This is a genomic window from Pseudomonas sp. G.S.17 (assembly GCF_038096165.1).
GTDB lineage: Bacteria > Pseudomonadota > Gammaproteobacteria > Pseudomonadales > Pseudomonadaceae > Aquipseudomonas.
Genome location: NZ_CP151076.1, coordinates 3,529,235 through 3,644,577, shown reverse-complemented (window position 1 = coordinate 3,644,577; position 115,343 = coordinate 3,529,235). Strand labels below are relative to the sequence as shown.

The window sequence follows — 115,343 nt, the reverse complement described above, 5'->3', positions numbered from 1 at the left end:
TCGATTGGCTGTTTTGGCATCCCGCCCCTGATCGAAAAACGAGGTCAGAAACCCATCCTCGTCCCGTCCTGCCCACCCCCGACGCAGGCCCGGTTCGCCCTTCTTCACCCGTCGATGCCGCTATCGCCGCACTGCCTGCGGTGAAGAACTGGAGCCACCCCTTCAGGGACAAGCGCGACCCGTTGCTGCAATTGACCCAGATGGCCAAAGCGGCGGCCGGCTTTTATCCGCTGGGCCGCAGCGGCCTGTGGCACGGCGGGGTGCATTTCGATGGCGGTACCGCTGGCACACTCGATCAGTCCAGCGTGCATTGTCTGGCCGATGGCGAGGTGGTGGCCTATCGCATTGATCAGCATTCACCGACCACGGGGTTTTTCGTCAACAAGCTCTCGGTGCAGAAACCTTTCTCGCGCAATTTTGTGCTGGTGCGGCACCGTCTTCAGGCGCCGAAGATCGACGGCAGCGCCGATACGCCGCCCAGCCTGACCTTCTTCAGCCTGTACATGCACCTGCAGGACTGGGCGGTTTACCGGGATGATCCTGCCATCGCCCGACCGCCGTTCTGGCCCGAAGCGGCGATTCGACGGGTCAAGTCTGACGTCAAAGACCCCCGTCCCGGTCAGCCGGAGCAGGTGGGCTTGAACGTGCGCAACAAGAACTGGCAAGGCAAGGTGCTCGACCTGCTGCCAAGAGGCGCTGAGGTCACGATCAGCGGCCAGGGTGACTTCCGCAAACTGGAAAACACCCCGGGGCCGACCTTTCTGCAAGATGGTGACGGGAAATTGCTCGGCTACCTCGCCAGCCATTATCTGGAGCCCCTGGCCGCAGGCGAGTATCGGATCAGATGCGACAGCTCGCTCAGGGTCCGGGCCGAAGCGAACTTTGACAGCAAGGTCATCGGCGAACTGCCCCACGGCACAGAAGTCACCGTCAGCGGCACCGGCCACTACCGCAAGCTGGAGCGCGTTAACCAGTACGTTCATTTCAAGTCCTTGTTAAGTGCCCTTGAACCCCAGGCTCACGATCAGGTGGTGGTGCTGGAAAAGCCCGTGCCGATCAAGGCCGGCGACCTGATCGGCCACATTGGTCAGTATCAGGACTGCTACGCGGACCAGCCGGAACAGAAGCTGCACCTCGAAATGTTCAGCGGCGATAACGTCAAAGCGTTTATCGCCGCCAGTCGCGCCTGGGCGCAGCGTTTACCTGTCACCAGCAAGACCTGGCTGAAACTCGCCAAGGGCAGCGCCGTGGTGACCCATCAAGAGCGTTTCAACGCCAAACAGCCACCCACGCTGAACGCGCCCCACGCCCTCAGCGACGCTGACCTGCTCGTTCCAAAAAGCCTGCTCGACGGGCTGCCCCCTGAAAAGAAAATCGCGGTCGCGGCCACCCCGGACAAAAAGGCCTGTAACTGGTATCGCCTCGATGGTCTGCTGCATGACGCCAACAACACTTTGCTCGACGGCTGGGTCCGCGAGGAAGTGGGCGTTACCCCGTGGTTCAGTCCGTGGGCATGGGAAGGTTACGACGTCATCTTCAACTACGACGTGCCGCGCAAATTCCTCGCCTCCTACCTGCGCGCCGTCAACCAGTTCAGCGAAGCGCAACTCGCGCAATACGGTGCCCTGGCCGACGATGTGGACCAAGGGCCAGTCATGAGCCGCCTGTTCGAGATCATCGACCGCGACCGCGACGGCAAAATGTCCGGCGACGAAATACAGGCCGCCCTCAACCTGCCGGCCCACGCCCAATCCATCTCGCAACTGATCATCGACTACGAAACCGAATGGGTTCACCGGCCACGCAAGTGGGACGCCATGGACGAAATGCTCGGCCACAGCGGCTCAACCCCGCACCTGAACTGGCTGGCAGAAAAAGAGCGCATCAAACAACTGAGTTGGTGGGATGAAGTTGCGGAGAAAGTGGGACTGGATTCGTGGGCGAAGGTTTGTCACTTTCATCCGGTGGGGTTGGTGGGGTGTTTTGCCAATATTCAGGGTGTGAAAATCCTTGCAGGGCAGATCACCTTCGATGCTGAAGGCAATGATATTCCAAGTTCAATGCACTACAGCCGAGTTATCCACTGGCCAGGTAATGACCTATCTGGTGTGACGTTAGGTCGAGGGTACGACATGGGGAATCGAACTAAGGGCGAAATATATGCACATATGTTACAGGCTGGCATTGAAGATGAAAAGGCTCAAAGGATTTCGCAGGCCTATGGTTTGAAAGGGGGGGGCGCGAGCGATTTTGTTAAAGACAATAAATTACTTATTGGTGAGATCACAACTGGCCAACAAATATCACTATTCAATATCATCTACCCTGCGTACGTCGAGAGAGCCATTTTAAACTACAATAAATGGACTGCTGCTGAAAGTGACAGGTTTGAGTGGAAAAGCCTTGATCCGACAATCAAGGATGTGTTGGTTGATTTTGTCTATCAAGGATTTACTGGTGGTCCCAATCCAATGAAGGCGGGAATGCGCAACAGTAAATCAGAGATGATTTCATATGTCGAAGGGACGCCTGCAATTAGTCAATATGAGCCCGGTCGACGTCGGGCAAAATATCTTAGAAATAATTGATAGGAAATATCGATGCGTACTAGATTTTTATTAATACTACCGCTCTTCTCTTTTGGCATCTGTCACGCAGAGGTTTTGCTTCCCAGGATATGTGCTGCAAGCAACCTGAGCAGTCAAGCCATCTATGAGTGCTCAGAGTATAATAAAAAAATTGCTGATCAAGATTTGAATACCGCGTATAAAAGGTTGAACGACATGATTTCCAAAGACTATAAGTCCATGCCTAGCCTAGGAGAGAAGCTGAAATCGACTGTCAAGAAATCGCAGTTAACTTGGATTAAATTGAGGGATGAAAACTGTGCTATTGAGGTTTTTGTGATCGAGTCTGGAACGCAGGCCTTTGAAACAACCAAAAACTACTGTTTTGCGAGAGAGGGCGCTGAAAGAAGTCGCTACCTGAATGATCTGAGATTCTAACGAATGTACTTGAATAAATGGAAAAACATGCTTTCGATCGATGCGGATGCTCTAGAAAATGACTAAATCACTATTGATTTTTTTGTTGCTACTTCTCTCAGATCTAACCAGTGCCAGCTTGAAAGATCATAAAAAAACAATAGATGATGCATCTAAAGAAGAAATAATAGTTGACAGCATACCCCCTTTCGCCGTGTATATTTCAGAGCAGGGGAAATTACACCCGGTGTCGCTTCCTACAGGTTTTAATGATGACCCCCAGGGAGTCTACGACGATATCTATGTCGAAGATTTGAGTGACGATGGAGTTGGGGAGATTGTTGTTCGCTTAGCGACGAACGGTGTGAACGTCTGTTCAAAAATATTGCACTACAACAAAACGAACAGATCCTTGAATGAGTTAAGGTTTGGTGATAGAAATTTGTGTAATTTCAAAGTTAGACGTGGTTTTATTATTAGCTCCTACAAGAACGGTGCTGCTTGGAGTGAAGATATTTACACCCTGCAAGGAGAGAAGGTAAACGCTATTGTTTCCGACAGTTGTATAGGGTGCGGTGAGGTGAGACGGAAGAAATATGGTTCCGACGGGACCATTGTTGAGTTTCTAGTATCTGATGATATTGATTTCGAAAAAAGAACGCCACTCACAGCTAGAGTAAGCTCTTTATTGGCAGAAATTTATTCCGCCCCAGATGCGATGCAGTCATCCGAAAAAAATCTGGTACGAGGTGATGAAGTTTTTTTGCTGGGATTTGAAAAGTTATCTGGAGGTGAAAATATCGTTGAGTTTAGGCTTTCAGGGAACATTGTCATCGAAGGATGGTTGAAATGTAGTGATCTTAATTACAATTGCTGAGATGAAGCAGGTCGGCGGATGTTCATAAAAAATGAAGAAGCAACAAGAATGTATCCAGCCAAAGGTGAAGACGTGATTGTAGAGAAACCACTCGCAATGTGGTTACAGTGTAAAAATCAATCATGAGAATTATTGATGCGTGCGTCAAGTTAACAATGGAAGCGTAACTATCAGGAGCAATATATGAAAAACATCATCCGCATCGGCGACCTAACCACCGGAGGCGGCTCCGTCCTCTCCGGTTCTGCAGACATGAAGTTCGAGGGCATTGGTGTCGCTCGCGAAGGCGATCCGGTGTCTTGTCTGATTCCCGGCCATGGGCCAACCGTGATTGCCCAAGGGCATCCGGCCTTTAAAGACAATGGCGTGCCCGTCGCGTTTCAAGGGCATTTATGCGCGTGCGGTTGCATGCTGATTTCTTCATTGCCGGATGCGGGTGCGAGCTAACCATGTCTGTTCGACTGAATGAAGTTCCGGCGATGGCAATTCGGCCTACCCGACCTCGAGTTTTAGTGTGGCTGGGTTTGCTCGTGCTTTTTTTGCTGCTGGGTATAGGGCTGGCGGTGCTGTTCGGTGCACAGCCGTTGCACCAGCAACCCGCGAGTTTCTGGATGCGTTTCTTGGGCGTTCCACTGTTGGGCTGGTGTGTCCTGGGTTTTGGACGGGCTTTGTTGTATGTCGGTCAACAAGGTGTGGCCGATGGCTGGGACGAGTCTAGGCAGGAGGATATCAATCACAGCATGCAGCGAGGGCGGCGTTCCCAACAAGTGTTGGGCACGAGCCTATATACCGGGCTTCGAGAACGGGGGCAGCAGCCCGCCACACAGCTGGATGCCTTACTTGGCGGAACCAGTGCGCTGAAAATTCAACCATCCCGACTGGCCGAAGTTGACGTACTGCAGAGCAGCTTGCCCGGCGATACGCTTGAATACCCCGAATCCGTACTGCTGCGCGTGCTGGTTCCATTGCTTGCTGACATGGCCAAAACCCTGGCGCAGTTGCCTGATGATCAGCCATTGGCCCTGTTGCTTGAATTCGACAGTGGTCTGCCTGCAAGCCGGTTGAGCCAGATATGGCAACAGGCCTGGAGCGAGTCGGGTATCCGCCAGCCAATTGCGCCCGTGGAGGGGTTCGGGCTGGCCGCAGTGGACCATTGGCTCGACCAGCGTATTGCCGATCAAGCACTGTTGATGGTGGTGGCGTTGCAATTCGCGCTGCTATCTCCCGAAGGTACGGCAGAGGTTGCGGTCGGGCTGCTGTTTGGCAATAGCCTGACGCAGGTTGCCTTGCCGCCGCTTGCCTATCTACACCGCCCGGAAGAGGAGCAGGGGCAGAGCGCCGAACACCTGCTCTACGCCGTGCGTCAGGCGTTGGACTGGGTGCCATTGCCAGCAAGTTCAATCCGACAGGTTTGGGCAGCGGGCCGTGTAGCGCAGCGTGGCGCTGCACTGGCCACGGCACTGGCTGAGGTTTCGATGCCTGCGCAGCACACCCCGGCATTTCGCGATATGGACGGGTTACTGGGGGATTCAGGTCAAGCAGCGCCCTGGCTGGCTATCGCTGCTGCAACACAAAACATTCAAGGCTGCGCCGAGGCGCAATTCATTTTTAGCGGTGGCAATTCCGTCGATACGGGGTTGTGGTGCACGGTTTTGACACCGGCAACGCCGCTTTCAACGTAGGACTATCGAATGCAGTTTCGACGCTCTTCAGGGATGAGTGTGCTAGCGGTTGCGCTGTTACTGGCTGGCGTGATTCTAGGAACGATAATTTGGCGTTGTTCCGAATGGTTAGGTATACAGCCCGGCAGTGACGCGCAAACCATCTGGCTTTTGGTGGTGTGGATCACAACGTTGATTGGGGTGTTGTTGCTCGGTTGCTACTGGCTGCTGGTGACTCAACTGGGAGGCACGGTTTACCAAGGGCAAAAACCAGATGATGCGCGCCAACCGCAACCGCTTACGCAGCAAACCGATACGGCTTCTCAGAAAGTCTGCTCAACGTTGCGCGAGCGTCTTCAAGCCCGCTCCCACTTCTTCTGGCGCCGCCACTTCCGCCTTTTACTCATCGTCGGCGAACCCGAGCAGATCGAAGCCATCGCTCCCGGCCTGGCCAAAGACCTTTGGCAGGAAGGCCAGGGCACGGTGTTGTTGTGGGGCGGCAGTCCGCAGGTTGAATTGCATGAATCGTTCGTTGCGCGGTGGCGCGGTTTGACGCGGGGGCGGCCGTTGGATGGGGTGGTTTGGGCGTTGAGCAAGGCGCAGAGCGCCGATGCTGCGGCGATGAATACGGGGACGCGCAACCTGAAAAGTCTGGCGAGTGCCTTGTGTTGGCAGTTGCCGCTGCACCTGTGGCAGGTCTGCGCCAGTGAATGGTCGCAACTTGAACGCCCGACCGATTCGGTGGGTTGTCTGTTGCCGGCGCGCTTGACGGCGCCGCAGCTGGAAAGCTGTCTCAGCGAGTTGCCGCAGCCTTTGCGGCTGGCGGGCCTGGCGCAGATGGAAACCGCGCTTGAGCATGATTTCCTGTTTCGTTTGTCTCGCGACTTGCAAACCGAGGGCATCGCCCGTTGGCGCCAGGCGCTCGCGCCGTTGCTCGGTGATTTCGCTCGGGGTTTGCCGCTGCGTGGCGTGTGGTTCAGCCTGCCGGTGTCGCGAGCTACAAGTGATTACCCCAACCTCTGGCTGCTGGATCCGGCGTGGTGTGGCGTAGTTGAAGACCAGGCCGTCAACGTGCGTCGCTTGGGCTGGCCCGCCACCCGCATCGCTCATGTCCTGCTGCTCAGCCTGGCACTGCTGTGGGGCGCGGGCATGCTGTTGTCGTTCGCCAGCAATCGCCAACAAATCGCCCAGTTGCACACCTCGCTCGCGACCCTGCAACAGCCCGGCAATGGTGATGCACAGCTGCGAGCGCTGAACGACTGGGTGCGGGAAATGGCGCGGCTGGATTATCGCCTTGAACACGGCGCGGCCTGGTATCAGCGCTTTGGCCTGAACCAGAATCAGGCGCTGCTCGATGCGCTGTGGCCGCGTTATATCGAAGCCAACAATCGCCTGATGCGCGACCCGGCGGCAGCGAATCTGCAGCGCCAACTTCGGGCGTTGGTCAAGCTGGCGCCGGACAGTCCCGAGCGTGCCAAGCGTGCCAACGACGCGTACCAACAGCTCAAGGCGTACCTGATGATGGCGCGTCCGGAAAAAGTCGATGCGGCCTTTCTGACCAAGGCTTTGGGCAATGCCGAACCTGAGCGTGAGGGTATTTCGCCGGGCTTGTGGCAAGGTTTGTCGCCCGGACTTTGGAAGTTTTACAGCGAGCACCTGGCCGCGCATCCGGACTGGCGCATTGAAGCCAATCCGACGCTGGTGGCGCAGGCGCGGCAAGTGCTGCTGGGTCAATTGGGCCAGCGCAATGCCGAAGCCAATCTGTACCAGAAGGTGCTCGACGCGGCGGCCAATCACTCTCCGGCATTGAGCCTGCACGACATGGTCGGCGACACCGATGCGCTGACGCTGTTGTCCTCGGGCGCCGAGGTGCCCGGCGTGTTCACCCGTCAGGCCTGGGAAGGCCAGGTGCGCAAGGCGATTGATGACATTGCCGACGCACGCCGCGAGCAAATCGACTGGGTGCTCAGCGACAGCCAGACGGACATCGCCGCCGAACTGACCCCCGACGTGCTGCGCGAACGCCTCACCCAACGCTACTTTCAGGATTACAGCGGTGCGTGGCTGGCGTTTCTCAACAGCCTGCGCTGGCAGCGTGCCGGTAGTCTGGCCGAAGTGATCGACCAGTTGACGCTGATGAGCGATGTGCGCCAATCGCCGGTCATCGCGTTGATGAATACGTTGGCGTGGCAAGGACAGGCTGGCACGCGTGGGCAGGCGTTGGCTGACTCGTTGATTCAGTCGGCTCAGCAGTTGATCAAACAGGACGCGACCCCCGTCATCGACCAGCTAGGACTCGGCCCGCGCGGGCCGCTGGATGCAACCTTTGGTCCCTTGCTGGCCCTGCTCGGCAAAGGCCCGGAAAGTGCGGCCAGCGATGACAGCCTGAGCGTGCAGGCGTTTCTCACCCGCGTGACCCGCGTGCGCTTGAAGTTGCAGCAAATCAGCAACGCACCCGACCCGCTGGAAATGACCCAGGCTTTGGCGCAAACGGTGTTTCAGGGCAACAGCATCGACCTGACCGACACCCAATCCTATGGCCGTCTGATCGCCGCGAGTCTGGGCGCCGAATGGGCCGGAATTGGCCAGACCTTGTTTGTGCAGCCGCTGGATCAAGCCTGGCAAAAAGTCCTGCAACCCTCGGCGGCGAGCCTCAACAAACAGTGGCAGCGTGCGGTTGTCAGCGACTGGGACAGCGCCTTCACCGGCCGTTACCCCTTTGCGGCCACCGCCAGCGACATCTCGCTGCCCATGCTCGGGCAAATGATCCGCGCCGATTCCGGGCGCATCGAACAATTCTTGCAGCGCCAGCTCAGCGGCGTGCTGCGCAAGGAAGGCAGCCAGTGGGTGGCAGACACGCGCCATAGCCAGGGCTTGCGCCTGAATCCGCAATTTCTGACCGCCATCAACCAGCTCAGCCATCTGGCCGACGTGCTCTACACCGACGGCGGCATGGGCTTGAGTTTCGAGCTCAGTGGCAAAGCCGTGCGCAACGTGGTGCAAACCACCTTCACCCTCAACGGCGAAAAACACGAGTACTTCAATCAGCGGGAAAAATGGCAACGCTTCAACTGGCCGGGCCGCAGCGACCATCCGGGCGCGAGCCTCACGTGGACCAGCGTGCACACCGGCGAGCGCCTGTTCGGCGACTATCAAGGCACCTGGGGCCTGATCCGCCTGCTGGAGAACGCCAAAATGACCCTGCTGGACGACGGCGAAAGTCGTTACCGCATGGTCCTCACCGCCCCCGACGGCCTCGGTTTGACCTGGCATCTGCGCACCGAACTGGGCGCGGGGCCGATGGCGTTGCTCAAGTTGCGGGGGTTCAAGATGCCGAAGGAGATATTTCTCGTTCGGGGGAAGTGAAAGGTCATTGCAGAAAAATCTGCGAAAGCGTGGGGGCGAGTGACCGCCTACTCAATCAATCTCGGTACTCCGGGCAAGTGCCTCCTGCTGTTCGAGCTGGTGCAGTCGCTCAGTCAACGTCGCGTGCACCCGGTCATAGGCATCACTGCCAAGCAACAACCGTTTCGGGGCAGGCTGGGCGTTGGCAGCTTCGATCATGGCGTTGGCCATCTTCAGCGGGTCGCCGTTGAGGGGGAATGCGCCACTGGTGATCGCGCGGCGCACTTCACCTGCAGGGGTTTGCTCGTAGACGTCCATCACTGGCGGGCTGACCAGCGCCGCGCCGAAGTTGGTACGGGTCGGGCCCGGTTCCACCAGGGTGAATTCGATACCGAACGGCGCAACCTCTTGAGCCACGGATTCCACAAAACCTTCGATGGCCCATTTGCTCGCGTGATAAATACTGAAGTTGGGGTAAGCGAGTTGGCCGCCCTCGGACGACACTTGTAAAATCCGGCCGCCACCTTGCTCTCGCAGATACGGCAGACAAGCGCGGATAACCTGCATCGAACCGATCAGATTGGTCTGCAGTTGCTGGCCGATCTGCTCATCGCTGACTTCTTCGGCGGCGCCAAACAGCGCGTAACCCGCATTGCTGACCACTACATCGATGCGCCCCAATTCGCTGAACGCTTGTCGCATCACTTCGCGAATGGCGAGTGGGTCGTTTACATCCAGCGCCGCCAGCCACAACTGTTCGCCATAACGTGCTTTCAGGTCACTCAGCGCCTCTGTTTTGCGCAAAGTGGCCGCCACCCGTTCACCGCGTTGCAGCAACTGTTCGACCAGCGCCCGGCCAATTCCTGAAGAACTTCCGGTTACTAACCATGTTTTATTCATCGCTGTAATCTCCTGGTGATTGAGCATGTTGCCCATCGGCAAGACCACACTAGTGCGCGATGACTGCTGGTACTATCCGGTCAATTCCGGATGGACTGGTGAAATAAACCCATGAATCAGTTGCCCCTGTCCCTTGTCGAGCTGAGCGCCTTGGCGCTGATCGTCTCCCATCGCAGCTTTCGCAAGGCCGCCGATGAACTTGGGCTTTCGGCATCGACCCTGAGTCACATGATGCGCACGCTGGAAGCCAACCTCGGCGTGCGTCTGCTCAATCGCACCACGCGCAGCGTCGCGCCTACTGCCGCAGGTGAACGCTTGGTTACGAGGCTCGCGGCAATGCTCCGCGAGTTCGAGCTGGCGGTGGAAGAGGTCAACCAGTTCCGCGATCTTCCCGGTGGCACGTTGCGGATCAGTGCGAGCGAGCCCGCAGCGCGCTTTCTGCTGGAAGCAATACTGCCGGCGTTCCTGACACGCTTTCCGCAGATGGCGGTGGATCTGGTCACTGATGGCAAACTGGTCGATATCGTTGCTGAGGGTTTCGATGCCGGCATTCGTCTGGGGGAATCGGTGCCGCAGGACATGATCGCCGTGCGCCTGGGGGCGGATACGCGCTCTCTCGCCGTGGCCTCGCCGACTTATCTGCATGAGCATCCGGCGCCGCTAACCCCTGACGATCTGCGTGGTCATCAATGTATTTGCATTCGCCTGCCAAGCGGCAAACCCTATCGCTGGGAGTTTGCAAAGCACGGCCAGCCGTTGACGCTGGAGGTCTCTGGAGCGCTGACGCTGGCTAACGCCGAAATCATGGCCGACGCAGCCGCTCGCGGGCTGGGCATTGCTTATGTGCCGGAGCAGACCGCCGCCCGTTATCTGGTGAACAGACAACTGGTGACGGTGTTGGAGGATTGGTGTCCAGACATCACCGGATTGTGTTTGTACTATCCGGGCCATCGCCATGTACCGAGAGGCTTGAGAGCGTTCATCGAGGTCATTCGTGATGGTGCTCAGGGAGTGTCATTAGAAACTGCGGGTCAGGCCGAATGATTGGATGATAAAGTCAGGCTCTTCAAGCTAAACAAGCCTAGGCACCGAATACCGTCACCCACAGGGACGTACATGAGTCACGCTGACACCCATACTCTTCAAACCGAAAACGAACGGCTAAAGGCCGATCTGGCCGTTGCGCGAAGACAATACCGACAACTGCTGGATTCCATCGAAACCGGCTTTTGCATCATCGAAATGAAATTTGATGACGATGGGCGTCCGTGCGATTACCGGTTTATCGAGACCAATCGCGTTTTCGAACAGCATTCCGGCCTGGCCGATGCCAAAGGCCGATGGATTCGGGACATGGTGCCCGATCAGGACCAGCACTGGTTCGACGTCTACGGCAAAGTGGCTGACACCGGCGAGCCAATACGCTTCGAACATTACGGCGAGGCGCTGCGTCGGTGGTTTGAAGTGCATGCCACGGCTATCAGTACTGAGCAGAAGATCGTCGCAGTGCTGTTCACGGATATCACCGCGCGCCGCAATGCGGAATTGGCGCTGCGACAAAGTGAAGAGTACTGGCGGGGTATTTTCGAGCGGCTCGACGACGGGTTCATCCTCGGTGAGCTCATTCGTGAGGCCGATGGTACGGTCAGCGACTGGCGATATCTGGACGTTAACCCTGCCTAGGCGCAGGTTGTCGGCGTGACCAGCGCAGAAGTGCGGGGCCGAACAGTCCGGCAGTTGTTTCCAGACATTGAGAGTTTCTGGATTGACGAGGTCGCAGCGGCGGTCAATCAGCAAAAAACCTCAGCGTTCAATCATCCGGTTGCGGGCATCAGACGCTGGTTTGAGGGCCGTGTGCATCCACTGGAAGACGATAGATTCACGATTATTTTTCAAGAAGTGACCGAGGCTCACCGTGCACTAGCCAGGCGCCAGGCACTGCTCGAACTGAGTGACGCGTTACGCGACATGCCAGAACCCGAACACATGGCATGTAGCGTTTCTGCGACCTTGGGCAGCGTCCTTGAATGCGACGCTGCGTGTTATTTGTCGATCAATCCTGACGGGCAGCTTGTCCTGAGCGGTCGGAGCTGGCCCGACGCTGCGGAATCCACGCTGGATGGTCTCTGGAACGACAATGAATCGGACTGGTTTTCCAGTCAATTGGCACTGGGCAAGCCACTGTCGATCGCTGATGTCGCGAACGATCCCGGTTCCTGCAATGCGCAGGGCTTGTTGCGGGCTGGCATAGGGGCGCTGCTCAGCGTGCCATTGGTGGAAAACGGCAAAACCGTGGCTGCTTTGTGTGCTATGCGCAATGAACCGTATGCCTGGACGGCAGGGGAAATGCGCTTTACCGCAGATGCAGCGGGCCGCACCCGCAGCGCCATCGCCCGGCGCAGGGCTGAAAACGATCTGCGGCAGCTCAACGCTTCCCTGGAGCAGCTTGTCCAGGACCGAACCCAGGAACTGATGCGTTCTGAAGAGCAGCTCCGCCAATCCCAGAAAATGGAGGCGGTAGGGCAGTTGACCGGCGGCATCGCCCACGATTTCAACAACCTGCTGACCGGAATTTCCGGCAGCCTGGAGATGATGCAGACCCGGATAGGGCAAGGGCGCATCAATGAGCTCGAAAAATATGTCAACTCGGCGCACGGATCGTCCCAGCGGGCGGCCGCCTTGACTCACAGGCTTCTGGCGTTTTCCCGGCGACAGACACTTGATCCCAAGCCGACTGATATCAATCGGCTGGTCGCCGGCATGCAGGATCTGATCGTTCGTACCGTAGGTCCGGCGGTTGAAACCCGCATGCTCCTCGATGAGGCATTGTGGACCAGCAACGTCGACGGCAATCAGCTGGAAAATGCCTTGTTGAATCTCTGTATCAATGCCCGTGATGCGATGCCCGCAGGCGGCAAGCTGGTGGTGGAAACCGCCAATTGTGCCCTGGACGTTCGCGCCGCCGATGCCTTTGATCTCTCCCCGGGAAACTACGTGTCGTTAAGCGTTATCGATACCGGCGTCGGCATGAGCCCGGCCGTAGTGGCCAAGGCATTTGAGCCGTTTTTCACCACCAAGCCGCTGGGTATGGGGACCGGCCTGGGCCTGTCGATGATCTACGGCTTTATCAGGCAATCCGGCGGGCAGGCGAAAATCTATTCGGAAGTCGGGAAAGGCTCTACCGTGCGACTGTACCTGCCGCAGGAAACGACCCGACACGTCGAGCAGGTCCCTTCGCAACCCCTGGAAATGCCCCGGGCGTCCGAGGGGCAAACGGTGTTGGTGGTCGATGACGAACCCACAGTGCGTCATTTGGTGGCAGAAATTCTGGAAGAGTTGGGCTACACCGCTTTGGAAGCCGCCGATGGCGCGTCCGGGCTGCGAATTCTCGAGTCCAATGCCCGGATTGATCTGTTGGTCACCGACGTCGGTTTGCCAGGCGGCATGAACGGTCGCCAGATGGCTGATTATTCCCGCGCCAGTCGTCCGGATCTGAAGATATTGTTCATCACCGGCTATGCAGAAAACGCCGTCATCGGCAGCGGCGATCTCGATGCCAACATGCATGTAATGACCAAGCCTTTCTCGGTAGAAGGCCTGGCCGTGCGGATCAAGAGTCTGATCGAGAGCTGACGGAGCCTTTGGTCTCGCCCAGAATTCTCGCCGCATCCCGTGCCGGGGGCAGGCCGAATATCCGCGCATAATCACGGCCGAACTGGGTCGCGCTTTCGTAGCCGACCTCGAAGGCGGCGTTGGTGACGCTTCTGGCGCTGGCGACCATCAGCATCCGCGCCTGGAGCAAGCGAACCCGCTTCTGATACTGCAAAGGGCTCAACGTCGTGACCGCCTTGAAGTGCCGGTGAAAGGCCGACACGCTCATTGCCGCACGCTGCGCCAGCGTCTCCACTCTGATCGTTTCGGCAAAATTGCGCCGTATCCACTGGATCGCCAGGCTGACGCGAGCCATGGCTGTGTCCGGCGCGGCGATTTCCCGCAGCATCCAGCCATGGGGCCCTTGCAGAACCCGGTAGAGAATCTCGCGCTCGTAAACCGGGGCGAGGGCGGCGATTTCCTCGGGCCGGTCCATCAACCGCAGCATGCGCAGCCAGGCGTCCATCAACTCCGGCGTGACGGCTGCCACGGAAAATCCGGCTTCGTTTTCGTAACGGTCGGTGGCCTTTGGCAGATCGGCCAGCAACGTCGCCAGCACCGTTGGCTCAAGGGTCAGGCTGACCGCCAGGTAAGGTTCGCCGGAAGCTGCCGGGTGCACCGAGCCCACTGCGGGCAACTCGATGGACATGACGAAATACGTCGCCGGGTCATAGCGCAACGTGCGGTCGCCAACCGTCATGGCTTTGCTGCCCTGCAGGATCAGGTTGATCATCGGGTCGTAGACCGCAGCCAACATGTGCTCAGGGATCTTGCCTTGAACCATGGCCACGCGCGGGATGCGTGTTTCCGTACGGCGGTTCTCGGCCCTGGCAGCCAGGGCGCGCAGTTCGGTAAGTTGATGGTTGATCAGCGCAGTATTCATGACGGCCATGCTGAACGCAGGCGTATGGACCGCGCAAGCAAAAAGCAGAAACAGGCAGGATTCGGGTAGAAATGGCTGCGCTGGCGTCGAAGGTCATCGGTAACGTGGTGACTCATCTCATCGACAGTGGAGCAGCACATGGGCGTTATTGTTATCACCGGCGGCAGCCGTGGCATTGGGGCCAGCACTGCCGAACTTTGCGCTCAGCGTGGCATGGGCATCATCCTGACTTACAACAGCAATCCAGAGGCTGCGCAAACCGTTGTAAGCCGAATTGAGTCGGCGGGCGGCAAGGCCGTTGCGCTCAAGCTCGACGTTGCTGAAGTCAGCGGCTTCGAGCGTTTTCGCCAGGCCGTGGTGCAGGCGTTGCAGACAACCTGGGGCGTAGACAGGCTCGATGGCTTGGTCAATAACGCGGGCTACGGCCTGTTCAATCCGCTGCAATCGGTCACTGAAGCGCAATTCGACGGCCTGTTCAATGTTCACCTCAAAGGCCCGTTTTTCCTGACTCAAGCCCTGCTGCCGTCGCTGAATGAGGGCGCGAGCATCGTCAATCTGACCAGCGCCACGACTCGGGTCGCAACTGCGGGCGTCGCTCCCTATGCAGCGTTCAAGGGCGGGCTGGACGTACTCACGCGGTACATGGCGAAGGAGTTCGGCGACCGACGCATCCGTGCCAATGCGGTTTCGCCGGGGGCAATCCGCACCGAATTGGGCGGCGGGCTGAATGACGAATTCGAAGCGCTGCTGGCATCGCAGACCGCCCTTGGCCGAGTCGGTGAGCCGCAGGATGTGGCGCGCGTTATCGCCATGCTGCTTGGCGAAGAAGGCAGCTGGATCAATGCTCAGACTATTGAAGTCGCGGGCGGCTATATCATCTGAATCGCGAGGCGATGACATGCTGGATCACATCTTCATTTCTGTCAGTGACATCGAACGCTCAGTGGGTTTCTACGAAGCGGCGCTAACGCCGCTCGGGATTACCGCTCGACATGATTTCGACGGCAAGGACGGCCCGCCGGGACATCCGGACCTCAAGGGCTTCGGCGCCGATGGGCGAATGTTCTTCTGGTTACGCGAGGGCATTGTGGAAGGGCGAGCGGTTCACGTGGGTTTCGTAGCGAACAGCAAGGCCGAGGTCGATGCCGCCTACGCTGCGGCCATGGAAAACGGTGCGGTCGACAATGGCGCTCCGGGTGCTCGTCTGCATTACGACCCGAACTATTACGCGGCAAACGTGCTGGATCCTGACGGTTACAGCCTTGAGTTCGTCTACAAGAATTGGCAGCACGCGCAATGAGCACATTACTGATCTACGGCGCGACAGGTTATACCGGGCGCATGGCGGCAGAGCGGGCGAAAGCCTTGGGGCTGGATTTCGTGATCGCCGGACGCAATCGACTACAACTGGTAGATCTCGCCGAGCAACTGGACGTGCCCATGCGTGTGTTTGCTGCCGATGCCGACGCAGACCAGTCTCTGTTTGGCATCGATGTCTTGCTGAATTTCGCCGGACCATTCGCGCAGACTGCTGAACCGCTGATGCGGGCATGCCTGAAGGCGGGCGTCGATTATCTGGACATTACGGCTGAGATCAATGTCTATCGGCTGGCGGAGCAGTTGGGCGTAGAAGCGGTTAACGCGGGTGTCATGCTGCTGCCCGGCGTCGGCTGGGACGTGGTGCCGACTGACTGCCTGGCGGTTCATATCGCACAGCGGGTGCAGGATCCCCAATCGCTGAACATTGCGCTGCAGGTTCCGGGCTCAATGTCGCGAGGTTCGGCGCTGAGCGTCAGCGAAATCATTGGTGCGGGCCTGTTGGCACGGGTCGACGGGGAAATCATTCCAACTCCGGATGCGCAACCGCGTCACTTCGATTTTGGCGAGGGTCCGGTGCTGTGTTTTCCGCTGTCGTTCGGTGATCTGGTCACCGGCTGGCATTCGACGGGAATCCCCAACATCGCCATGTTCGTGCATATCGCGGGTGATGCTTTTCCTGAAGGGGATCCATCGCAGCTGCCTGATGGGCCGACTGCCCAGGAGCGTGACGCTCATCGGGCCAGAGCCGTGGCTGAGGTCACGGCAGCCGACGGCGGGGTTGCGCGATCAGTGATCGAAACCGTCAACGGTTATTCCTATACGCCGCTGGCCGCCGTCGAAGCCGCGCGACGGGTTCTGGCCGGCGAACGCCGCACCGGCTTCGAAACCCCAGCTCGACTGTTCGGTGGCGGATTTGCCGAGACCATCGTCGGGACGACGATCAGCGATTTTTAGCAATGTGTTGTCTGAGCCGACGCCTTCCCGGATAAATCCGGTCCCACGCAGTCTGCACAGGATCGCGCCGATTTCCAGATTGTGGGAGCGAATTTATTCGCGAAAAGGTGGTACATGCGCCACCTCAGGGGATTTGAATCTCGCGGCGTCGCGAGCAGGCGGCAGACCAAACAGGCGGGCGTATTCCCGGCTGAATTGCGAGGCGCTTTCATAACCGACGGCAAACGCGATGGACGCTGCGTCGCGCGGATCGAACAACAGTAGCCAGCGCGCTCGCAGCAGGCGCAGGCGTTTTTGGTACTGAATGGGGGTCATGGCGGTGATGGCCTTGAAATGCCGATAGAACGCCGCAACGCTCATGTCGGCCATTGCTGCCAGCGGCTCCACCCGGAAGGGTTCGGTGTAGTGCTCGCGAATCCATTCAGTGGCGCGACGGATCTGCGCCAATCGCCCATCTGGACGCGCGATATCGCGCAGCATGCCTCCCAACGGGCCTTGCAACACGCGAAACAAAATCTCCCGCTCGATCATCGGCGCCAACACCGCCGCTTCGTTAGGGCGGTCCATGAGCCGCATCATGCGCAACCACGCATCAATCATGTCGGCGGGCGCAGGCACCGCAGCGAAGCAGCTCGAGACTGGCTGCGCGCGGGTTTTCACCTCGTCATCCAGCAACGTGGCAATGACGCACGGGTTCAGGGTCAGGCTGATCGCGAGATAGGGCAAGCCCGCCGCGCACGGGTGAATCTGGCCCGTGGCGGGAACATCCACGGGAACCACGAAATAGCTGTTGGTTGGGTAACTCGAAAGCTGGTCGCCAATCGACAGCGTCTTGGTGCCCTGAAGCACCAGGTGCAGCATTGGCTGATAAATCTGATCCGCGCAGGCTTCGGCCCGGACCATCGCCACGCGCGGCAGCCCGGTATCGGTCCACTTGTTTTGCGCGCGCATCACGATGCTGCGCAGTTCATCCATCTGTATTGGGTTATCTGCTGGCGGTTCGGGAGGCGGTGAAGTTGTTCGGCGAGTCGGGCAGCATCATCAATATCAGCTCCATTCTCAGTACCGATCCCTATCTGGCTTCCAGCGTTTATTCCGCCACCAAAGGCGCCGTCGATACCTTGACCTTCGCCTTGGCCAGAGAGCTGGGCGCGCGCGGTATCCGGGTCAATTCCATCTTGCCTGGCCACACCAATACGCCTGCGACTGACGGCAACTTTGCCGGTGCGTTCGGCGAAAAACTCATCGCGGGTACGCCATTGGGCCGTTTCGGCGAGCCGGAAGACATCGCGCCGCTGGCGGTTTTTCTCGCATCCGGGGACTCGCATTGGATCACCGGCGAATCCATCCGGGCCTCAGGCGGCGTGCGCGGAGTGGGTTACTGATCGGCTCGATAAAGGGCGGGAACTGAGCGACAAGGTTTACCCATTCGAGCAGGCCCGCGAAGCCTATGAGCATCTGGCCAGAGGCGCATTCGGCAAGGTCGTGATCAAAGTCGGCTGAAATCATTGATGCGAATACAGCTTCAGCGCCTTGGCAAACCCCTGGGCTCTGAATATGGCGCTGCCTTCGCCGAGATCACCGTCGCTGGCAACCAGGTATACCTCGTTGGTTTCAGGCTTGATTGCCAGGCTGGTCGAGCGCAGGAAGTGGCCTTTTTCGCGGCCGGGGATCAGGATCTGGCCGATAGGCAGGCCGTTCGGATTCAGCACCAGAACCCGGCCCTGGCTGTACAGCGCCACGTACAGATTGCCATCCTGATCCACGCGCATCGAATCCGGGGAAGGGCCGTTGAAGCGATAAATCACCGCCTCGCCGAACGGGGCGATGGTCGTCGCGTCCTTCAGTTCGATGCGGTGCAGCAAACCTGTGGCGAACTCGGTGACCCACAGGGTCTTGCCGTCGGGCGACAAGGCTATGCCGTTGGCAATCGCCAGCCTGGGCAGGATCGGCACGATGCTTTTGCCGTCTGCGGGCACGTAATAAACGCCGCCGGTGGGTTCGGTGGAAGTGCCTTTGAAGTCCGTGAAGTAAAAACCGCCGGTGCTGTCGAACACCAGATCATCCACCAGATAGTTTTTGTTGCCGGCAATCATCACTTGCGGTGCCGAGCCATCGGGTTGGTAGGCAGTCAGATTGCCGGTGTTCTTGAAGTCGCCCAGCCCCGCGACATACAGGCGACCATCCTTATGAATCGCCAGCCCGGCTGAACCCAAGGCATTTTTCGGCACCACGACACTGAGCTTGCCCTGGGTGTCGACCTTGAACACCTGGCCGCCGAAGACTTCCACGAACAGCAAATTGCCTTCCCGGTCGAATGACGGTCCTTCCAGTTGCAGACCTTTGTCCGACACCTTCAGCCATTGCTGGGCGGTGACGGTGGGCAGGTCTTTTTCCGCCGCAGCAATAGCCTGCAACTGTTGGCCCTCGGCAGGGTAGCTGAGCGTCGGAATCGACTCTGCGGCCTGCACGTTGATCGCGCCCGCACTCAACAGGAAAAACATGGACGCCAGAATGTGCTTATGCATTGAAAATCACCTGATTATTGTTGTTCTGTTTGCCCCGTGTCATGCACCCAGCATGGCGACCAGGGCGGGCACGGTCAGCACGGCGGTGTAATAACCCATGAATTGCACGCCGATGTTGAAGCCCAGAAAACGTGACAAGAATCCGCCCAACAACCCGATGGTGATGATCACCAGCAGCCCGAGCAGGCCACCTTCCCAGATGCCGATTACCAGAATCAGGCCGACAAAGGTCGCGATGACGGCTTCGTGGCTGATTTTGCGCGACACATAAGAAGCGGCCCGATGCGCGTAATTCATGGTGAACGGGTAGGCGATCAGGATCGCGACCACCACGGCCAGCATGCCGTAGCCGAGAAACTCCCAGGTGCTGAGCATCGAGTGCAGGTTGTTTACCTGGCCGGTTGCCGCATCCACGCTGAAACGCGGTGGCGCATTGAACAGCGGCGCGGCCGGGCCAGCCGCGACCGGGCTGAGCGGCAGGCCGAAGGCGATCAGGGGTATCAACGCTTCGGCGATGTAAGTCGCCTCGGTGACGCCGTTGCGCGCGGTGATTACGGTAGTGAGGCGATGGTAGACATGTTTGACCCGCGACCCGACCATTTCGCCCATGATCACGGTCATCGCCACTGGGCTGAAAACAAAGGTGGCGCTGGAGATCACGGCGGTAATGCCTGTCCACATGCTTTGCTTGCTGTCCAGGACCTTGAGCGGATTCGGGAAGAAGCCACCCCAGCTTTTGACGTCCGGCGACAAGGAGAACGTACGCACATCCTGCCTGCGCATTTTTTCCCGTTCGGCGGGGGCCAGCATCGAGAACAGCGCTGCAATCAATGGCCCGATGGCGATGCCGAGGAAGTAGCTGACGCTGAGTTTGACGCCATACTGCCCGGTCATGCTTTGCAGGCCGACGATGATCATGACGAACGGAATCAGGGTCAGCACCGCTGCCAGACGACCCTTGGAGAACCAGGCAATGGCAACCGCCGCTGCGAGGAATACCCACGGCGCGGCACGCTTGATCATGTCGCCGAACGGCGCGAGCATCACCGCGAACAGCACGGCCATGGGCACTGCGATCAACGCGGCGATCACGGCGCCGGAAATCATCTTGCGCAGGGCAATGTGCGGAACGCCGAGGTTGCGCAGGAAGTTGGCCTCGCGCATCAGCGGCGTGGCCATGGTGTCGCCGGGAATCCCCAGCAGCGCGGTCGGTACCGCGTGGGTCATGTGCTTGGCGACGGCGCCGGCCAGAAAGAAGGTCAGGATGCCCGGCGCAGGAACCCCGAGCAGCACGACCAGCAAGGTCAATGGCGCGAGGGTCGTGGTCTCGTCGCTGCCAGAGATAAGGCCGATCCCGGCAAAGATCACCGCACCCAGAATGCCCATGCCCAAGGCGATGAGCAGCTGATCCAGCAAAGGCGCCATCATGACTGGCCACCTTTGATGCTCACAGCGCCCTCGACATCCAGCGCGGGCAGTTCCGGGCCATTAGCCGAGACGACTTGTGCCCGCTCATAGTCCGCAAACAGTTCATACAGGTCCATCTCGCGAAGCTCGGCAATCGTGGCCGGCGGCAAGTCGGAGAGTTTGCCCAGATCGCCGAACTCGTTCTGCAGTTCGAGCAAGACCTGGGCGCGCCAGGCTGGATCGGCCTGATGCTCCGTGACATGGCGCTTGGGTTTGAACAGCGTGGCGCTGATGGCGCCGCCTGCCAGGCAACCAACGATGCCGATCAACATGGCATACGCGCGAGCCATTTGCGCCGAAGCAACCCAGCCGACCAGCAGGTGCCTGGCGATGAAAAACGCCCCCAGGCTGACGATGGCACCAATGGCGATGGCGTAGATCAGATGACGACCGTCTACCGTGTCGCCCCAAACTTCATACAGTTCGGATTTCAAAGGATTCTCCCACTGCCCTTGCGGGCTTTTATTGTTATGAAGGTGAAGAGATGCAGCTTAAGCCAGTGCTGACGTTCGACGTTTCGCGAGCAGCGCGCGGGATACCCGGGACGCTGTTTCGCGGCCCAGCTCGGCGTTGATGAATTCGCCGGTCTCGATCAATGAATCAAGGTCGACCCCGTGGCTCAACCCCAAGCCGTCCAGCAGGTAGATCACGTCTTCGCTGGCCACATTACCCGTTGCGCCGGGCGAATAAGGGCAACCACCCAAACCCGCCACGGAGCTGTCGAATACCCGCACACCGGCCTCGAGTGCCGCGTAAATGTTTGCAATGGCCATCCCGTACGTGTCATGAAAATGACCCGCCAGCGCGCTTACGGGGACCACTTCGCTACAGGCTTGCAGCAGCGCTTTGGTTGCCGCTGGTGTACCCGCACCGATGGTGTCGCCCAGGCTGATTTCATAACAACCCATTTCGTAGAGCGAAGCGCTGACGGCGGCGACGGCATCGGGTTGGACCTGACCTGTAAACGGACAGCCCATGACGCAGGAAACATAGCCGCGCACCCGGACGCCGGCCTCTTGCGCGCGCAGCATGACCTGCTGAAAACGCGCGAGGCTTTCGGCAATCGAACAGTTGATATTCCTTTGCGAGAAAGCTTCCGATGCGGCGGCAAATACCGCCACCTCACTACAACCTGCGGCCAGCGCGGCTTCGAGTCCCTGCACATTGGGCACCAGCGCTGTCCAGGTCACGCCGGAACGCACCGGCAAGGCGTTGAACACCTCGTCCGAGCCCGCCATTTGCGGCACCCAGCGTGGCGAAACAAAAGCACCCGCCTCAATGGTGCGCAATCCTGCATTAGCCAGACGCTCCAGCAATTGCACGCGCAGCTGCGGCGCAAGTATCCGCGGCTCGTTCTGCAAGCCATCGCGGGCGCCCACTTCAACCAGCCGGACAGCCTGTTCGCCAGCGCAGCTCATCACGGGGCTCGCTTTTGCTTGAGCAGTTCTGCGGCATGGTCGGAGCGCACATCCCCCGCGTCGACCATCTGCTTGACCAGCCAGCTGACTTCATCGCCTTTGGCGCCGGCCGAAAGCGCGATGTTGCGCGCGTGCAACGCCATGTGCCCGCGTTGTATGCCTTCGGTGGAAAGCGCGCGCAAAGCACCCAGATTCTGCGCCAGACCAACCGCGACGGCGATTTCGGCCAATTCTTGAGCGGTCTTCACGCCCAGGATACGCAAGGACAGCTGCGCCAGCGGATGGGTCTTGGTGGCGCCGCCGACCAGCCCAACCGGCATGGGCATTTCCAGGGTGCCCACCAGATTGCCTTGGCCGTCTTTTTCCCAGGTGGTCAACGAGCCGTAATGCCCATTGCGGCAGGCATACGCATGAGCCCCGGCCTCAACCGCGCGCCAGTCATTGCCCGTGGCAACGATCAGCGGGTCGATGCCGTTCATGATGCCCTTGTTGTGGGTGGCGGCCCGGTAGGGATCAATCACCGCGAAGTTGTACGCATCAAGAATGCCTTCGATGACATCCTCGCCCTTGAAGGTGGTGGTGGTCAGCAGTTGCGGGGCGATACGAATCTGGGCGCGGGCCAGGCGCAGGTCAGCGAGGTTGGACAGAATCCGCAACCTGACTTTGCCGCCGGTGATTTCCTCCATCAACGGCGCGACCGCTTCCGCCATGGTATTCACGGTGTTGGCGCCCATGGCATCGCGCACGTCGACGATCAGGTGCGCCACCAGCATCGGGCCACGGGGGCTTTGTGCGAAAGTGTGGACTTCGATATCCCGACAGCCGCCGCCCAGCTTGTTGAGCAGCTGATCCTTGCGGTTTGCCAGTTCGATGATTTCGTCCTTGCGCCGCATCAGGCTCAAGCGGGCGTTGTACGGGTCGCAGACCTCGACGATCTGCACCTGGGCACGCATCAGCGGCAGCGAGCTTGACGTCTGGAAACCGCCAGCTTCGCGAGCCAGCTTGGCCATGAACGAAGCCGCCGCAACCACCGAAGGCTCCTCGACCACCAACGGCACGATGACGTCGCGGCCATTGATCTGGAAGTTGCTCGCCACTGCATAAGGCAGCTCGAACTTGCCGATCACGTTTTCGATCATGCCGTCGGCGATTTCCAGCGGCAGCGCACCCGCGTCACGGAGGAGGGCGACGTCGTCGGCAGGCAGATCAAGAAGTTCGCGCAGGTGGTCCAGGCGTTCGGCGGGGGACATGCCTCGGAACATGGGAAGGCGTGAGTCAATGCTCATGAGAGGGGTCCTGTACAGATTTTTGTTTTTGAGTGTTGCCACCCTAGACCGGTCTGTACCGGCAAAGAAGGTACAGTTTGGACAGACAGTACCTAAGCTGTACCCTCAGTGAATATTTTTTCAGGACCGAACCATGGCGCGGTTGACGCTGGCTCAACAGTTGACGGCATCCCTGGCGGAGCAGATTGCCAATGGCACCTATCGTGTCGGCGACCGTTTGCCGTCGCTGCGCGAATGCATGCGGTTGCTGGGTCATTCGAAAAACACCGTGATCAACGCCTACGAGTCCCTTGCTTCCCAAGGGCTGATCGAAGCGCGTCACGGACAGGGTTTTTTCGTCAAACAAGGCGCGCCCAGCAGCGCTGAGCCGGAAGAGCCGTTGCCTTATGCCCGGGCGATGGACACGATCTGGCTGATGCGCCAACAGTTCGTTCGCGAGCCGGGTCATTCGCCGCTGGGCGAGGGTTTTCCGCCGGTTGAGTGGCTGATGGATCTGCGCCTGGACAAATTCACCCGACAGATCATGCGTACTGGCGTGACGACGCTGTTTCGTTATGGCAACCGCTTGGGCAATGCCGGCTTGCGGCAGCATCTGGTGCAGAAACTGGCGACCTATTCGATTGCTGCCAGCCCCCGACAAATCGTCACCACCCACGGCGCCAATCACGCCCTGGACCTGATCATCCGCCGTTTCCTGGCGGCAGGGGATTCGGTGCTCGTCGAGGATCCCGGCTACTACCCGCTGTTCGGCAAGCTGCAATTGCAAGGCGCACGAATGCTCGCGGTGCCGCGCTTGCCCGACGGGCCGGACATGGCCGTGCTGGAGCAGTATTTGCGTGTGCATAAGCCGAAACTGTTTTTTATCCAGTCGGTGGGCCACAACCCAACGGGCTCCGACCTGTCACCGAGTAAAGCCCACCGGTTGGTGCAGTTGGCTGAGGAACATAATTTCATTCTGGTGGACGACGACGCGCTGGCCGATTTCAAACCGGCTTCGGCGATCAAGGTCTCGGCGCTCGACCAGCTGAAACACTCGCTGTATGTCGGCAGTTTCTCCAAGTCGGTTTCAGCGGCGCTGCGGGTTGGCTTCATCGCGGGCAGCAAGGAAGTGATCGATGAGCTGGGCGATCTGAAGATGTTGCTGCACACCAGTTCTTCGGAGTTCTGCGAGCGCACGGTGGATGTGATTCTCACCGAGGGGCATTTCCTGCGGCATTTGATCCGCCTCCAGGAGCGCCTGAAAACGGCAACCGCAGAGGGCCTGCAAATGCTGGATGAGATCGGCGCCGAGGTGTTCTATCGCCCGGAACAGAGTCTGTATCTATGGGCCAGGTTTGCACACATCGACGATGCCCGGGAGCTGACCCGAAAATTGCTGCCCAAGGGATTCATGATCGCGCCCGGCCATATTTTTTCGCCGGAGCAGTCGCGGATCAATCCCTGGACGAGGCTCAATGTCGCGTACCTCAACGATCCACTGCTTAAAGTCGTGTTGAAACCTTGAATGGCAGCCTGTTGATAAATTCGCCATTTATCGATGCTTGCTTGAACGCCGAGCACTGATTGGAGTACATTTGTCTTTGCTGTACATATATCCAGTACTCGCATGCTCCATCATCCTATGAGCAACGGACGGAAACCCGATGAAAGTGGCTGGCAGCAACTCCCAGATACGACGTGACTTGCAAGGAATCAGCTCAGATCTGAAATGGTCTTCGGTAGAGCTGTCCCGTATCGCCGGGCGGCTTGAGGCTGCGGGAAACTCAGCGGATGCTCAGGCAATACAACGAATGATGCAGATTTTTCAAGAGGGCGAAGTACGACTGAACCACATCGCCTGCACGATCTCTGGTGAGAGCCTCGTCACTCAGGTGGCTGTCTAACGGCCGGATCAATGATGCCCACCTATCCCGGAACACCCGATGGCCGTTACTTTGTGGTCAAAGGTCAACTGTGGCGTTGCAGCAATCCGTCGCTGCCGGAAGAACTGCGTCAGCAACTGGTCAGCGAGCTGATGTCTGCGCGCCGTGAGGTCAGGCAGGCGAAGTCGGCAGAAGATGACTCGCGGCTAAAGCTGGCGCGTGCCCGGGTGCAGGCATCCAAGGTTGCATTGGGCGAGCGGGGTCCCGTTTGGACGACGCGACTTACAATGGCCCGGACCGGTTTGACCGCATCCATGTGCACTTCAGCCCTCGCGCAAGTCTGGGGCAACTGCACGCTTACCTGAGCAGTAACCTCGCGCCAGCCCTTGCCAAGGCTGATGAGGTATTGAAACTGGTCCTGCATCCTTGCTCAGCCTTTGATAACGACGGCGCTCATCCGCCTGCGCCTGATGTCGCGCACACGGCAACAGCGGTTCGCAGCCAATTGGCGATACTGGAAATCGCATTCGAAAATCCGCTGGCACGGCGCCGTTTCTTCGACAGCCCGACTTTCCTGAACACGCTGTCCGCACAGGCCGAAAACATCAGTCAGTTGAAGGCTTTCGCTGTTTCCGGGCTTTATACCTACGTTCGGGATGGCAAGTTGACCACGGCCGGTTTGCGCGGCAGCAGGGCGGCGGAACTCATCGATTATCTGGGGGCTGCCAACCAGCTGTCGCCTGAGGTAGAAAAGCTGCTGTTGACGGGCGCCAGCTGATACAGCTCTAACCCGCGACCGGTCATGGACATCGCGTGGCACCTGCGCGGTTGGCATCGCTGACAATGATTGCCAGCTTGCGCAGATTGGCCTGTTGCGCCATGACCAGATCCTCGACCGCAGCCCCGGAAGGTTGCTGCAAGATGGTCTGGCAGATCAATTCGTTGCTGTTCTGGTCGGTGGATTGCCCTGCGCGCATCCGCCATCGGGCGTCGAGCAAGGCGTATTGGCCTGGGACCAGATCGAAGCGTTGCACCTCGATGCGCAAGGTCATTTTTTCCCTGCCCCCCGGCCGATTGTTCAGCTCATTGATCAGCGCGCTCTGCACTTCATCGGCGAGGCTCGCACCCCACCATTCGGTTTCCAGAAGGACCAGTTCATTGGTGCCTTGGCGGATGACGATCTGCGAGCGATCAACTTGTGGTGGCACCATGACCCGCTCGATCCGCAGGCTGTCGCCGACCTGAGCTGAGCGCGGGGCGCCGGAGTGCAACGGCGTTAGCGTGTGGTAATGCACCGGGTCGCTGCGGCAGGCGGCCAGCAACAGAACAATCATGAGCAAAGGTGCGTTGAAAGTCGCCCGCATCGGGGGTTCACTCCTTTGAGTGGTCGGTTCATGGACTGCGCTTCTCAGGCTGGGAGTCGAACTGGGAGTCTTTGGGTCGACCACGAATCAGCGACTCGGGATGGCGGCCCAGATAGTCGGATAGATCGCGCAATGAGCGCGACATACGCCCCAGTTCGTCTATCGCGTCACTCAGCTGTTCACGTTGTGGCGAGTCGTCGGCCAGAGTCGCGCTGGCCGATTTCAAGGTTTTTCGCACGTCGTCCAGGGTGGTGCGAACGCCCGGCAGTGTCTGGCTGTTGAATTGTTTGAGGCCGTTACGCAGCTCATTCAGGCTGCCATCCAGATTGGTGGCAATACGATCAAGCGGCAGATTGGCGATTTTTTCGATGACTGCCTGCAGTTGCTCCTGCAAGAGTTCGAGGCTGCTGGGCACAGTTGGCAACATGACCGGACGGGCACTGGGGTCGAAGGTGACTTTTTCCGCTTTCGGATAAAAATCCAGGGATATGTACAGTTGCCCGGTCAACAGGTTTCCCGAGCGGGCCTGGGCGCGCAACCCGTGTTCAACGAAACTGCCGATAATGCGGATCCCTCCTTCAAGATCGCTGGGATCATGCTTGAGCAACGCGAGCATCTTGACGTGCGCCTGCCCCATGCTTTCCGGGTAAATGACGATGCCGACAATGATCGGGAAGCTTCGGGTCTTGAGGTCGAAATCCAGATTGATCGATACCACCTTGCCGATCTCCAGGCCCTGAAATTCAACCGGCGCACCGACCTTCAAGCCTCTGAGCGCCTGGTCAAAGCGCAATGCCAGATATTGCGCTCTACCCGGCGGCGGAGCGAGGGCGGTCTGTGCGTCGGTGAACAGATCGAATCGGCTGCCCTCGGTCGCGACGGCGCTGGCAAGCCCATATTCGGGAGCGCCGAAGGCGATGCCACCGATGAGTACCGCTGACAGCGATTCGGTTTTCACCGAAAACCCGTTGGCGTTCACGCCGATATCGATGCCACTGGCGTTCCAGAAACGGGTATTGCTGGTGACGTAGGAATCGTTCGGTGCATTGATGAAAACCTCGACATCGACTCCTTTTCCGTCTTTATCCAGCGCATAGCCGACGACCTGACCCACCGGAATTTTGCGGTAATAAATCGGCGAGCCGATATCCAGGGAAGCCAGATCCTTGGTCGTCAGGGTGAAGCGTTTTCCCGGTTCGCCGTAGGTAATCGGCGGCGGTGCTTCGAGCCCGATGAAGGTCTTGACGGTGCGTTGCGATGCGCCGGAATCAGCGCCGATGAAGGCGCCCGACAGCAGCGTGTCGATCCCGGACACGCCACCGGCGCCGATGCGCGGGCGCACCACCCAGTATTTGGCATCTTCCCGGGTGAACGACGCGGCTTGTTTGGCGAGTTTGACGGTCGCCGTGACGCTTTTCTGGTCTTCGCTCAGCTCGACTTCCGACACATGGCCGATCACCACATTGCGGTATTTGACCTGGGTCTTTTCAGCGGTGAGGCCTTCACCGGTCTTGAAGGTGATGGTTATTTCCGGACCGGCCTGCATTCTGTTGTGAACCACCAGGGAAATGCCGACCAGCAAGGCAATGATCGGCACGATCCACACCAGCGAAACGCTCCAACGGCTGGAAGTCTTGATCGCGCCTGGTGCGGGCGGGCCCTTCGAGGTTTCATGGGCCATCTCGGACATCCTTGTTCGGCGCGTTTGGCCAGATCAGGCGCGGGTCGAAACTCATCGCCGAAAGCATGGTGAACACCACGACCATGCCAAAAAAAAGAATCCCGACCCGAGGCTCGATGTCCCCCAGTGCGTCAAATTTGACCAACGCAGCCACGAGTGCGACCACCAGCACATCCAGCATTGACCAGTAGCCCACCAGTTCTACAAAACGGAATAACTTCGAACGTTGCCGGCAAGCCCAAGAGCTGCGCCGTTGCGAGGTGATCAGCAGCAGCGTCAATGCGCCAAACTTGATCGCAGGCACGCCAATGCTGGCGATAAAGATAATCGCGGCAATGTCCCAGGCACCGGCTTCCCAGAATTCCAGCACGCCAGTGATGATCGTGCTGTCTGCGCCGCTGCCGAGCATGCTGGTGTTCATCACCGGCAGCAGATTGGCTGGCACATAGAGAATCAATGCGGCCAGTAAATAGGCCCAGGTGCGCGTCAATGAATCGGGTTTGATCGCATGCAAGGGCGCCCCGCAGCGGTCGCACTGCTGCGGGTGGTCGGTGGCGTCGCAAGCCCGCCCGCAACTGTGGCAAAGACACAGGTTCAGATCCACGGCCCGCGGCGGCGTGTTCACGGTTGATTCCATAGAACCCGGACATCACGTCCGGCGATCTTGATCATCAGAATGCTCAGTGCGGCCAGGGCGGCCAGCCCGATACCCGGCACCACGTCCAGCAATCCGGCCAGTTTGAACACCGCGACCATGGCGCCCAGCAGGCAGACTTCGAGCATGCTCCAGGGGCGCAAGGATTCCAGCCAGCGCATGCAAAAGCTGAATGCCGGCGAGCGCCGTCTGGCCAGGGCAAACGCCAGCACCCAGATCAATAGAATGACCTGCAAAACAGGCGCGACAATAATCGAAATGCCAGCCACCAGCGCAATGAACAGAATGGGGCCGTTACTCAGGGCAGCGACGGAATCCCATAACGTCGCCGAGTTTTTCAACCCTTGCAAACTGATACTCATCACGGGATAGAAGTTGGCGAAGACCAGCAGGACAGCGGCAGTTACACATAACGCCATTCGCTGTTGCAGCGTAACGGCGGAGTAACGCTGAATGACGGCACCACAGCAAACGCAATAGGCTTTCTGCTGTTTGACCAGCGGAGCAGTGTCGTAGACCGCGTCGCAATATTCGCAAATGATCAGTGAGTCAAGTTGTGTCATGAACGCTTCTTCATTGAGTGAGAAGTATCAAAACTCAGTTGAATATAGAAGCGCCGCAATAATAGGCAAGGACCAATCCACGAATGATCTAATGCCAAACAAAGTAAGCAATCCTGTTTTTACTTCGAAAAGCTCTATGCGCAAGTTACTCGGGCTCAATCTCTACCTTGTCTGAGCCAAGGTAGAGATTGATGCCAACTGCCGAACTTAACGTGCAGCCTCCAAATTTCTTCCCAATACCCGGTGAGACAGCGGTTTTCATGACGTCGTGAGTCTTGCGCCCCAGACGCATCCGACCAGATAGGCTGAGACCCGCTGGAGCGTGTTGATCAATTCGAGAAGGTCATGGCTGATCGCCGCCTGCTGGTCTGCACGGTGTCGTCAGCTTTGCGATCTTCCGTCACGTGGGGCCAGTCGCTGTCCCAGAATATTCGCGTCGTTGCGCATTACACCAACTGCCATGCCTTGGTCACGGACGTTTGTCTGGCGGGTACAAAGGCTTATTCAACATTTTTACCTTCGCCTTGCAGATCACCTTGGTATTGGTGCTCGGTGATCCGTTGGCCCATGCGCCAGTGGTGCAGCGGATTACCCGGTTGATCAGCCTGGCACGTACACCACCATGGCCGTGGTCATGGGCAAACAGCTCTCCAACATGCTGCAACCATTCTGGGCCGCACCAGTGGTAGCGATGGCCGGAACGGGTACTGGGTTTTACCTTCGCGACGTCTCTGGTTGGGGCCTTTGTCTGTGGCGCTTCGCTGCTGCTTTTGTTGTAAACAGGCGATCCATGATGTTAAATAGCCATCAACTGAATATTGGCGCCAAAATTCCAGCTATTTTTTCAAGATAGGTCTCACAGCGCCGATACTCTCAAAAACCACACTAACCAGGAGGGCATCCAGTTCATGAAACTCACCGTCAAACACAAGTTGCTGTGCTTAGCCATCGTCCCCGCTTTGTTGTTCGCGTTGATCATCAGCGGCCTTGCATCGTGGATGTTACAGAGCAGCGCCGATCAGGAAATGCTTGAAACCCGCGACAGCCTGGTCAAGCGCAATCGCGAAATCCTGAAGAACTACGTGGACATCGCGCTGACCACCATCAAGCCTCTGCATGATGCGTCGGCGAATGGCGATATGGCTGCGCGGGACAAGGCGCTGGATATTCTGAAGCCGGTCAAGTTCGGGGACGAAGGTTACTTCTTCGGCTACGACGGCAAAGGCGTGCGTATCTTCCGTGGCGACAGTACAGCTGGTGTAGGCAAGAGTTTCTGGGACACCAAGGATCCCGACGGTTCCTACCACTACCAGACGTTTGTGGAAGTGGCTAAAAACGGTAAGCACTACGTCGATTACGCTGCGCCCAAACCTGGCCAGGAGACTGTCCAGGTTCCCAAGCTGGGCTATACGGTCTACCTGGAAAAGTGGGACATGGTGCTCGGCAGCGCCATAAACATGGATGACATCGATGCCGCCATGCTCGTGGAGCAGGCCGCGGTTACCGAGCGCACCCGCAACCTGCTCGGTAGCATCTTCCTCGTGACCCTGGTGTTGTTGCTGGTGACTGCCGCGGCGGGTATCTGGACCGCCAACGGTGTGGTGCGTCCACTGCGCATGCTCAAGACCAATCTGGATGACATCGCGGCGGGCGACGGCGATCTCACGCATCGCCTGGTCATCACCAGCAGCGACGAGTTGGGCGATCTCGCCGCGTCATTCAACCGTTTCGTCGACAAAATCCACGCCATGGTCCGTCAGGTGGCGCAGATGACTACCGAGCTGGACGGCCTAGTGGTCCAGGCGACGCAGCAGACCTTGCGCTCCGAGCAAGCCATGCAGCGCCAGCGCAACGAGACCGATCAGGTCGCAACTGCCATCAACGAAATGTCGTCCGCTGCCCAGGAAGTCGCGACGAGCGCCCAGCGTGCCGCAGAAGCTGCCGCTGAGACCGATCAGCAAGGGCATGCCGCGCGCAAAGTCGTGGGCAACAATATTCTCGGCGTGAGCGCGTTGGTTTCTGATATTCGGTCGAGCGGCACCAGCCTCGACAGCCTGCAACAAGACGTGCGCTCCATTGTTTCGGTGCTGGACGTGATTCGCTCCATCGCCGATCAGACCAATCTGCTGGCGCTTAACGCCGCAATCGAAGCGGCACGGGCCGGTGAAGCCGGTCGTGGCTTTGCGGTAGTTGCCGATGAAGTGCGCGCGCTGGCCAGTCGTACCCAGCAGAGCACCCAGGAAATCCAGGGCATGATTACCCGCCTTGAGGCGGGTACTACGGCTTCGGTCGCCGCCATGCAGCGTTCAACCGAAGCAGGCGAGGGTGCCAATCAGCAGACCAATGCGGTCGGCGCGTCACTGGATTCGATCTCGGGCCTGATCGGCACGATCAACGCAATGAACGCGCAGATTGCCAGCGCAGCGGAAGAGCAGACGTCGGTCGCCGAAGAGATCAACCGCAGTGTGCATCAGATCGCCGGTGCGGTGGAAAGCCTTGCCGACGAAACCGAGCAGAGCGCACGCACCATGCGCGAAGTGTCATCGCTGGGCACTAACCTCGCCAGCCTGGTTCGCCAATTCAAGATCTGATGAAACGTTTAAGTTGCCGCTTGCCTGGCAACAGGCGGCAATAACTGTTTTAGTCATGCCTGATTAGTTAGCTTGATCATTATTAGGCAGCAATCCAGTTGCCGCCCACGCGGCAACTTATAAAAAAATCAGAAACACCAGATACGCCCGTGTTTAGACCCAGGAGTGAGTAACCGATGTCCGATAACGATACCTCCCCAGGCCGTCGCGATTTTTTGCGTAAGTCGTTGACGCTGATCCCCGTTGTAACCCTGGCCAGTGCTGGCCTTCCCAGCTCAGCCTTCGCCCAGACTCCCGCGAGTGACGCTCAGTCAGGCACGTCGCTGGCAGTCAAAACCAGCGATTACAAACCCACGTTTTTCACACCCGAAGAATGGGCGTTCCTGATCGCCGCCTGCGACCGTTTGATCCCGTCCGACCAGGTGGGTCCCGGCGCCGTCGAACTGGGCGTGCCGGAGTTTCTCGACCGCCACATGCAGACGCCCTATGCCAACGGCGGCATCTGGTACATGCAGGGCCCGTTCATCCAGGCCGCCCCGGAATTCGGTTACCAGGGCCGCCTGACGCTGCGCGAAACCTTGCGCGTTGGCATCAAGGCCTTTGACGCCAGCTGCAAGACAGCCTTTTCCGGCAAGACCTTCGCCCAGCTGACGACAGCCCAGCAGGAAGAACTGCTGAAGAATGCCGAGAGCGGCAAGCTGGTGCTGGAGGACATTTCTTCGAAGTTGTTCTTCACCAATTTGCTCAACGAAGTGCGTAACGGCTACTTCGCCGACCCTTCACACGGCGGCAACAAAAACATGGGCGCGTGGAAAATGATCGGTTATCCCGGCATGCGCGCCGATTACATGGATTGGGTGACGGTGCGTGACAAGCCGTACCCGCTGCCCCCGGTCGATCTGGCCGGGCGGAGGGGTTGAGCATGGCGAACGTTAAACCAAAAGTAGACGCAGTGATTGTCGGCATGGGCTGGACCGGGGCGATCATGGCCAAGGAACTCACCGATGCCGGTCTTACGGTCGTGGTGCTGGAACGCGGCGCTGATCGTGACACGCAACCTGATTTTGCCTATCCGAAAGTCGTCGATGAACTCGAAGGTTCGGTGCACCGCCGCTATCTGCAAAGCCTGTCCCAGGAAACCGTCACTGCGCGGCATAACCTGACGTCCACCGCCGTGCCGTATCGGCAGATGGGTTCGTTCAAACCGGGCACCGGTGTGGGCGGCGCGGGCAGTCACTGGTCTGGCTGTCACTTCCGCGCGTTGCCGGAAGACTTCAAGCTGCGCAGCAATGTCGAGCAGCGTTATGGCGCGAAGTTCATTCCCAGCGACATGACCATCCAGGATTTCCCGGTCACCTACGAAGACCTTGAACCGCATTTCGATCACTTCGAATACGTGTGCGGCACTTCCGGCAAGGCCGGTGTGATTCAAGGCGCCAAACAGCTGGGCGGCAACCCGTTTGAAGGCTCGCGCTCGCGTGAATTCCCGCTGGGTCCGAACCCTAATTATCTCGGCGCTGAAATGTTTTACGGCGCGGCTCGCGAGATGGGCTGGGACCCGTATCCGATCCCGGCGTCCAACGCATCGGCGCCTTACGTCAATCCCTATGGCTGCCAAATGGGGCCGTGCAACGCCTGCGGGTTCTGCAGCGATTACGGTTGCCTGAACTACTCCAAGGCCAGCCCGAACATCAGCATTCTGCCCGTGCTGCGCCAGCGCAAGAACTTCGACTTGCGCACCAATGCGCAGGTCCTGAAAGTCAATCTCGACAGCGATGGCAAGAAGGCGACCGGCGTTACTTATCTGGATGCCCAGGGCTCTGAAGTCGAGCAGCAGGCCGATCTGGTCCTGCTCTGCGCATTTTCCCTGTTCAACGTGCATCTGATGCTGCTCTCGGGTATCGGCAAACCCTACGACCCGCAGACTGGCGAAGGCACCATCGGCCGCAATTACTCGTACCAGAACCTCAATCGCGTGGTGCTGTTTTTCGGCAAGGAAGTGCAAGCCAACCAGTTCATCGGTATCGGTGGCGCGGGCACGACCATGGACAATCTCAACGGCAATCAACTGGACAATGCCAAGGCCGGTTTTGTCGGTGGCGGTATCATCTGGGCCCGTCAGCCAGGTGCCGGTCCGGTGCGCGGGATCAACGTACCGCCGGGCACCCCAGCCTGGGGCACGCAGTGGAAACAGGCGGCCAGCGATGCGTTCCGTCACTCGTTCTATTTCGAAGTGCAGGGCGCATGCATGTCGTACCGTCAGCATTACTTGAGCCTTGATCCGACCTACAAGGACGGCTTCGGACGGCCACTGCTGCGGATGAACTTCGACTGGCACGACAATGAAATCAAGGCTTCGCAATTCCTGGTAGGCAAGGCGCTGGAAATGTCGAAAATCCTCAACCCGACTGCCGTTGCCGGCGACGCGAAGAAACCGGGCGAGCATTACAACATCACCAAGTACCAGAGCACCCATACCTGTGGCGGCGCGATCATGGGCAGCGACCCGAAGACCTCGGCGTTGAACCGGTATCTGCAATCCTGGGACGTGCATAACGTGTTTGCCATCGGTGCCAACGCGTTTCCGCAAAACAACGGCTATAACCCGACCGGAATGGTGGGTGCGCTGGCGTACTGGTCTGCCAAGGCCATTCGCGAGCAGTACCTGAAAAACCCCGGCCCGCTGGTTCAGGCATAAGGAGCGAAACCCATGAAAAAGTTTCTCCTGAGTCTGGTTGGACTGGGCGTCGTGGTGCTGGTTGTGTTGTTGGCGTTCGCGTTCTGGCCGACGCACACCCGTGCGCTGCAGGCTGCACCTGAAGCGCAGCAGGCGGCGTTGATCGAGAAGGGCCGTTACCTGGCGGATGCGGGCGATTGCACGGCTTGTCACACGGCCAAAGGTGGTCAGCCGTTCGCCGGTGGCCTGCCGATTGCCTCGCCGATTGGCACGCTGTACAGCAGCAATATCACGCCCGACAAGGCCTCCGGCATTGGCGCTTACTCGCTGGATGATTTTGACCGCGCGATTCGTCACGGCATCGCGGCCAATGGCAGCAGCCTGTATCCAGCAATGCCTTATCCGGCCTACGCGAAGATCAGTGACGACGACTTGCGGGCGCTGTACGCGTACTTCATGCATGGCGTCGCGCCGGTCAATGCCGAAAACCGCGCCAACGATGTCGCGTGGCCATTGTCGATGCGCTGGCCGCTGGCGATCTGGCGCAAGGTGTTCGCGCCGGTGCCTGATGCCGTGGCATTCAAGGCCGACGGCTACAAGGACTCCCAGGTGGCACGCGGTGCCTATCTGGTTCAAGGCCTTGGGCATTGCGGCAGTTGCCACACGCCGCGTGCGGTGACCTTGCAGGAAAAGGCGCTGGATGAGTCAAGTCCGCTTTACCTGTCAGGCGGGCCGGTGATTGATGGCTGGCTGGCGGTCAACCTGCGCGGCAATCCAGCGGACGGCCTGGGCAACTGGAGCGCCGCGGATATCGTCGCGACACTGCGCAGCGCACGCAGCTCGACCCATGCGGTATTGGGTGGCGCAATGGGCGACGTGGTAGTTCATAGCACCCAGCACCTCAACGATGGCGACCTGCAAGCGGTGGCCGCTTACCTGAAAACGCTGCCAGCCAGCGATCGTCAGGTGTCGAGCTTCAAGGCCGATCCAGCTACCGCCAAAGCATTGGCTGCCGGGGAAGAGGGCAGTCGTGGCGCCGAGCTGTACGTCGACAACTGCTCCGCCTGCCACCGCACCAACGGTCAGGGTTACGAGCGAGTCTTCCCGAAAATTGCCGGCAACTCCTCGGTGCTTTCGGAAGATCCGGTGTCGATGATTCGTCTGGTCCTGGCAGGCAGCAAGTTGCCCGCGACCGCGACTGCACCTTCGGAACTGGGTATGCCGGGTTTCGCCTGGCGTATGTCGGACGAAGAGGTGGCGCAACTGCTGACCTTCATCCGCAGCAGCTGGGGTAATCAGGCGCCGGCGGTGAATGCGGTGCAGGTCAAGCAGCTGCGGGACACGCTGCCGAAGGAGTCGCCAGCGGTGTCGCGCACGGACATCGCCAAGCCGTAAGGTTGTAGCGGTAACCGACAGGCTGGGCTGACGTGCAATGTGTTGGCCCGGCCTCTGCCGGGTTTTGCGAACCGCCTTGACCCGTTGGAGCGAGGCTTGCCCGCGAATCGGTAGGCACATCCGCCCATTATTTCGAAACCGAAGAAGCCCTTCGCGACCTGGTTTGCTGTTGTATGTTGTCAACAGACATCGGTCAGGCAGCATTTTTCTGGCGCTGCGTGTCGAATCGAGTGGCACCAACAGCATGCGCGTTGCGGCTTAATCTCGGTTTCGCCCTGACGGTCGACCCCCTTTGTTACGGCAAAGGGGGGAAACCATTATGCGCTGACGTCCGGCCCCTGCTTCGCAGCGGTTCCCTCCTTCCGGTGCCGTGGTGGGGCGACGCGCCGACGGGCCATCCATGGCCCAACGGCGCTCGCTCGGCATCCATGCCGAGTGCACCCCACCACGACACCTCCACTCGGCCTCCCGACGCGCGTTTGGCGGTGTTTTCCAGATCGCGGCACGGAAAAGCGAACATCAAAAGACCGAGCGATCCCGTTGGAGCGAGGCTTGCCCGCGAATCGGTAGGCACATCCGCCCATTATTTCGAAACCTGACTATCTTCTCTGCTGCACGTCATCTTTCAATCCGAATTCATCGGTGTATATTGAATTCAAAATACAAAAACGACGCAGGAGATTGAAATGAGTGATTCCACCGATCAAGCCCTATTAGTCCCTTTTGTTGGTCCGACGTTGCTCGGTACGCCCCTGCTGAACAAGGGCACGGCGTTTACCCAGCACGAGCGCGACACGTTGCATTTGCAAGGCCTGCTGCCACAGCAGATTGAAACTATCGAGCAACAAGTCCAGCGCGCTTATCACCAGTTCCAGGGATGCCCGACCGATCTGGACAAGCATGTTCTGCTGCGCTCGATCCAGGATTTCAATGAAACCCTGTTCTTCCGCCTGGTCGACGAGCATCTCGATGAAATGCTGCCGATTATCTACACGCCGACGGTGGGCAAGGCCTGCCAGGAATTCTCGCGGATCTATCGCAGTCATCGCGGCTTGTTCATCAGTATTGCCGACGGCGACCGCATCGACGAGATCCTCAACAATGTCACCAAGGACCATGTAAAAGTCATCGTCGTCAGTGATTGCGAGCGCATTCTGGGGCTTGGCGATCAGGGTGTTGGTGGCATGGGCATTCCTATCGGCAAGCTGTCGTTGTATACCGCTTGCGGTGGGATCAGTCCGGCCTACACCTTGCCGGTGGTGCTGGATGTGGGCACCAATAATCCGGGTTTGCTGGCTGATCCGTTGTACTTCGGACGCCGGGAACAGCGCATTCGCGGCGCTGAATATGATGCTTTCCTTCAGGCGTTTGTCGAGGGCGTTCAGCGCCGCTGGCCTGAGGCGATTCTGCAATTCGAAGACTTTGCCCTGACCAATGCCATGCCGCTGTTGGCGCGTTATCGCGACCAGTTGTGTTGCTTCAACGACGATATTCAGGGCACTGCCGCTGTCACCGTAGGTACTTTGCTTGCGGCCTGTAAGGTCAAGGGTCAGCGTCTGTCGGACCAGACCGTTGCATTTGTAGGTGCCGGCTCCGCAGGATGCGGGATTGCCGAGCAGATCATTGCGGCGATGCAATTGGAAGGCTTGAGCGAAGCCCAGGCGCGCAGCCAGGTATTCCTGCTCAACAGCAAAGGCTTGCTGACCGATCGCCAGCCGGATCTTTATGATTTCCAGCAACGCCTGGCGCATTCCAGCGAGTCGCTGGCGCAATGGGATTTCGACGCAGACTGGCCGTCGCTGCAGGACGTTGTGAGCAATGCCAAACCCACGGTGTTGATTGGCGTGTCAGGCAAGGCCGGTTTGTTCACCCAGCCGATCATCCAGACCATGCATGCGCATTGTGCGCAGCCGATCATCATGCCGCTGTCCAACCCGACGTCGCAGATCGAAGCCCATCCCAAAGACATCCTGCAATGGACCGACGGGAAGGCGCTGGTCGCTACCGGCAGCCCGTTTCTGCCTATCGAGCTGTTTGGCAAAACCTTCCCCATCGCGCAGTGCAACAACTCCTACATCTTCCCCGGCATTGGCCTGGGCGCGATTGCCAGCAAGGCAACGCGGATTACCGACGGCATGCTCATGGCTTCGGCCCAGGCACTCGCCGACAGCGCCGGGGCAGGGCAGATGTTGCCGCCGTTGCGGGATGTCCAGGCGGTGAGCAAGCGTATTGCCCTGGCGGTGGGTTTGGCTGCGCAGCGCGATCTGGTCGCCGAGCCCGCGTCTGAGCAAGCGCTGCGAGACGCCATCGATGAGCATTTCTGGTATCCGGTCTATCGGAACTACGAGCGTCGCCCGGAGTAAACTCCGAGGCATAAAAAATCCCGCCGGATTGGCGGGATTTTTGTATCGACAAGCTATGAGCCGCTACACCAGCGTCAGGGAAATCGCCGGCAAACCGAGGATTTTGCCGCTGACTTTCCCGGCACTTTCAGCGAAAAATATCCCGGTGTAGGAACCGGTGGTGATCACGAATTCCTTGGGCACGGTCAACCCTTGGCCGGTGTGATGATTGACTAGCCACGCCAGCAAGCGACGCGGATCACCCGCCGGATTTGCGACCGCCGACGGCACGATACTGGCGCCGTTCAGCGTCAGCTCAAGGGTTGGATTAACGAAATCGAAGCCGTCTTGGTAAGGCACAAATTCGCCGACGATCAATGCGCCGTGATTGAGCAGGTCGGCCAGCTGAGTCAGCGGTTCGATTTTCGGCCAGGCAGCAAAACGGCTGGAGACCAGTTCAATGGTCGCGGCCATTTCGCCAATCCCCGCCATGACCTCATCGTCGCTGTAAGCCTCGTCGCGCGGGGTGAACGCGCGATTGAAGCGAAAGGCGACTTCCAGTTCCAGGCCCACCTGCGGGTAACCGGCGCGATCAAACTCGCTGGCCGAGGCGAACAGGCAGTTCTGTGGCAGCGGCGATCCCTGAATCGGACCGGTATGGGATTTCGAGCCGATCTTCCAGCCGCCAGGCGTCACGCCACGCAAGTGAAGGACGTCCTGCTGGATCTGGTAGGCAGCGTCCTTGTCAGTTGGCTGCAGGTCAGCGTCGAATTCGCCCAATGGGCTGTGTTCTCGGTGTGCATCGACAAGCAATTGCGCCAGGCGCGAAGGTGAGGTTGCTGAGTTCAAGGGGTCGCTCCAATTGCGTCCAGCCCCCCGCCCGCAGGCGGAGGCTGGCTACCGGTTATTTGCTGATGATGGTCGAAGCTTGCGGATCGGGCGTTCGCGTGGCCGCAGGTTTCGCGTACTCGAATTTGTTCTGCGGCTTCATGCGGAAGGACAGAATCACCCCAATCGCCAGCAGCACGATGCTGACCAGGAAGGGTAGCTGCCAGTTGCCGAATTTGTCGATCAACAATCCTGCTGCCACGGGGCTGACAATCGCGGCCATGGCCGAGCCGGTGTTCATCATGCCACTGGCCGTACCGCAATGATCGGGCGCAATGTCCATCGGGATGGCCCACATTGGCCCAATCGTCATCTCGGAGAAGAAAAAGCCGATGGCCAGACAGGCCAGGGACACATGCATGTCCTTGGTAAACATCAACGGGATCAGGGAAATCAGCGTCAGCGTCAGGCAGATGGCAACCATGCGGCTGCGTGCCTTGTTGAGGTCTTTGGTGCGGGTGTAGATGCGATCACTGACAATGCCGCCCAAGGTATCGCCGACCACGCCACCGAAGAACACCGTCGAGGAGAAAATGGCGGTGTTTTTCAGATCCAGGCCCATGTTCATGAAGTACATCGGCACCCAGCTGAGCAGCAGCCACAACGTCCAGCCATAGCAGAAATAGACGATGGTCACCGGCGCCATGCGCTTGAACAGTCGTCCCCAAGCGAGCGGAACGGTGCTTTTCACCTTGGGAGCCGGCAACACATCCAGCTCTTGTTGCGAAATGCGCGGATGGTCCTTTGGCAGTTCAGTGAAGACCAGGGCCCAGAGCATGACCCAGACAAAGCTGATCCCGGCGCAGACATAGAACGATTCCCGCCAGCCATAAGTGGCCATGACAGCGATCATCGCCGCCGGGGCCAACGCATTGCCAAGACGGGCGAATGCATGGGTGATGCCTTGAGCAAAGCCGCGTTTTTCCTTGGGTACCCAGCGCGACATCGCCGCCGTGGCAGCCGGGAAGGTGGCACCTTCACCAAGTCCCAGCAGCACCCGCGCCACGATCAGTGAGATAAAACCGCCGGCCAGCCCGGTCAAGACGGTCGCGCCGGCCCAGATCAGTCCGCAGACAATCAGCGTGCGTTTGGCACCGAACCGGTCGCTGACCCAGCCGCCGATGATTTGAAAGACCAGGTAGGGATAGGCAAACGCGGAGAAGACAATGCCAATCTCCGTTTTGGTGAGGTTGAATTCCTTGCCGAAACCGACCGCCGCCGTACTGACGTTGACGCGGTCCAGGTAAGTAATGAAGTACATGGCGCACAGCATGAACAGCACCGCCGTGGTGGGGCGCAGACGTAAAAACTTCATGATCTATCTCCAGTTTCTTATTGTTATCGCTGACCAACGCGATGATTCGGGATAGTTGAGTCACATCGAGGAGCTGCGATATTCGGGTGATCGCAGCTCCTTTCACATCATTCGCGCCGCAACGGTACGGATTGCCCTCCCAGATAATCCATGGCCGCCAATACACCACTGGATTGCAGCTTGATGCCGGCCATCTGCAGGCCCATTTCGCAGCCGGTCAGGGTTGCCATCAGCATCAGGTCATTGCAGTCGCCCAAATGGCCGATCCGGAACATGCGGCCTTTCATCTTGCCCAGACCGGTTCCCAGCGACATATCGAAGCGCTCGTAGATGATCTTGCGCACGGCATCGGCGTCGATGCCTTCTGGGGTCATTACTCCAGTCAGCACCGGGCTGTACACCGCCGGATCGGCGCACTGGATTTCCAGGCCCCAGGCATTCACCGCAGTGCGGCACGCGTGGGCCAGACGGTTGTGGCGGATGAACACATTGTCCAGCCCTTCGCCAAGGATCATGTCCAAAGCTTCGGACAAGCCATACAACAGGTTGGTGTTGGGGGTGTACGGCCAGTAGCCGGTTTTGTTCATTTCGATAATTTCGTCCCAGGCCCAGAAGCTGCGGGGCAAGCCTGCGGTTTTGCTGGCTTCCAGCGCTTTGGGGGAGACCGCATTGAAGCTGATACCCGGAGGCAGCATCAGGCCTTTTTGCGAGCCGGACACGGTGACATCCACGCCCCATTCATCATGGCGGTAGTCGACTGAGCCGAGGCCGGAAATGGTGTCCACCAACAGCAGCGCCGGGTGACCTGCGGCGTCAATGGCCCTGCGCACCGAAGCGATATCAGAGGTAACGCCGGTACTGGTTTCGTTATGCACGACGCAGACTGCCTTGATGGCGTGACTGCTGTCCGCGCGCAGGTGCGTTTCGATCATTTGCGCGTCGACACCGCCGCGCCAGCCTTCGATGCCCGGATGGCCGATGAATTGCGGTTTGAGGCCCAGGCTCAGGGCCATTTTCTGCCAGAGCGTCGCGAAATGGCCGGTTTCGAACATCAGCACCTGATCGCCTGAGCTCAGCGTGTTGCACAGCGCTGCTTCCCAGGCTCCGGTACCGGACGCGGGGTAGATCACCACCGGCTGACGGGTCTTGAAAATCTGTTTGATACCGTCCAGCACTTTGAGACCCAGTTCGCCGAACTCCGGGCCACGGTGGTCGATGGTGGGATAGCTCATGGCGCGCAAAATGCGGTCCGGGACCGGGCTCGGGCCAGGAATTTGCAGGAAGTGACGGCCGGCGGGATGGTAATCAAGCTTCAGCATGAGTGACTCCTTCTTGTTTTTGTATTTTGAATTCAAAATACGTTAGCACGCCTTTCTGCTGTGTCAAACGTCATATTTGGGCTAATATTCGGCATTAGTTGGGCTGTTATCGAATAAGGCATCGCACTCAAGCGATGCAGATGAGGATTTTGCATGCAAAATATTGAGGGTCTGGTCGAGCTTGGCAGTCCCCGGCCGATGGTCAAGGTCGAACGCCAACGCTTGCACGACACGGTCGTGGAGCACCTGCGCAGCTTTATCACTGAGGGCGTGCTGGCACCCGGAAGGAAACTCAACGAGCGCGAACTGTGCGAAACCTTGGGCATTTCCCGGACACCGTTACGTGAGGCACTCAAGGTGCTCGCGGTGGAAGGCCTTATCGAGATCAATCCGAATCGCGGTGCCAGTGTTGCGCGCATGTCGGAACTGGAAATTCGCGAAACCTTCGAACTGATGAGCGGCATCGAAGCCTTCGCTGGCGAGCTGGCCTGTGAACGCATCACAGTTGAAGAGCTTGATGAGATCAAAGCGCTGCACTACGCCATGGTGGTCAGCAAGAATCAGAACGACCTGCCGGGTTACTACCAGCGCAACCGGGCGATTCACGACCTGATCAACCTTGCGGCACGCAACTCGGCGTTGCGCCAGGTGTATCTGTCACTGAACCGGCGTATTCATGCGTTGCGTTTCCTGTCCAATCAACAGGCGCCGAAGTGGGAAAGGGCATTGCACGATCACGAAGAAATGATCGAGGCCTTGCAGGCGCGGGACGGCAAGCGCTTGAGCAGCATTCTGCGTCACCATCTCCTGGAAAAACGCGACGCGATCATGCTGATGGTGCGCGACGATTCCGAGCATCCGGACTCTATTCGCCGTTAGAAAGCGGTTCGACCTGGCTCAGGTATTCGAACAGATTCGCAGCTTCCGGCGGAAGCTTCGTGTCTTTGCTCACACCCACGAACAGCGTCCTGATCGCCCATTCATCAGTCAGGGGGATGGCGCACAGCTTGCGCCCAAGAAGGCCTGGCCGGACCGATGCCAACGGCAGAATTCCGATGCCCAGGCCTGCCTCGATCATTCGGCAGATGCCGTCGAAACTGCTCACTTGAATGCGCACCTTGAGCATTTTTCCAGCGTTGACCGCCGCGTCGCTGATTCGCCTGAGCAATGAACTGCCCTGATTGAGCGCCACATAGTCGTATTCCAGCGTGTCCACAAACGCAACGCTCTCCCGCGCCGCCAATGGATGATCAGTGGGCACCAGCGCGACTAGTTGGTCTGTACGGTAGGGCCGTTTGTGCAGCGCATCGGCAGGCGCGTTGTCGGCGAAGATACCGATATCGGCGCTGCCTTCGGCGACCGCCTGGATGATCGCATCGCTCAAGGCCTCCTCCAATCCAATCCGCACATTGGGATTGGATGCCAGGAAGGTGGCCAGGTCGTTGGGTAAAAACTGGATGACCGCCGAGGTGTTGGCAAACAGGCGCACGTGCCCGCGAACCCCGACCGCGTAGTCGCTGGCGTCACAGGCCATACGCTGCACGCCTTCCAGGATGAACCGGGCATGTTCGGCGATACCCTGGCCAGCCGCCGTCAGCGCCAGACCGCGCGGCAGGCGGACAAATAACGCACATTGCGTCGTGCGCTCCAGTTCTGCCAATCGCTTGCTGGCCGCTGAAACACTCATGTTGGTTTGATCAGCGGCCTTGGTCAGGTTGCCGGTATCTGCCGCGACCACCAGCAGCCTGAGGGACAGCAGGTCAATGTGCAGGGGATTGATCATCAAGGCTCCGCCGTGTTTCCAGAATGGAAAGAGTAGTGGCGAATTGCGAAATTTTCATCAGCTGTTTTTGGGGGGACTATCCAGGCACAACTTCCAACAACAACGGAAACGTCATGAGCCTACCCCTGGATGGCATCAAAGTAGTCGAGATGGGGCAACTGATTGCCGGCCCCTTCGCCGCGAAAATCCTCGCCGAGTTCGGCGCCGAGGTGATCAAGATCGAGCCGCCGCTGACCGGTGATCCATTGCGCAAGTGGCGCCTCATTCATAACGACACTTCAGTGTGGTGGGCGGCGCAGTCGCGTAACAAACAGTCGGTCACGCTGGATCTGCGCCAGGTGGAAGCGCAAGAGATGGTACGGCGGCTCGTCAAGGACGCCGATGTGCTGATCGAGAACTTCCGGCCCGGGACGCTGGAAGGTTGGGGGCTGGGTTGGGAAACCCTGCACGAACTCAACCCGAAGCTCATCATGCTGCGGGTGTCCGGCTACGGCCAGACAGGACCATACCGCGACCGACCGGGATTTGGCGTCATCGGTGAGGCAATGGGTGGCTTGCGGCACCTTTCCGGCGAGCCCGGTCGTACCCCCGTGAGGGTCGGCGTTTCCATCGGCGATTCTCTCGCAGCGCTGCACGGCGTCATCGGCGTGCTCCTGGCGTTGCGTCATCGTGAACAAAACCACGGCAACGGCCAGCAGGTTGACGTCGCTCTATACGAATCTGTGTTCAACATGATGGAAAGCCTGATGCCGGAATATTCGGTATTCCAGAGCATTCGCCAGCCCGCCGGCAGCAGCCTGCCGGGCATCGCTCCCACCAACGCCTATCGCTGCAATGACGGGAAGTTCGCGCTGATTGCCGGCAACGGTGACAGCATCTACCGCCGCTTGATGGAGAAGATTGAGCGCCCGGATCTGGCGGCTGATCCTGCGCTGGAGCAGAACGACGGTCGCGTCAAACATGTCGCGCGGATCGACGCAGCGATATCGGCCTGGACCGCTGAGCGCTCCCTCGACGAAGTGCTGCTGGCACTTAACGAAGCGCGAATTCCTGCGGGCAAGATCTACGACGCAGCGGATATAGCCAGCGACCCCCACTACCTGGCACGCGACATGTTGCTGCAAAGCACGCTCGACGATGGCACCCCGGTGACGCTGCCCGGCATCGTGCCGAAATTGCAGATCACGCCCGGACAGGTGCGCACCCCGGCGCCCAGCCTGGGACAGCACACCGATTCGGTGCTTGAAGCTCACGGCGTCGACGCCGACACCCGTGCCGACTGGCGCAGCCGCGGCATCATTTGAACCCTGAGGGTAACGTCATGAAACGGCTTTTCATGCAGGAAGTCGCGACCCGCGACGGCTTTCAAAACGAAGCGGTATTTATTGAGACCGCCGACAAAATCACCCTGATCAACCAGTTGAGTGAATGCGGTTACGCGAAAATCGAGGTCACGTCTTTTACCTCGCCCAAGGCGATTCCGTCGTTGCGTGATGCTGAAGCGGTGATGCACGGGATCAGCCGTAAACCCGGGGTCGAATACACCGTGCTGGTTCCAAACGTTCGCGGTGCCGAGCGCGCGCTTGGATGCGGTATCGATGAAGCCAACCTGGTGATGTCGGTCAGCGAGCCGCATAACCGTTCCAACCTGCGCATGACCCGGGAACAGTCTTTTTCTCAGCTGAGCGAAGTGATCGGCGTGATCGGGCAAGGTCCTGTGGCCATCAACGTTTCGCTCTCCACCGTGTTCGGTTGCCCGATGCAGGGTGAAGTCGCCGCTGACGAGGTGCTGCGCTGGGTTGATCGCTTCGCGAATCTGGGCGTGCGCGGCGTCACATTGTGCGACACCACCGGGATGGCTTTTCCATCGCAGGTCCGCGAACTTTCCCGAGCGGTTATCGAACGCTTTCCTGAATTGCAATTGACCTTGCACTTCCACAATACCAGGGGCATGGCGCTGGCCAACGCACTGGGTGCGCTGGAAGCCGGGATTGATCGTTTTGACTCATCGCTGGGCGGTCTTGGCGGTTGCCCTTACGCACCCGGCGCAAGCGGCAACGTCTGCACAGAAGACCTGGTGCATATGCTCCAGCTGATGGGTTATGACACGGGTCTTGATCTGGACCGGGTGTTGGCGGCTTCCGCGCTGCTGCCAGGTCTGATCGGCCATGAAACTCCAAGTCAGATTCTCAAGGCAGGTCGTCGGCTGGACCTCCATCCGATCCCGGAGCACGTCCATACGCTCAGCAAACAGCTGCCTTCGAACTCAGCGGAGCGCATTTCATGATTGCCCATCTCGACCACCTGGTACTGACGACCTGCGATGTCGATGCCTGCAAGGACTTCTATACCCGCGTGCTGGCCCTGCGTATGGAGACTTTCGGCAATGGCCGGCTGGCGTTTCATTTTGGCGAGCAAAAAATCAATGTGCATGTCCGTGGCCATGAAATCGAACCCAAGGCCCACTTGCCGGTGCCCGGCTCGCTGGATATCTGCCTGATCGCCAGTCACGGGCTGCAGCGCGTGATCGAACACTTGAACGCGCAGGGCTGGCCAATTCTGGAAGGGCCGGTGCAACGCACCGGAGCGACGGGGCCCATTCGGTCGGTGTACGTCCGTGACCCTGATTTGAATCTGATCGAGATCGCCGAAAAGGCATGACCTTCATCCTGACAACAAGAGTGTGCACATGAACATAGTCTTTCTTGACAGCGCGAGTCTGCCTTGCGCTCTACCACGCCCGCCAGCCGCATCGAGCTGGACCGAGCATGACGCGACCTCGCCAGACGATGTGGTCACAGCGCTCTCTGGGGCTGAGGTCGCCATTACCAACAAGGTCAGGATCACCAGGACGGCACTAGAGCAACTGCCACAGCTGAAGCTTATCTGCGTGGCAGCCACTGGATATGACTGTATCGATCTCGCGGCTTGCCGTGACGCGGCGGTCACGGTCAGCAATGTGCCTGCGTATTCCGCTGTCAGTGTGGCGGAATCGGTCATCGGCTCCATATTCGTCCTGCGCAGACATCTGCTGGCCTATCGACAGGCCGCTGTCGAGCAATGGCCTGGATCGGCGCATTTCTGCGTCCATGACCAGCCGGTGCTTGACGTGGAAGGTGCAACGCTGGGGATCGTCGGGCGCGGCGATATTGGCAGTCGTGTCGCGCGTCTGGCCAAGGCGCTGAACCTGAAAGTACTGTTCGCCGAGCACCGTGGCGCGGCGACGGTCCGCGCCGGTTACCAGGCATTTACAGACGTGCTGGAGCAGGCCGACATATTGACGCTGCATTGCCCGTTGACGCCTCAGACACATCACTTGATCGGGGCGCCGGAAATCGCGCGCATGAAGACCGGCGCAATCCTGATCAACACCGCCCGTGGTCCGTTGGTTGAGGAGAGCGCTGTGTTGGCCGGCCTTCAGAGCGGGAAGCTGGGCGGCGCTGCGCTGGATGTGCTTGAGGTTGAGCCGCCGCCAGCCAACCACCCGCTCTTGCGTTGCAATCATCCCGATCTGTTGATTACCCCGCACGTAGGCTGGGCCAGTCAGAGCAGCGTCGAACGGCTCAAGACCGTTCTCCTGAAAAATATCGCGGCTTATGCAGAGGGCAAACCAGTCAACGTGGTGTCCTGATCTATCCGTTCAGCCATTCCAATACTATGTTCATCGAGGCAGAGCCATGACAAAAATAATCAGCTCTTCAATTACCGATACCCGTACTTCACCTATCGCCCGCAAGCCGATTTACCAACACTTATATATTCAGGTGCTCGCAGCCATTGCCCTGGGAATTGTACTGGGGCATTACGCGCCGTCTGTTGGCGAACAAATGAAACCGCTGGGCGATACCTTCATCAAACTGATCAAGATGCTGATTGCGCCCATTATCTTCTGCACCGTGGTAAGTGGTATTGCCAGTATGCAGAATCTGAAACGCATCGGCCGCGTTGGTTTAAAGGCGATCATTTACTTTGAAGTTCTGACGACCCTTGCATTGATTATCGGTTTGATCGGTGTGAACCTGCTCAAGCCGGGCGCCGGGATGCATATCGACCCGGCAACGCTGGATGCAACGGCCATCGCCGGTTACGCCAAGGCCGCTCATGATCAAAGTGTTGTGGGCTTCCTGATGCATATCGTTCCGACGACCGTGTTCGGTGCCTTCGCCGAGGGTGACATCCTCCAGGTACTGTTTATCTCGATCCTGTTTGCTTTCGCGTTGCAGTTGATGGGCGATTTAGGCAGGCCTTTGTTGAACATTATTGATCTGGTTGCCGGTGCGTTTTTTCGAATGCTCAAGATCGTCATGTATGTGGCGCCGCTGGGGGCATTCGGCGGGATGGCATTTACCGTGGGCAAGTACGGCGTTGGGTCGCTGGCCGCTTATGGCAACTTGTTGATCTGTTATTACGTGACTGCCGCTGTGTTTGTCTTCGTTGTCTTGAATCTGGTGGCGAAACTGGCCGGCTTCAGTTTGTGGAAGTTTCTTAAATACATTCACGAAGAACTGGTTCTGGTACTGGGTACTTCGTCATCTGAATCAGCGCTGCCCAGGCTGATGGGCAAACTCGAGAAACTGGGCTGTGACAAATCGACAGTCGGACTGGTAGTCCCGTCCGGGTATTGCTTCAATCTGGACGGCAGCTGCATCAACATGACCGTGCTCGCGATATTCATCGCTCAGGCGTTGGACATTGATGTTTCCCTTTACCATCAAATCACCTTGCTGTTCATCCTGCTGCTGACGTCCAAAGGTGCCGCCAGCGTGACCGGCGGGGCGTTCATAACCCTGGCGGCGACCTTGGGCTCGATGGACATCATTCCGGCAGCAGGGCTGGTGCTGGTGCTTGGCGTTTACCGCTTCATTTCCGAAGGCGGCGCGCTGATCAACGTCATAGGCAACGGCGTTGCCACTATTTTTATCGCTCGCTGGGATGGCGTGCTGGATCGCGAGCAGCTCAAGCGCGAATTGGGCTAGGAATTGGGTTAGAGCGTGACGAGGCTGAGCTGACGTTGGGCGGATTTCATCTGGCCTGCGGGATAAATCATTTCAAATCATCAGACAGTCATGGACTATAGGCGTCTTTTTCTCGCCCCCTACCGGTAGGGGGCGAGCGCAGGCCGCTCGAGGAGCCCATGAATGAGCATCAAGATTGAGGCGCTGATCGCCCGCAAGATCGGCTTCGCCTCCCATCAGAATGCCGTACCCCTGGTACGTGAACTGAGCCTCTGGAACCAGAGCGAACAACCTTTTGAGGAGCTGGTGCTGAGCCTCGGCACCGACCCTGCTTTTGTCGAGATCCGGACCTGGAACATCGATCGCTTGAATCCCGGCGATCGTCTGAGCATCAACGAGCGCGATATCAAGCTCAACGCCGGTTATCTGGCTGGCCTTACTGAAAGCCTTGGCGCCGAAGTCGTGCTGCGCTTGTCTCGGGGCGACGAACTGATCGTCGAGCAACGCGTTGCGACCGAACTGCTGGCGCGCACGGAGTGGGGCGGTCTCAGCGCCATGCCTGAGTTGCTGGCTGCGTTCTGCATGCCCAATGATCCTGCGGTCGACCGCGTGCTCAAAGCCGCTTCGCAGGTATTGCGCCGCGCCGGGAAGAAAGACGGCATTGACGGCTATGAAAGCAAGTCACGCACACGGACCTGGGAACTGGCTTCCGCGATCTGGTCCGCAGTCTGCGGTTTCAAGCTGAGCTACGCGCTGCCACCCGCCAGTTTCGAGCAGCAGGGCCAGAGAATCCGGCCGCCAGGCATGATCCTGGAAAACGGCGTGGCGACCTGTCTGGACACCGCGCTGCTGTTTGCCGCCGCCTTGGAGCAGGCCGGGTTGAATGCCTTGCTGATCATGACCAAAGGCCACGCTTTCGCGGGTGTCTGGCTGCAGCCTCAGGAGTTCTCGCAGTTGTTGACCGACGAGGCGTCGGCGGTGCGCAAGCGCCTGGACTTGAAGGAAATGGTGGTGTTCGAAACCACCCTGGCGACTCAGGCACCGGTGCCGGGTTTCAGTCAGGCAGTCGCCGCTGCTGAGCGGCAACTGGACGATGAACAGTTCATCATGGCCATCGACGTGCATCGCGCGCGGATGCAGAAGATTCGCCCGATAGCCCTGGCCCCCGGCCCGAATTCGCCAGCCGAGGCGGATGCAACGCCACCGGCTGTTGAAGGCCTGGAAGAAGCGCCGTTACTGCCCGGCTTCGACGTGGAAATCAACGACAGCAGCGATGGGCCAGCAGGCAAGCTGACGCTCTGGCAGCGCAAACTGCTCGACCTCACCACCCGCAATCGCTTGCTGCACCTGCCGGACAGTGCCAAAGGTGTGCGTTTGTTGTGCCCTGATCCGGCGGCTCTGGAAGATCTGCTGTCCAGCGGCCAGCGTATCCGCGTGCTGGCCGTGCCGGACCTGAACAGCAGTGGCCGTGACTCCGCACTCTATGAACAGCAGAATCATGAAAGTCTGGTCGATGAAGTCGCGCGTCAGGCGTTGGCTCGCGGCGAAGTGCTTGCCAGTCTGGAAAAAACCAAACTCGAAGCGACGTTGATTGATCTGTTCCGCAAGGCACGCAGCGATCTGGAGGAGGGCGGGGCGAACACGCTGTTCCTGGCAATCGGTTTTCTCAAGTGGAAGAAAAGTGTCGACGACCCGAAAAGCTACTCTGCGCCGCTGATTCTGCTGCCCGTCAAACTCGAACGCAAAAGCGCCTTGTCGGGGGTCACCCTGAGCTTGCTGGACGAAGAACCGCGCTTCAACCTGACGTTGCTGGAACTTCTGCGCCACGATTTCGAGCTGGTCATTCCGGGGCTGGACGGCGATTTGCCGAGCGATGATAGCGGCATTGATGTCGAGGGCATCTGGAATAAGGTGCGCCGCGCCGTCCGCGATGTGCCTGGGTTCGAAGTCAGTACCGAACTGGTGCTCGGCACCTTCTCGTTTGCCAAGTACCTGATGTGGAAAGATCTCAATGCCAACGCAGCACAGCTGCTGCAAAGCCCGCTGGTCCGGCACTTGCTGGAGCGCGATGCAGGCGGTGAAGATTTTGCCGGCTCTGATGATTTCCCGCGCCCCGAGCAGCTCGACGCGACCGTAACACCGGCACAGCTGTTCACCCCCTTAGCGGCAGACTCGTCGCAGCTCTCGGCAGTGGTGGCTTCTGCGGGTAAACACAGCTTCGTGCTCGACGGGCCGCCCGGTACCGGCAAATCCCAGACCATTGCCAACATGATCGCCCACAACCTGGCACTCGGCCGTCGCGTGCTATTCGTGGCGGAAAAGCGTGCAGCACTCGACGTGGTGTATCGCCGGTTGGCAGAGAAAGGCCTGGGCGAATTTTGCCTGGAGCTGCATTCAAGCAAAGCGTCCAAGGTCGAGGTCCTCAAACAACTGGACCGCGCCTGGGATGTACGCGACACCTTGAGCACCGAGGAGTGGCAGCGTGAGGCCGACCGGTTACAGACGCTGCGTTCGCGACTCAATCAAATGGTCGAAGTGTTGCATCGACGTTGGCCGAACGGCCTGTCGTTGCATCAGGCCATTGGTCGTGTCGTGCGCGACCATGGCCCCGCGACGCCGCGTCTGGCGTGGTCGGCAGGCATTGAACACGATGCGGACCAGTACGCGGGTTTGCTGGATCTCGCCCGCCGCCTGGGACTGAATGGCACCGCTGCGCGTGACCTGTCGGGCAAGTTTGGTGTGCTGGCGCAGACCCAATGGTCCAACGCCTGGCAAGCGCAGATCGTCAGCAGCGCCCGCGAACTGCCCCAAGCACTTGATGCCCTGATCAGCGCTGCTGAAAGAATACTGGCGTTGACGCACTTGTCGTTGCCGGTAACGGAAGTGGCGCACCTTCAACAGCTGAATGATCTGGCCGGTCTGCTCGTTGAATGCCACGGCCTGAACCTGTCGTTCGCCTTCGCGCCGGATGCCATTGCGCGTATCGAAGCCGGCCGGCACGCTTGCCAGTTGCTCGCCGATTACCGCGAGCTGGAGGAAAGTCTGTCGCTGAACTACGCCGACGAAGCCTGTCGCCGGGTTCCTGTCGAGGCCATGCGCAGGGACTGGCAAGAGGCCGAGGGCAAGTTCTGGTTCTTCGCTAACCTCGGCAAAAAGAAAGTCGCCACGCAGCTGGCTTTGGTGGGTGGTGCTGCGGGTTTGCCGGACGTGCCAGGCGATCTGCTGATCTTTGAACGTTTGCAGGCGCAATTGCTGGAGCTGGACAAGCTGGCTCCCGAATTGCAATCGATTCCCGGCTGGAACGGACTTGCCAGTGACAGCGCCCGCACGCTTAAAGCCGTGGTACTGGCGGAAAGTTTGCGTGCCCGGCTCAGGGCGCTGGTTGAGTCACCTGAGCAGTTGATCGCGTTGCGCAGTGCCGTGTCACGGTTGGTGATTGACGCCAATGACATGCTTGGCGCGGGCGGCCAGATCGCTACGGCACTGGCGACCTTGCAGCAGGCCGTGGCCCGCTACGATGACGCCGTCCGGCTATTTGCCGAGCTGGCCGTGACCCAAAGCGAAATGCTGCCGAGCGTTGCCGAGCTTCGTGCGACGTGTGCCGCTATTGAGCAACAGGAAGGACAGCTCAAGGCGTGGTGCGACTGGTGCCGGGTCCGCGAGCAGGCGGGCGAAGCAGGGCTCGCGCCTTTGGCTCAGGCGCTGGAGCAGGGCAGCTTGCCGCCTTCGGCCATCGAAGCGACGTTTGTTACTGCGTATTCCCACTGGTTTGCCACAGTAGGCATTGATGGCGAGCCATTGCTGAGAACCTTCGTCGCTGCCGAGCATATGAGCGATATCGCCACGTTCAACCGTCTGGACGACGAGCTGGCGAAACTCACCGTGCGCTACATTCGCGCAAAGCTGTGTGGCCTGATTCCGTCGAAGAACGACATTGCCAAGAACAGCGGCTTCGCCATTCTCAAGCATGAGCTGCAAAAGTCCCGGCGGCATAAACCGGTGCGTCAGCTGGCCATCGAGATGGGCGATGCGCTGAACCGGCTGGCGCCGTGCATGCTCATGAGTCCGCTGTCGATTGCCCAGTTCCTGCCGGCCGATCAGCCGCCGTTCGATCTGGTGATCTTTGACGAGGCGTCACAGATCGCGCCCTGGGACGCCGTCGGCTCCATCGCGCGGGGCAAACAGGTGGTCATTGCCGGTGACCCACGCCAGATGCCGCCAACCAATTTCTTCAACCGCAGTGCAAATGCCGAGGACGACGACACGGCCGAAGACATGGAAAGCATTCTCGACGAATGCCTGGGTGCCGGTGTGCCAAGTCACAGCCTCAGCTGGCACTACCGCAGCCGCCATGAAAGCCTGATCGCGTTTTCCAACCACCGTTATTACGACAGCAGCCTGATCACCTTTCCGGCCGCTGAAACCCGGGCCAGCGCGGTCGAGTGGCGGCGTGTCGAAGGTGTTTATGCCAAGGGCAAGGGGCGTTGCAATCAGGTGGAGGCCGAGGCCATCGTTCAGGAAACGGTCAAGCGTCTGACTGATCCGGTGTTCATTGCTGCGGGTTATTCAATCGGCATCATCACGCTGAACTCCGATCAGCAGAAGCTCATTAACGACCTGATGGACGCTGCCCGTCAGCAATACCCGCAGATCGAACCCTTCTTTCAGGACAGCCAGACTGAACCGGTTGTGGTGAAGAACCTGGAAACGGTACAGGGCGACGAGCGCGATCTGATCATGCTCGGCATTGGTTACGGACCTACCGAGCCGGGTGCGCCAGTGATGTCGATGAACTTCGGGCCACTGAACAAGGACGGCGGCTGGCGGCGCTTGAACGTCGCCATTACCCGTTCGCGTCGCGAGATGCTGGTGTTCTCGTCCTTCGATCCGTCGATGATCGATCTCAATCGCACCAACGCTCGCGCGGTGCGGGATCTCAAACACTTCATCGAATTTGCCCAGCGCGGCCCGAGGGCATTGGCCGAGGCGGTGCAGGGTTCGGTGGGCAGCTACGATTCGCCGTTCGAGGAAGCTGTGGCGCAAGGGCTGCGTCGGATGGGCTGGCAGGTGGTGCCGCAGATCGGCGTGTCACGTTTCCGCATTGATCTGGGGATTGTTCATCCCGACCGTCCGGGCGATTACCTCGCGGGTGTCGAATGCGACGGCGCGACCTATCACAGCGCGGCAACCGCCCGTGACCGCGACAAGGTGCGCGGGGCGATTCTGCGCGGTCTAGGTTGGGATTTGCTGCGGTTGTGGTCCACCGAATGGTGGGTCGACAAGGAAGGTGCTTTGCAGCGGTTGCATGCTGAGTTGAGCGATTTGCTGGAGCAATCGAGGGATGTGCCAGTCGCGCAGCACGTCGATTTTCCCGAGCCACTGGAGGTCAACGTGGAACCCGCTGCAACACCATGATTGCCGTAGGACCGACTTTAGCCGGGAGACCAATCTCCCCCTGAAGCCGGTCCTGCGGATCGGGTGAATCAGAAATCGATGGTGCCCGAGAATTTCACCAGACGCGGCTCGCCCTGGGTCAGATAACCGCCGTTGGCGGAAGCCCAGTAGTTCTTGTCAGTGATGTTTTCCACGTTCACGCGCAAGGTCAGGTCTTTCTGTTCAACCCGCATCTTGTACCGTGCGCCAGCATCAAAGCGGTTCCAGGTCGGCAGGCTCAGGTTGTTGGCCTGATCTGCATACTGACCGCCAGTGCGTAGCATGCGGGCGTTGAGCGCTGCGCCTTCCAGGCCAGGGATATCCCAGTCTGCGCTGGCGTTGAGCTGGAAGGTCGGCACGCCAATCGCGTGATTGCCGTCGTTGAGACCGCCGGAGGTGTTTTTCAGCTCGGAGGTCATCCGCGTGCCGCCGGCCATCAAACGCAGGCCTTCGATCGGCTCGCCAAACACGCTCAACTCAATCCCTTTGTTGACCTGCTGACCGTCACGCACATACAAGCGGCTGGCGGCATCCACGAAGCCGTCGGTAGGCCGCTCGATGCGGAACACTCCCAGATTGGCGCCGAAGCTCTGCATGTCCAGCTTGATGCCGGCTTCCAGTTGCTTGGTGCGACCCGGCGGGAAAGCTTCACCCAGGTTGGTGATGCCGGTACCTGACGCAACCGGCCCTTTGGCCAGACCTTCGATACGGTTGGCGTACAGCGAGATGATTTCGGTGGGCTTGTAGACAATGCCGTACACCGGTGTGGTGATGGCCTCGTCGTAGATCGAACTGCGGCTACCGTCGTTGGCAGGGTTAGCCACGCCATTGAAGGTGCTGCCGTCGTACAGGTAGTTTTCCACGCGCAGTTGCTGGCGACGCACGCCGTAGGTGAGCAACAGGCTGTCGTCGAACAGACCCAAGGTATCGGAGATCGCCAGGCTGCGGTTGCGGGTTTTACCCGTGACGCCAGGATCGCCCATGTCGCCGCCGGTCAAGTAGCCGTCGGTAGGTTTGGCCAGTTTGTTCGCGTTGTAGATATTGGTATTGCCTACGGTAGGTCGATAGAAGGTGTAGGCGTTTTCCTGCTCGGTCCAGATGGTCGTGGCGCCAATTGCGATCTGATGGCTGATCGGGCCAGTCTGGAAGCGGCCATTGAGGCCTGCGGCGAAACTGGTGTTGTCTTCATTGTGCGGAATTTCCGAGCCGCTGATGGTGGCCCGGCCAGTGTTACCCACCAGGGCTGGCGTGCCATAAACCCCGGTTTCACGGGTGTGCTTGACGCCACCGGCCAGGTAGGCCGTCCAGCTGTCGTTCAGGTCCCAGTCGCCGCGCATCATGCCGAAAGTGTCTTCAGTCTCGGTGTAGGTCCAGCTCTGGCCGTAGTTATGGCTGGCGTCAGGCGCGGTTGGAATGCGGGTTGCGGTACCCAGTTGCACGGTGTTGCGCAAATGGTTGACGCGCTGTTTTTGATAACCGAAGTCAGTGGACACGCGGAATTTGTCGCCGCGATAGTCCAGGCCGGCGACGAACAGCTTGGTGCGCTGATCTTGATCGTTGACCGCAGTTTCACCTTCACGCTGGCTGAGGTTGACGCGCGCGCCGAAGCGGTTGTCATCGCCGAAACGCTGGCCGAGGTCCAGGTGCTCGCCGATACGGCCGTCGGAGCTGATGTCCTGGGTATAGCGACGCGTCGGAACGTCACCGGCGCGTTTGGGTTGCAGATTGACGCTACCGCCAAGACCGCTGCCGGTAGGGCTGACACCATTGATGAAGGCATTCGGGCCTTTGAACACTTCAACGCGTTCGATGGCGTCGGTGGACAGAATCTGGCGTGGCAGTACGCCGTACAGCCCGTTGTAGGAAATATCATCGCCATTCAGCGGCAGGCCACGGATCACGAACACCTGAGCCTGATTACCGAAACCATAGGATTGACGCACAGATGGGTCGTTGAGCAGCACGTCGCCAACGTCTTCGGCTTGTTGGTCTTCGATCAGCTTCGAGGTGTAGCTGGTCATGGTAAACGGCACGTTCATGTTGTCCTGGTTACCCAGTACGCCCATTTGGCCGCCTCGTGCTACCTGACCGCCCGCGAAGGTTTCAGGCAGCGTGTTCGAATTGGCCTTGACCGCTTCGGCGTTGACATCAGTGGCACCCAGTTCGACCACCGGCTCGGCAGCGTGGGCCATGAAACTGACGGAACAGCAGAGTGCGAGCAGGGTTGGGCGCGACGGAAATGCGAAAACCATGGGGCGAATACCTGAAGTGCAGAGAATGGTGAAAAGCCTCCTTGGCAATACGACTGATTCTTAGGCGCAAATACTATCAGTCGTGATTGCAAATTGTTATCACTCAATAACGAAATTTTCACATTTCGTATTTTTTGCGGGTTTCCCATGGGGAAGTCGGGGGCAGGCATTGCAGATTCGATCGCCGTGCTGCGCTTAACGAAAAAAGGGCAGGACCTCGGCGAGCAGCAATTCAGGGGCTTCTTCGGCAATGTAATGCCCCGCTGGCAAGGCTTTGCCACGCACATCGGTTGCCACTTGCTGCCATTCCTTGAGCGGATCAAAGCAGCGGCCGACAGTGCCTTCGGCGCCCCACATGACCAGCAGTGGCAGCCTGAGGTGATTGTTCGCGGCAATGTCGGCGCGGTCATGTTCCAGATCGATGGTCGCGGCAGCGCGATAGTCCTCGCAGATACCTCGCGCCGCGCCGGGCAGTTGCAGGCAGCGCAGATATTCGGCGAACGCTTCATCGGTAAAGGGTTTCAGGCCGGCACTGCGGCTACCCATGACGCTGCGCAAGTACATCTCGGGATTGCCTTCGATCAGGCTTTCTGGCAACGGCGCCGGACGTATCAGGAAAAACCAGTGCCAATAAGCGCGGGCGAAGGCTTCGTTGGTCTGCGCGTACATTGACAGGGTCGGCGCGATATCGAGTAACACCATACGCTGCACGGCTTGGGGATGATCCAGCGCCAGACGATGGGCGACACGCGCACCACGGTCATGGGCCAGAATCGAAAATTCGTCGAAACCCAACGCCTGCATCAATTCCACGCCATCCCGGGCCATTTCTCGTTTCGAATAGTTGCTGTGCCCTTCATTGGCGGGTGGTTTGCTGCTGTCGCCGTAACCGCGCAAGTCGGCGGCAATCACAGTGAACTCCAGAGCCAGCTGTTCGGCAATCTTGTGCCAGATCACATGGGTTTGCGGGTGGCCGTGCAGCAGCAACAGGCCGGGACCCTCGCCACCTTTGCGGTAACTGATCTCGACGCCGTTGACCTGGCGTGTGTCTTTGTGGAATCCGGTAAACATGAAATGACTCCCTTGGCGGTGACTCGCGCTACAGTGTTATGCGCGCACCAGCTTATTGAATCCTCCCCTGCAATCAACAGCGCTTTGGTGATCGCGTCATCCACGCATCGTGGTTAATCGGCAGGGAAGTCCTCTCCACAGGGAAAACAGATTCTAGCCTGGCGCGAACCCCTTATTTGGCGAACGCGTACTCGCCGCCATGGCTGATCGCTTTTTTATAGGCCGGTCGCGCCTGAAACCTTTCTACCCAGGCGGCCAGATGCGGGTAGGGGCCAATTTTGCCCTGCGCTTTGGCGAACTCGCCGATAAAGCTCATCTGGATGTCGGCACCGCTGAGTTCTTCGCCAACCAGATACCGCGTCAGGCCCAACGCGTTGTTCAGGTAGCCAAGGTAGTTATCCAGTTCCGAGTTGATCCGTGGCAGCAGCGGCGCGCCGGCATCACCCAGGCGACCGACGTAAAGGTTGAGCATCAGCGGCAATATCGCCGAGCCTTCGGCAAAGTGCAGCCACTGCACGTACTCGTCGTAGGTGGCGGACGCAGGGTCCGGTTGCAGTTTGCCATTGCCGTGGCGGCGGATCAGGTAGTCGACGATGGCACCTGACTCAATCAGTACGTGGGGACCATCTTCAATCACCGGAGATTTGCCCAGCGGGTTGATGGCCTTGAGTTCCGCCGGGGCGAGATTGGTTTTCGGATCACGCTGGTAGCGTTTGATCTCGTAGGGCAGGCCCAGCTCTTCAAGTAGCCAGAGGATGCGTTGCGAGCGGGAGTTGTTAAGGTGGTGGACGGTAATCATGAGCTCTCCAGTGACGGGTTTGCAGTGTCTTAAGCAGACTGCGCGAGTGACGATGAGTGCCCGGTATTTTTTCATCGATTTACGTGGGCACCTGAAACGGTGGGTGGCATTGAGGGGATCGATGGGTAAAGATGGACCTTCAATTCGCAATGATCTGAAGGAACCAGCATGCTTATTCGACGCTCACCCATCGCCGTCGCGCTCGCGTTTTCATTCTTGTCCTGTACCGCGTTCGCTAACGACCTGGCACCCGCTCAACTGCTGAAAAAAGCCGAGGCTGAACAAAAATCCTATCTGGCCACCGTCAAACAGCTGGTGGACATTGATACCGGAACCGGCCAGGCGCCTGGCCTGAAAACCGTCAGCGCGGTGCTGGTCGAGCGGCTCAAGGCGTTGGGTGCTGAAGTCACCACGACACCTGCGAGCCCGTCCGCTGGCGACAACATCGTCGGCACTATCAAGGGCACTGGCAGCAAGAATTTTCTGCTGATGGTCCATTACGACACGGTGTTCGGGCCAGGCACAGCCGCGAAACGTCCGTTCAAGGTCGACGGCGAGCGCGCCTATGGTCCCGGTGTTGCTGACGCCAAAGGCGGCGTGGCGATGATTCTGCATTCATTGCGGCTGCTGCAGGATGAGAAGTTCAAGGATTTCGGTACCCTCACGGTGCTGTTCAACCCCGATGAGGAAACCGGTTCCGCTGGTTCGAAAAAAATCATCGCCGAGCTCGCTCGACAGCACGACTACGTATTCTCGTTTGAGCCGCCAGACAGAGACGCAGTGACTGTCGCCACCAACGGCATCAACGGTTTGATTCTCGACGTGAAGGGCAAGTCATCCCACGCCGGTTCAGCGCCTGAAGCCGGGCACAATGCGGCCATGGAGTTGGCGCACCAGATGTTGCAGCTCAAGGATCTTGGCGATCCGGCCAAAGGCACCACGGTCAACTGGACGCTGATCAAGGGCGGCGATAAGCGCAACATCATCCCGTCCAGCGCCTCGGCCGAGGCTGACATGCGTTACTCCGACCTGAGTGAAACCGACCGGGTACTCGCCGATGCCCAACGCATCGTGGCAAAAAAACTCATTGATGGCACTGAAGTGACGTTGCGCCTGGAAAAAGGCCGCCCACCCTTGGCGAAAAATCCGGGCTCCGAGCAGCTGGCAAAAACCGCACAGGCGCTTTATGGCGAAATCGGTCACAACATTGAGCCTATCGCCATGCGTTTCGGCACCGATGCGGGCTACGCATACGTGCCGGACAGCGCCAAACCGGCTGTGCTGGAAACCATGGGCGTAGTCGGCGCCGGCTTGCACGCTGATGATGAATACATCTAACTGTCGAGCATTGCTCCGAGGCTTTACCTGACCGTGGCGTTGATCACGCAGTTGTCTCAGGAAGATGCCGCGCCGTAATAGCGAGGGTTTCATCAGGTGTGGAATGCTTGAGCCTGGTCAGCCCGCAAGCGGCTGGCTCGGCCTTGGCCAATATGTCTCAGGTCGACGAGGCTTTACTGTGAACACTCAAAAGCACATGAAGTGAGCTGGCCATGCTGTTTAGCTGAGCCTCCAGTGCTTCAACTTCACGGCGATTGAAAGCGGTGACGCTCAATTCGTCCCCCGTACTCAGCAGGCGTTTTTCTGTTGCATCCTGCTTGGTATCGACCTTCAACACCTGCCGCAACAATCCATTAATCAGTGTCTGGTAGCCGATGCCTTGCTCGTCGGCACGTTCCCGTGCCGCCTGAAGCACCACATCGTCCAGCATAATCGTGATGCGGCTCTTGCCCTTGACAGGTGCAACCGGTCCGCGTTTGGCGTTGCTAAAGTCGTAATGCTCTTTCATCAGTCATTTGCCTCTGTAAAGATTGATTTCCCGGGCGCTAGCCTTCCTGGCCGAGATCAATCTGATGAAGTTCGGATCGCGGTAGGTGTACGCCACTACCAGAATCTGCCCCTTGCCGCTGTCTCCAATGGTGATCCAGCGCGGTTCGTCGTGATCGTTGTCTTCTATTGTCAGTGCATGGTCGTCGTACAAAACGGATTCTGCATCAGCGAGGCGAACATTGTGTTTAAGCAGGTTTTTTCGGCCTTTGGCAGGGTCAAACTGGATTCTGAAAGTCATTATGCATATTCGATATGTATATTCAAAGTTTGCGGCGTGGGCGGGAAGGATGAAGGGCTAGGCAAATGAGTGGGTAATAAGTATGTAGCGACCTGTGAGGGGCGTAGCGGCGGGCTTTCAGTTCGAAACGCGATCCGGATCAGGCTCGGCAGCAACATGAGTCCGACTGTAATAATTCCGTTACATACCGGGAGTAATTTGGCGCTTTCTCGCGGCTGGAAGAATAGTTGTGATTCGCCTTTTTTCTTCCTCGCTGGGCCTGTTGCGACTGCTCCTGGTGATGCTGTGCGCGGCCACACTGGTATTTCTGTGGGGGCTGTTCTTCCAGCAGAAAGCCACCTCTCGTGACGAAGCGCTGGCAGCCAAGGCAGCCGAACATCTGAACCTGGCTACGATAGCTGCGGAAAACCTGCGTCAGCTGGTCGACCGCGCCCAGGCCATCGGCAAGGTTGCGCGCAGTGACATCGAAGACCGGGACCAACGCAGTTGGGGTTTGGTGCGGATGCTTGCCGAGGATCCGGTACTTAAACGCATGAGCCTGTACAGCCGGGAGGGGCGTCTACTTTCCGGCACTCATGTTGACGAGCCACAGCAACTGCCCGGGGATTGGCTGGCGCAATTGCAGCGCCACATTGATCGCAACGGCCTCAAACCCTTCCTGCCGGGCTTGCCCGACTCACCAAACGAATCCGCGCCGCCGAACTGGCGCCTGCCTTTCCTGTTGCCGTTGGCCGACCCTTCGATGCGCGAGCTCGACAGCATCCTTTTGGTACAGCTGGATATCGGTTATCTGGCGGCACTCTTCGAGCACATTGACCTGGGCCGTAGCGGCATGATGCGTTTGCTCGATAACGACGGCCATGAGCGGTTGCGGCTGACCAGCAGCGGCGTTGTGGTTGCCGGAGTGGCACTCAACCCGGAACTGACGAGCAGTGGCGTTGAGTCCGGGGAAATCACCCAATATTCCTCTACCGCGCAATTCCAGAGCCTGTATCGCCGGACGTCACAGCGCGGCTTCAGCGTGATCGTCAGTCAACAGCGCGACGAAATCCTTGCCCCATCGCAACTCACCTATGAACGGCAGCTCTGGCTGAATCTCTGTATGACGCTGTTCATTCTCGGCAGCCTGATCTGGACCCTGCGCGTGTTACACCGGCGCCAGGAAGCATTCGCGGAACTGGAACAGGCCCAGCAGATCAATCAGGACCTGATAAGCCGGCTGGAGGAAGAGCACCGACGCAGCAGTCATGCCGCCGCCACGGACCATTTGAGCGGTCTGCACAACCGGCGCCAGTTCATGGAAGTTGCGACACAGGTTCTGACGCAGCAGCGTGGCAAGCGGCAGTTGCTGGCCATTCTGTTCATCGATATGGACCGCTTCAAATCGATCAACGATTCCCTGGGGCATCGCACCGGTGATTTGCTGTTGCAGGCGATTGCCGGGCGCATCAGCCGCTTGCTGGAACCCTGTGACGCGGCGGCGCGTTTCGGTGGCGACGAATTTGTCGTGTTGTTGGCCGGAGAGCGAAGCGAGGAGCAGATCGATGCCTGGGCTCGAATGCTGGTGGACAAGCTTTCGGCGACTTACTCGCTGGAAGAGCATGAACTCAGTACCAGTCCCAGTGTTGGCGTGAGCATTTGCCCGCGTGACGGTCAGGACGTCGAGGGCATGATCCGCTGCGCTGATGCGGCAATGTATTCGGCGAAAAGAGCGGGGCGCGGACAATATCGGTTTTTCGACCCGTCGCTTAACGTCGCGGACATCAAGGAGTTCACGCTGGAGCAGGCGTTTGCCGGAGCGCTGAGCGAGCGACAGTTTTTGCTTCACTATCAGCCGCAGATCCGTCTGGACTCCATGCTCGTGGAAAGCTACGAAGCATTGGTGCGCTGGCAGCACCCTGACTTCGGATTGCTCTATCCGGATCAATTTATCTCCCTGGCCGAGCGCAGCGGTTTCATCACTGCGCTTGGCTGGGAAGTGCTGCGCCTGGCGTGCGAGGACCTGGCGCGCTGGCAGGCACAGGGCAATCGCGCACGACTGGCAATCAATATCTCGGCGATACAGCTGCGCCAGGCCGACTTCAGCCAAAAGCTACTCAGCGAACTTGAACGTTACGGCATTGAGCCGCAGCAACTGGAGCTGGAAATTACCGAGACCTCGGTGCTGGATCATGAAGGGCAGGGCATCGAGCACCTCAAATCCCTGCGCGCCGCAGGTCTGGCTATCAGCCTGGACGATTTTGGTCAGGGTTATGCAGGTTTCGCTCATCTGCAATCGCTGCCGTTGACCAAGTTGAAGATCGATCGCGCGGTGATTGCGCCGTTGTCCAACAGCCCCGATGACAATCCCATCGTCGCCTCTACCATCATTCTGGCCAAACGCCTGGGGCTGGAAGTGGTCGCCGAAGGCGTGGAAACCCGCGAGCAGGTCATTTGCCTGAAGCTGGCCGGCTGCGACATGGTTCAGGGTTATCACTTCAGTCGACCGCTGTCTGCAGCCCAGCTTGATGAATATCCCCCCTTCACCAACGCGATGGAAAAAGCATGCGCGCAGTAATAGTTGTGACTGTTCTGCTGATGACAATGCTGTCCAGTGCCCTGGCTGATGCCGAGTGCAGTCAACGGAGTCTGCGCTTCGCAATCATCCCGAAGACCAATAAAACCGTGGAAGTCCTGCTGCTTGAGTATCAGCCGCTGCTCACGCGCCTGAGCACTGCGCTGGGCATCCCGGTGGAAATAGTCCCGGCTTCTTCCTATGAAAGCGTGATCGATGCAATTGTCTCCGGTGGTGTCGATATCGCCTGGCTTGGACCGGCGTCCTACATCCTCGCCCGCCAGCGCGACCCCCGTATCGAACCGTTCGCCAGCCTGACCATAAGCCCCGGCTATTTCACCCCGGCGGGGCATCATTATCAGTCGCTCCTGCTGACGCGGCGCCAGGACGCCAGCAGCCTTGAGGCATTGCGCGGTAGTCAGGTCGCATTGAGCGACCCGGCGAGCACGTCAGGCAGTGTCGTGCCCAATGCCGAGTTTTCCGCGCAAGCGGGGCTACCGCTGACGCAGTTTTTCAGCTCTGTGGTGTATTCCGGTTCCCACGACAAGTCTCTGGACGCGCTGCTGGATGGCCGGGTGGACGCGGCATTTGTGGCAAGCGTACGGGTTGACGCGTATCTGAACAGCGGACGAATCACTCGCGACACGTTCAACGTGCTGTGGCGCTCGACGCCGATCTACTACGATCCTTACGTGTTCGGCGGCAGCCTGTGTCCATTGCTGAAAGAGCGAATTCGCGCCGCGATGTTGAACGATCAGCAGGGCCTTGCCTCATTTCTGAAGGCTCAGAACGCATCCAGCATCGTCCCGGCCAGCCATGAAGAATACGAGCCACTGCTGCAGTTGATGCAGCAACAGCCGATTGTGCGATGAGTTCGTTCGCAGCGATTGGCTTTCAGGCGATTGCCAACCACCTTTGTTTAGGCGTCTCTCCAGGTTTCACGCTAATCTTTGCCACCCGTTCATTTGACCTGTTGACCGATGACCAGATCTGAATTCTCTGTTGATATTGCAGCCGTCGGCTCTATTGAAGCCGTTCCGGTCATTTTGAGCATGGTCAAACACCTGACCGGGATGCGTTTCGCCGCTGTCGCCAGGGTCACTGAAAAAAACTGGGTGGCGTGTGCTGTCGATGATTCAATCAATTTTGGTTTGAAACCCGGTGGCGAGCTGGTGCTGGAGTCGACCATCTGTCATGAAATTCGGCAGCACCAAAGGCCGGTGATCTTCGGCCACGCCAGCGCACATCCGATTTTCTCGTCACACCACACCCCCAAGCTGTATGGACTGGAAAGTTATATTTCCATCCCGATCATCAAGGCCAATGGCGATTTCTTCGGAACGTTATGTGCAATCGATTCGGTACCGGCGAATCTTGAAGAACCGGCCATCGTCAAGACCCTGACGCTGTTCGCCCAGTTGATTGCGATGAGTCTCGATACCCAGAGCAACCTGGAGGCAACCCAGGCGGCGCTGGTCAACGCCAATGAAACGGGAATGCTGCGAGACCAGTTCATTGCTGTCCTGGGGCATGACTTGCGCACGCCCTTGAGTGCAATCCGGATGAGTGCGGATCTGTTGCAAAGCAAGACAGCGGAAAAGCGCTCACTCAATCTGATTTCCGCCATCCGCAACAGCTCGGTACGCATGGGCGTCCTGATCGAGAATGTTCTGGATTTCGCCCGTGGACGGATGGGCGGCGGAATTCCCGTCAAGCGCCAACTGGTCGACGATCTGGGGCATACGCTCAAGTTGACGGTGGATGAAGTGCAGGCCTCACACCCGTTTGCAATCCTGGATCATTATCTGGACCTGCCAGCGGGTATCTACTGCGACGCGCTGCGTATCACGCAGCTCCTGTCCAACCTTCTGGGCAACGCGGTGACTCATGGGGCAAACGGGACACCTGTCGAGGTTCGGGCCTATTCGGACAATGATGAGGTCGTGCTGTCCGTGGTCAATCAAGGGCCGCCGATCCCGACTCAACTGATGCCGTTGCTGTTCGAACCGTTCACCCGTTCGGAAGCAGGACAGCGCGGGGAAGGGCTGGGCCTGGGGCTTTACATCGCCTCGCAGATTGTCAGCGCACACGGCGGCAGCCTCACTGTGACGTCGACGGTGGAGGCGGGAACAGCTTTTATTGCCCGATTACCGGCGAAGATCAAATGGGTGGTTTAAACCTCGCCTTGTAACAACCCGCTAACTTCCCAGTGAATTCACATTCATCGAGCGCACCGCCCATTGCTCCGCCGTTTGCTGATCCACCGGCAGGGAGAAGCGGAACGTCGCGCCGCGTCCGGGAACGTCGACCAGCTGAATATCGCGGCCGTGCAGTTGCAGGATGCGATGCACGATGCGCAACCCCAGGCCGCCATCGCGACGTGCGCCGCCGATGTTGAACGGTCGCAGGAACAGGCCTTCGCGCAGTTCAGCGGCAATGCCGGGGCCGGTGTCGCTGATCGTGACTTCGATAACGGCGCCATGCGGGCGCAGGCTGAGCTCGATTTCCCCACCTTCGGGCGTGTGGCGCAAGGCGTTGTCGAACAGATTGGTCAGCACGCGCTCGATCAGCCCCAGGTCAGCGCAGGCGGCAGACACGTTGGGGGCGAAGGACGCCTTGAGTTCCACGCGCCGCGCCTCGGCGGTCAGTTCGAATTTCTGAAAAATGTCCTGCACCAGATCGGTCAGCGGGAAACGCTCCAGCACCGGCTGCACGAAACCGTGCTCCAGCCGTACCAGTTCCAGCAGCGATTGCGCCAGCCCGCCGACCTTGCGGCTCTGATCCAGCGCGATGCCCAGATAGCGGCGGCGATCGGCGGGGGATAACGTGGCGTCCTTGAGCGACAAGGTTTCCAGATAGCCATGCAGCGAAGCCAGCGGCGTGCGCAGGTCGTGGGAGATATTCGCAACCAATTCGCGGCGTTCCTGATCCTGGCGGGTCAGCGAACTCCATTGAGCACTCAGGCGTGCCTGCATTTGCCGGAATGCGGCGTCAAGCATGGCTATTTCATCGTGACTGGCGGCGTATTCGGTGGGTGCTGTTGTCGGCGGTGCCACCGGAGCGCCGTCGATATCGAACTGGCTGACGGTTTCGGTGAGACGCCGCAACGGTCGGGTGATCAGCGCGAATGCCGTGAGGCCGGCGATCAGGCACAGCAGCGCGACCAGTCCGATGGACAGCAAAGCGGTATTGAGTGCCGCACTGGTGGCGCCGCGCTCGGCCAGGCGATCGTGTTCTTCACTGAGCAGCACCACGTAGAGATAGCCTGCCGGCTTGCCATCCACGGTCAGCGGCGCTGCGCTGAACACCTTGCGCGCCTGATCACTGCGCGGATCGTCACCGAGTATTGGCAGGGCGTCGCCTTGCAGCAAACGGTGCACGGGTGCCAGGTCGATTCTGTCCCGACGTATCCTGCCCTCGGGCGAAGCGCTGCCGACGATCCGCCCATCAGTGTCGAGCAGATAGACTTCGACGCTGGGGTTGACCAGCATCAGCTGATTGAACAGGTCGCGGACCGCGCCCGGCATCATGCCATTACTGTCCATCAGCACCGTGTCACGGGCGATGTGCTGGGCCAGATCGCGTGACAGGCCTTGCACCACTTCCAGCTCATGCATCCGGTTGGCGCGCACCTGCATCCACGCGGACGTACCGCAGCACACCAGCAGCAACACGGCGAACACCAGCGACAGGCGTTTGCTCAGGGTCAGCCTCATGGCTGTTCCTCCGCGGCGGCAAATTTGTAGCCTCGGCCCCATACGGTAAGGATGCGCGCCGGTTGTGCCGGATCGGCTTCGATCTTCGCCCGCAGGCGATTGATGTGGGTATTGACGGTGTGTTCGTAGCCTTCGTGGCTGTAACCCCACACCGCGTTGAGCAGGTCCATGCGCGAGAACACCTTGCCGGGCTGGCGGGCGAAGAAATACAACAGGTCGAACTCGCGAGGCGTGAGCTCCAGGCGACGGCCTTCGAGAGACACATCACGGGTGATCGGGTCGATATTGAGCCCGCCGATGATCAGGCTGCCGGCGTCCATCTTCAGGTTGCGAGCCATGGCGTCCACGCGCCTGAGCAGCGCCTTGACCCGCGCCACCAGTTCAAGCATGGAAAAGGGTTTGGCCAGGTAATCGTCGGCGCCCAGCTCCAGACCGAGAATCCGATGCAGCTCGCTGGACCGCGCGCTGGTGATGATGATCGGCGTGTAGCGGGCCATGGCGCGGGCGCGGCGGCAGATTTCCAGGCCATCGACGCCGGGCAGCATCAGATCGAGGATCAGCGCGTCCCAATTCCCTTGCTGCAACAGACGCATGCCTTCATCGCCATCGGCGCAGTGCACGACTTCAAACTGCTCATCGCGTAGATGCAGGCAGATCAGGTCGGCGATATGCACGTCGTCCTCGACCACGAGAACCCGTTTGCTCTGTTCCATTCAGTTCAATCCTTCAACGCAATGGCCCCATTGTGCGGGTTTTCCGCGGCCCGAGTTATCACGAATTGTTTAACTTCACGTGAGGATTTGGCGATCACTGCGCGCCTAGGCTGTGTTCCATGCCAACCACCTGGATGTTTCGGAGAAGATCATGTTTTCACGGCGGCAGTTTCTGATAGTGAGCGGCGGGGCAGGCCTTGCAGCATTGGCCGTCGGCGCGTCGAGCCGGTTCCCGGTGCTGGTCGATGAAGCCAGCGCAGCGCAGGTGTTCGAGGTGACGCACAGCGAGGCGCAATGGCGCGCCTTGCTCAGCGCCGAGCAATATCAGGTGCTGCGCGAACAGGACACCGAGCGACCTTACAGCAGCCCGCTGAACAATGAGCATCGGGACGGCGTTTTCGTCTGCGCCGGTTGCGATCTGCCGTTGTTTTCCTCGGCGACCAAATTCGACAGCCACACCGGTTGGCCGAGTTTCTGGCAACCATTGGACAAGGCTGTGGCGGTGCAGACCGACCGGTCTTTCGGGGTATCACGCGATGAAGTGCATTGCTCGCGCTGCGGCGGCCATCTGGGCCACGTGTTCAGCGACGGCCCCAAACCCACCGGGCAGCGCTATTGCATGAACGGCGTGGCGATGAACTTCAAACCCCAGGCGGCTTGAACCGTTTTTTTTTATTCATTTTATGCAGGTCGAATTTATGTGGCTTCTGGTCCTTGCTTATCTCGGCGGCGTGCTGACGATTGTCAGCCCATGCATTTTGCCGGTACTGCCGTTTGTCTTCGCCCGCACCGGGCAGCCGTTCATGAAAAGCGGCTTGCCATTGCTGGCCGGCATGGCGCTGACCTTCGCCCTCGTCGCCACGCTGGCAGCGGTGGGCGGCGGCTGGGTGGTGCAGGTCAATCAATACGGGCGCTGGCTGGCCTTGCTGTTCGTTGCCTTGTTCGGCCTGACGCTCGTGTTGCCAAAACTGGCCGAACGCCTGACCCGACCACTGGTGGCAGCTGGCGGTCGACTGTCCGAAGCTGCGGGCAATGATCCCCGGCCGCGTCCTGGCGCGTCGTTTCTGATTGGCGTCGCGACCGGCTTGCTCTGGGCACCTTGCGCCGGACCGATTCTGGGCCTGGTGCTGACCGGCGCGGCGCTGCAAGGCGCGAGTATCGGCACGACCTTGTTATTGCTGGCTTACGCCGCAGGTGCCTGCACCTCACTCGCAGTTGCGTTGCTGCTGGGCGGTAAGGTTTTTGCGGCGATGAAACGTTCCATCGGTGCTGGCGAGTGGGTGCGACGGGGTTTGGGCGTCGCCATGCTGGCTGGCGTGGCAGCGATTGCGCTGGGGCTGGATACCGGAATTCTGGCCAAGGTATCGACGGCCTCAACCGGCGGCATCGAACAGGCACTGGTTGGCCGACTGGCCGGTAAGTCGCCGAGCAGCAACGGGGCGATGATGGCGCAGAATCCAGGCAGCGGGAGCATGATGAAAGCCGCCAATCAGGCGGCGGACAGCTTGCCGGTCGAGGGCAATCTACCGGCGCTGGACGGCGCCGTGCAGTGGCTTAATTCGCCGCCGCTGACCGCCGAGGCGTTGAAAGGCAAAGTCGTGCTGGTGGATTTCTGGACGTACTCCTGCATCAACTGCTTGCGCACGTTGCCTTATGTCAAAGCCTGGGCCGAGAAGTACCGCGATCAGGGTTTGGTGGTGATTGGCGTACACGCGCCGGAATTTGCCTTCGAGCGCACTATCGGCAACGTCACCAAGGCGATGAAAGACCTGGGTATCAATTACCCGGTGGCGGTCGACAACGACTACAAGATCTGGCGTGCTTTCAACAACCAATACTGGCCGGCCCACTATTTTGCCGACGCTCAGGGCCGCATTCGTTATCACCACTTTGGCGAAGGCGATTACGCAGAATCGGAACGCGTCATCCAGCAACTGCTCCGTGAAGCGGGTGCCACCAAGGTCGCCGACGGCCTGATCACTGCCAACGCCCAGGGTGTGCAACAGGCGGCGGACATGAACGACGTGCAATCCCCGGAAACCTATGTCGGTTACCAGCGCGCGGAACAGTTTGTTCCTGCCCAAGGCCTGTTGCCGGACGCCGTGAAGAGCTACAGCCCGGCGCCGCAACTGGCGCTCAATGACTGGAGCCTGGAAGGTAAATGGAACGTCGGCTCCGAACAGGCCGCTGCCGACGCCTCGGCGAGTCGCATTGTTTACCGCTTTCATGCGCGGGACCTGCATCTGGTGCTCGGGCCTGGAGCCGTTGGCAAACCGGTGCGCTTCAAGGTGTTGATCGACGGCAAAGCGCCCGGCGACGCCCACGGTACCGACGTAGCCCCTGACGGCAGCGGCAGCGTGACAGAACAACGCTTGTATCAGCTGGTGCGCCAGCCCGGCAGCGTGCAGGACCGAACCTTCAGCATCGAATTTCTCGATCCGGGTGTCTCGGCGTATGCGTTTACTTTCGGTTGATCATCATTCATTGATTCAGGAGTCAGTCTCATGAAAACCCCATTTACGTTGCGCCGGATTGTGTTGCAACTGGCCGCAGCCGGTTTTATCGGCCAATGCTCCGTCGCCGCCTTTGCCGCTGAGGACGCGGTGCGCCTGGCGCCGCCAGCCATTGACGAAATCACCCAGGCCCACAGTGAAACGGCCGTGTTTGCCGGTGGCTGCTTTTGGGGCGTGCAAGGCGTGTTCGAACATGTCAAAGGTGTCAAGCAAGCCGTTTCCGGTTATGCCGGCGGCACATCCGACACCGCCCAATACGAGCGGGTCAGTGAGGGCGATACCGGCCATGCGGAATCCGTCGAAGTCACCTTCGATCCCGCTCAGGTCAGTTACGGGACCTTGCTGCAAATCTACTTTTCGGTGGCCCACAACCCAACCGAACTCAATCGCCAGGGACCGGATAGCGGCACCCAGTATCGTTCGGCACTGTTCACCAAAAGCAGCGAACAGCAACGTGTTGCCCAGGCTTACATCGCTCAACTGGACGCCGCGCATTCGTTCAACAAGCCCATTGTGACCAGGCTCGAATCGTTCAACGGGTTCTACCCGGCAGAGCAGGAACATCAGGATTTTCTGACCCGCCATCCCATGCATCCGTACATCGTGATCAACGATTTGCCCAAAGTGGCGCAGTTGAAGCAGTTGTATCCTGACCGTTATCAGGCTGAGCCGGTGTTGGTGAAGGCGGCAATGTAGTCGGGGATCGGGCTGTCATTCACTTAAACGATTGAGCCGCTATGCTGGTCAGCTAGTACTCAACGTCTATCAAGAGGTGATTGCAATGGCCAAGCCTTATAGCTAAGCAGCGCAGATTCCCAAAGAATCGCTCAAGGCGTTCACCTTCGAACGTCGAGCGCCGACGATGTGCAGATCGAGATTCTCTATTGCGGGGTGTGCCATTCCGACCTGCACACCGTGCGCAATGAGTGGCAGAACACCCTTTACCCGTCGGTTCCCGGTCATGAAGTTGTCGGTTGCGTAACCGCAGTTGGCGGCAACGTCGAGCCAGGCCAGAAAGTCGGTGTTGTCGGTCTGGGTGGTCTGGGGCACATGGCCGTCAAGATCGCTCACGCCATGGGCGCGCATGTGGTGCTGTTCACCAGCTCGCCTGACAAGCGCGAAGACGGCCTGCGTCTGGGTGCCGATGAAGTCGTGGTGTCGCAGAATCCGGATGAAATGGCGAAATTCGCCAACAGCCTGGATTTCATTCTCAACACTGTGGCCGCACCGCATAATCTCGACGGGTTTCTCTCGCTGCTCAAGCGCGATGGCACCATGACCCTCGTCGGTGCGCCTGACAGCCCACACCCATCGCCGACTGTGTTCAACCTGATCTTCAAGCGGCGTAGCCTGGCCGGTTCGTTGATCGGTGGCATTCAGGAAACCCAGGACATGCTGGATTTCTGCGCTAAACACGGAATCGTTTCGGATATCGAGATGATCGACATCCAGAACATCAACGAAGCTTACGAGCGCATGCTCAAAGGTGATGTGAAGTACCGATTCGTGATTGCCATGAACAGCCTCAAAAAAGAGGCTGCGGCAGCCTGATTTAAACGCTCCGGGCTCGATTCCCCCTTCGAGCCTGGGGCTGTGCAGTTTTGCCTGAGTATTAGCTCTTCTCACCGTAAACACGGCTGTCTACAGCCAAACGCTACGAGTGCTGCAGTTGGTTTTTTTCCTGCAGCTGTTCACTAGTTCACTGTCGTTTAAACGCCAACTAAACAGTGATCATTGGCAGGCGCGGCTGCCTGCAACGGATTGCTGCGCATTTACTGTCCGGAAATGGAGTACGCTACGCAGGCAACCGTCTACAGATTCAAGGATTAAGCCGTAAGCGGGTATGGAGGAATGGATATGCATGGGTATGGAATGGTGGGGGATCTACTTCATCTAGCCCTTTATTTAGTGAGCATCGGTGTTTGGGCTTTGCTCTGGATAGTCTGCATCTTCAACGCGAAAGGCCGACTAAAAAAATTGTTGGGTCCTCACGCATTGTTGATTTGTCTAGCGCTGTTTCCGGTATTGCCGGCAGCGTTCGTGGGCACAGCGTTGATTGCGTTTGGCCTCGAAAGCATTGTGTGGAGCGTGTTTGTTGCGGGTGTCGGGCTACCGCTGGTGGGCCTGCGTCTGGTTCAACGCTACCTGCAGGCCGATTCGAATGGCTGCGTATAAAGTCAATTCGACAATCAGACGTATTTGTCCGGATTATCGACAGGGGTTGGCAGAGCCGCATTTGAATAATAATGAAGAGGGATATATGCGAATACTTGTTATCGAAGATCACAAGGATATTCTCGCCAATATAACCGAATACTTCACACTTAAAGGCTGTGAAGTTGTCGGCGCCCTGGACGGCTTGGCAGGGTTACATCTGGCAGTAACAGGCAACTTCGATGCCATCATACTGGACCTTATGCTGCCCGGCATGGATGGCAATCTGGTGTGTAAAAACCTGCGAGAAAATACCAGGCAACAGGTTCCCATCCTGATGCTTACAGCCCGGGATGAATTGAGTGATCGGCTGGCCGGGTTCAAAGTGGGTGCGGATGACTACATCGTCAAGCCGTTCGCCCTGTCCGAACTATTTGCTCGCGTCGAAGCGGTCGCCCGCCGTTCAACAGGGTTAAGTAATCGCATGCTTCAAGTTCATGACTTGACCTACGATCTGGACTCTCTCGAAGTCTGTCGTGGCGGCAAATTGCTCAAGCTGAACCCGACCAATCTGGTATTTCTCGAATTGCTGATGCGCAAAAGTCCTTTGGTGGTAAAACGAAAGGAACTTGAAGAAGCGATCTGGGGTACCAATACTCCGGATACCGATAGTTTGCGCAGTAATATCTACCTGCTGCGCAAGGCGATCGATAAGTCTTTTGACATACCTCTGCTGCACACCCATCACGGGGTGGGCTACAAGTTGCACAGCCCGTACTGAGCGCAAGTAAAGCGGCCGCTTTCGGTACGAAGGTGGCCTGCGCGGGCATGCATGGGTATCTGCTATCTCGTCAAACCGCGCCTGCTCGCGGAGATGACATGCGTCTTGCGCAGTGGACCAAATGATTACTAAATGTATCGCCTCGTCGGGCGAGCGCGACCAGGTGCCCGAGTTTGCTGCTGTCATTAATTATTCAGGACTCTGCCTGTATTACCCCGCCAATCGTCATCCCCTGATGGCGTTGCGGCTGTTCGCTCAAACGGTTCGGGACTGGGCGAACGGGACCTCTGAGCCTGTCGAGCCTTGACCGGCCGGTCTGTTGTGCGACTCCGGCGTTAACGTTTGCTGTTGCTCAACACTTTATGCAGCTTGGCCTGCAGATCGCTTTCGTTGAACGGCTTTTGTACTACCAGCGAGCCTTCCAGACCCAGCACATCGGTATCGGCATAGCCGGTCACGAAAAGCACCGGTATTTCCGGATGGTTTTCATAGATCAGTGCGGCCAGCTCACCACCTGTCATGCCAGGCATGGCGAAATCGGTCAGCACCAGATCGATGGAATGATTGAGCATTTCCAGAGCCTCGACGCCGTCCTGCGCCTGTTTCACGGTGTAACCCATGGAATCAAGCATCTGCACGGTAACGGAGCGGACGTCAGGGTCGTCGTCGACCAGAAGAATGGTGTGCGAACCGGCTTCGTGTGCGGGATCTGGCTCTGCCGGGATTTCTTTCGGCAGGGTCTCAGGTTTGGCCACACTGGGCAGATAGACCATCACCTTGGTACCCACGCCCAGTTCACTCTCGATCATGACGCCGCCGCCTGACTGCTTGGCGAATCCGAACACTTGGGCCAGGCCCAGCCCTGAGCCTTTACCGACATCCTTGGTGGTGTAGAACGGCTCGAATGCGCGCTTCAACGTCTGCGCACTCATCCCGCTCCCCGAATCGCTGATGGCCAGAACCGCATACTTACCCGGTTCCGGATCCTCGGGGCGCACTGCAGGCCTGGTGATTTCTGCGTTGAAGGTCGAGAAGGACAGGGGACCACCTTTTGCCATCGCATCGCGCGCGTTGATGGCAAGGTTGAGGATGATCATTTCAGTCTGCGTCGGGTCACCCATGGCGTACCAGAGGTCGGTGGCCAGATCGGTTTCAATCCAGACGCTGCCTCCCAATGCACGGACCAGCAGAGTCCCCATGCTGCGGATCGTGTCGTTCAGGCTGATCGCCGCAGGCTGCAACCGTTGCCGGCGCGAAAACGAGAGCAACTGAGCGGTGAGCCGTGCGCCGCGTTCCCCGGCATCCTTGACGTTCTGCAAACGGTTGATGGTCTTGTCCAGTGTGCCGCGTTCGATATCGCGGATAGCGAAGGCGGTGCTGGTCAGGATCACGGTCAGCAGGTTGTTGAAATCGTGGGCCACGCCAGCCGTCAATTGGCCGACCACTTCAAGCCGCTGCATCTGCTGCAGGTCGGCTTCTATGCGCTCTTTCTCGCTGATTTGCGCGCGAAGCAGTTTGTTGGCAGCGGCAAGTTCATCTATTACCGCGCGTTCTTCGGTGATATCGCGAACGGCGGCATACATCAGTCCGTCCTCGGGTACGATTGTCCAGGAGAGCCAGCGATAGTCACCGGAGCGGTGCTTCATGCGATTGACGAAGCGGGTCGAGATATTGCCGCGTGCAATGCTCGCGACTTCTGCGACTGTGGCGTCAAGATCCAGCGGGTGGATCAATTCCCACAGGCGCATCTGGCTGATCTGCTGATTGGACCAGCCCAAAGCCGCTTCCCACGCCGGGTTGAACGATATGGGCGTCATGTCGAGCTGCAACACGGCCAGCAACTCCCGGGACAACTCCCAGGTGCGGTCGCGCTCACGGGTTCGCAGTTCAACGCGTGCGCCCAGCGCTTTGTTGAGTTCCACCAGTTCCCTGGTCGCCTGCTTACGCTCGCTGATGTCCTGCATCACACCCGTGAAGCGTACACATTGGCCATTTTCAAACACCGAGCGTCCATTGGAAAACAACCAGCGTGATCGACCACTCGGCATCAGCGCCCGGTATTCAATCTGGTAGTCGGCTTCCTTTGACATGGCCTCGTTGATTTTCAGCTCAAGCTGCGCTCGATCATCCGGATGACAGCGGGCCAGAAGAAACGGCAGGTCGACGGGGCTGTTGGGGAGTATTTCGTACAAGGCGTTGCAGCGTTCATCCCACAGCACCCGCCCGGTCAACGGTTCAAGCTCCCAGACGCCCATCATTGCCGCCTCGATGGCCAACCGGGCACGTACTTCAACGTCTTGCAGCGCCGACTCGGCGGCCTTGCGTTGTGCGCGTTCGCGGACCTCGGAGACAGCCCGCTTGACGGCCTTGGGCAGCATCTTCAGGTTTTGCTTGAGGACGTAATCCACCGCCCCCAGACGCATCATTTCCACTGCCTGCTGCTCACCGAAAATCCCTGACAGAAAAATGAAAGGGGTCTTGGGGGTCAGCTGCTGGGCGATTTTCAGCACGTCTGCGCCGGAGGAACCCGGCAGCAGGAAGTCGCACAGAACGACGTCAAATACCTGTTGGCTCAGGGCTTGAGCCGCGCCGTGGTGGTTGTGAACCAGAGTTGAGTCAACTTCGATGCCGCTGGCTTCCAATGCCAGAAGTGCCAGCTCCGCATCGTGCGGGCTGTCTTCAATCAGGAGGATTCTCAGTGCATTCAATGGCATTAAGTCGACTGCGCTTATCAATAAGGGTCAGGAACCGGGACGACGTTGAGCTCTGACCGATCCGGGTGGCGGCTCGTTCAGTACGGCCCAGAAAATACCCAGATCGGAAATGGCGCTGACGAACTCCTTGAACTCCACAGGCTTGACGACGTAGGCGTTGACGCCCAGTTGATAGGCGCGCGACAAATCAGGCTCTTCACGGGACGAGGTCAGCATGACAATGGGAATGCTGCGCAGCTCTTCCGACTGGCGAACGGCTTCCAGCACTTGCAGCCCATCGACTTTGGGCAATTTCAGATCCAGCAGCAGTACTGCGGGATTGCCGTCGAGCCTTTGCGCGTAGGCATTGCGGCGGAACAAGTAATCAAGCGCGTCCGCGCCGTCACGAACGACGATCACTTCATTGGCGAGCTGGCTGCGTTCCAGAGCGATCAGGGTCAGCTCCAGATCGTGGGGATTGTCCTCGACCAGCAATATGGGTTTGAGCATCACGTTTGTTCCTCAATCAGGCAACTGGACTCAGGGTTTGAATGGGTAGGGTGAAGGAGAAGACCGCGCCCTGGTTGAGCACGCCTTGCGCCCGGACGGTGCCGCCATGACGCTCGATAATCCGCCGGACATTGGCCAGGCCGATGCCAGTGCCTTCAAATTCCTCCATCCGGTGCAGGCGCTGGAAGACCCCGAACAGTTTGTCTGCGTATTGCATGTCAAAGCCCACGCCGTTATCACGGATGCTGACCTCGACAACGTTGTCGCGTTTGAAGGCGTCGATCTCGATGACGGCGTTCGTTTTGGTGCGGGTGTACTTGATGGCGTTGGCGATAAGGTTGCGCATCGCCAGGTGCAGGAACGCAGGGTCGGCAATGATGACCGGCAGGTCCCGAACCACCCACTCGATCGTCCGGCCTTCGTAGTCAGGTTGCATTTCAGTCCGGATCGACTCGACCATGGCGGTCAGATCGACCTCTGACTGACGCATTGCCGATCTGCCCATTTGGGAAAAACTGAGCAGGTTGTCCACCAGCGTCCCGGCAAATTTTGCTGACTCGCCGATGGTGCCCAGGAAACGCTGGCCACGTTCGGTGAGGTTTCCCTGCTCCATGTCCGTGAGCAACTCGGCATAGCCGGCAATGTGGCGCAGCGGGGCGCGCAAGTCATGGGAAACGCTGTAGGAGAACGCTTCAAGCTCTTTGTTGCTGCGCTTGAGCTCGATGGTCAGCTGGGCCATTTCCTCCGCCTTGCGCAAGACAATTCCGAGCACAGCAAGGCGTAGTTCGGCGACACCTTCCAGTTCGGTTGCGTCCCAGCTCGTGGAGAAGCCTTCGACCTTTTGTTTCCAGAGATCAAAGCTCTGACGGGGACTTAACGAGCCGCTTTGATCAATGGCTTTTTCTGGTCTTCCCGCCCAATGAACGGTACGGGCCTGCTCGCATTTGAACCAGATCAGGAAGTTCGAATGCAGCACGGAGATGGATACGGACAAAACGCCGCTCACGGATTTGGCCAGCCCGGGCAACTGCGGAATTTCCACCCCGACATTGTCGGTGTGAAAGACATCCGCTCCATTGCGTTTGGTCAGCCAGGCGGCGAGCGCCCGAACCTGTCCTTCCGGCGGTGTCTGGCCGTACAGGTCGCATTCGTTATCAGAGACGACCGCCGCGCCGGTGGCACCGACAAAACGGATAAACGTATCAGGCAGGGCTTTGAGCCCGTTGAACACGCTGTCCTGATCGGCCATTGCCGCCAACATCTGGACGATGTCTCTTCGCAGGCCCAGCATGCGCTGATTGCGCAGGTGAGCCTCCTTGGTTTCCACCTGCAATGACAGCACCCTGCCCAGCAGTTCGCAGGCCGAGCGGGTCTGAAAGCTGACAGAGCGGGGTTCTGAGTTGTGGCAGGAAATCAGCCCCCACAGTTCACCCTCAACCACAATCGAGATGGACATGGATGCCCCGGTACCCATGTTGCGCATGTACTGCAGATGCACGGGCGAAACGCTGCGCAGGGTCGCATAGCTCAAGTCGAGAGGGCGCTGGGTCCTGGGGTTGATCGCCGGGATAATCGCGGAGGGCACGTAGTTGGCGTCGGCAATGATCCGGATGCGGTTGGCGCAGTAGAGCTCGCGCGCCTGGCGGGGAATGTCCGACGCCGGGAAGCACAGGCCCAGATAGCTGGGGTAGCCATCGTTGGCCAGCTCGGCGTTGACCACGCCGTTGCCGTCTTTATCGAATCGATAACTGTTGACCCGCCCGAAGCCGGTGATGCGCTTGATGAAGGACACAGAGCGATTACACAGTTCGTCAACGCTTTCGTCTTCACGCATCTGACTGATGAACGAACGCACCAACGGATACAGCCGGCCGTGAGCGGAAGCCGTGTCGCCGGCAGGTTCAAACTCGGCAATCAACACGTCATCGTTGCGATGGAGCATCATCGCGACCGGGTGGCCGGATTGATCGCCCTGAAGGAAAGTGACATCACCAACGTGGCAGGGCTGCGACGCATCTTCGTCAAGTTCACCCAGCTGGGCCACGTACGCTGAGCCATTCTCGACGAGCGCATCCAGCTCCATATCCAACAGGGATGTCTGCTCGATATTCAGCCATTGCGCAATGTTTTCGCTGATCTGGACGATCTTCATCGCCGCTTCATCAATGACGATCAGGAAGCCTTGAGGCTGGATGCTGCCCGGGATGCGAATAGGTTCCCGAGCGCAATTATCGATAGCGGCTTGCAGCGATGCTTCAGTGTCGATAGCGGTCAAAATTTTTCCCTTTGAAGGCTTTTGAGACGGGTGAAGCAGGCTCAAGTAACGAGCAGAAAATCACCAAAATGCGTTTGCGTCGAAAAATCCGATGACACAGTATCAAATTACGCAAGCTCAGTTTGTTTGAATGACGCTGAGTGCCGTTGTTCCCGATGACAGGATCAATAACTGATTTGAACCTGCGGAGTAACATGCTCTTCAGGAAATACACGCCATCCGGTCCGCCCAATGGGCAACGGATCAAGCTTGCTGCCCAAACCAAAGTGGAATTTGTCTCGATGGATTTACGCGACCTCTACTATTTCGAAACCATCGCTGATCTGGGCAATCTCGGTCGCGCCGGTGACAAGCTGCATCGCACACAGCCTGCGCTGTCGAAAAGCGTTCAGCGCCTGGAGCAAACCCTCGGTACCGCGTTGTTTTTCCGCGAGGGCCGTCGGATGCGCCTTACGCCCGCAGGTGAATTGCTTCTGATGCGGGCGCGACATCTGCGTCAGGGCGTGCAGGAAACCCGTCGGGAAATTCAGGATTTCGCCAAAGGCACCGTGGGCAATGTGCGGCTTGGCTGCGGCCCGACTGCCGCCGAATACCTGTTGCCCAGCCTGGTTTCGCTGTTGCTGGAGACCGCGCCGGACCTGACCCTGGAGCTGGTCACCGGGCAGAACGATATGCTGCTCAATGCATTGCGCACGGGACAACTGGACCTGTTGATCTGTCCGTTATCGGCGGTGGATGTCGCCCAGTTCGAAACCTTCGCATTGTTGCAGGACGAAGTGGTGGTGGTTGCCAGCGTCGACCATGCGTTGTTCAAACAACCGATCAGCATGGCCGACCTGTGCAACTGGCGCTGGGTGTTGGCGGCGCCGACCGTGGCAACGCGGCGCTGGCTGGACAACACATTTTTCAATCATCAGCTGGATATGCCGCAGATCCAGATTCAAACCAACTCCATCAATATGATGCCGCGACTGATCGCTCATACGCCGCTGTTGAGCTTCATTTCCAGGCATAACCTGGGGGTCGGCAAGATCGGCGCAACGTTGCGTGAAGTCCCGCTTGCAGAAACCACCATGAAACGCAGTTTCGGCCTGGTGATGCGCCGCGAAGCTTACGTTTCGCCGCCTGCTGCTTACATCGTCGACTTGCTCAAGCGAGAAGGGACGGCGTTGTTCACTGATCACTCCGAGCAGGACTGAATAATCCAGCAAGTGTTACCCATTTCCCCAGCATGGGCGAAGCATGGGTATTTCTATCAATAACATTCATAGTTGAATAAAAAAGCGGAAATAGATTTATACGAGGAATAGGTTAAACATGGGGTCATGGCGGTAGGCGACGATGCGTGAAGTCGGTACCGATGCCAATAATCAAAACAAGGCGTCCACTATGACCTACAGCATTCTCGTCACTGCAGAGCGCCTGGCCCCTGCAGGACTGGACATCCTCAACCAGCAAGGCTGCCGCGTCCTGTTCGTGCGTCAAGGGCAGGAAGTCGCCGACATCGAGCACCTGATGGCGACCCACCCGGTGGACGCCGTGATCTCCCGCACTTTCGAGCTGAGCGAACAGGCGATTGCCTCGTGCCCGAGCCTGAAAGTCATCTCTAAACACGGCGTTGGCGTGAGCAACATCGATGTTGCGGCGGCCAGCGCCCGGGGAATCCCGGTTTATGTCACTCCGGGCGCCAACGCGCAGTCGGTGTGCGAAATGACCCTGGCCCTGATGTTTGGCGCCGCCCGCAAAGTGAGCTGGATGGACCACGAAATCCGCGCCGGTCGCTGGTCCCGCGCTCAGGACGGCCTGGAATTGCAAGGTCGCACCCTGGGGCTGGTGGGTTTCGGACAGGTCGCGCGAAAAGTCGCCACGGTGTGTCAGGCGCTGGGCATGGCCGTGCGCGTCTACGATCCATTCCTCGCCGCCGACAGCGACCTGATGGGCGCCGAGCGCATGGGCTCGTTGGCGGCTTTATTGCCCCTCAGCGATGTCCTGAGCCTGCACGTACCGCTCACTGCGCAAACCCGGGACCTGATTGGCGCGGCTGAACTTGCGTTGCTTCCCGAGCACGCCGTCCTGATCAATACCGCACGAGGCGAAGTCGTCAACGAAGCGGCGTTGGTCGAGGCCTTGCGCGGCGGTCGGCTGTACGCCGCCGGCCTGGACACCATGGCCATCGAGCCACTCCCTGCCGACAGCCCGTTGCTGAGCCTGGACAACGTGCTGCTGACGCCCCATGTCGGCGGTTCGACGCCAGCGGCGCTGGCCGCCATGGCTCGGGACGCAGCAACCAATGTGACTGATTTTTTGAGTGGCAAGCCTGTGCCGCGTACGTCTTGTGTCAACGCCGACATCCTTCCCCTCTGACCGGAGATACCCATGACCACTTCTGCTCTCAATGACTGGCCAACCGGCTACCGCATCAATCCGCGCAATGACGGCCTGGACAGTGAACTGGTTGCCGCTTTTCGCACGATTCCGGTAGCGGTTGCGGGGGATTGCCTGGGTCGCAGCATCGGCGCCCGGGGATTGCACATCTACCACGGCGACCTGACACTCAAGCTTTGCGGCCCGGCGTTTACCCTGCGCGTCCGGCCCGGCGACAACCTGATGGTGCACAAGGCGCTGATGATGGTGCAGCCCGGTGATGTGCTGGTTATCGACGGCGCTGGCGATCTCAGTCAGGCGGTGATTGGCGGCCTGGTCCGCACCACCGCATTGCGCGTGAAACTGGGCGGGATCGTCATTGACGGAGCCGTTCGTGATCTTGAGGAATTGGCCGAAGGTATCCTCCCGGTGTTCGCGGCGGGGCATACCCATCGGGGCCCAAGCAAGGACGGACCCGGTGAAATCAACGTGCCGATTGCCTGCGCCGGTTTGTGTGTGATGCCGGGCGACCTGATGCTCGGCGACGCGGATGGCGTGCTGGCGGTGCCGCAGGCCGACGTTGCCGCGCTGCTGCCGAAAACCCTCGCTCATCTGGAGCGGGAAGCTTCAATCCGCGAAACCAACCGCCTCGGTACAGCGAACCCTGAACGATTCGACGCGCTGCTGCGCGCCAAAGGCCTGCCGGTCTGAGCTCATTGCACTGATACCTCGCACTCAACACGCTCTCGGTCATCGCTGCTGATGGCTGCCGGGTTGCACCCGTAAAACGTCACCCAGATAAAACCAAAAAAAAGAGGGAACCCATGCTGACGATCCTCAGCTATACGATGATCACCTGCTTCATGTACCTGGTCATGAGCCGCCGGCTCTCGCCCTTGGTGGCGCTGATGCTGGTCCCGGTGGTCTTCGCCTGTATCGGCGGTTTCGCCGCCGGGCTTGGTCCGATGATGATCGACGGGGTGAAGATGCTCGCACCCACCGGCATCATGCTCACTTTCGCGATTCTGTACTTTTCGATGATGACCGATGCCGGCCTGTTCAATCCGCTGGTCAAGTTGATCCTCAAAGTGGTCAAGGGCGATCCGCAGAAAATCGTGATCGGCAGCGCCATTCTCGGTATCTGCGTCGGTCTCGATGGTGACGGTGCGACGACCTACATCATCACCACCGCCGCGCTCTTGCCGTTGTACCGGCGCACTGGCATTCGCCTGCAAGTCATGGCGACCGTCTTGTTGCTGAGTAACGGCGTGATGAACATGCTGCCTTGGGCCGGGCCGTTTTCCCGCGCCGCGAGTGCGATGCATGTGGACATCGCGAGTCTGTTCATGGAAATGCTGCCGATGATGCTCGCCGCGCTGGCGTGGGTGGTGTTCGTGGCGTTTTTGCTGGGCCGTATGGAGAAGCGTCGTCTGGGTGTGATCGAGCTGCGCGAAGGCGAGGGCATGGATCATTTCAAGGAGTCCAGACCTGGGGATTGGCGCTTCGCCTTCAATGCCGTGCTCACCATCACATTGATTGCCTGCATGGTCATGAGCATGTTGCCCCTGCCGATTTTGTTCATGCTCGCGTTCGGCCTCGGCGCGGTGGTCAACTTCCCGAAAATCGAAGAACAGAAAGCCCTGATCGCCCGCCACGCGGATAACGTGATGCTGGTGTCGTTGCTGATTTTCGCGGCAGGGATTTTCGTCGGCATCATGACCGGCACCGGCATGATCAAGGCCATCTCGGAAAGCCTGATCTACATCATTCCGCAGTGGGCCGGGCAGTACATGTCACTGATTACCGCGCTGTTGAGCATGCCGGGCACCTACGTGCTGACCAACGACGCGTTCTATTTCGGCATCCTGCCGATCCTCGCCGATACCGCCAGCCATTACGGTATTGGTCCCATGGAGATGGCCGTCGCCGGGCTGATCGGTCAGCCGGTCCATGTGCTGAGTCCCTTGGTGGCTTCGACCTACCTGCTGTGCGGGCTGCTGGATGTCGACTATGCGGACAACCAGCGCATCTCCCTGAAATGGTCGCTGGGCACGGTCGGCGTGATGTTCGTGATGTCGCTGATGATCGGCGCGCTGTCCATCCTGCATTGAGCGACCGCGCCGACGCCCTGAAACGAACAAGAGGCAACACCATGCAAAACAATCCCGACATTGATGTGTTGATCAGCGAAGTAGGGCCACGGGACGGGCTGCAAAGCGTGTCAGCGACGATGCCGACAGCGCTGAAAATAAACTGGATTTCGGCCTTGGCGGCGTCTGGCCTGCGAGAGATCGAGATTGGCTCGTTCGTCCCGGCAAAGTTGCTGCCGCAGATGGCGGACGCCGCACAGCTGGTCGTCCACGCCCGCACGCTGCCGGGGCTGTTCGTCACTGCGCTGGTGCCCAATCTCCGAGGCGCCCAGGCGGCGTTCGAGGCGGGTGTGCAGAAGATCACCCTGCCGATTTCCGTGAGTGAACCGCACTCGCTGGCAAACATCCGCAAGACGCATGCGCAAGTGATCGAGGAGGTTCGCTCGGTCGTTGCCTGGCGCAACCAGCACTTCCCTCATGTGCAGATCGAAGCCGGACTCTCCACGGTGTTCGGCTGCACGCTGCAAGGTGTCGTGCCGGCAGATGACGTGATCCGCATGGCACTGAAGATGGCCGAACTCGGCCTGGAGGAGGTGGGCCTGGCCGATACGGTCGGTTATGCCAACCCCACGCAGGTGCGTCGCCTGTTCACCCGCTTGCGCAACGAACTGGGGCCTGTCGCGGGCAGCGCTCACTTTCATAACACCCGGGGCCAGGGGCTGGCGAACGTGGTTGCGGCGCTCGATGTCGGCGTGACCACCATCGACGCCTCGCAAGGCGGTCTGGGCGGTTGCCCTTACGCGCCGGGAGCCTCGGGGAATATCGTCACCGAGGATCTGGTTTACCTGCTTGAGTCCATGGGCCTGCGCACCGGCGTCGACATTGATCGGCTGGTTGCGGCACGGGAATGGCTGCACCAAGGCCTGCCGGGCGAGCCGCTGTACGGCTTCATTCCTGACGCCGGGGTCGGCAAGAATTTTCGTTACGCAAGCAAGGACTTATGAACATGCAGCAGACTTCCGAAAAGACCCTGCCACTGGCTGGCATCCGCGTCGTCGAATTCGTGCACATGGTCATGGGCCCGACCTGTGGTCTGGTCCTGGCCGATCTTGGCGCCGAAGTCATCAAGGTCGAGCCGGCTCCAGCGGGCGACAACACCCGGCGTTTGCGGGGTTCGGGCGCGGGCTACTGGATGACCTATAACCGCAACAAGAAAAGCTTTGCCGTGGACATGAAAACCGAGGAGGGCATGCTGGCCGTGCGCAAACTGATCGCCAGCGCGGACGTGGTCACCGAAAACTTTCGTCCCGGCGCCATGGAAAAACTCGCGCTGGGCTATGAGCAGGTCAAGGCGATCAAACCGTCGATCATCTACAGCTCGATGAAGGGATTTCTGCCCGGGCCTTACGATCAACGCACAGCGCTGGATGAGGTGGTGCAGATGATGACCGGCCTGGCCTATATGACCGGGCCGGTGGGGCGTCCACTCCGGGCTGGCGCGTCGGTGAATGACGTCATGGGCGGCATGTTCAGTGCCATTTCAATCCTGGCCGCGTTGCACCAACGTAATTCGACCGGCCTGGGTCAGTTCGTACAGACCGGCCTGTTCGAAAACTCAGCCTTCCTCGTCGCGCAACACATGATGCAGAAAGTCGTGACCGGCAAGGCCGCCGCGCCGATGCCCAATCGCGTGTCGGCCTGGGCCATTTATGACGTGTTCACCACGGCCGATGATGAGCAGGTGTTTCTGGGCGTTGTGAGCGACGGCCAATGGCAAAGCTTCTGCAAGGCCTTTGACTTCAGCGACTGGGCTGTCGACCCCACTCTGGTGCAGAACAACCAACGGGTGCAGGCTCGTGATCAGATCCTGCCGTTTGTCAGCCAGCGTCTCGGCGGCATGGGCAAGGTCGAGGTCATGGCCCGTTGCGAAGCGGCAGGGCTGCCATTCTCGCCGATCCAGCGCCCCGAGGATCTGTTCGAAGACCGCCACTTGAATGCCTCGGGTGGCATGGCGGCGCTGACGCTGCCTGATGGCGAAAACGTCAAGGTGCCCATGTTGCCCTTCGAAATGGATGGTCAGCGCTTCGGCACACGCCTGAACGTTCCCGAACTTGGCAGCCATTCCACTGAACTGCTGACCCAGATGGGTTATTCCGACGCAGAGATTCAGGCGTTACAGGCTGCTGGAGTTGTTAAAGGCTAATTCTTGCACTTGGCCAACACCACTTCGCAGGTACTGGGCGTACCGCCGGATCGCCCGGCGTAGCGCTTGCAGTTATCCAGAGACTTTTTGCGCGCCATGTTCAAGGACGAGCCCCAGGCCAGGCCAACTGTGCCGACGCTGGGCAGCGCTTTTGCGTAGCAGTTCGAACCCTGGGTCGGCGTGGTGCCTGAGCAACCCGCGATCAGCGCCAGGCTGATGGCGAGCAAAGAGAGCAGGGCCCATGATGAACAGCGGCGCATTGTGATACCGGTCATTGCATTTCCTGTGCATCTAGAGGCTGAAGCGTTTTTAGGGTCATGTCATGCAGGTTAGACCGAGTTGCGCCGCCAAGGCGTTCGCCAGCGCTTCCTCTGTCTCCTTCCCCCATATCGAACTGATGGCCGATGTCTGGATGCATTGCGTTATTTCGTGTTGGTGAAACTGAACGCCTGTTCTTTAAGGCTCGTTTGAATCAACGCAGCCAATTGTCTGGCGGCCGGCGTGGAGTGTTCGCCATTGAAGTGCAGCACATAGGCCAGGGTTGGCACCGGCGGTAAACCGGAAATGACGCTGAGATGGCTCGGCAGTCCAACGCGGGTTCGCAGTGTCACGCCCAATCCGGCAGCAACGCCAGCCCAGATTCCGCCAACGCTGGGGGTGGTCAATGCGATTCGCCAGGCAATTCCCGCCCCATCCAGCGCCTGGGTGGCGGCACTGCGCAGCACGCAAGGGGCGTCAAACATGATCAATGGCACGGGTGAGTCAGCAAGACGTTTGACCGGCGGCGTGTTACGCGCGCCTATCCAGTACATCTGCGTTTCGCCCAGGCGGGTCGCATGGGAGGACTTATGTTCGGTGTCCCAGGCCAACGCCATATCCAGGCCATCGCGGTCGAGCAGGGCAAGCAGCTCGGCATTGCGGGCAATCCTGACTTGGCCGGGGGTGGGCTGATGGTCGCGGGGATTCAGCTGGCAATTATTTTTGGCGCGACCGTGGGCGGGTTGCTTTATGACGGCGTTGGCTACCAGGCGACGTTCATCGCCAGCGGGGTATTTCTCCTGATAGCTGCCGTGCTGGCATTGCTCGTATCCCGCACGGCTATGCCGGTTGCACGATGAACTGGCGAGGCGTCATCGTGCGTCAGTCCGGAATGTCTGCGAATAAATTCTCAGAAGTCCCAGCGAGTTGTGAGCATGAAGTTGCGCGGTTCGCCGTAGGCCGCAGAATTGTAGAAGCCGATGTTGGTGTAGTAAGACTTATCAAAGATGTTATTGGCGTTCAGCGTCGTCGAGAGATTGTCGCTGAACTGATAACGGGCCATGGCGTCCACCAGCCAATAGGCTTTCTGGGAGAATTCCTCGTAGCGGCCATGCGGGGAGTTGTAGATATCCTGCCATGCAACGCTCTGCCAGCGGGTGCCGCCGCCGATGGTGAGCCTGTCGAGACTGCCTTTCAACTTGTAGGAGGTATACAGGCTGATTTGATCTTCGGGCTCGAAGGTAGAGATTTTGATGTCGTTATCGTCACGCACGATCTTGTGCGTGTAGCCAGCCTGCAGCTGCCAGCCAGGCGAAAGCTCGCCGGACATCTCCACTTCATAACCCTTGGTGACGGCTTTGGTGCCTTTGAACGCATAGTTGGAAGGGGTGGGCTGGCGATTGTTGTAGTCATCGTCGGAAACCGAGCGATTGTCTTCACGAATCTCGAAGTAAGCGGCGCTGGCGTTCAATCGCTTGTCGAAGAACTCGGCCTTGATGCCAAGTTCATAGTTCTGGCCTTCGTCCGGATCAAGGATTTTGTTGTCGCGGTCGCGGTTGTAGTTTTCCTGCGGCATGAAAATGTCCGTGTAGCTGGCGTACACCGAATAGGTGTCGTTCAGGTCATAGACCGCGCCGACGTAGGGCACGAAGCGGCCGGTTTCCTTGTACGACGGGGTAATACCGGTCAGCTGGTAATTGACTACGCGCCCGCCGAGCAACACCTTCAAGTCGTCGGTGATGTTCAGGCGTGTGGTGACGTAGGCACCTGTCTGGCGCACGGTGTCGTCGATCCATTGCGTCTGCGAGCCCCAATCTGGTTCGCGGAAGTTGCCGTGCCAATTGTTGAAATCCACGACGTTGGGGCCGTAGGTGGTGTAATCCCAGAAACCTTTACCTTTCCAGGTCGACGTGGCAATGGAGCCGCCCACTACCAGTTCGTGCTCCCGGCCCAGCAGGCTGAACGGTCCGGTGACGTACAGGTCGGCCGAGTCGCTGACGGTTTCGCCGGTGTATTTACCCGGCGTGATGGATGAGGTGCCATCGGCGTTTGGCGTGCTGCCCTGAATGGAACCCATGAGGGCGTGATAACCATTGATCTTGTGATCCAGCTGCAGTTTGCCGACCCAACCGTTATCGAAGTTGTGCTCGAGCATGGCGAATACAGTGCGCGTGTATTGCTCCCAGCTGCTCCAGTCGGCACCGTTGTTGAACGAGCGCGAGACGTGGTTGCGATCACCATTGGCATCAATCAGCGGGAAGCTTCCCGACCACGTGGACGCCTTGGGCAGACTGTCCTGGTAGTCACCGCCGACCGTGAGCATGGTGTCCGGCGACAGGTCGAGTTCCATGATCCCGTAGTACACCGGGCTCTTGCGCGAATAGCGGTCCATGAACGAGTTTTTGTCCTGATAAGCGGCAACGGCGCGGCCGCGGACATTGCCGGTTTCGGTCAGGGGGCCACTTACGTCCAGCTCACTGCGATAGTTGTCCCAGGAACCGACACCCAGGCTGGCATGTCCCTGAAAGTCGGCGGTGGGCTTCTTGCGCACCAGGTTGATCGTGGCGCCAAGCGATCCGGCACCCGTCAACAGCCCGGTCGCGCCCTTGAGCACCTCGACGCGGTCGTAAATGGCCATGTCACTCAGGGTATTACCCGCGGAATACGCCACGTTGCGGGAGGTGGAGGGAACACCGTCGTACTGGAAGTTATTGATCGAAAACCCGCGGGCATAGTAGTTGCTGCGCTCGGTGTCGAACGCCGACACGGTGATGCCCGGTGTATGGCGCATCACGTCGTCGACAGTGTTCAGACCGAAGTCATTCATGTGCTGGCGCGTGACGACGGTGATCGATTGCGGTGTCTCGCGCGGGGAAAGGACCAGGCGCGTTGAGGTGGCGATGGTGCCCGGTGTATAGGATCCAGAGCCCTCGGTGATGGTCCCCAGTTCATTGGACACGATGTCCGTGCGGCCCAACTCTATTGCCGAGGTCTGGGAGTTTCCGGGGCGCAGGGAATAGCGTCCGTCACTTTCCTGAATCGCCCGTAAGCCTGAACCGGCCAGCAAACGCTCAAGGCCTTCGGTCATGGCGAATTTCCCGTCCAGCCCTGTAGAGCTCAGCCCCCGCGTGAGCGCCGGATCAAACGACAAGACAACGCCTGCCTCGGCTGCAAAGCGGGTCAGGGCCGTCCCCAGGTCGCCCGCGCCGATGTGGTACTCGCGCACGCTGCCCTCGTTGGCATAAGCCGGCAATGAAGCGCCGATCCCCAGCAAGGTAGAGCAAAGCAGGGCGCCGCGAAGACCCGTCGTGAGGCGGCCGGTCTTGAAGGGTATTTTCATCTGTGGATGTCTCGTCGTCTTGATTGGCGGGCGGGCTGTGTACCCCATTGCTCAATGAGTCGAACGAGAATGAGAAAACCTATCATCAACAGTGATTTTTTTTAACGCCGCAAGACGGTTACCCAGTAGCGGGTCTTTTCTTCTATCCGCACCGGCAAGCTGGTGGTCAGCGCCTGCAAGGCCTGATCAGTGTCGTTCAAGGCAAAGGCACCGCTGATGCGCAGCCCGGCAATTGCAGGGTCACAGCGCAGCCAGCCGGAGCGGTAGCGGCCCAGTTCCGCGAGAAAGCTGTCGAGACGTTGCTCGTTGGCGACCAGCACGCCCTTGCTCCAGGCATCCTGACCCGGTGTCACGGGGGAGGGAGCTTGCGCCTGGAGGCTATCGAACGCGCACTGCATCCCGGCATCCACTACCAGCGGCGAGCCGGCGAGCGGAGTAATGCGAACCTGATGCTCGAATACCGCAACCCGTGCACCACCGTCGTCACTGCGCACCGAGAATCGTGTGCCGAGCGCCTGGACGATACCTTGCGGCGTTTGCACAAAAAACGGTCGACCAGCAGGATCCCGGGCGGTGGTGACCAGGATCTCGCCGTCGCGCAGCACCAGTCGGCGGCTGTTGGTGTCGTACGCGACATCCACCGCGCTTGCGGTGTTGAGCTGCAACTGGGTGCCATCCGCCAATACGATTCTGAGTTGTTCGCCGGTGGCCGTACGATAATCCGCCGTCCAGCCCGCGGTGTGCGCTTGTCGATATCCGCCATAGCTGAGCATGCCGCCACCGACCGCCAGGACCAGGCCTTTGAGTAACGTGCGGCGACCGCTTTGTTCCGGTTGATCGGCCAGGCTGAATGCGCGTCCCGTCACGCCCGTTGGTAGACCGTGCAGGCGCTGCTGCAATTGCTGCGCCTGTTCCCAGGCCCAGCGGTTTTCTGCGCAGCTGGCCAGCCATTCGCCCCAGGCACCTTGATCCGCACAGGTAACATCCTCGCTTTGCAGCTTGGTGAACCAGTGTGCGGCCTGTTGAAGCGCCACTCGCTGCTGAGGGTTCAGAGTGGTCATCGTGATCAGCGCTCCACGCCAAGGCTATACAGCATGCAATGCTGCGTTGCTTTGGCAATGTAGCGGTTGATGGTCACGACGGAGACGCCCAATTGCGCAGCAATGGCCTTGTAGTTCATGCCATCCAGTTGGGACAGCAGAAACGCGCGCCGCACATTGGCGCCCAGCCCCGCGAGCATCGCATCCAGTTCATAAAGACTTTCGAGCAGAATCGCTCTGGATTCTTCGCTGATGGTCACGGCTTCCGGTTGTTCGGCGACAGCCTGAAACCAGGCCCGCTCAAGGCGCGCGCGGCGAAAATGATCAATCATCAGCCTGCGCGCGATAGTCGCCAGATAACCCTTTGGCTCACGCACGGCTTCAAGTTGGGCAGCGGCATCCTTGGCGGTCAGCACCCGGATGAAAACGTCCTGCACCAGATCGGCTGCCAGATCACGGCACTCTACACGCGGGCGTAACCAGCCAAATAGCCAGCGATGATGATCGCGATAAAAAACGCTGACCTGCTGTTTGAAAGGGGAAGGGGTGGGCATAGGGGCAGATCAATAATGCAATTAGGATTGATTATCATTCTAGGGTTGGCGGTGTTTGTTCTGCAAGCCTGTAGCATGCGTTCAGCGTTTTCACAGTCGCAATCCGCTGCCGCTTATGCATTGACAGACCTTTGGACGTATCCTTCGCGCGGCGTATCGGGCTCGCGGTTCGTCGATACCATCCTCACCCTCTACCCACGCCAACAGGAGTTTTGCGTGAAGAAGGATTACCTGGCGTTTTTCACGTCCTTGTTCCTGTCGCGGCTGGCGGATCAGGTTCTGTTGTTCATCGTGCCATAGGTTGTATTTCAGACCACCCATAGCGCCGCCTTGGCCGGTTTGGCGTTCTTCGTCGAATCGTTGCCGCGCTTTCTGGCGTTTCCGGTCTGCGGCGCGCTGTGCGACAGGTTCTCCCCGGTCATCGTGGGTGTCACGCCGCCACTTCTGCAGCAATGATCATTGGCGAATTTGCCGCCGACAAGGCCACTTACGCAGGCCTGCAGATGGCGGGCGAGCTGAACGCGGACCCAGCCATCAAGGATCGATAACGCAGAATCAAAAACGGGTCGAGTCGATCACTTCAACTTTTTCGCAGAACGCTGTCGCCGGCATTCGCGGGCAGCCGCACGACATCGACCAACCCCAGAAGCCCCAAGGCGGCGATGCCCAGAAACGCGACGCGAAAATCGAACGCCTGAGCGACGATTTCCCCTCCTCGCAGGGACATGGAGAAACGCAGCAGCAATGCGGCCACTGTCACGCCGATGCCCATCGCCAGCTGGAAGAACATGCTGAACAGTGCAGAGGCTTCACTCATGCGACTTTTTTCGACATCAGCGAAGCCGATTGAGTTGTAGCAGGTGAACTGCATTGATCGGGACAGCCCGCCAACGAACAGGACGACAGCGATCAACCAGAAGGGTGTGGTCGCCGTGAAACACGCACACGCCGCTATGGACATGACGCCGATGATCCCGTTGAGCAACAGCACCCGACGAAAACCATAGCGCTGCATGATGGCGGTGGTGAGCGGCTTCATCGCCAGGTTCCCGGCGAAGACGGCCAGCACCAGGGTTCCTGCTTCAACCGGCGATAGCCCAAAGGCAACCTGAAACAGCAGCGGGAGCAGGAAGGGTAAAGCGCTGATCGCCATCCTGAACATCGATCCGCCGAAGACGCTGACCCTGAAGGTCTGGATGGACAGAGTGTCGAGCGCCAGGAGTGGGTTCGCGTGGGTACGACAGTGATGGATTGCCAGAGCGGCAAGCACTATTCCAGACGCCAGAACTCCCGCTCCAACCAGTAACCCACTGCCGTTATGACTGCCGAGCCATTCCAGCCCGCCAAGAATCGTCGCGCAGGCGCCCGACAGCAGCAAAAATCCTCTACCGTCGAACTTGCGTACGTTCTCCTCCTTGCCTGCGGGCACCAGCCATAACGCGGCAATCAAGGCCAGCACGCCCAAGGGCAAATTGAGATAAAAAATCCATGGCCAGTCAAAATGGGTGACGATCAAACCGCCCGCCAGCGGCCCGAGAATCGGCGCGACCAGGCCGGGCCAGGTAATTACCGCGATCATCTTGACCAGGTCTTTTTTGTCGGTATTGCGCAGCACCGCAAGCCGTCCAACCGGCACCATTAACGCCCCGCCAATGCCTTGCAGCACGCGGGATGCGACGAAAGCCTCGAAGCTTGTGCTCATGGCGCAAAGCAGCGACGCGAGCGTAAACGTCACGATTGCTGCGGTGAAGACCCGGCGCGCGCCAAAGCGATCCGCCACCCAGCCTGACAGGGGTATGAAGATCGCGACGGCGAGCAGGTACGCGGTAATCCCGACATTCATGTCGACCGGGCTCACCGCAAAATCAGCCGCCATTTTCGGCAGCGCGGTGGCAATGACAGTGGCGTCCAGATTCTCCATGAAGAACGTGACTGCGACGACAATGGCGATGAGTCGGGTCTGCAAGCTGATGCCCGTTCCGACGTTCGCCGCTGACTCTTGAACCGGAGGAACCACCGTCGACGTCCTTTAAAGCGCTGAGAGAGATGGCTGTTCTTTTAGCAGAGAGCGGGCCTTGCGGCGACCACTAACCGGCCAGGCCCGATCAATGCGTTGGGTCAGTTGTTGAGACTCCTGCGGCGAAGCAGATCGTCGATGGCCCGCAGCGCCAGCGGATAACCGTCGGCCCCCAGGCCGCAGATCACCGCATCGACGACGCCGGACATGATCGAGTGGCGATGAAGCTCATCCCGTGCATGGATGTTCGACAGGTGCAATTCAATCAGCGGCGTGTCGATCAGCTTCAACGCATCCAGTACCGGGATCGAATGAAACGAAAAGCCTGCCGGGTTGATGATGAGTGCGGCACCTTGTTCGAAGGCTTCCTGAATCCAGTCGACCATCACACCCTCGTGATTGGTCTGGCGAAATTCACAGGCCAGGCCAAGTTCCTCGGCCAGCATCACGCAGCTCTGGCGAATCTGCTCGAGCGTGGTGTGGCCATAGATGTGTGGCTCGCGACGGCCCAGGAGATTCAGGTTCGGGCCGTTGAGGATGAAGACAGTTCGGTTCATGGTCGTCCTGCTGCGTTATTTGGAGAGGATGGCGGTGGAGGCGGTGTCAACCGGGTCTTGTGCGGCGACGGCGTTGAGGTCAATGCCTCGGGTTTCCGGGCCGATGACGATCATGGCCAGCGAGATCAGGTTGATGACGGCGCACAGCGCGACCAATGGCCACGGTGAGTTACCGGATTGGCTCATTAACCAGACGGCGATCATCGGCATCGGGCCGCCGACCAGCAGGTTGGCGCCGGTGTAGGCCAGGGCCGAGCCGGAGTAACGCACCTCGGTGGGAAACGCTTCAGCGAAGGCCACTGGCTGGATGCCGCTCTGGAACTGGGTGAAGCCCAGGAACAGTCCCATGATGGCCATGATCGCGGAGACGTTTTGCGTGTTCAGAATCGGGAAGTACACCATCAGGATCAGCAGCGTCATGCACGAGCCAAGGATCAAGGCCTTTTTGCGACCCCAGCGATCTGACAGATAGCCGCCCGCCAGTGCGCCGAAAATCGCGCAGATGTTGGCAACCATCAGTGACATGAAACCCATCGACTGGCTCATGCCAAGGTGTTTTGTCAGGTAGCTCAGCGAGAAGATCACGATCAGATAGAACAGCGCGGCCGGGGAGCAGAAGAACAGCATCAGCCGCAGGATGGTTTTGTAGTGGCTGCCCAGTGCGGATTTCAGCGGGCTGGTGTTCTGCTTGATTGGCGCTTTTTTCAGGGCAATGAACGCCGGTGTTTCAGCGACTTTGAGACGGATTAAAATCGCCACGATCACCAATATGAAGCTCATCACAAACGGAATGCGCCAGCCGAAGCTTTCGAACTGTTCGCTGGAAAGCGTGGCGGCGAGCCCCAAAAGCACGGCATTGGCTAAAATCTGGCTGAGTGGCGAACACAAACCCAACAGGCCCGAGTAACGTCCGCGACGGTCGGGCGCGGCATGTTCCAGCGCCATGAGCTGCGCCCCGGTGGATTCACCGCCCAGGGCGAACCCCTGGATGACGCGCAGCAGCACCAGGAGAATCGGTGCCCAGACCCCGATCTGACCGTAGGTGGGCAACAGGCCCATCAGCACTGACGCCAGGCCCATCATGGTCACGGTGGCCAGCATCAGATTGCGCCGACCCAGTTTGTCGCCGAGGTAACCGCAGGTAATAGCGCCCAATGGCCGCGCAGCCAGACCGACACCGAACGTTGCCAGCGAGGCGAGGAGGCCGGCCGTTGGCTCCATCGCCGGGAAAAACAGCTTGGGCAGAATGGTCGCCGATATCGGGCCATAAAGCGTGAAATCGAACCACTCCAGGGCGGTGCCGATGGTGGCGGCCGTTACCGCTTTGCGAGGCATGCGCTGGTCATGACTCTCGTTGCTGATCGTGCTCATAAGAGGTGCTCGTCATTGTTTTTATGGTTATGAGGTGCTCACACGATTCCGCTTGGACAACAGCATTGGCAGGAAGCGTCGAAGTCGGTAGACGTTAACGCATCCTGCTTGCAGAATAATTATCGAAATCTGTACAAATGCATAAGCTGAACTTATGAGTACGAGCTATGGAACTGCGACACCTGAAGGCCTTCGTCGTGGCGGCCGACTTGCAACACTTCAGCCGGGCGGCCGAGCAACTGGGGATCGCGCAACCGGCACTGAGTCAATTGATGCGAACCCTTGAATCCGAACTCGGGCTGGCGCTGTTCAGACGTGAGAACCGCGGCGTGGCCCTGACCGCTGCGGGTATGGCGTTCCTGCCCCATGCGCGGCAATCCATCGAGTCCAGCGAATTGGCCAGTGCGGCGGCACGCCGGGCCAGAAGAGGTGAGGTGGGCGAAATCAACATCGGTTATCACTCGGCGTTGTTCGAGGCTAACTTGCCGCAATTGCTGCGGCATTACTTCAGCACTTTCCCCGAGGTCAAACTGAGTCTGGTGGACGCGGGCATTCGCGAGCAACTCGAAATGCTCCTCGACCACAAGCTGGATCTGGCCTTTGCCAGGGTGTTCAAGGATCACCTGCCGGACCGTCTGCGCACGCATCCTTTCAGTCAGTCCAACCTTGTCCTGCTGCTGCCGGACAACCATGAGCTGGTGGATAGCTTTACCGGCGAACTGGCGATGCTGCGGCACGAGAAGTTCGTCTTTCTCCAGGACCCGGCCGGCATCGGCCTGACGTCACACACGCTTCAGGCCTGTCGGCAAAATCAACTGCATCCCGAGAACATCATGCATGTGCCTTCGTTGATGAGCATCCCGGGATTGGTCGCAGCGGGTATCGGTTTAAGCATCGTGCCCGAAGCGATGACCCGCTTGACCATGCCTGGGGTGCGGGTCATACCGCTGCCCCAGGTAGAAATGGTCAGTGAGCTTTCGCTCATTTCACGCATCGATGAGCGCTCCAGTGCAGTGCTTCACTTCATCGAGGAGGCTCATGGTTGGGGGTAGAAAATCATCCGGCTTCTTTGAGCTACAGCGTTGCCGTCGGCCTCACAGCCGGAAGCGGCCGACCAGCGTATTGAATGAAATTGCCAGGCTGGAAAGCTCCTGGGTCGAGGCGTTGGTCTGATGGGCGCCAGCCGCTGTCTGGGTCGATAGATCCTGAATGTTGACCAGATTGCGATCAACTTCCCGAGCGACGTTGGCCTGCTCTTCGGACGCTGTGGCAATGACCAGGTTGCGATCGTTGATCTGCGAAATGCCTTCGGCAATCAACTCCAGCGCCTCGCCTGTGGCCAGGGCCAGCGATTGGGTATCGGTTACCAGTGACTGGCTTTTACCCATGGAGCTTACCGCCTGATCAGCACTGGCTTGCACGCTGTTGATCATCCCTTCAATCTCGCCGGTCGAGGCCTGGGTGCGGGCCGCCAGGGCGCGAACTTCATCGGCCACCACGGCAAAGCCACGGCCCTGTTCGCCCGCTCTTGCGGCTTCGATGGCAGCGTTCAGGGCCAGCAGGTTGGTTTGTTCGGCGATCCCGCGGATCACGTCCAACACTTTGCCGATGTCGCGCACCTGAACGGCGAGATTCTTGACCATGTCAGTGGACGCGGCAATTTCAGTGGTTGCGCTGTTGATCGCGGCGACGGCGCTGCGGGCCTGGTCGCGACCATTGCTGGCTTGCTCGCTGGTGGTTCTGGACGCTTCGGAGGTGGAGACGGCATTGCGTGCGACTTCTTCGACAGCCGAGGTCATTTCCGTGACGGCGGTTGCCGCCTGCTGGATCTCGTCGTTCTGGCGGACCAGACCACGGCTGCCATTGTCAGTGACGGCGGTCAGCTCCTCGGCAGCCGACGCCAGTTGGTCCGATGCGCTGGCGATCTGTTGAATCGTGCTTTTCAGGCTGCTCTGCATGTCCGCCAGAGCGGTCAACAACTGGCCGGCCTCATCGTGGCCGGTACTGATGATGTGCTGGGTCAGATCACCTTCGGCAATGCTGCGAGCGCTCGCCACGGCATTGGCAATGGGGCGGCTGATCAGGCGGCTGATAAACATTCCGAGCAGGATTGCGGCAATGAATGCCACTGCGATGCCAACATACAGCGAAGTCTTCGATGATGACTCCAGACGGCTTGCATCTTCGGCGCCTTCACCTACTTGCCGGTCATTGGAATCGACCATCACTGTCAACCCGTCCATGACCGAGCGGTAAGTCTTTTGCAAGTCGCCCAAGAGCAGGGCGCGGCCGTTCTCCAGATCGCCGGCCTGCATCAGGCTGACGTACTTTTGCACCATCGCCTGATAAACCGGCCAGTCTTGTTGCATTTTGTCGCCAGCGGCACGTTCGTCATCGGCAAGCGGTGTTTTTCGGTAGTCGGCGAATGCTTTCTCGCTGGCCAGTCGGTTGGCGTTCATCGATGCAATGAATTCATCTTTCACGCTTTGTGGCAAACCGGCGGCAGTGGCCAGGTACAACCGGTAAAGATCGCGGCTTTGTCCGACCGCCTTGGTTTTGGTTTGCGCGGTGTTGGAGACAGACACCAGATTGTTGGTGAACACCAGTTTCAGGTTCTCCGATAGCCTGGAAACTCCCTGGCTGCCCAGGACGCCTACGCCCAGTGTGATGAACGCACACAGCACGAAGGCTGTGATCAGTTTGGTCGAGAGTTTTGCGTCATTGATCCAGCTCATCGGTCATCCTGCTGACATATTTAGGGAGGAGCACACTGAGCTATCTCTCGACGAGAGGTGGCTAGTTGCCAGTCTCTCTATCGGCCATACTGTCAATGACTTTAGTGTTGCCGGAAATGTTTAGTAGTTGTGATGGCTCTGGAATGGGCCTTCTGGAGGAGTTTGCGCACTGGCTGTGTATTACTCATTCACATGGAGGATCGCTGGAATGACAGTTGTGCATCAGGCGGCTCAAGAAGGTTTCTCAAAAGAAGCGGGTACCTACACCCAGGGCCGCCCAGACTATCCAGGCGAAATACGGCCATGGCTTAGCGATACATTGGGCATCAGCCCTGGCTCGACGGTGATTGATTTGGGCGCCGGTACCGGGAAGCTCACGCTCCTGCTGGAAACAATGGAAATTGAGGTCATTGCCGTCGAGCCGGTCGAAGCCATGCGAGCCGAGTTTGCCAGGCATCTACCGAACATCAGGATTCTGCCGGGCACTGCCGAAGCTATTCCACTCGATGCTGGCGCAGCGCAGGCGCTGGTATGCGCCCAGGCGTTTCACTGGTTTGCCAATGAAACGGCGCTCGGCGAGATTCACCGAGTGCTTGAACCCGGTGGCCGGCTTGGGCTGATCTGGAATGTGCGTGATGAGTCCGTGGACTGGGTGGCAGCCATTACCAGAATCATCACGCCCTACGAAGGTGATACTCCGCGTTTTCACACTGGAAACTGGCGACTGGCGTTCAACGGTCGCTACTTCTCGGCGCCGGAACTGACCTGCTTCAAGTACACCCATACTGGCTCGCCCGAAGCCGTAATCCTGGATCGTTTTCTGTCGGTGAGTTTTATCGCAGCTCTGCCTTCTGCAGAGAAAGCGGCGGTGGCTGCTCAGTTGCGGACGTTGATCCGCACTCACCCGGCCTTGCGCGGCCGTGAAACCATTGAGTTTCCTTATCAGACCCAGGCTTATCTGTGTCGCCGGCTGGACTGAATCAACGCGTTTCGGGGTGCAAGGCCCTGCAGTTCAAGCGGCGGTCTGCAGCCGCCGCTGTACCATCCGGGTCAGGCGTTCGCCTACCTTCTCGACTCCTTTGTTCTGCGCCACCACCTGGGCGCCTTCCATCAACAGGGTAAGTTCTTCGGCAATCTGCTCCGGCTCGTTCAGTTCCAGCTGAGAGCAAAGGGCGACTAACCGACGAAACTGCCGCTGTTTATGGGTGTGAATCAGCGTTCGGGCCGGGTGCTCAGCGTCTGGCAGTTCGGCCAGTGCATTGCTGGACGCCATCCATGGCTGCGCATCAGGTGACCCGTTCCGTATCCCGCCCCTGCAACAAGTTTTCTGGAGCAATCCCGGCGTCAGCCCGGTGCATTGCGTATCGGCGTGCAAACTCGCCCGCTGAACGGTCAAGCGCTGCATCCTGCGGTAGAGGCCGCCTTGATGCAGACGGCGCGCAATCTTGAGCTGCTGGGCCATCGGGTCGAAGAAATGCAGCCGGACATCGGCCTGAGCTGGGATGCGTTTGTCGAGCTCAATGGACGCTTCTGGTCATCAAACACAGCTGCCTGGATCGACGCCATTGCCGCCGCTACGGGGCGCAGTATCGATTCCGAATATCTGGAGCCGGCGACGTTGGCGCTCTATCGGCTCGGGAAGACGCTGCGTGCCACCGAACTGTTGGGCGCACGCTGAACAAGGTTTATAGGCATGGCTGACCAGTCGATCCGCATAGGCGGTCTGTTTTCCGACACCGGCGTCACCGCTGCTGCCGAGTGCTCAACAATGCGCGGCGCGCAGTTCGCCATCCAGCAGATCAACGCCGCCGGTGGCGTCGATGGCCGGCTTCTGGAACTGATTACCCGCAATCCCGATTCGACACCTGCGCTTTATGCCATGCACATCGAGTCACTGATCCGCGAAGAGCACCTGCGTTTTTTCTTCGGTTGCTACACCTCTGCGGCGCGCAAGGCGGCATTGCCCATCGTCGAGCGCTATGACGCGCTGCTGCTGTATCCGGTGTATTACGAAGGTTTCGAATATTCACGCAATATCATTTATACCGGCGCGACCCCAAACCATAACGCGTTGCCGCTGGGCAACTACATGCTGGATAACTTCGGCAATCGCGTGTTGATGATCGGCTCGGAATACGTCTATCCCTACGAAACCAACCGCCTGATGAGCGACCTGCTGTACGAGCGCGGCGGCACCAAACTGGGCGAATACTACCTGCCGCTGAAAAACGCCCGGCCGGAAGATTTCGCCAGGTTGATGGTCAAGGCCAGGGAGCTGAAGCCGTCGTTCATCTTCTCCACGGTGGTTGGCGAAACCATGGGGCATTTGTATCAAGCCTACGCCGACGCGGGCTTTGACCCCGCCGTGATGCCCATCGCCAGCCTGACGACCAGCGAAACGGATATTCAGCAAATGGGCGCTCATCTGGGCGCCGGGCACATTTCGGCAGCGACCTATTTCCAGTCGGTCGACACGCCGAACAATCGCCAATGCATCGCTCGGTACCGCGAGCTGTTCGGTCAGCATCAGGTCACCGACCGATGCTGGGAGGCCGCTTACTTTCAGGTCCATCTGTTGGCCAAGGCAATCGTGCGGGCTGGCAGCACCGAAGTGGAAGACGTCTTGCAAGCCATGCGCGGCCTGGAATTTGAAGCACCTCAAGGGCGCATCCGGGTCGACGCGGACAACCACCACACGTACCTGTTTTCGCGCATCGGCCGAGCCAACGCCGAGGGCCAGTTCGACATCCTTTATGAGAGCGAGAGCGCCCTCAAGCCCGACCCATATGCCATCGCGCCCAATTTCAATGATTGGTCCAGCTCTGCCGGGAGTCGACCATGACCTTGCGTGCCGCCAAAAAACGCCTGCGCAACGACAGCGCCAGCGGCATCAAGGATTTGCGCGATGTCAGTGTGCTGGTGATGCATCCGGATGACGAAGACGGCCGCAACCTGATCGAGCAGTTGCAACGCATCGGTTGTCAGGTGCGCGTGCAGTGGCCGATCCCGGAACGCCTGGCTATCGAGGCGGACGTGATCGTGTTGGCGGTGTCGCCGGAAAGCCTTTCGACCAATACACCGTGCCTGCTGCACGCCAGCACGCCGCCAATCATTCCGGTGATTGCCTACGAGAACCCGATCATCGTCGAAGCGCTGGTACAGCTGAATGCCTGCTCGGTGATCCCGTCACCCGTGAAATCCTTCGGCCTGCTGACGGCGCTGGCGATTACCTTGAGCCAGTCGCGCAAGGCACGCGAGCGTGAGAAACACGTCAAGCGTCTGGAAGGACGCATGGCGGTCATGCGTACCGTGCAGCAGGCGAAAATCATTCTGATTGAAACCAAGGGCATGTCGGAAATCGACGCCTACAACGCATTGCGTGATCAAGCCATGGCCAAGCGCGAACCGGTGGAGAAAATTGCCGAGGCGCTGGTCAAGGCCCATGAACTGTTTCAACGAGCCTGTTCCTGAACAGCCTTTGAGCATCAAGCCGCTGACGGCTTGATCCTCTTCTGCGTGGACGTTTGCCATACGCCCTTACCCGGCAGGTATGGAACACCGCGTGGTGACCGGCGTGGACAACGAAGTCCTCCGGAACGAACCGCAGCCTGTGCATCGAGCATGGCCGGTTCGAGTCGATGATCGCCCGATTTCGGGCAGTCCTTAACGTTATCTGGAGAACACCATGTCCGTAAAACGCCCCGGCAAAGCCGACTTTCTGATCGCCGCTGAAGACCACGGCTACCATCTTACCGATAGCCAGATGGAGTCCTTCCTCAATCTGGCCGACGAAACCCTCAACTCTTACGAAGCCATTGACGCGCTATATGCCGCCAACGTCGCGCAGCAACCGCCAAAGCGCGAATACAGCAAGGCGGCGGACGCCGACAACGTGCACGGCGCGTGGTACGTAAAAACCCATATCGCCGGTGCGGCGCAAGGCCCATTGGCCGGCCGGACGGTGGTGATCAAGGACAACGTCTCGGTGGCGGGTGTGCCAATGGCCAACGGTTCGCTGAGCCTGGACGGCTACGTGCCGTCCGAGGATGCCACGGTGGTCAAGCGCCTGCTGGCAGCGGGCGCAACGGTGGTCGGCAAGTCGGTCTGTGAAGACCTGTGTTTCTCCGGCGCCAGTTTCACCTCAGCCAGCGGAGCGGTGAAAAACCCATGGGATCTGACGCGTAATGCCGGCGGTTCGTCCAGCGGCAGTGCGGTGTTGGTTGCCCTTGAAGAAGTCGATATGGCCATCGGCGGCGATCAGGGCGGCTCGATCCGCATGCCTTCGGCCTGGAGCGGTATCGTCGGCCACAAACCGACTTACGGCCTGGTGCCCTACACCGGCGCTTTCCCGATTGAGCGAACCATCGATCACGTCGGCCCGATGGCCAATAACGTCCGCGATGTCGCCGTGATGCTTGATGTCATCGCCGGTGCCGACGGCCTCGATTCACGGCAAAAAAATCCGCCGTCGGTCAACTGCCTTGCGACTCTGGACGACGGCGTTGCCGGCCTGAGAATCGGCTTGTTGCGCGAAGGTTTTGCCATTCCCGGCATGTCTGAACCCCAGGTGGATGCGCTGGTCAAGGCGGCCGTTGAGCCACTGGAAAAACTTGGCGCCACGGTTGGCGAAGCCAGTGCCCCATGGCACTCAGGGGTTGCCATGGATCTGTGGAACGTGATTGCCACTGACGGTGCTGCCTACCAGATGCTGCAAGGCAATGGCTATGGCATGAATGTCGATGGTTATTACGATCCGGACATCATGAGTTATTTCGGCGAGAAGCGTCGCGAACACGCCGATGCACTGTCCAGCAGCGTGCGGGCCGTGGCGTTGACCGGTCACTACAGCCTGAAAAACCTGCATGGCGCCTACTATGCCAAGGCGCGGATGCTGGTGCCGGAATTGACCCGCCAGTATGACGAAGCGTTCAAGGATTTCGACGTGCTGGTGATGCCGACCATGCCCTTCGTGGCAACCCCGCTTACCGCGCCGGATGCGCCTGTGGAAGAGTACGTCCACAGCGCCTTGAACATGTTGGCCAACACGGCGCCGTTCGACCTGACCGGACACCCGGCGACGTCGATTCCTGCCGGTCTGGCGGACGGTCTGCCGGTCGCGATGATGATTGTCGCACCGCGTTTCAAGGACGCCGTGGCGTTGCGAGTTGCGCAAGCCTACGAGCAGGCCCGCGGCGCATTCCCTAAACCACCGCGCGCGTAAGCGAATCCCCCCGGACATGGCGCTGGCGACAGGTTCGCTGGCGCTTGCGTCGACTCAGAATAGAGGAGCCTTCCATGCTGATGACTCGAGCTACCCGCGTGGCCCTGTGCTGCGCACTGTCAGCGCTACCGATGTTTGCATTTGCCCATCCCGGACATGATGAATCAGGACTGCTGGCCGGGGTGGTTCATCCCCTGAGCGGGATGGATCACCTGTTGGCGATGTTTGCGGTTGGTCTTTGGACGGCGCAGCAACAGGCCAACGCCCGCTGGATGCTTCCTGCGGCGTTTGTCGGCTGTATGTTGTTGGGCGGATTGCTGGGATTCAACGGCTTTGCCGTGGCGTATCTGGAAACCGGCATTGCGGCCTCGGTACTTGCTCTGGGTTTGCTGGTGGCAGTGGCTGCACGTCCGCCGCTGGCCGTGAGTATCGTGATCAGCGGACTTTTCGGAGCGATCCACGGGATTGCTCATGGTCTGGAATTACCGGAGATGAGCAGCCCCATGGGATTTGCCGCAGGCTTTGTCATCGCGACATCCGCGTTGCACGCCGCTGGTTATGCGCTGTCGCGCTGGACGCCTGTCGCTGGCGTACCACTCATTCGCAGCATCGGCCTGGTTTCGGCTGGAATTGGCGGTCTGTTACTGGTGGGATAAACGTGCAATGCGTTCGTGCGAATACGTGCACTGACATGCGGCGCGATCAATGGGTGCTGCCAGGGAAGGCGTAACCTCAGGCTCGATATTCATTCGAGCCTTGTCAATGCTGGACTCAGGCCTAGTTGTTCAATCAGAAACGACGCGCGCAGATAAATCTTGGTCGTTGTTTCCTGCGCCGCTTTTTAAATACATTCAGGCGAATCCTTGCGCAGGTGCAAGCTGAAACCCAGGTTTTGCGCGACGGTCATGTGCGGGGACAGCGCGTAGTTCTGGAACACCATGGCGCGTTCCAGCGAATTCCCCACCTTTGCATGAAAAATAAAATTATTTATTGAAAAAATCGACATGAGGACTACTCTCTGTAAAACGATTTAGTAAAACGTTTTACTAAAAATAACAAAAACCATCGAGAACACTATGAATCTGACCCGCCGTCGTTTCGTTCAGTCGGCAGCCCTTGGCGCTGCTGCTTTGTCTCTGCCAACCTTCAGCCGTGCTGCGACTCCCGTGCTGCGACTGTCTTCCACCATGCCGTCCGATCAGAACTCGGCGCATTTCCTGTTTTACCAACGCTTTGCCGAGAATCTCCAACAAGCCTTGGGCGACAAAGTGCGCATCGATTTTTTTGCCAACGGTCAATTGGGCAAGGAAGCCGACGTGGTGCAGCAGGTGCGCCTGGGGTCGATCGACATGATGGTCACTGGCAGTTCGATCTGGGCGACGGCGTTGCCCGAACTGGCATTGCTCGACCTGGGTTTCCTGTTCGACAGCTATGCCCATGTAGCCAAGGCAGTGGATAACGGCGTCGGCGATATCTACAACAAGCTGCTGCAGGAACGGACCGGTTGTTCGGTCATCGGCTGGGGCTCGCATTTCAGCGCGCGCAGTGTCTACACCAAGGCGCCGATCAAGGATCTGGCAGCCATGAAGAACGTCAAGCTGCGGGTCTTGCCGACTCAGGCGTTCATCGAGACGTTCAAGTTGCTGGGCGCCATTCCCACTCCGATTGCGTTCAACGAGGTTTATACCGCAGTGCAGACTGGCGTCGTGGAAGGCTTTGAACACGATGCCGCCAGCGTGTTGGCCAACAAGCTCGATGAAGTGGTGCGCAATTGCTGGCAAACCAATCACCTGTTCAGCCCGTGCATTGCAGTGATCGGCAAGCGTGGCCTGGCGAAGATTCCTGCTGATCTTCAGCCAGCGTTTATCGCGGCTGCCCGGGACGCCAGCATCCATCAGCGCGAAACTGCGAAAGTAAAGGGCGTTGAAGCAGTTGCCGCCCTTGCCAAGTCGGGCATGACCTTTTTCCCGATGGCGGACAGCGAGCGAGACGCCACCCGGCAGCTGATGCGCGAAAAACTCTGGGTACCGTTCACTCAGAGCAATCCCGTCACTGCCCCGGTGCTGGCGGCCATCGAAGCGTCACGGAGTTGATCGCGGCTCATTCAGGGTGCCGCGACTTCAATTGCGCAGCTATCGACAATAACAATCAGAGATACCCGTGATGAACCCATCCTTGAGCGTAACCGTCGCCGCGGATCCACCTGGGCACGAAAGCCCGCTGGACGCTGCGGGCCTGCTCGTCCCCACTCAGGAGTGGGGATTCAACAACCGGGCGGCCAGTGGTCGGCTCCTCGCTGCGCTGTGTACCTTCACCGAACGTCTGTGCGCGGTGGTGTTGGCTGTCGACGTGGCCGTGGTGTTCGCCTCGGTGATCCTGCGTTACTTCGTTCACCAGCCGGTGGATTGGGCGGAGGAGGTCGCCCGTGGCCTGATGGTGATGCTGGTGTTCCTCGGCGGTGCCACGGTGCTCGCCCGAGGCAAGCACGTGCATGTCGATTTCTTTCGCGCCTTGTTGCCGGCTGGCTGGCAGCAAGTGGCGCTGCAGATTGGCGGCTGGGCGGTCGCGGGAACGGCAGCGGGACTGGCTTTCTCTTCCTGGTTGCTGCTTGAGGACTCGGCCAATGTTTCGACGCCGATGGGGCTTCCGCAATGGCTGAACGTATTGCCAGTGTTCGTCGGCGCGCTGCTGATGACCATCGTCGGCGTTGCCAATGCCATTAACGGTGCAACGCGCAGTACGTGGCTGAGCCTGCTGGGCTGCATCGTCGTCAGCGCCGCAGTCTGGGGCTGGAATACCCGGTTTGAAGCCTTGGCCCTGCAACCCTGGGCGCTGCTGCTGTTGGGCTTCGTTGGCGGATTACTGGTCGGCGTGCCCATCGCCTTTGTCCTGGCAATGTGTGCGCTGCTGTATTTCATGGGCGACCCGTCGTTGCCGATGGTCATTTATTCCCAGCAAGTCATGGCGGGCATGGATCACTTCGTGTTGCTGGCCATTCCATTCTTCGTCCTGGCAGGCCTGGTGATGGAGGTCAACGGGATGTCCGCGCGCCTGATCGAGTTACTTGTCAGGGTATTTGGACGCGTGCGCGGCTCGATGAACCTGATCACCATTCTGGCGACGGCGTTCTTTTCCGGCGTATCCGGTTCGAAACTGGCGGATATCGCCGCTGTTGGCGGCATCGTCGTCCCCGCCGTGCGCCGCACGCGTCAGGATCCCAACGAAACCGCAGCCGTCTTGGCGGCCTCCGGAGTGATGGCGGAAACCATTCCACCGTGCATCAACATGATCATCATGGGCTTTGTCGCGAACATCTCCATTGGCGGGCTGTTCCTGGCCGGGATCGTGCCCGCTGTGGTGCTGGCCATGGGTTTGGCGACCCTAGCGGTGATCTTCGGACGCAAGGTCGACCCCAATGAAGCGTTTCCCCTGCGTACCCCGTTGCTGCGGCTGATGGGCGGCGCATTGGTGGCGCTGATCATGGTGGCGATGATCGGCAAGGGCGTGACGTCCGGTGTCGCGACTTCCACCGAAGTGTCGGCGTTTGCCGTGGTCTACGCGTTGCTGGTCGGCGGCGTGACCTTCCGCGAACTGACGCCTCGCGCAATTGCCGCGCTGTTCGTACGTTCGGCAGCGATGGCCGCCGGCATCCTGTTCATTATTGCCGCGGCGTCCAGCGTGGCGTTCGCGCTGACGATCCTGCAAATCCCGGCGATCATCTCCGATTTCATGCTCGCCCTGGCACATGACTATGGCCCGCTGGCGTTTCTCTTCGCGTCGGTCATCATCATGGTGGTCTTTGGTGCGGTGCTAGAAGGCGCGCCCGCGCTGATTATTTTCGGCCCGTTGTTGGTGCCGATTGCGGTTCAGGTTGGTATTCATCCGTTGCACTTCGGTACCGTGTCGGTAATTGCCATGGGCCTGGGACTGTTTTCACCGCCTTTTGGCCTGGGATTGTTCGCCACCTGCGCGATGACCGGCACCAAGGTCGAAGACGTGTCGCGGCGCATGCTCAAGTACTTGCTGCTGTTGGCGATGATGTTGGTTCTGATTGTTCTGGTGCCCTCGATTTCGTTGTGGCTGCCACGCACTTTTAATATGGGTTAAGGCAAAAAGATGGCAACGATTCACGATGTAGCAGCCCTGGCAGGCGTATCGGTAAGCTCAGTGTCCAACGTCCTGAGCGGCCGAACCGACAAGCTGGGTGCAGCGACCTATCGCCGGGTAGAGGAGGCGATCAGCCAACTGAATTATCGGCCCAACCGCGCGGCACGGCAGCTCAAGACCGGGCATACACCGATGCTTGGCCTGCTGGTACCGTCGACCGCCAACCCCATGTACGGGCAACTGGCCCTGAAAATCGAAGCCGCAGCGCAGGAGCGTTACGGGTATCGCCTGCTGTTGGCCAATACCCATCGTGACAAGCAGCACGAAGCACGGATGTTCGAAGACTTGCTTTCGTTTGGCGTGCAGTCGGTGATTGTGGTCTCGTCGATGGATGACGAGCGCCACCTTGAAGATGCGGTGTCGCGCGGGTTGGCGGTGGTCAGCTATGACCGCAGCATCGACCTGGCCGAGCATTCCCAGGTCGATCACATGTCGCCGGATAATTTTCAGGCCGGTTACGTCGCCGCAGATCATTTGATCGCTCATGGGCATTCGCGTCTGGCATTTCTGGTTCCAGGCGGCAAAACCGTGAGTCGCTCCAACAAAATTGCCGGCTTTTTCAAACGGGTCGCTGAGGCTGGGTTGCAGGACAGCAGCGAAGTGATCGAAGGCCAGGTGGCCGAGATCTTCGGCGATTCCGAGCTGGCCAGCCTGGGTTTTGCCATGGCCAGTCAGATCAAGGCCATGCGCCCGATGCCCACCGGCATTGTCACGGTCAACGACTTGCTCGCCATCGGCTTCATGTCTGGCCTGCATCAGGCCGGCCTGCGCGTACCTCAGGATATTTCGGTGGTGGGCATGGACGGCTTGTCCATCGCGGCGTTCACCAACCCCGGCCTGACCTCGGTGGCGATGCCGCTCGATGCAATGGCCGATGCCATGGTGCAACGCGTGGTGGAGCGCTCCCGGCAGATGGAGCAAACCCCGGTCAATCTGATTTTCCAACCCGACCTGGTGTGCCGGCAGTCGGTAGCCGCTCCGGCAAATTCATAAAGGGACTGAATGACATGACCAAGATATTCCTGACGCACTCACCTCAAACGCTGGAAAACTATTACAGCAAGCGTGCACTTGACCAATTACGCGAGTGCGCCACGGTCAAGCTCAATACTTCGCGTCACCTGTTGCAGGTTGATGAGCTGATTGAGGCGGCGCAAGGGTGCCAGATCATTGTCTCCAGTCGCGAAACGGCCGCACCCGCGCGGTTGTTCGAACAATTGCCGGGCCTGGCGGCGTTTTGTCGGGTGGCGGTGGATATCCGCAACATCGACGTCGAGGCCGCCAGTGCCCACGGCGTACTGGTGACTCGTGCTACCCCCGGTTTCGATACTTCCGTAAGCGAATGGGTCATGGGCGTGATGATCGATCTGAGTCGCGGCATCAGTCGCGCTGCCGCTGATTACTGGCAAGGCAGGATCCCCGCAGTCACCATGGGCCGGGAACTGCGCGGCTCGACCCTGGGCATCGTCGGCTACGGTTTCATCGGCAGGAAACTCGCAACCATGGCGCGGGCTTTTGAGATGAATGTGCTGGTCTGCGATCCGTTTGTCTCGGCCCATGAACCGGGGATCAGACAGGCGTCGTTCGCAGAGGTGGCCTCCGCTTCGGACTACGTCGTCTGCCTGGCGCCGGCCAGCCCTGAAACCGCGAACCTGTTCGGTCGCAAGGCATTCCAGACCATGCAGCCTCACGCGTTTTTCATCAATGCATCCCGTGGCGAACTCGTCGATGAACAAGCGCTGGTCGCTGCCCTCGATGAGCAGGTCATCGCGGGTTGCGCATTGGATGTAGGGCGCGCCGAAGATCAGATGCCCACACCGGCAATCGCGGCTCACCCGAAAATCATCGCCAACCCGCACATCGGCGGCCTTACCCCTCAAGCCAGCGAGCATCAGGCAATGGACACCGTTCGCCAGGTCCAGGCCCTGCTGGCCGGCAAAGTCCCCTCTGATGCGGTCAACCTCGAACACGCCAGCCGGGCCTCGCGCCTGTTCGGCGTGAAAAGCAACTCAAGCGTGGAGCTGTCCCATGAGTGAATCCTCTTTGAGCCCGATGCCGGGCGCTTGCGATTGCCACGTGCATATTTACGAGCCTGAGCGTTTTCCCCTGACGCAACAGATCGCCCGCGCGAGCTGGAGTGATTACCAGCAAGTGCAGCGGCGTCTGGGTCTGGAGCGTGCATTACTGGTTCAGGCCAATGGATACGGTTTCGATATGGATTGCCTGCTCGATGCCTTGGCGCAAGCAGGGGACGCTGCGCGGGCAATCGCTGTCATCGCGCCCGATACCAGTGACGAAACCTTGGCCAGGCTCCACAGCGCAGGCGTGCGCGGCGTACGCTTCATGCTCATTCCCGACGCCCAGGGCGCCTTGGGTTGGGACGCGCTGGAACCGATATCCGCGCGGATCGCCGAGCTGGGTTGGGTGATCAATCTTCAGGTCGACGGTCGACAGTTGCCCGACTTCGAGGCGCGTATCCGCGCATTGCCAAGCCTGGTGAGCATCGATCACACCGGCAAGTTTCTCGAGCCGGTCGGCATTGATCACGCCGGGTTCAAAAGCCTGTTGAGTCTGCTGGATTCGGGCAAGGTCTGGGTCAAAGTGTCCGCGCCGTACGAGACGTCGAAGTCAGGACCACCCCATTACGAAGACGTGAGCGTGCTGGCGCGAACGTTGGTGCAGGCCTTTCCAGAGCGCTGTCTTTGGGCGAGTAATTGGCCGCATCCGGGCCGCAGCCCCGCGCCCGATGACATGGCCATGCTGGATTTGCTCAGCGAGTGGGCACTTGATGACCACGTTCGACGCCGGATTCTGGTGGACAATCCAGCCAGGTTGTATGGATTCAAACCGCTATAGCGAACCCATTCGTCAGGCAAACAGCGCTTGAAAGCTATAGGCTCCTCCGGACCTTTAGCTTTGACGTACCTGTCCATGACTGCCTTCTACCTCAAGTTACTCATCACACCCGCGCTGATGCTGGCCATCTCGTTGGCTGCCAAGCGTTGGGGCACGCAAATCGGCGGGCTTCTCTCGGGACTGCCCATCACCTCGGCGCTGGTCATGCTGTTTCTCAGCCTTGAGCAGGGCGCGGCATTTGCCTCGGCGGCAGTACCAGGGGCATTGGCCGGACTGGCGGCGATTCAGGCGACCTATTTGTTTTACCTCTTGGTGACCCTGAGAGTTTCGGCGTTGCCTGGCTGCATTGCGGCCGTGGTGTTTTACGCTGCAGCTGCCTTGTTGATGAGCGGTTTGGGATTGCTGGCACTGTCCGTCATTGCCACGCTGCTGCTGGTCATCCTGATAATAGTAGCCACGTCGAAACAGGCGAAGACCAGCGCCGCGCCCTATGTCCCGGTGCCGCGTTGGGTCATCCCGATGCGCATGTTGACGGCCACGCTGCTGCTTTTGGCGATTACCGCAAGCGCAAAGTGGCTCGGGCCGGTGTTCAGTGGGCTGCTGGCGCCGATCCCGGTGATCGCCTGGCCTCTCGCAGTGTTCGCCCACGTCCAGGGCGGGCGTCACGAACTCAGTGCAATCGTCCGAGGCAACGCCATTGGCGCTGTTGGCGTAGTCGGGTTCTACCTGACCCTCAAAAACTCAATTTTGCAGTGGGGCGCGTTTGCGTCTATCACTACCGCCGTCGTGTTGGCTGTCGTGGCAACTTTTGTGCTGGCGAGGGTGTTGGCTAGACGGTAGCGAAGGCGCGGCAATCAAGCCCGCAGATCAGCGCTTCGTAATGGGCTACTGTCTCTGCATCTCGCACGTCGCATCTTCATTTCAACTAATGGACGACAGTAGTTGTAGTATTTTTCAGCAACGGACCGCTACAGGTGGCGTAGTATGCTCGCGCTTTCACCTGGCTGCGGTTGGGTAGCAGGCTCGGTTCAACTTGGATGTAGAACTTTCCATCAGGTGCGAAATTGAAAAATGGTATCCGTCTTGCTGTCACTCTCGTGTTTGTCGTTTTTTTCTCCTTGGCGTTATTGACGGGGTGGACGGTATGGGCGTCCAGAGAACGGGCGCTCAATGAGGTGAAAGTCAATAGCCTTAACCTGACCCAGGCTTTGGATACCTACTCTGAGAGCGTTATCAAACAGAGTTCGATGCTATTACTTGGCCTGGTAGAGCGCTTGGAAAGCGAAGAAATTGATGTGGCGCAAATCGAACGCATTCGCAAGTTGGTGAGCGAACAACAATATCTGCTCGCCCAAGTTAATGGTATTACTATTTACGGCCAGAATGGCGAATGGCTTATGGCATCCACCGGTGGAGAAAAGGGAGCGTTTGCCAATAGCAGTGATCGGGCATTTTTCATCCATCATCAAAACGACCCTTCAAGGGAGGCTTTTATCGGTCCGCCCATTCGCAGTCGCTCTACGCATAACTGGGTCATTACCGTCAGCAGACGCATCGACAATCAACAAGGCCAGTTCGCAGGCGTAGTGGCGGTTACTTTGGGGATCAGAAACTTCCTGGACTTGTTCGGAAAAATCGATGTAGGACAGGATGGTGCTATCGGGTTGACCTATACGGATGGCCAGATGCTGGTGCGTTATCCATTTAGAGAGCAGGACATGGAGCGCAACTTCTCCACTTCGCCGTTATATACGCGGTACCTGGTCGATCGTTCGGTTGGAACTGCATCTTATGTTTCCAGTCTCGATGGTGTAGAGCGGCTCTATGCATTCCGTCGAAATGAGAGTCTGCCGCTGGTGACGACCGTGGCAATCGGAAAGAGCGAGGCACTGACCGCATGGCGGAGCGAGTCTGCACTTTCGGCCGGAGTGGTGTTGGTCTTGCTGTTTGCTGTAAGTGGAATCGGTTGGCTCTTGATTAAAGATATTAAACGCAGGATCGAGGCTGAAGCTGATTTGACGGAGGCCCGTGAGGCACTTCTTGAAATCAACAAACAACTTAAAGTGCTTGCTTCCAGAGATCAACTGACAGGCATCGCCAACCGCAGAACCTTTGACGAAACGTTGGCCGGCGAAACCAATCGTGCTCACCGTGAAGGCAGCATGCTTGTTATTTCAAACGGTTTAATGATACTTACGGGCATGTCGCCGGTGATGAGTGTATTAAGGCGGTAAGCGAGGCAATCAGGTGTTGCCTGAAGCGCCCTGCGGATTTCGTCGCGCGTTATGGCGGTGAAGAATTGGCTGTCATCCTGCCGAACACTGATCTTACAGGTGCCATTATTGTTGCAGAGCATATTCTGCAGACACTAATGGATTTAAACATTCTGCATGGTGAAAGCCCATTCCAAAGGGTTACGGCCAGTATTGGTGTGGCGTCCAGACCGGGAGCGCAGCTTCTGGGCCGACAACTTGAATTGATCGAAGCGGCAGACCAGGCCCTGTATAGAGCCAAGGCAGCCGGTCGTAATCGGTTGATGGTTGATATTACTGGCGAGGCGCAATAAAAGCTTCGGGCCTGGCTGCACATCGGTCGAGGATGTCTACAATCCCGAGTACATGGCGATGCGGAGTCGCTTCCGAGATGCACCTGTCTCGGCTATCCAGGGAAGGAGAAACGCGTGGGCGACGAATACAATCTGGCACTGATCATCAGCGCAGCGTTCAGCGCCGGGGCTGCCGTTTTGCATGTGGGGGTTGTCATTGCGGGTCCTGCCGGGTATCGGCTTGCTGGCGCGGGCAAACGCTTTATTCGCGCGGCAGAGGCGGGAAGAGCGTTTCCGGCAATCATCACGACTGGAATCGCGTTGGTCCTGATGGTCTGGGCGGCGTATGCCTTGTCCGGCGCGGCGGTGATTCGTCCGTTACCACTGCTGCGCCCAGCGCTGAGCGTCATTACGGTCATCTACCTGCTACGCGGTTTCGCCGGGCCTTTGCTATTGAAGGATACCGGCCGAACCAGGCGATTCATTTGGATCAGCTCGGCAATCTGCATCGTTTTCGGTATTACCCATCTTGTCGGGCTGGTTCAGACGTGGGGGCGACTGGCCTAATCCGCCATGTCTACGCCAGCCGCCGGTGTTGTCGGATCCCGTCGATTGTCCGATCTTCAGTGACACCATGATCCGTGGGGCAATTCGACCTGCAGCTGGGCCTCAACTGTTGGCGTAGCTGTCCACCACACGCTGGTACTGGCTCGGTGAGGCGCCGATGTGCTGGCGAAAGAAGCGGGTGAAATGGCCCTGCTCAGAGAACCCGAGACTCTCCGACAGCAGTCCGAGAGTGCCGCTGCGCTCGCGCTCCAGCCAGGTAAACGCGCGGCGCATGCGGGCGTCGTTGACCATCAGGGTCGGCGTCATGCCGGTGTCTTTCTTGAACAGGGCGAAGAAGTGCGCTCTGGACAATCCACTGGCACGCGCCGCGTTGTCGATCAGGTCGGGTTGTTCAAGATGTTCCAGCAAGTAAGCCGTGCCACGGCGGATGCGTGCGTCGCGAAACTCGCCATGACTCGGCGCACCCTGGCGCCATAGCTGGCGCCACTGGGAAAAGTCTTCGATCAACTGGATCAGGAAATCGAACAGCAGGAACTCGATGCGCTCCTTGGGGACCAACCCGTAGCCGTGCATCTCGGCAATCAGGATATCGGCCAGGGTGCGAATCTGCAGCGACAGGTCAATACACGGATGCGGGAAGAAGTCCGGCCGTGCACTCAGCGCCAGCGACTGCTGAGCGGTGGCCAGCCATGCCGGTTCGATGTACAGCGCCAGGATCAGGGTATTGCCGGCCCCGGGTTGCGGGTCATAGAAATGCGGCTCCCAGGCATTGACCAGCACTGCGCTGCGATCCGCCAGGGGAACTCGCCGTCCATTGACGTTGAAGTAGGTGTCTTCCCCGGAAACCTTGACCAGCACGTGGCATTCGGAATGGGTGTGAGTCACCAAGGCTCGATCCATGTTGAGCAACGCGACACGGCCAAATTTTCCGTGAAACACTCGTTGGGCAATCGACATTGGGTAACTCCCTCGCTCGCTTGAAGCGGCTGTTATTTTGCGGCTGCACCGAAGGAGTAGGGCAGTCGTTGCTCTGTCTGGCGGGGCGCTGTTGTGCGCGCTTGTCTGATAGCAGATCGACAGCGCGGCCAAGGGTTCAATATCCCGTAGACCACGGCCCGCGTCCAGACAGATTTGGGTGGCAGGGCGATCTTCTGCTCAATGGCCTGCACATCCAGAAGTTGCATGCCGATTCACCTGACCCAGGGCGACTGCGGTAATCTTCGGCTCTCGTTTTCAGTGTCAGCCCCCTCATGTCTTGTGAATCCGTTGCCAACACCGGCCGCCTCGCGCTCGGCGAGATCGACCTTGAATACCGGCATCTGCCGGGAACCCTTGCCGGACGACCAACCCTGGTGCTGCTGCACGAAGGCCTGGGCTGCGCCGCTCAGTGGCGCGACTACCCCGAGCGGCTGCGCAGCGCCACCGGGTGCGGCGTGCTGGTCTACAGTCGCCAGGGTTACGGTCGATCCAGTCCGGTGACGCTGCCTCGCGGCCTCGACTATCTGAGCCATGACGGTCCGGCGGAACTGGCCCGTCTGCTGGATGCACTGGCGCTGCACGATGTGGTTTTGCTGGGCCACAGCGATGGCGGGTCGATTGTTCTGGCTTATGCCGCGCTCAATGATCCCCGCGTGCGTGGCAGCATCGCCCTGGCTCCCCACGTGCTGGTCGAAGCGCAAACCCTCGCGGGCGTGCGCCAGACCACGGCGCTGTGGCATACAGGCTCCTTGCGCGAGCAACTGACGCGTCATCATGGTGATAACGCAACTGGCGCATTCCATGGCTGGAGCGACAGCTGGCTGCACCCGGATTTCAGTCTTGAGCCGCTGGTGGCGCGGCTCAAGAACATCACTCGGCCCTTGCTGGTTATCCAGGGCCGTGACGATCAATACGCCACGGCGGAACAGTTGGCGGTCATCGAACGTCATGTGGGCGCAACGTGTCGCTGTGTCCTGCTGGACGATTGCCAGCATTTTCCCCAGCGCGAAGCCACCGAGCAGACCTTGCAGCTGATCAGCGACTTCGTTCTGGCGTTGCCGGATTCCCCAGCCTTCAATTGAAGTTTCCCTTGGTTTCCGGCACCACCAGGCTGCCGACCAGATAGATGAGCGACAGCACCACGGCAAAAATCGCCAGTACCTGAGGAATCTGTGCCGGGCTGCTGCTGGCCAGGGAGACGAAGGTCGGCATGGTCCCGCCCAGGGCGAAGCCGATATTCCACGACAGCCCGGTGCCGCTGGCGCGCAGCTCGGTTGCAAAGCGTTCGTTGAGGAAGATCAGGATCGGCGCAATGATCGCTCCACCCATGAAGGCGATCCCCGAGCAATACAGCGCGGTTCGCAGCAGCGAGCCGGGCTCGGCGACGTGAAGAAACATCAGCGGCAGGCTGACCAGATTGAGCACGCCCAGGACAATGAAGGTCTTTTTGCGACCTATGAGGTCGCTGACATAGCCGAACGCGAGTGAGCCGATGATGGTGCTCAGCGAACCGTACATCAACAGTTGCGACGTTTCGGTGTGGGGCACTTTGGCGACCACGTTGAGCAGCGTCGGCAAGTAACCGCAGGCCAGGTAATAGGTAGCGCCGCCACCGAAGGTGATCAGCAGGTTGATCAGCATGACCTTGCGGTATTCCACACCGAACAGGCGCTTGAGCGGCGATTGCGTCGGTTTCGCCGGGGTGTTCTTGCGCGTTTCCTGTAATTGGCGCCATACCGGCGTTTCTTCCAGGAAGCGAAACATCAGCAGGCCGAACACCGTGCTGATCAGCCCGCAGAAAAACATGCAGCGCCAGCCCCACACGTCAAACTCGGCGCCGGGGAAGACTTCGGAAAGCACCAGGTAGGCGAACGATGCCAGCAACGAACCCATACCGGCTCCGGCCCCGCCAATCAGGCCGGACATCAGGCCCCGGTAGCGCGGCGAGATAGATTCGGTGCCGATGGTGTGAGTCGAGGCCACGATGCCGCCGACGAAAATCCCCTGGACGATCCGCAGCATCAGAAACAGCACCGGCGCAATGACGCCGACCTGGGCCAGGGTTGGCAGCACGCCGAACAGCGCCGTAGATATGCCAACGCCCACCATCGACACCATCAGCGCGCGCTTGCGCCCGTGCTTGTCGGCATAGGCACCGAAGATCGCCGAGCCCAGCGGACGTACCAGCAACGCCACGGCAAACGATGCGTAGACGGCGGCCAGGGAA

Annotated in this window: 97 protein-coding genes and 6 pseudogenes (2 of these 103 running past the window's edge); 64 read left to right on the top strand and 39 right to left on the bottom strand. The window is 59.0% G+C overall.

The genetic code is table 11. The features are described 5' to 3' along the window. The 6 genes from AABC73_RS17185 to AABC73_RS17160 form a co-directional block, all read left to right on the top strand. Window positions 1–2,588 carry the 3' portion of a pesticin C-terminus-like muramidase gene (locus tag AABC73_RS17185; protein ID WP_341520211.1) on the top strand. The gene continues 13 nt to the left of window position 1, outside the view, so only the last 2,588 of its 2,601 coding nucleotides appear in the window; the start codon falls outside the window, past its left edge; the stop codon is at window positions 2,586–2,588. Between the two features lie 12 nt (window positions 2,589–2,600). Beyond that, complete coding sequence (locus AABC73_RS17180) at window positions 2,601–3,005, top strand: lysozyme inhibitor LprI family protein (protein WP_341520210.1); 405 nt, start codon at window positions 2,601–2,603, stop codon at window positions 3,003–3,005. Between the two features lie 58 nt (window positions 3,006–3,063). Next, the gene (locus AABC73_RS17175) at window positions 3,064–3,861 is read left to right on the top strand and encodes a hypothetical protein (protein WP_341520209.1); all 798 of its coding nucleotides are present in this window, start codon (window positions 3,064–3,066) and stop codon (window positions 3,859–3,861) included. Between the two features lie 183 nt (window positions 3,862–4,044). After that, window positions 4,045–4,308 (top strand): PAAR domain-containing protein, encoded by a 264-nt coding sequence (locus AABC73_RS17170; protein WP_341520208.1) that lies wholly within the window; start codon window positions 4,045–4,047, stop codon window positions 4,306–4,308. Between the two features lie 83 nt (window positions 4,309–4,391). Beyond that, window positions 4,392–5,543 (top strand): hypothetical protein, encoded by a 1,152-nt coding sequence (locus AABC73_RS17165; RefSeq protein ID WP_341524267.1) that lies wholly within the window; start codon window positions 4,392–4,394, stop codon window positions 5,541–5,543. 9 nt (window positions 5,544–5,552) lie between these two features. Next, window positions 5,553–8,888 (top strand): ImcF-related family protein, encoded by a 3,336-nt coding sequence (locus AABC73_RS17160; protein ID WP_341520207.1) that lies wholly within the window; start codon window positions 5,553–5,555, stop codon window positions 8,886–8,888. A 51-nt stretch (window positions 8,889–8,939) separates the two neighbouring features. On the opposite strand, the gene AABC73_RS17155 is transcribed toward AABC73_RS17160, so the two are convergent. Next, on the bottom strand, window positions 8,940–9,767 hold the full coding sequence (locus AABC73_RS17155) for an SDR family oxidoreductase (RefSeq protein ID WP_341520206.1): 828 nt from the start codon (window positions 9,765–9,767) through the stop codon (window positions 8,940–8,942). 111 nt (window positions 9,768–9,878) lie between these two features. Here AABC73_RS17155 and AABC73_RS17150 point away from each other — a divergent pair, with 111 nt between their 5' ends. The 3 genes from AABC73_RS17150 (at window position 9,879) to AABC73_RS17140 (ending at window position 13,400) form a co-directional block, all read left to right on the top strand. Beyond that, the gene (locus AABC73_RS17150; RefSeq protein ID WP_341520205.1) at window positions 9,879–10,811 is read left to right on the top strand and encodes a LysR family transcriptional regulator; all 933 of its coding nucleotides are present in this window, start codon (window positions 9,879–9,881) and stop codon (window positions 10,809–10,811) included. 72 nt (window positions 10,812–10,883) lie between these two features. After that, entirely contained in the window at window positions 10,884–11,450 is a 567-nt protein-coding gene (locus AABC73_RS17145; protein ID WP_341520204.1) for a PAS domain-containing protein, read from the top strand. A 15-nt stretch (window positions 11,451–11,465) separates the two neighbouring features. Next, window positions 11,466–13,400: an ATP-binding protein gene (locus AABC73_RS17140; protein WP_341520203.1), complete on the top strand. Its 1,935-nt coding sequence runs from the start codon at window positions 11,466–11,468 to the stop codon at window positions 13,398–13,400. Here the strand turns inward: AABC73_RS17140 and AABC73_RS17135 are convergent. Continuing rightward, on the bottom strand, window positions 13,378–14,286 hold the full coding sequence (locus AABC73_RS17135) for an AraC family transcriptional regulator (RefSeq protein WP_341524266.1): 909 nt from the start codon (window positions 14,284–14,286) through the stop codon (window positions 13,378–13,380). The two genes, AABC73_RS17140 and AABC73_RS17135, sit on opposite strands and share 23 nt — an antisense overlap. A gap of 153 nt (window positions 14,287–14,439) precedes the next feature. Between AABC73_RS17135 and AABC73_RS17130 the strand changes: the two genes are divergently transcribed. From AABC73_RS17130 to AABC73_RS17120, 3 genes are read left to right on the top strand one after another with little or no spacing between them, the layout of a single operon-like run. After that, window positions 14,440–15,183, top strand: a complete 744-nt coding sequence (locus AABC73_RS17130; RefSeq protein ID WP_341520202.1) for an SDR family oxidoreductase — start codon at window positions 14,440–14,442, stop codon at window positions 15,181–15,183. 16 nt (window positions 15,184–15,199) lie between these two features. Continuing rightward, entirely contained in the window at window positions 15,200–15,601 is a 402-nt protein-coding gene (locus AABC73_RS17125) for a VOC family protein (protein ID WP_341520201.1), read from the top strand. Further along, a complete protein-coding gene (locus AABC73_RS17120; RefSeq protein ID WP_341520200.1) occupies window positions 15,598–16,575 on the top strand; it encodes a saccharopine dehydrogenase NADP-binding domain-containing protein in 978 nt (325 codons plus the stop codon). The genes AABC73_RS17125 and AABC73_RS17120 overlap by 4 nt, the downstream gene beginning before the upstream one ends. A 93-nt stretch (window positions 16,576–16,668) precedes the next feature. Here the strand turns inward: AABC73_RS17120 and AABC73_RS17115 are convergent, their stop codons facing one another. Then, entirely contained in the window at window positions 16,669–17,550 is an 882-nt protein-coding gene (locus tag AABC73_RS17115; RefSeq protein WP_341520199.1) for an AraC family transcriptional regulator, read from the bottom strand. Between the two features lie 35 nt (window positions 17,551–17,585). On the opposite strand from AABC73_RS17115, the gene AABC73_RS17110 reads away from it, so the two are divergent. Further along, window positions 17,586–17,960 (top strand): SDR family oxidoreductase, encoded by a 375-nt coding sequence (locus tag AABC73_RS17110; protein WP_341524265.1) that lies wholly within the window; start codon window positions 17,586–17,588, stop codon window positions 17,958–17,960. A 120-nt stretch (window positions 17,961–18,080) separates the two neighbouring features. Here AABC73_RS17110 and AABC73_RS17105 read toward each other — a convergent pair whose 3' ends face one another. From AABC73_RS17105 to AABC73_RS17085, 5 genes are read right to left on the bottom strand one after another with little or no spacing between them, the layout of a single operon-like run. Further along, complete coding sequence (locus AABC73_RS17105) at window positions 18,081–19,103, bottom strand: SMP-30/gluconolactonase/LRE family protein (RefSeq protein ID WP_341520198.1); 1,023 nt, start codon at window positions 19,101–19,103, stop codon at window positions 18,081–18,083. A gap of 39 nt (window positions 19,104–19,142) precedes the next feature. Further along, complete coding sequence (locus AABC73_RS17100) at window positions 19,143–20,531, bottom strand: tripartite tricarboxylate transporter permease (protein WP_341520197.1); 1,389 nt, start codon at window positions 20,529–20,531, stop codon at window positions 19,143–19,145. After that, window positions 20,528–21,004 carry a hypothetical protein gene (locus AABC73_RS17095; RefSeq protein WP_341520196.1) on the bottom strand — a complete coding sequence of 159 codons (477 nt, stop codon included), beginning with the start codon at window positions 21,002–21,004 and terminating at the stop codon, window positions 20,528–20,530. The genes AABC73_RS17100 and AABC73_RS17095 overlap by 4 nt, the downstream gene beginning before the upstream one ends. Before the next feature lie 57 nt (window positions 21,005–21,061). After that, entirely contained in the window at window positions 21,062–21,988 is a 927-nt protein-coding gene (locus AABC73_RS17090) for a hydroxymethylglutaryl-CoA lyase (RefSeq protein WP_341520195.1), read from the bottom strand. Beyond that, the gene (locus AABC73_RS17085; RefSeq protein WP_341520194.1) at window positions 21,988–23,274 is read right to left on the bottom strand and encodes a hydroxymethylglutaryl-CoA reductase, degradative; all 1,287 of its coding nucleotides are present in this window, start codon (window positions 23,272–23,274) and stop codon (window positions 21,988–21,990) included. Before AABC73_RS17085 ends, AABC73_RS17090 begins: the two co-directional genes overlap by 1 nt. 133 nt (window positions 23,275–23,407) lie before the next feature. Here AABC73_RS17085 and AABC73_RS17080 point away from each other — a divergent pair, with 133 nt between their 5' ends. The 4 genes from AABC73_RS17080 to AABC73_RS17065 all read left to right on the top strand — a co-directional run bounded on the left by AABC73_RS17080 (window position 23,408) and on the right by AABC73_RS17065 (window position 25,914). Next, on the top strand, window positions 23,408–24,778 hold the full coding sequence (locus AABC73_RS17080) for a PLP-dependent aminotransferase family protein (RefSeq protein WP_331152378.1): 1,371 nt from the start codon (window positions 23,408–23,410) through the stop codon (window positions 24,776–24,778). 139 nt (window positions 24,779–24,917) lie between these two features. Continuing rightward, on the top strand, window positions 24,918–25,157 hold the full coding sequence (locus tag AABC73_RS17075; protein ID WP_341520193.1) for a hypothetical protein: 240 nt from the start codon (window positions 24,918–24,920) through the stop codon (window positions 25,155–25,157). Between the two features lie 14 nt (window positions 25,158–25,171). Beyond that, entirely contained in the window at window positions 25,172–25,501 is a 330-nt protein-coding gene (locus AABC73_RS17070) for a hypothetical protein (RefSeq protein WP_341520192.1), read from the top strand. Next, entirely contained in the window at window positions 25,453–25,914 is a 462-nt protein-coding gene (locus tag AABC73_RS17065) for a hypothetical protein (protein WP_341520191.1), read from the top strand. The genes AABC73_RS17070 and AABC73_RS17065 overlap by 49 nt, the downstream gene beginning before the upstream one ends. A 22-nt stretch (window positions 25,915–25,936) precedes the next feature. Here the strand turns inward: AABC73_RS17065 and AABC73_RS17060 are convergent, their stop codons facing one another. Genes AABC73_RS17060 through AABC73_RS17045 form a run of 4 tightly spaced genes read right to left on the bottom strand, consistent with a single transcriptional unit; the run spans window position 25,937 to window position 29,399 of the window. Then, complete coding sequence (locus AABC73_RS17060; protein ID WP_341520190.1) at window positions 25,937–26,500, bottom strand: PqiC family protein; 564 nt, start codon at window positions 26,498–26,500, stop codon at window positions 25,937–25,939. A gap of 28 nt (window positions 26,501–26,528) precedes the next feature. Continuing rightward, window positions 26,529–28,181 carry an MlaD family protein gene (locus AABC73_RS17055; RefSeq protein WP_341520189.1) on the bottom strand — a complete coding sequence of 551 codons (1,653 nt, stop codon included), beginning with the start codon at window positions 28,179–28,181 and terminating at the stop codon, window positions 26,529–26,531. After that, the gene (locus AABC73_RS17050; RefSeq protein ID WP_341520188.1) at window positions 28,171–28,806 is read right to left on the bottom strand and encodes a paraquat-inducible protein A; all 636 of its coding nucleotides are present in this window, start codon (window positions 28,804–28,806) and stop codon (window positions 28,171–28,173) included. Before AABC73_RS17050 ends, AABC73_RS17055 begins: the two co-directional genes overlap by 11 nt. Then, window positions 28,803–29,399 carry a paraquat-inducible protein A gene (locus AABC73_RS17045; RefSeq protein WP_341520187.1) on the bottom strand — a complete coding sequence of 199 codons (597 nt, stop codon included), beginning with the start codon at window positions 29,397–29,399 and terminating at the stop codon, window positions 28,803–28,805. Before AABC73_RS17045 ends, AABC73_RS17050 begins: the two co-directional genes overlap by 4 nt. A 622-nt stretch (window positions 29,400–30,021) precedes the next feature. On the opposite strand from AABC73_RS17045, the gene AABC73_RS17040 reads away from it, so the two are divergent. The 6 genes from AABC73_RS17040 to AABC73_RS17015 all read left to right on the top strand — a co-directional run bounded on the left by AABC73_RS17040 (window position 30,022) and on the right by AABC73_RS17015 (window position 38,425). Then, window positions 30,022–30,252 (top strand): TIGR00366 family protein, encoded by a 231-nt coding sequence (locus tag AABC73_RS17040; RefSeq protein ID WP_341520186.1) that lies wholly within the window; start codon window positions 30,022–30,024, stop codon window positions 30,250–30,252. A gap of 55 nt (window positions 30,253–30,307) precedes the next feature. Further along, a complete protein-coding gene (locus AABC73_RS17035) occupies window positions 30,308–31,990 on the top strand; it encodes a methyl-accepting chemotaxis protein (protein ID WP_341520185.1) in 1,683 nt (560 codons plus the stop codon). Window positions 31,991–32,166: 176 nt separating this feature from the next. Continuing rightward, complete coding sequence (locus tag AABC73_RS17030; protein ID WP_331152396.1) at window positions 32,167–32,910, top strand: gluconate 2-dehydrogenase subunit 3 family protein; 744 nt, start codon at window positions 32,167–32,169, stop codon at window positions 32,908–32,910. A gap of 2 nt (window positions 32,911–32,912) precedes the next feature. Further along, the gene (locus AABC73_RS17025) at window positions 32,913–34,688 is read left to right on the top strand and encodes a GMC family oxidoreductase (protein WP_020292495.1); all 1,776 of its coding nucleotides are present in this window, start codon (window positions 32,913–32,915) and stop codon (window positions 34,686–34,688) included. Between the two features lie 12 nt (window positions 34,689–34,700). Next, window positions 34,701–36,062, top strand: coding sequence for a cytochrome c (locus tag AABC73_RS17020; RefSeq protein ID WP_341520184.1), 1,362 nt, complete (start codon window positions 34,701–34,703; stop codon window positions 36,060–36,062). Window positions 36,063–36,748: 686 nt separating this feature from the next. Continuing rightward, entirely contained in the window at window positions 36,749–38,425 is a 1,677-nt protein-coding gene (locus AABC73_RS17015) for an NAD-dependent malic enzyme (protein WP_341520183.1), read from the top strand. Window positions 38,426–38,488: 63 nt separating this feature from the next. On the opposite strand, the gene AABC73_RS17010 is transcribed toward AABC73_RS17015, so the two are convergent. The 3 genes from AABC73_RS17010 to AABC73_RS17000 all read right to left on the bottom strand — a co-directional run bounded on the left by AABC73_RS17010 (window position 38,489) and on the right by AABC73_RS17000 (window position 41,926). Beyond that, window positions 38,489–39,253 carry a 2-keto-4-pentenoate hydratase gene (locus AABC73_RS17010; protein ID WP_341520182.1) on the bottom strand — a complete coding sequence of 255 codons (765 nt, stop codon included), beginning with the start codon at window positions 39,251–39,253 and terminating at the stop codon, window positions 38,489–38,491. Window positions 39,254–39,308: 55 nt separating this feature from the next. After that, a complete protein-coding gene (locus tag AABC73_RS17005; RefSeq protein ID WP_341520181.1) occupies window positions 39,309–40,607 on the bottom strand; it encodes an MFS transporter in 1,299 nt (432 codons plus the stop codon). A gap of 107 nt (window positions 40,608–40,714) precedes the next feature. Continuing rightward, window positions 40,715–41,926 carry an aminotransferase class V-fold PLP-dependent enzyme gene (locus AABC73_RS17000; protein WP_341520180.1) on the bottom strand — a complete coding sequence of 404 codons (1,212 nt, stop codon included), beginning with the start codon at window positions 41,924–41,926 and terminating at the stop codon, window positions 40,715–40,717. Between the two features lie 153 nt (window positions 41,927–42,079). On the opposite strand from AABC73_RS17000, the gene AABC73_RS16995 reads away from it, so the two are divergent. Beyond that, window positions 42,080–42,805, top strand: a complete 726-nt coding sequence (locus AABC73_RS16995) for a GntR family transcriptional regulator (RefSeq protein ID WP_341520179.1) — start codon at window positions 42,080–42,082, stop codon at window positions 42,803–42,805. On the opposite strand, the gene AABC73_RS16990 is transcribed toward AABC73_RS16995, so the two are convergent. Further along, window positions 42,792–43,709, bottom strand: coding sequence for a LysR family transcriptional regulator (locus AABC73_RS16990; RefSeq protein WP_341520178.1), 918 nt, complete (start codon window positions 43,707–43,709; stop codon window positions 42,792–42,794). The two genes, AABC73_RS16995 and AABC73_RS16990, sit on opposite strands and share 14 nt — an antisense overlap. 113 nt (window positions 43,710–43,822) lie before the next feature. On the opposite strand from AABC73_RS16990, the gene AABC73_RS16985 reads away from it, so the two are divergent. From AABC73_RS16985 to AABC73_RS16960, 6 genes are all read left to right on the top strand, one after another. Beyond that, window positions 43,823–45,013 (top strand): CoA transferase, encoded by a 1,191-nt coding sequence (locus AABC73_RS16985; RefSeq protein ID WP_341520177.1) that lies wholly within the window; start codon window positions 43,823–43,825, stop codon window positions 45,011–45,013. A 17-nt stretch (window positions 45,014–45,030) separates the two neighbouring features. After that, on the top strand, window positions 45,031–45,996 hold the full coding sequence (locus AABC73_RS16980; protein ID WP_341520176.1) for a hydroxymethylglutaryl-CoA lyase: 966 nt from the start codon (window positions 45,031–45,033) through the stop codon (window positions 45,994–45,996). Then, entirely contained in the window at window positions 45,993–46,370 is a 378-nt protein-coding gene (locus AABC73_RS16975; RefSeq protein WP_341520175.1) for a VOC family protein, read from the top strand. The genes AABC73_RS16980 and AABC73_RS16975 overlap by 4 nt, the downstream gene beginning before the upstream one ends. A gap of 28 nt (window positions 46,371–46,398) precedes the next feature. Next, complete coding sequence (locus AABC73_RS16970) at window positions 46,399–47,340, top strand: D-2-hydroxyacid dehydrogenase (protein ID WP_341520174.1); 942 nt, start codon at window positions 46,399–46,401, stop codon at window positions 47,338–47,340. Between the two features lie 46 nt (window positions 47,341–47,386). Continuing rightward, entirely contained in the window at window positions 47,387–48,685 is a 1,299-nt protein-coding gene (gene dctA / locus AABC73_RS16965; protein ID WP_341520173.1) for a C4-dicarboxylate transporter DctA, read from the top strand. A gap of 162 nt (window positions 48,686–48,847) precedes the next feature. Then, the gene (locus AABC73_RS16960) at window positions 48,848–54,079 is read left to right on the top strand and encodes a DUF4011 domain-containing protein (protein WP_341520172.1); all 5,232 of its coding nucleotides are present in this window, start codon (window positions 48,848–48,850) and stop codon (window positions 54,077–54,079) included. Window positions 54,080–54,147: 68 nt separating this feature from the next. Here the strand turns inward: AABC73_RS16960 and AABC73_RS16955 are convergent, their stop codons facing one another. From AABC73_RS16955 to AABC73_RS16945, 3 genes are all read right to left on the bottom strand, one after another. Next, entirely contained in the window at window positions 54,148–56,349 is a 2,202-nt protein-coding gene (locus AABC73_RS16955; RefSeq protein ID WP_341520171.1) for a TonB-dependent siderophore receptor, read from the bottom strand. A gap of 195 nt (window positions 56,350–56,544) precedes the next feature. After that, entirely contained in the window at window positions 56,545–57,420 is an 876-nt protein-coding gene (locus AABC73_RS16950) for an alpha/beta hydrolase (RefSeq protein WP_341520170.1), read from the bottom strand. 172 nt (window positions 57,421–57,592) lie between these two features. After that, window positions 57,593–58,219 carry a glutathione S-transferase gene (locus tag AABC73_RS16945; protein WP_341520169.1) on the bottom strand — a complete coding sequence of 209 codons (627 nt, stop codon included), beginning with the start codon at window positions 58,217–58,219 and terminating at the stop codon, window positions 57,593–57,595. Between the two features lie 168 nt (window positions 58,220–58,387). Here AABC73_RS16945 and AABC73_RS16940 point away from each other — a divergent pair. Continuing rightward, window positions 58,388–59,635: pseudogene (locus AABC73_RS16940) on the top strand (M20/M25/M40 family metallo-hydrolase). 79 nt (window positions 59,636–59,714) lie between these two features. On the opposite strand, the gene AABC73_RS16935 reads toward AABC73_RS16940, so the two are convergent. Both AABC73_RS16935 and AABC73_RS16930 read right to left on the bottom strand, forming a co-directional pair. Next, window positions 59,715–60,065, bottom strand: coding sequence for a BrnA antitoxin family protein (locus AABC73_RS16935; RefSeq protein ID WP_341520168.1), 351 nt, complete (start codon window positions 60,063–60,065; stop codon window positions 59,715–59,717). A 3-nt stretch (window positions 60,066–60,068) separates the two neighbouring features. Then, window positions 60,069–60,347: a BrnT family toxin gene (locus tag AABC73_RS16930; RefSeq protein ID WP_341524264.1), complete on the bottom strand. Its 279-nt coding sequence runs from the start codon at window positions 60,345–60,347 to the stop codon at window positions 60,069–60,071. A gap of 226 nt (window positions 60,348–60,573) precedes the next feature. On the opposite strand from AABC73_RS16930, the gene AABC73_RS16925 reads away from it, so the two are divergent. The 3 genes from AABC73_RS16925 (at window position 60,574) to AABC73_RS16915 (ending at window position 65,075) form a co-directional block, all read left to right on the top strand. Further along, the gene (locus AABC73_RS16925; protein WP_341520167.1) at window positions 60,574–62,901 is read left to right on the top strand and encodes an EAL domain-containing protein; all 2,328 of its coding nucleotides are present in this window, start codon (window positions 60,574–60,576) and stop codon (window positions 62,899–62,901) included. Next, a complete protein-coding gene (locus AABC73_RS16920; protein ID WP_341520166.1) occupies window positions 62,889–63,770 on the top strand; it encodes a phosphate/phosphite/phosphonate ABC transporter substrate-binding protein in 882 nt (293 codons plus the stop codon). Before AABC73_RS16925 ends, AABC73_RS16920 begins: the two co-directional genes overlap by 13 nt. A gap of 108 nt (window positions 63,771–63,878) precedes the next feature. Beyond that, window positions 63,879–65,075, top strand: coding sequence for a GAF domain-containing sensor histidine kinase (locus tag AABC73_RS16915; protein ID WP_341520165.1), 1,197 nt, complete (start codon window positions 63,879–63,881; stop codon window positions 65,073–65,075). Window positions 65,076–65,096: 21 nt separating this feature from the next. On the opposite strand, the gene AABC73_RS16910 is transcribed toward AABC73_RS16915, so the two are convergent. Beyond that, a complete protein-coding gene (locus AABC73_RS16910) occupies window positions 65,097–66,614 on the bottom strand; it encodes a HAMP domain-containing sensor histidine kinase (RefSeq protein WP_341520164.1) in 1,518 nt (505 codons plus the stop codon). Then, the gene (locus tag AABC73_RS16905; protein ID WP_341520163.1) at window positions 66,611–67,327 is read right to left on the bottom strand and encodes a response regulator transcription factor; all 717 of its coding nucleotides are present in this window, start codon (window positions 67,325–67,327) and stop codon (window positions 66,611–66,613) included. The genes AABC73_RS16910 and AABC73_RS16905 overlap by 4 nt, the downstream gene beginning before the upstream one ends. Before the next feature lie 151 nt (window positions 67,328–67,478). On the opposite strand from AABC73_RS16905, the gene msrB reads away from it, so the two are divergent. The 6 genes and pseudogenes from msrB (at window position 67,479) to AABC73_RS16875 (ending at window position 72,775) form a co-directional block, all read left to right on the top strand. Continuing rightward, on the top strand, window positions 67,479–67,988 hold the full coding sequence (gene msrB / locus AABC73_RS16900) for a peptide-methionine (R)-S-oxide reductase MsrB (RefSeq protein ID WP_341520162.1): 510 nt from the start codon (window positions 67,479–67,481) through the stop codon (window positions 67,986–67,988). 37 nt (window positions 67,989–68,025) lie between these two features. Further along, the gene (locus AABC73_RS16895; protein WP_341520161.1) at window positions 68,026–69,801 is read left to right on the top strand and encodes a cytochrome c biogenesis protein DipZ; all 1,776 of its coding nucleotides are present in this window, start codon (window positions 68,026–68,028) and stop codon (window positions 69,799–69,801) included. Window positions 69,802–69,831: 30 nt separating this feature from the next. Further along, window positions 69,832–70,536 carry a peptide-methionine (S)-S-oxide reductase MsrA gene (msrA, locus tag AABC73_RS16890; RefSeq protein ID WP_341520160.1) on the top strand — a complete coding sequence of 235 codons (705 nt, stop codon included), beginning with the start codon at window positions 69,832–69,834 and terminating at the stop codon, window positions 70,534–70,536. A gap of 115 nt (window positions 70,537–70,651) precedes the next feature. After that, window positions 70,652–71,391 (top strand): annotated as a pseudogene (locus AABC73_RS16885) (NAD(P)-dependent alcohol dehydrogenase). Between the two features lie 306 nt (window positions 71,392–71,697). Then, a complete protein-coding gene (locus AABC73_RS16880) occupies window positions 71,698–72,015 on the top strand; it encodes a hypothetical protein (RefSeq protein ID WP_341520159.1) in 318 nt (105 codons plus the stop codon). Window positions 72,016–72,100: 85 nt separating this feature from the next. Next, a complete protein-coding gene (locus AABC73_RS16875) occupies window positions 72,101–72,775 on the top strand; it encodes a response regulator transcription factor (protein ID WP_341524263.1) in 675 nt (224 codons plus the stop codon). Window positions 72,776–73,110: 335 nt separating this feature from the next. On the opposite strand, the gene AABC73_RS16870 is transcribed toward AABC73_RS16875, so the two are convergent. Genes AABC73_RS16870 through AABC73_RS16860 form a run of 3 tightly spaced genes read right to left on the bottom strand, consistent with a single transcriptional unit; the run spans window position 73,111 to window position 78,244 of the window. Beyond that, window positions 73,111–75,489 carry a response regulator gene (locus AABC73_RS16870; protein ID WP_341520158.1) on the bottom strand — a complete coding sequence of 793 codons (2,379 nt, stop codon included), beginning with the start codon at window positions 75,487–75,489 and terminating at the stop codon, window positions 73,111–73,113. A 27-nt stretch (window positions 75,490–75,516) separates the two neighbouring features. After that, on the bottom strand, window positions 75,517–75,978 hold the full coding sequence (locus AABC73_RS16865; RefSeq protein WP_341520157.1) for a response regulator: 462 nt from the start codon (window positions 75,976–75,978) through the stop codon (window positions 75,517–75,519). A gap of 16 nt (window positions 75,979–75,994) precedes the next feature. Then, complete coding sequence (locus tag AABC73_RS16860; RefSeq protein ID WP_341524262.1) at window positions 75,995–78,244, bottom strand: ATP-binding protein; 2,250 nt, start codon at window positions 78,242–78,244, stop codon at window positions 75,995–75,997. 290 nt (window positions 78,245–78,534) lie between these two features. Between AABC73_RS16860 and AABC73_RS16855 the strand changes: the two genes are divergently transcribed. From AABC73_RS16855 to AABC73_RS16830, 6 genes are all read left to right on the top strand, one after another. Next, entirely contained in the window at window positions 78,535–79,452 is a 918-nt protein-coding gene (locus tag AABC73_RS16855) for a LysR family transcriptional regulator (protein ID WP_341524261.1), read from the top strand. Between the two features lie 142 nt (window positions 79,453–79,594). Then, window positions 79,595–80,617, top strand: coding sequence for a hydroxyacid dehydrogenase (locus AABC73_RS16850; RefSeq protein ID WP_341520156.1), 1,023 nt, complete (start codon window positions 79,595–79,597; stop codon window positions 80,615–80,617). A 12-nt stretch (window positions 80,618–80,629) separates the two neighbouring features. Further along, on the top strand, window positions 80,630–81,328 hold the full coding sequence (locus tag AABC73_RS16845) for an RraA family protein (protein ID WP_341520155.1): 699 nt from the start codon (window positions 80,630–80,632) through the stop codon (window positions 81,326–81,328). Window positions 81,329–81,441: 113 nt separating this feature from the next. Then, a complete protein-coding gene (locus AABC73_RS16840; protein ID WP_341520154.1) occupies window positions 81,442–82,728 on the top strand; it encodes a citrate:proton symporter in 1,287 nt (428 codons plus the stop codon). Between the two features lie 41 nt (window positions 82,729–82,769). Then, a complete protein-coding gene (locus tag AABC73_RS16835; RefSeq protein ID WP_341520153.1) occupies window positions 82,770–83,711 on the top strand; it encodes a hydroxymethylglutaryl-CoA lyase in 942 nt (313 codons plus the stop codon). 2 nt (window positions 83,712–83,713) lie between these two features. Further along, window positions 83,714–84,910, top strand: a complete 1,197-nt coding sequence (locus tag AABC73_RS16830; protein ID WP_341520152.1) for a CaiB/BaiF CoA-transferase family protein — start codon at window positions 83,714–83,716, stop codon at window positions 84,908–84,910. Here AABC73_RS16830 and AABC73_RS16825 read toward each other — a convergent pair. Beyond that, window positions 84,907–85,185: a hypothetical protein gene (locus AABC73_RS16825; protein ID WP_341520151.1), complete on the bottom strand. Its 279-nt coding sequence runs from the start codon at window positions 85,183–85,185 to the stop codon at window positions 84,907–84,909. The genes AABC73_RS16830 and AABC73_RS16825 overlap by 4 nt on opposite strands. A 147-nt stretch (window positions 85,186–85,332) precedes the next feature. After that, window positions 85,333–85,845: pseudogene (locus AABC73_RS16820) on the bottom strand (LysR substrate-binding domain-containing protein); the annotation flags it as partial. On the opposite strand from AABC73_RS16820, the pseudogene AABC73_RS16815 reads away from it, so the two are divergent. Further along, window positions 85,846–86,028, top strand: a pseudogene (locus tag AABC73_RS16815) (MFS transporter); the annotation flags it as partial. A 50-nt stretch (window positions 86,029–86,078) separates the two neighbouring features. On the opposite strand, the gene AABC73_RS16810 reads toward AABC73_RS16815, so the two are convergent. The 3 genes from AABC73_RS16810 to AABC73_RS16800 all read right to left on the bottom strand — a co-directional run bounded on the left by AABC73_RS16810 (window position 86,079) and on the right by AABC73_RS16800 (window position 90,102). Then, window positions 86,079–88,508 carry a TonB-dependent siderophore receptor gene (locus AABC73_RS16810; protein WP_341520150.1) on the bottom strand — a complete coding sequence of 810 codons (2,430 nt, stop codon included), beginning with the start codon at window positions 88,506–88,508 and terminating at the stop codon, window positions 86,079–86,081. 101 nt (window positions 88,509–88,609) lie between these two features. Further along, entirely contained in the window at window positions 88,610–89,569 is a 960-nt protein-coding gene (locus AABC73_RS16805) for a FecR domain-containing protein (RefSeq protein WP_341520149.1), read from the bottom strand. Window positions 89,570–89,574: 5 nt separating this feature from the next. Further along, window positions 89,575–90,102, bottom strand: coding sequence for a sigma-70 family RNA polymerase sigma factor (locus tag AABC73_RS16800; protein WP_341520148.1), 528 nt, complete (start codon window positions 90,100–90,102; stop codon window positions 89,575–89,577). 216 nt (window positions 90,103–90,318) lie between these two features. On the opposite strand from AABC73_RS16800, the pseudogene AABC73_RS16795 reads away from it, so the two are divergent. Continuing rightward, window positions 90,319–90,522, top strand: a pseudogene (locus tag AABC73_RS16795) (MFS transporter); the annotation flags it as partial. Between the two features lie 160 nt (window positions 90,523–90,682). Here AABC73_RS16795 and AABC73_RS16790 read toward each other — a convergent pair. From AABC73_RS16790 to AABC73_RS16780, 3 genes are all read right to left on the bottom strand, one after another. Beyond that, window positions 90,683–92,074 carry a DHA2 family efflux MFS transporter permease subunit gene (locus tag AABC73_RS16790; RefSeq protein ID WP_341524260.1) on the bottom strand — a complete coding sequence of 464 codons (1,392 nt, stop codon included), beginning with the start codon at window positions 92,072–92,074 and terminating at the stop codon, window positions 90,683–90,685. A gap of 146 nt (window positions 92,075–92,220) precedes the next feature. Further along, entirely contained in the window at window positions 92,221–92,676 is a 456-nt protein-coding gene (locus AABC73_RS16785; RefSeq protein WP_341520147.1) for a type II 3-dehydroquinate dehydratase, read from the bottom strand. Between the two features lie 15 nt (window positions 92,677–92,691). Next, window positions 92,692–94,047 carry an MFS transporter gene (locus AABC73_RS16780; RefSeq protein WP_341520146.1) on the bottom strand — a complete coding sequence of 452 codons (1,356 nt, stop codon included), beginning with the start codon at window positions 94,045–94,047 and terminating at the stop codon, window positions 92,692–92,694. 167 nt (window positions 94,048–94,214) lie between these two features. Between AABC73_RS16780 and AABC73_RS16775 the strand changes: the two genes are divergently transcribed. Further along, the gene (locus AABC73_RS16775; protein WP_341520145.1) at window positions 94,215–95,099 is read left to right on the top strand and encodes a LysR family transcriptional regulator; all 885 of its coding nucleotides are present in this window, start codon (window positions 94,215–94,217) and stop codon (window positions 95,097–95,099) included. 42 nt (window positions 95,100–95,141) lie between these two features. Here AABC73_RS16775 and AABC73_RS16770 read toward each other — a convergent pair whose 3' ends face one another. Then, window positions 95,142–96,782 carry a methyl-accepting chemotaxis protein gene (locus AABC73_RS16770; RefSeq protein ID WP_341520144.1) on the bottom strand — a complete coding sequence of 547 codons (1,641 nt, stop codon included), beginning with the start codon at window positions 96,780–96,782 and terminating at the stop codon, window positions 95,142–95,144. Between the two features lie 208 nt (window positions 96,783–96,990). Between AABC73_RS16770 and AABC73_RS16765 the strand changes: the two genes are divergently transcribed. Then, a complete protein-coding gene (locus tag AABC73_RS16765; RefSeq protein ID WP_341520143.1) occupies window positions 96,991–97,761 on the top strand; it encodes a methyltransferase domain-containing protein in 771 nt (256 codons plus the stop codon). A 33-nt stretch (window positions 97,762–97,794) separates the two neighbouring features. On the opposite strand, the gene AABC73_RS16760 is transcribed toward AABC73_RS16765, so the two are convergent. Next, on the bottom strand, window positions 97,795–98,055 hold the full coding sequence (locus AABC73_RS16760) for a hypothetical protein (RefSeq protein WP_341520142.1): 261 nt from the start codon (window positions 98,053–98,055) through the stop codon (window positions 97,795–97,797). A 96-nt stretch (window positions 98,056–98,151) separates the two neighbouring features. On the opposite strand from AABC73_RS16760, the gene AABC73_RS16755 reads away from it, so the two are divergent. The 5 genes from AABC73_RS16755 to AABC73_RS16735 all read left to right on the top strand — a co-directional run bounded on the left by AABC73_RS16755 (window position 98,152) and on the right by AABC73_RS16735 (window position 102,659). Beyond that, window positions 98,152–98,460, top strand: a complete 309-nt coding sequence (locus tag AABC73_RS16755) for a hypothetical protein (RefSeq protein WP_341520141.1) — start codon at window positions 98,152–98,154, stop codon at window positions 98,458–98,460. Between the two features lie 15 nt (window positions 98,461–98,475). Further along, entirely contained in the window at window positions 98,476–99,624 is a 1,149-nt protein-coding gene (locus AABC73_RS16750; protein ID WP_341520140.1) for a transporter substrate-binding domain-containing protein, read from the top strand. Further along, a complete protein-coding gene (locus tag AABC73_RS16745; protein WP_341520139.1) occupies window positions 99,621–100,253 on the top strand; it encodes an ANTAR domain-containing protein in 633 nt (210 codons plus the stop codon). The genes AABC73_RS16750 and AABC73_RS16745 overlap by 4 nt, the downstream gene beginning before the upstream one ends. 214 nt (window positions 100,254–100,467) lie before the next feature. Further along, on the top strand, window positions 100,468–102,003 hold the full coding sequence (locus tag AABC73_RS16740) for an amidase (protein ID WP_341520138.1): 1,536 nt from the start codon (window positions 100,468–100,470) through the stop codon (window positions 102,001–102,003). Between the two features lie 80 nt (window positions 102,004–102,083). Next, window positions 102,084–102,659, top strand: a complete 576-nt coding sequence (locus AABC73_RS16735) for a HupE/UreJ family protein (RefSeq protein ID WP_341524259.1) — start codon at window positions 102,084–102,086, stop codon at window positions 102,657–102,659. Between the two features lie 185 nt (window positions 102,660–102,844). Here AABC73_RS16735 and AABC73_RS16730 read toward each other — a convergent pair whose 3' ends face one another. Further along, window positions 102,845–103,009 (bottom strand): hypothetical protein, encoded by a 165-nt coding sequence (locus AABC73_RS16730; protein ID WP_341520137.1) that lies wholly within the window; start codon window positions 103,007–103,009, stop codon window positions 102,845–102,847. 70 nt (window positions 103,010–103,079) lie between these two features. Between AABC73_RS16730 and AABC73_RS16725 the strand changes: the two genes are divergently transcribed. From AABC73_RS16725 to AABC73_RS16690, 8 genes and pseudogenes are all read left to right on the top strand, one after another. Further along, window positions 103,080–104,096 (top strand): TRAP transporter substrate-binding protein, encoded by a 1,017-nt coding sequence (locus tag AABC73_RS16725; protein WP_341520136.1) that lies wholly within the window; start codon window positions 103,080–103,082, stop codon window positions 104,094–104,096. A gap of 82 nt (window positions 104,097–104,178) precedes the next feature. Continuing rightward, entirely contained in the window at window positions 104,179–106,110 is a 1,932-nt protein-coding gene (locus AABC73_RS16720) for a TRAP transporter large permease subunit (protein WP_341520135.1), read from the top strand. Window positions 106,111–106,119: 9 nt separating this feature from the next. After that, entirely contained in the window at window positions 106,120–107,163 is a 1,044-nt protein-coding gene (locus AABC73_RS16715; RefSeq protein WP_341520134.1) for a LacI family DNA-binding transcriptional regulator, read from the top strand. Between the two features lie 14 nt (window positions 107,164–107,177). Continuing rightward, the gene (locus AABC73_RS16710; RefSeq protein ID WP_341520133.1) at window positions 107,178–108,206 is read left to right on the top strand and encodes an NAD(P)-dependent oxidoreductase; all 1,029 of its coding nucleotides are present in this window, start codon (window positions 107,178–107,180) and stop codon (window positions 108,204–108,206) included. Beyond that, complete coding sequence (locus AABC73_RS16705; protein ID WP_341520132.1) at window positions 108,199–109,026, top strand: amidohydrolase family protein; 828 nt, start codon at window positions 108,199–108,201, stop codon at window positions 109,024–109,026. The genes AABC73_RS16710 and AABC73_RS16705 overlap by 8 nt, the downstream gene beginning before the upstream one ends. Before the next feature lie 75 nt (window positions 109,027–109,101). Continuing rightward, complete coding sequence (locus AABC73_RS16700) at window positions 109,102–109,866, top strand: hypothetical protein (RefSeq protein ID WP_341520131.1); 765 nt, start codon at window positions 109,102–109,104, stop codon at window positions 109,864–109,866. A 224-nt stretch (window positions 109,867–110,090) separates the two neighbouring features. Further along, window positions 110,091–111,592 (top strand): annotated as a pseudogene (locus AABC73_RS16695) (sensor domain-containing diguanylate cyclase). Window positions 111,593–111,706: 114 nt separating this feature from the next. Continuing rightward, window positions 111,707–112,138 carry a hypothetical protein gene (locus tag AABC73_RS16690; protein WP_341520130.1) on the top strand — a complete coding sequence of 144 codons (432 nt, stop codon included), beginning with the start codon at window positions 111,707–111,709 and terminating at the stop codon, window positions 112,136–112,138. Window positions 112,139–112,240: 102 nt separating this feature from the next. On the opposite strand, the gene AABC73_RS16685 is transcribed toward AABC73_RS16690, so the two are convergent. Beyond that, a complete protein-coding gene (locus AABC73_RS16685) occupies window positions 112,241–113,095 on the bottom strand; it encodes an AraC family transcriptional regulator (RefSeq protein ID WP_341520129.1) in 855 nt (284 codons plus the stop codon). A gap of 293 nt (window positions 113,096–113,388) precedes the next feature. Between AABC73_RS16685 and AABC73_RS16680 the strand changes: the two genes are divergently transcribed. Beyond that, complete coding sequence (locus AABC73_RS16680) at window positions 113,389–114,198, top strand: alpha/beta hydrolase (RefSeq protein WP_341520128.1); 810 nt, start codon at window positions 113,389–113,391, stop codon at window positions 114,196–114,198. Here the strand turns inward: AABC73_RS16680 and AABC73_RS16675 are convergent. Further along, on the bottom strand, window positions 114,191–115,343 hold the 3' portion of the coding sequence (locus AABC73_RS16675; protein ID WP_341520127.1) for an MFS transporter. It continues 209 nt past the right edge of the window; only the last 1,153 of its 1,362 coding nucleotides appear in the window; the start codon falls outside the window, past its right edge; its stop codon occupies window positions 114,191–114,193. The genes AABC73_RS16680 and AABC73_RS16675 overlap by 8 nt on opposite strands.

What these genes read in the sequence shown, in the direction of transcription:
- AABC73_RS16730 (WP_341520137.1), bottom strand. Translation starts at nt 103,009, where the DNA reads ATGTCGATTTTTTCAATAAATAATTTTATTTTTCATGCAAAGGTGGGG.
- AABC73_RS17115 (WP_341520199.1), bottom strand. Translation starts at nt 17,550, where the DNA reads ATGGATGAACTGCGCAGCATCGTGATGCGCGCGCAAAACAAGTGGACC.
- AABC73_RS16750 (WP_341520140.1), top strand. Translation starts at nt 98,476, where the DNA reads ATGGCTGACCAGTCGATCCGCATAGGCGGTCTGTTTTCCGACACCGGC.
- AABC73_RS16760 (WP_341520142.1), bottom strand. Translation starts at nt 98,055, where the DNA reads ATGGCGTCCAGCAATGCACTGGCCGAACTGCCAGACGCTGAGCACCCG.
- AABC73_RS16825 (WP_341520151.1), bottom strand. Translation starts at nt 85,185, where the DNA reads ATGACCGGTATCACAATGCGCCGCTGTTCATCATGGGCCCTGCTCTCT.
- AABC73_RS17130 (WP_341520202.1), top strand. Translation starts at nt 14,440, where the DNA reads ATGGGCGTTATTGTTATCACCGGCGGCAGCCGTGGCATTGGGGCCAGC.
- AABC73_RS17090 (WP_341520195.1), bottom strand. Translation starts at nt 21,988, where the DNA reads ATGAGCTGCGCTGGCGAACAGGCTGTCCGGCTGGTTGAAGTGGGCGCC.
- AABC73_RS17060 (WP_341520190.1), bottom strand. Translation starts at nt 26,500, where the DNA reads ATGCGGGCGACTTTCAACGCACCTTTGCTCATGATTGTTCTGTTGCTG.
- AABC73_RS17150 (WP_341520205.1), top strand. Translation starts at nt 9,879, where the DNA reads ATGAATCAGTTGCCCCTGTCCCTTGTCGAGCTGAGCGCCTTGGCGCTG.
- AABC73_RS17175 (WP_341520209.1), top strand. Translation starts at nt 3,064, where the DNA reads ATGACTAAATCACTATTGATTTTTTTGTTGCTACTTCTCTCAGATCTA.
- AABC73_RS16895 (WP_341520161.1), top strand. Translation starts at nt 68,026, where the DNA reads ATGTGGCTTCTGGTCCTTGCTTATCTCGGCGGCGTGCTGACGATTGTC.
- AABC73_RS17180 (WP_341520210.1), top strand. Translation starts at nt 2,601, where the DNA reads ATGCGTACTAGATTTTTATTAATACTACCGCTCTTCTCTTTTGGCATC.
- AABC73_RS16770 (WP_341520144.1), bottom strand. Translation starts at nt 96,782, where the DNA reads ATGAGCTGGATCAATGACGCAAAACTCTCGACCAAACTGATCACAGCC.
- AABC73_RS17120 (WP_341520200.1), top strand. Translation starts at nt 15,598, where the DNA reads ATGAGCACATTACTGATCTACGGCGCGACAGGTTATACCGGGCGCATG.
- AABC73_RS16710 (WP_341520133.1), top strand. Translation starts at nt 107,178, where the DNA reads ATGACCAAGATATTCCTGACGCACTCACCTCAAACGCTGGAAAACTAT.
- AABC73_RS16715 (WP_341520134.1), top strand. Translation starts at nt 106,120, where the DNA reads ATGGCAACGATTCACGATGTAGCAGCCCTGGCAGGCGTATCGGTAAGC.
- AABC73_RS16975 (WP_341520175.1), top strand. Translation starts at nt 45,993, where the DNA reads ATGATTGCCCATCTCGACCACCTGGTACTGACGACCTGCGATGTCGAT.
- AABC73_RS16805 (WP_341520149.1), bottom strand. Translation starts at nt 89,569, where the DNA reads ATGACCACTCTGAACCCTCAGCAGCGAGTGGCGCTTCAACAGGCCGCA.
- msrA (WP_341520160.1), top strand. Translation starts at nt 69,832, where the DNA reads ATGAAAACCCCATTTACGTTGCGCCGGATTGTGTTGCAACTGGCCGCA.
- AABC73_RS16870 (WP_341520158.1), bottom strand. Translation starts at nt 75,489, where the DNA reads ATGCCATTGAATGCACTGAGAATCCTCCTGATTGAAGACAGCCCGCAC.
- AABC73_RS17075 (WP_341520193.1), top strand. Translation starts at nt 24,918, where the DNA reads ATGAAAGTGGCTGGCAGCAACTCCCAGATACGACGTGACTTGCAAGGA.
- AABC73_RS17105 (WP_341520198.1), bottom strand. Translation starts at nt 19,103, where the DNA reads ATGCATAAGCACATTCTGGCGTCCATGTTTTTCCTGTTGAGTGCGGGC.
- AABC73_RS16990 (WP_341520178.1), bottom strand. Translation starts at nt 43,709, where the DNA reads ATGATCAATCCCCTGCACATTGACCTGCTGTCCCTCAGGCTGCTGGTG.
- AABC73_RS16840 (WP_341520154.1), top strand. Translation starts at nt 81,442, where the DNA reads ATGCTGACGATCCTCAGCTATACGATGATCACCTGCTTCATGTACCTG.
- AABC73_RS16960 (WP_341520172.1), top strand. Translation starts at nt 48,848, where the DNA reads ATGAGCATCAAGATTGAGGCGCTGATCGCCCGCAAGATCGGCTTCGCC.
- AABC73_RS17125 (WP_341520201.1), top strand. Translation starts at nt 15,200, where the DNA reads ATGCTGGATCACATCTTCATTTCTGTCAGTGACATCGAACGCTCAGTG.
- AABC73_RS16985 (WP_341520177.1), top strand. Translation starts at nt 43,823, where the DNA reads ATGAGCCTACCCCTGGATGGCATCAAAGTAGTCGAGATGGGGCAACTG.
- AABC73_RS16800 (WP_341520148.1), bottom strand. Translation starts at nt 90,102, where the DNA reads ATGCCCACCCCTTCCCCTTTCAAACAGCAGGTCAGCGTTTTTTATCGC.
- AABC73_RS17035 (WP_341520185.1), top strand. Translation starts at nt 30,308, where the DNA reads ATGAAACTCACCGTCAAACACAAGTTGCTGTGCTTAGCCATCGTCCCC.
- AABC73_RS16835 (WP_341520153.1), top strand. Translation starts at nt 82,770, where the DNA reads ATGCAAAACAATCCCGACATTGATGTGTTGATCAGCGAAGTAGGGCCA.
- AABC73_RS17020 (WP_341520184.1), top strand. Translation starts at nt 34,701, where the DNA reads ATGAAAAAGTTTCTCCTGAGTCTGGTTGGACTGGGCGTCGTGGTGCTG.
- AABC73_RS16915 (WP_341520165.1), top strand. Translation starts at nt 63,879, where the DNA reads ATGACCAGATCTGAATTCTCTGTTGATATTGCAGCCGTCGGCTCTATT.
- AABC73_RS16995 (WP_341520179.1), top strand. Translation starts at nt 42,080, where the DNA reads ATGCAAAATATTGAGGGTCTGGTCGAGCTTGGCAGTCCCCGGCCGATG.
- AABC73_RS17070 (WP_341520192.1), top strand. Translation starts at nt 25,172, where the DNA reads ATGCCCACCTATCCCGGAACACCCGATGGCCGTTACTTTGTGGTCAAA.
- AABC73_RS17040 (WP_341520186.1), top strand. Translation starts at nt 30,022, where the DNA reads ATGGCCGTGGTCATGGGCAAACAGCTCTCCAACATGCTGCAACCATTC.
- AABC73_RS16850 (WP_341520156.1), top strand. Translation starts at nt 79,595, where the DNA reads ATGCGTGAAGTCGGTACCGATGCCAATAATCAAAACAAGGCGTCCACT.
- AABC73_RS16845 (WP_341520155.1), top strand. Translation starts at nt 80,630, where the DNA reads ATGACCACTTCTGCTCTCAATGACTGGCCAACCGGCTACCGCATCAAT.
- dctA (WP_341520173.1), top strand. Translation starts at nt 47,387, where the DNA reads ATGACAAAAATAATCAGCTCTTCAATTACCGATACCCGTACTTCACCT.
- AABC73_RS17025 (WP_020292495.1), top strand. Translation starts at nt 32,913, where the DNA reads ATGGCGAACGTTAAACCAAAAGTAGACGCAGTGATTGTCGGCATGGGC.
- AABC73_RS16935 (WP_341520168.1), bottom strand. Translation starts at nt 60,065, where the DNA reads ATGAAAGAGCATTACGACTTTAGCAACGCCAAACGCGGACCGGTTGCA.
- AABC73_RS16945 (WP_341520169.1), bottom strand. Translation starts at nt 58,219, where the DNA reads ATGATTACCGTCCACCACCTTAACAACTCCCGCTCGCAACGCATCCTC.
- AABC73_RS17055 (WP_341520189.1), bottom strand. Translation starts at nt 28,181, where the DNA reads ATGGCCCATGAAACCTCGAAGGGCCCGCCCGCACCAGGCGCGATCAAG.
- AABC73_RS16855 (WP_341524261.1), top strand. Translation starts at nt 78,535, where the DNA reads ATGGATTTACGCGACCTCTACTATTTCGAAACCATCGCTGATCTGGGC.
- AABC73_RS16830 (WP_341520152.1), top strand. Translation starts at nt 83,714, where the DNA reads ATGCAGCAGACTTCCGAAAAGACCCTGCCACTGGCTGGCATCCGCGTC.
- AABC73_RS16735 (WP_341524259.1), top strand. Translation starts at nt 102,084, where the DNA reads ATGACTCGAGCTACCCGCGTGGCCCTGTGCTGCGCACTGTCAGCGCTA.
- AABC73_RS16875 (WP_341524263.1), top strand. Translation starts at nt 72,101, where the DNA reads ATGCGAATACTTGTTATCGAAGATCACAAGGATATTCTCGCCAATATA.
- msrB (WP_341520162.1), top strand. Translation starts at nt 67,479, where the DNA reads ATGTTTTCACGGCGGCAGTTTCTGATAGTGAGCGGCGGGGCAGGCCTT.
- AABC73_RS17080 (WP_331152378.1), top strand. Translation starts at nt 23,408, where the DNA reads ATGGCGCGGTTGACGCTGGCTCAACAGTTGACGGCATCCCTGGCGGAG.
- AABC73_RS16950 (WP_341520170.1), bottom strand. Translation starts at nt 57,420, where the DNA reads ATGTTTACCGGATTCCACAAAGACACACGCCAGGTCAACGGCGTCGAG.
- AABC73_RS17145 (WP_341520204.1), top strand. Translation starts at nt 10,884, where the DNA reads ATGAGTCACGCTGACACCCATACTCTTCAAACCGAAAACGAACGGCTA.
- AABC73_RS16780 (WP_341520146.1), bottom strand. Translation starts at nt 94,047, where the DNA reads ATGAGCACGATCAGCAACGAGAGTCATGACCAGCGCATGCCTCGCAAA.
- AABC73_RS16705 (WP_341520132.1), top strand. Translation starts at nt 108,199, where the DNA reads ATGAGTGAATCCTCTTTGAGCCCGATGCCGGGCGCTTGCGATTGCCAC.
- AABC73_RS16740 (WP_341520138.1), top strand. Translation starts at nt 100,468, where the DNA reads ATGTCCGTAAAACGCCCCGGCAAAGCCGACTTTCTGATCGCCGCTGAA.
- AABC73_RS16775 (WP_341520145.1), top strand. Translation starts at nt 94,215, where the DNA reads ATGGAACTGCGACACCTGAAGGCCTTCGTCGTGGCGGCCGACTTGCAA.
- AABC73_RS16865 (WP_341520157.1), bottom strand. Translation starts at nt 75,978, where the DNA reads ATGCTCAAACCCATATTGCTGGTCGAGGACAATCCCCACGATCTGGAG.
- AABC73_RS16910 (WP_341520164.1), bottom strand. Translation starts at nt 66,614, where the DNA reads ATGAGGCTGACCCTGAGCAAACGCCTGTCGCTGGTGTTCGCCGTGTTG.
- AABC73_RS17005 (WP_341520181.1), bottom strand. Translation starts at nt 40,607, where the DNA reads ATGAAGTTTTTACGTCTGCGCCCCACCACGGCGGTGCTGTTCATGCTG.
- AABC73_RS17015 (WP_341520183.1), top strand. Translation starts at nt 36,749, where the DNA reads ATGAGTGATTCCACCGATCAAGCCCTATTAGTCCCTTTTGTTGGTCCG.
- AABC73_RS16680 (WP_341520128.1), top strand. Translation starts at nt 113,389, where the DNA reads ATGTCTTGTGAATCCGTTGCCAACACCGGCCGCCTCGCGCTCGGCGAG.
- AABC73_RS17160 (WP_341520207.1), top strand. Translation starts at nt 5,553, where the DNA reads ATGCAGTTTCGACGCTCTTCAGGGATGAGTGTGCTAGCGGTTGCGCTG.
- AABC73_RS17100 (WP_341520197.1), bottom strand. Translation starts at nt 20,531, where the DNA reads ATGATGGCGCCTTTGCTGGATCAGCTGCTCATCGCCTTGGGCATGGGC.
- AABC73_RS16725 (WP_341520136.1), top strand. Translation starts at nt 103,080, where the DNA reads ATGAATCTGACCCGCCGTCGTTTCGTTCAGTCGGCAGCCCTTGGCGCT.
- AABC73_RS16880 (WP_341520159.1), top strand. Translation starts at nt 71,698, where the DNA reads ATGCATGGGTATGGAATGGTGGGGGATCTACTTCATCTAGCCCTTTAT.
- AABC73_RS16980 (WP_341520176.1), top strand. Translation starts at nt 45,031, where the DNA reads ATGAAACGGCTTTTCATGCAGGAAGTCGCGACCCGCGACGGCTTTCAA.
- AABC73_RS16700 (WP_341520131.1), top strand. Translation starts at nt 109,102, where the DNA reads ATGACTGCCTTCTACCTCAAGTTACTCATCACACCCGCGCTGATGCTG.
- AABC73_RS17045 (WP_341520187.1), bottom strand. Translation starts at nt 29,399, where the DNA reads ATGACACAACTTGACTCACTGATCATTTGCGAATATTGCGACGCGGTC.
- AABC73_RS16955 (WP_341520171.1), bottom strand. Translation starts at nt 56,349, where the DNA reads ATGGTTTTCGCATTTCCGTCGCGCCCAACCCTGCTCGCACTCTGCTGT.
- AABC73_RS16785 (WP_341520147.1), bottom strand. Translation starts at nt 92,676, where the DNA reads ATGAACCGAACTGTCTTCATCCTCAACGGCCCGAACCTGAATCTCCTG.
- AABC73_RS17155 (WP_341520206.1), bottom strand. Translation starts at nt 9,767, where the DNA reads ATGAATAAAACATGGTTAGTAACCGGAAGTTCTTCAGGAATTGGCCGG.
- AABC73_RS16905 (WP_341520163.1), bottom strand. Translation starts at nt 67,327, where the DNA reads ATGGAACAGAGCAAACGGGTTCTCGTGGTCGAGGACGACGTGCATATC.
- AABC73_RS16685 (WP_341520129.1), bottom strand. Translation starts at nt 113,095, where the DNA reads ATGTCGATTGCCCAACGAGTGTTTCACGGAAAATTTGGCCGTGTCGCG.
- AABC73_RS16970 (WP_341520174.1), top strand. Translation starts at nt 46,399, where the DNA reads ATGAACATAGTCTTTCTTGACAGCGCGAGTCTGCCTTGCGCTCTACCA.
- AABC73_RS17085 (WP_341520194.1), bottom strand. Translation starts at nt 23,274, where the DNA reads ATGAGCATTGACTCACGCCTTCCCATGTTCCGAGGCATGTCCCCCGCC.
- AABC73_RS16920 (WP_341520166.1), top strand. Translation starts at nt 62,889, where the DNA reads ATGCGCGCAGTAATAGTTGTGACTGTTCTGCTGATGACAATGCTGTCC.
- AABC73_RS16765 (WP_341520143.1), top strand. Translation starts at nt 96,991, where the DNA reads ATGACAGTTGTGCATCAGGCGGCTCAAGAAGGTTTCTCAAAAGAAGCG.
- AABC73_RS16810 (WP_341520150.1), bottom strand. Translation starts at nt 88,508, where the DNA reads ATGAAAATACCCTTCAAGACCGGCCGCCTCACGACGGGTCTTCGCGGC.
- AABC73_RS16745 (WP_341520139.1), top strand. Translation starts at nt 99,621, where the DNA reads ATGACCTTGCGTGCCGCCAAAAAACGCCTGCGCAACGACAGCGCCAGC.
- AABC73_RS17030 (WP_331152396.1), top strand. Translation starts at nt 32,167, where the DNA reads ATGTCCGATAACGATACCTCCCCAGGCCGTCGCGATTTTTTGCGTAAG.
- AABC73_RS17000 (WP_341520180.1), bottom strand. Translation starts at nt 41,926, where the DNA reads ATGCTGAAGCTTGATTACCATCCCGCCGGCCGTCACTTCCTGCAAATT.
- AABC73_RS17170 (WP_341520208.1), top strand. Translation starts at nt 4,045, where the DNA reads ATGAAAAACATCATCCGCATCGGCGACCTAACCACCGGAGGCGGCTCC.